A 114,282-nucleotide genomic window follows, 5' to 3' on the forward strand; every position below is an offset into this window, starting at 1 on the left:
CTCACTAGTTGACGCGGCCGAGGTAGTCACCGTTGCGGGTGTCAACCTTGACCTTGGTGCCCTGCTCGAGGAACAGCGGCACCTGGATCTGGTAGCCGGTCTCGACGGTCGCGGGCTTGGTGCCGCCGGTGGAGCGGTCGCCCTGCAGGCCCGGCTCGGTGTAGGTGATTTCAAGCACGACGGATGCCGGCAGTTCGACGTAGAGCGGGTTGCCGTCGTGCAGAGCGACGGTCACGGCCTGGTTCTCGAGCATGAAGTTGGCGGCATCGCCCACGACGGCGGCGGATACCGTGAGCTGGTCGTAGTCCGAGACGTCCATGAAGACGTACGATTCGCCATCCGCGTAAAGGTACTGGAAGTCGCGACGGTCGACGTTCTCGGTCTCGATCTTGGCGCCGGCGTTGAAGGTGCGGTCGACGGTCTTGCCCGTGACGACGTTCTTCAGCTTGGTGCGCACGAACGCGCCACCCTTGCCGGGCTTGACGTGCTGAAATTCGATGACGGCCCACAGCTGCTTGTCGATGTTGAGGACGACGCCATTTCTAATGTCGGCGGTAGATGCCATGAAGAGGTGTTCCGTTCGATTCAATTGGGAAGGTGCGCGACCAAAGGTCTCAGACGAGTGTAGCCGACACGCCGCGGCGGATCGATTCCGTGCGCCCAGGCGCTCGGGAGGAGGTCAGCCCAGGCGCACGATGTGGTCGAGGGCCAGGCGGTAGGAGTCGAAGCCGAATCCGGCGATGACTCCGGTGGCCACGGCGCTGACCACACTGGTGTGGCGGAAGGTCTCGCGGGCGTGCGGGTTGGAGATGTGGACCTCGACGAGCGGGATACCGGCCTTGGTGACGAGGGCCGCGGCGTCGCGCAGCGCGTAGCTGTAGTGCGTGAACGCGGCCGGGTTGAGCACCACCGGTGTTGTCGTGTCCACGGCTTCGTAGAGCCAGTGGATGAGCTCGGCCTCGTCGTCGGTCTGACGCACATCAACGGTGACGTCCTCCGGTGCGGAATCGGTGAGAAGCGTCCATAGGTCGTCGAGGTCGGCTGAGCCGTAGACGTCAGGCTCCCGGCTGCCGAGGCGTCCGAGATTCGGGCCGTTCAAAACGAGGACTGTGCGCATGGACCCAGCCTAGGCCCGGCCGGGTCGAGAGCTAGGACAGCTGTTTGGCCATCCGGTAGTTGGTCATCCGCACACCTCGGCTGACTGGATGCTGCTTCGCCTCGACGACGAATCCGTGCTGCTCGAAAAAGGGACGGGCGGTGATGCTCGCGTTAGTCCACAACGTGGCCGCGTTCAGCGATTTCGCTCTGCGTTCGATCGCACCCAGCAGGGCACTCGCAACGCCTCGTCGGCCGAACCGAGGTGACACGAACATCATGTCGATGTATCCGTCAGCGTTGACGTCGGAGAACCCGGCCACGTCTCCTTCGACTACCGCAACCACCGTTCCTCGCCCGGCCCTGGCAAGGTTCCATTTTTCGACATCGCGCTCCCCGGGCGCGGACCATGCGGCAATCTGTTCGGGCGAGTAGTGCTGGGACGCCGTTGTTGTCACGGCGTCCAGAAAGACGGCGAGAGTGCTCGGCGCGTCTTCAGGGGCGTAAGCGCGAACCGTCACGGATTCACCGGGGATAGTCATCGACCCATCCGCCCGGACGGGCGACGCAGTTCGCTCACGGTTCGATCGCCAAAAACGTAACCGACCACGATGAACACCCCCAGAGATGCCGCTCCGGCGGCGCCCAGGAGGAGGACTTTGCCACCGAAATCAGACGGAATCCCGATGAATGCCACCGCCGTCCACCCGACCATGAAACTCGCGAGCCCCGCGCCGAGCAGCCGGACGTAGCCGAGAGACGCGCGGTGTCCCCGCACGGGTACGTGGCCGAGACGCCGAAAGGTTCGTTGTAGCGCCCGATATGCAGTGAACCAGCCGGCAAAGTTGGCGAGAGTGACGCCCGCCGCGATACCGATCACGGTGAGAGTCGGCGGCAGCATCAGCGCGGATGCGGCGGCCCCCGCCGCGGAGAGCACCGCGATGACGAGCTGAGTGAGGAACGGGCCGCGGGCGTCCTGGAGAGCGAAGGAGGTTCGGTTGAGCACGTAGGCCTGGCTGAAGCCGACGAGCCCGATCGAGAGGACCTGCAGCACCTGTCCGATGCTCGGGTTGCCGAACAGCACCGTGGTGATGAGCGGTCCCAGCGCGGCGAACGCGGCGCTCGCGGCGATCGCGACATAGGCGACAGGCTTCGTGGCCAGGCTCGAGAGTGACTCGGTCGCAGTGAAGTCGTGGCGGGCGGCATACCCGCTCATCCGGGTGTACAGAGCGGTGGTCAGGGACACCGTGACGATTCCATGCGGCAGCAGCATCAGGAGGTATGCGAGTGACAGCGAGTTCAGGCTCGGCCCATCGATGCCCAGTCGATGCAGCGTCTCGCCGGCGTTGTTGGCGACGTTGGCGGTGACCAGGTAGGTGACCTGGCCGGCAACCACGCCCAGGAGCGTCCAGCCGGCCACGGCCGACATCTGCCCCAGACCGCTGACACCCCAGCGCAGGCGCAGCCGAAACCCCATGGTGCGAAGGGGGACCGCGAGAAGGAGGCTTTGGACGGCGATGGCGAGGGTGGCGGAACCGCTGAGGACCGCGATCATCGATGGACTCCACGTGCCGACGTCCCCCAATCCGGACGGCAGAACGAGGAGGAACACCAGGATCCCCCCGATCCCCACTAGGTTCGAGATCGCGGGCGCCCAGGCCGGGGCACCGAATACTCCCCGCGCGTTGAGGACCTGCGACAGAACGGCGAAGGCGATAAGGAAGAAGATCTGAGGCAGGCACCAGTACGCCATCGACGTTGCCAGTCCTCGCCATTCCGGCGACCAGGTCGTCGCGTAGAGCCAGACGATGCCCGGGGCGCACAGGGTAAGGACGACCGTGGCCACGGCTGAACCGACCAGAACAATGGTCAGGAGCCGGTCGGTATTGTCCTGCCCGACCGAGCCGGCGTTCAGGTTCCGGACGATCTGCGGAACGAGCACGGCGCCGAGCACTCCCCCGGCGATCAGGGCGAACAGATAGGTGGGAGCCGAGTTGGCGATCTCGAAGGTCTGCCCGCCGACGCCGGCGCTGGTTCCGCCGATGGCAGCCACCAGGAGAATTGCCTTCACAAAACCCAGCGCTCGCGACACCAGCGTGGCGGTCATCATCGATCCGACCGAGCCCCGCACGCTCACACGCACGCACCGCGCAGTGCGAACTGACACCCAGCCGATCCAGAATCCCCCATTTGCCAAGACTCCCACAGGTCAGGCAACATTTCCCCGCTGTCTGGGGCACCTGACCAGGTTGGGCTCATGCACGGCGCAGACGTGGACCCGATGGCTGTTCCCCCGCCACCGGGCCCACGTCTATTCGGTTGGCGCGGACCTCGGCGATCGCATCCTGACTGCCGTGCTGGCACGCGAGCACCTTCCGTATTCGGAAATCTCCTTCGAGACCCGCACCGGACGTCCTAGTCCGCCACAGCCTTCCGCGCCGCGGCCACCTCGGAGCCCTGGCGCTCGATGAAGACGATGAAGACGCGGTACAGCACGAGGCCGAGGGCAGCGACTCCCGTGAGGATCAACAACACCGATCCGTAGGAGGAGGCCTGGGCGCCGTCGGTGATGCCGCCCAACAGGTTGGGCTGCAGCTTCATCAGCGTTGCGGTGTAGGCGATGCCGACCGGAACGGCAATGTTGATGGTGAGGTTGTAGAAGCCAATGGCGATACCGGAGTTTGCGACCGGCACACGCTCAATGGCAGTCGACACGAGCGGGCCGTACATCAGCGCAAAGGCCATCGGGAACAGGCTCATCGAGATCACGAAGATCCAGACTCCCTTATCCACCAGCAGGGCCGGGATCAGCAGTGACACGACGATCGCGACGAGCGCGATGGTGATGGCTTGCTTTGAGGAGAGGTACTTGGCGATCTTGCCGGTAAGAGTGCCCACAATCACGGCGGCGACGTAGCCGGGGATCAGCAGCAGGGCGACTTCGCCGAGGTTGTAGCCGTAGACGTCGGAGATCAGGAACGAGAACAGGAAGGTGTAGCCCAGCTGTACGGAGTAGGTGATGAACACCACGATGATCATGAGTGAGTACTGAGCGTTGGCGAAGAATGCGCTGGTGATCACGGCGTTGTCGTGGGTACGGATGTGCCAGATGAAGAGAGCCAGCCCGGCAACAACCGGCAACAGGTACCACAGGTTGAAGTTCTGCATGAACATGATCAGGCCGGTGGCGAAGACCGCGATCAGGAACAGGCCGAATACGTCCACATGGCCGCCGCCCGTCGCCTCCTTGGGCACCGCGCGCAACACGACAGGGATGGCAAGCAGCGAAAGCAGTGCGACCAGGAAGAAGGCAGCCCAGCCGATGTAGGTGGCGATGAAGCCACTTCCAACGGTGCCGATCAGCAGCGACAACTGGAAGGCCGCGGTGCTGAAGCCCAGATACTTCTTCTGCTCGTCGCCCCTGAAGTGCTTGGTCACGTAGATCACGTAGAGCGTCTCGGCGGCCGCCAGGCCGGCGCTCTGAATCAGCCGACCGACCAGGATCATCGAGAAGTTGCCCTGGAAGACGAAGCCGACGAGCGACCCGACGGTCATCAAGATGATCGCGAAGATGATGAGTTTGCGGATGCTGATCGAGTCGGCCAGCGCGGCGTAGACCACGGCGCCGATACCGATCAGGATGCCGGCCAGAGTGGCCTGCAGGCTGACGGTGGTGACCGGAAGGTTGAGACTATCCGCCAACGCCGGCGACATGAATTTGAAGCCGTTGTCTAGCACCAGCGAGAACACGAAGAGGATCAGCAGGATGGGGATGGCCCGGCTCGGCTTGATGGCCTGGGTGAGAACGGAGGGGCGGGTTGCGGTGCTCATCAGGCGAGTTCCAGCGCGATCTCGATCATGGAGGTGAAGGCGGTCTGCCGTTCCTCCGGGGTGGTCTTGGCGTGAGTGAGGATGTGGTCGCTGACGGTGAAGATGCCCAACGCATCGACGCCCGCGGCCGCGGCGTTGGCGAACAGACCCGCCGACTCCATCTCAACGGCCAGAATGCCCATCTTCATCCACTTGCCCATGGCGTCGGAGTCCGCGCCGTAGAACACGTCGGATGAAAGAACGTTGCCAACGTGGGTGCGTTGGCCGCGCTCGTCGGCGGCCCGCTTGGCCTGCTCCAGCAGCCTGTACGACGACAGTGGTGCCCACTGACCGGGCAGGTTGAACTGGTGCAGGTAGTTGGAGTCGGTCGAGGCGCCCTGCGCGATGACCACGTCGTAGAGCTCCATGCCTTCCTGCATGGCGCCGCAGCTACCCACCCGGATCAGGTTAGTGACGCCGAAGTGGTGGATCAGCTCGTAGCTGTAGAGCGAGATTGAGGGAATGCCCATTCCCGTGCCCATGACGGACACGGGGCGCCCGCGGTAGGTGCCGGTGAAACCCAGCATGTTGCGAACCTCGTTGAAACAACGGATGTCGTCGAGGTAGGTCTCGGCGATGAACTTGGCTCGCAGCGGGTCGCCGGGAAGCAGGATCGTCTCGGCAATGTCCACCCCCTTCGGATCGATGTGGGGCGTGCTGGTCGTGGTGGGTGTACTCATGGGGACTCCATTGTCTAGATTGCAGTGCTTGCAGTATGAGGTTATACCTCTGCGGGCACATGTCGAACGTGATAGCGTCGGGCACACAAGGAGGTCTCGTGACGACCAGTCTGGAATCCCACACGTTCCTGCAGCAGCAGCTCCAGCTCGCCGTCGGCCAGCCCATTCGAGTTGCGGTCTACACGCGGCTGGCTGAAGGCATCCGCTCTGGCGTGTTCAGGCTCGGCGAGATGCTGCCACGGGAAATCGAACTCTCGGCAACGCTCGGGGTGAGCCGCACTCCGGTGCGCGAGGCGCTGATGCTCCTCGAGGAAGACGGGTTGCTGGTCACCCGGCGCGGTGTCGGGCGGTTCGTCACCGAGTCCATCCCGCACGGCGGACTCGAGCAGCTACGGCCGTTCGAGATCGCCCTCGCCGACCCGAACATGACGATTACCGTGCAGCCGGTGCGCTTCGAGCTCGAAGGGGCTACCGACTTCGTGTCCCACCGGCTCGCGCTCGACCCGGCTGCGAACGCCTGGATCCGCGAGAGCGTCTTGCTGCACGATGGGCGTCCCGTTGCAACGGTTCAGGAACATCTCCCCGCTGGGCGCTACCTCAGTGATGTGAGCGCGCGGATCGCCTCCGAACTCGCGGAGCTCGCCGCTCAACCACGAACCCTTCTCGCCTCCATGCAGGCCAACGGTCACGTCTTCACCAACGGTGTGTGCCAGATCGTCGCCACCGACGCCGGCCCCACGCGGGCGAAGCTGCTGAACATCGATCCGTCAGCGGCGGTCCTCATCCTCACCCAGACTGCCGACCACAGCGGAGTGCCGCTGTACGCCGCCAAGTGTGTCATCGCGCCTGGCCACGGGTCGCTGTCGGTCATGCAGCACAACCCGAACTGACCCGTCAACCACGTCCAGGATCCGAGGGCACGCATGCGATCAAGCGAACCGATACCGGGCGAGCCGTGGCCACACGACATGGTCATCACCGTCGACGATCAACCTGGTTTGCTTCTGGAACTGCTCTGGGGTCAGAGAGGCACACCAGCTGCAGCCTGGCGGGGATGATCTCCCGCCGCTGCTGTCGGAAACGCCCCCGGTGGTTCGCGATTCCGCGGTCGATGCCGAAACTCGCGCGGCCTGGGCGGAGGCCTGGCCACGCGTCTGGGACGCCGCCGCAGCGCATGCGGGTGAGGAAAGGGACCCGGGGGTGTTCGAGGAGATTCAGCGCACCGTCGTCGGATCGACCGAGCGGGCCGACCTTCTCCACCGCATCGTCGGCCCGAACTGGCGCGACCTTTTTGGCGATACGGCATTCAACAGCGCGTCGTACCGAACGTGGTCGGACGCGGCCGCACACACCCAGCTAATGGCATTGCCGGCCAAACTTGAGGACAGCCCCGAGCGGCGCAGCCTCCCCGGGCTCATCCGCGCCTGGCAGGCGGGCCTGACGAAGATCGTCAGCATCCCCTGCCGGGGCGAGTTCACGCGAACAGTCGGCCGGACCGGCCTTCTCCTGACCAACACGACCAGAGAGGACAGTGACGGTTACCAGCGGGCACTGCGCACCTTCGTCTGACCCCCGGCACTCCGACGTCGCCGACTTTGATCCCTACCCGGTGAACGAATCCATCAACTCCGAGCGGATGATGAAGCGCACGCCGCGTGGAGCCTCGGCCGAGAAGCCACCGCCGCGACCCTTGACGGTGTCGATGAGCAGGGCGGTGTGACTCCAGTACTCGAACTGTTCGGCGGAGATCCAGAAGTCGATCACCTGTTCGGGCTCTCCCGCAGGCGCGATGTCGAGCCGGCCGAGCAGCACGTCTTGGTCGGAGGTGATGAACTCCCCCGCCGGAAAGCACATCGGCGAACTGCCGTCGCAGCAGCCGCCGGACTGATGGAACATCAGCGGCCCGTGCTCCTCCCAGAGGCTTCGCAACAGGTCGACGGTGGCCTGCGCCAGCGCCACCCTGGACCGGGTCTCCCCCGGGATGGTGATGGACGCTTCGACCGCGGGCGCGACGGGCGCATCCGGGACTGGCGTGATGAGGTCGGTCATGGGTTCCTCCAACTGCGGGTGGAGCGCTACGGGCGTTTGTGGGGGGCGGTGCCGGCCGGGGCAGTTTTCGGGTAACCGCCCCGACCGGCACCTCCTGTTCGCGGTTAGAAGAAGCCCAACGCGTCTTCGGAGTACGACACCAGCAGGTTCTTGGTCTGCTGGTAGTGGCCGAGCGCCAGCTTGTTGTTCTCCCGGCCGATACCCGAGCTCTTGTAGCCGCCGAAAGCGGCTCCAGCCGGGTAGTTGTGGTAGTTGTTCACCCACACGCGCCCGGCGTGCAGGTCCCGCCCCGCGCGGTAGGCCGTGGTGCCGTTCCGCGACCACACCCCGGCCCCGAGGCCGTACAGGGTGTCGTTGGCGATCGAGATGGCGTCGTCGTAGTCGTCGAAGCTGGTCACCGCCACGACGGGTCCGAAGATCTCCTCCTGGAAGATGCGCATCTTGTTCTGGCCCTCGAAGATGGTCGGCTGCACGTAGTAGCCGCCGCTGAGGTCCCCGCCGAGGTCGGCCTGCTCGCCGCCGAGCAGGAGCTTGGCGCCCTCCTTCTTCCCGATATCGATGTACGAGAGGATCTTCTCGAGCTGGTCATTGCTGGCCTGGGCGCCCACCTGGGTGTCGGTGTCGAGCGGGTTGCCCTGCTTGGCCAGCTTGGTGCGCTCGATGGCGCCGCCGAGGAAGCTGTCGTAGATGGGCTTGTGCAACAGCGCGCGGCTGGGGCAGGTGCACACCTCGCCCTGGTTGAAGGCGAACAGCACAAAACCTTCCTGTGCCTTGTCGTAGTAGCTGTCGTCCTTCTGCGCCACATCGTCAAAGAAGATGTTGGCGCTCTTGCCGCCCAGCTCAACGGTGGACGGGATGATGTTGGCGCTGGCGTACTGCAGGATCAGCCGTCCCGTCGTGGTCTCGCCGGTGAACGCGATCTTGCGGATACGGTTCGAGGATGCGAGCGGCTTGCCCGCTTCGATGCCGAAGCCGTTGACGATGTTGAGCACCCCAGGAGGCAGGATGTCGCCGATCAGTTCGATCAGCACCAGGATCGATGCGGGGGTCTGCTCCGCGGGCTTGAGCACGACCGCGTTCCCAGCAGCGAGAGCCGGTGCCAGCTTCCACACCGCCATCAGGATCGGGAAGTTCCACGGGATGATCTGGCCGACCACGCCCAGCGGTTCGTGGAACTGGTACGACATGGTGTCGTTGTCGAGCTCGGCGTGGTCGCCGTCCTGGGCACGGATGGCGGAGGCGAAGTACCTGAAGTGGTCGGCAGCCAGTGGCAGGTCGGCGTTCAGCGGCTCCCGGATGGGCTTGCCGTTGTCCCAAGTCTCGGCAACCGCGAGCAGTTCGCGGTTCGCGTCGATGACATCCGCGATCTTGTTGAGCACGGCGGCGCGGTGCGTGGCCGTGGTCTTGCCCCAGGCCGGTGCGGCCTTGTGGGCGGCGTCGAGGGCCAGGTCGATGTCTTCGTGGGTACTGCGGGCGACCTCGGTGAACGGTTTGCCGTTGACCGGGGAGATGTCTTCGAAGTATTGGCCCTTCACCGGCGGCACCCATTCGCCTCCGATCCAGTTCTCGTAGCGGGGCTTGAAGGTGACTTTCGCATCCGGTGTGCCTGGGGCGGCGTAAACGGTCATTTCACTCCTTGTTCGACGGCTCTGTCGATGGAGTCCGCGTTCTCGCGGTCCATGGGGTGAGCCTAGGAACACGGAGGTTGCGAAACATTGCGGTGGCCTCCCGGCCCGGTGGCCCGACCGAGGTCATCCTCCGGTATTCCCCGGTCAGTCTCTGGGTGGATGCCCGGCCGGACCGGCTTGCCTAGCGTGGACGACATGGAAACCCTGGAAAGTACTCGCGTCGTCGAGCCGCCGCCCGCGCGCAGCGGCTGGTGGCACGCCGATACCCGGTCGTCGGCGGTGCGGGCGACGGTCGTGGCGGTCGGCGGAGCGGTGCTGATCGGCGGGCTGACCAGTGTCGCCCAGCAGTACCTGCCGCCCTGGGTCAATTCGCTGGGCAACTCCGCCGGCGGCTGGACGATGTTCGCCTTCCTGATCGTCTGGCTCGGCCGTGCCCGGCCGTTGCTTGCGGGAGTCCTCGGCATCGTGGTCTTCCAGCTTCTCGTCGAGTCCTACAGCGTCGTATCCGAGTGGCGAGGGTTCGATGACGGCGATCCGTTCACCTCGATCTGGACCTTGGTGGGCGTCGTCACCGGACCGCTGCTGGGCGTTGCCGCCGGCCTCGCACGCTACGCCCCTCCACTGTGGGGTGCGCTGGCGGTCACGCCGCTGAGCGCTGTTCTGCTGGGCGAGGGCATCTGGGCACTCAACACCATCACAGACACCACCAGCCCGGTCTATTGGACGCTCGAGATCGTGCTGTCAGCAATCTTTCTGCTCGCGGCCGTCCTGCACCGCCGGCTCGCGCCTCGCTCCATCTCGTTGGTGGTCAGCGTGTGGCTGGTGGGGACTCTCGCCTTCGTGTATGTACTCGTCTTCGTCCTGAATTGAACCCGGGCTCGTCGGCTACGCGCTGAGCTCGGCCTCGATGCGGGCGAGGCTCGCCACCACTGCGGCTCGCTGTGGTGACCGGGCGGGCAGCAGCTGAAGGCAGGCCCGCCATACCTCGGAGTCCCAGGCGGCCTCCTCGGTGCGGGCGTAGTCGAGCAGCACCTCCACCGAGGCATCGCTGAGCAGCGTCTGGCGCAGGCGCTGGCTCACCTCTGCGCGGATCTCTGTGACGCCGGGCGCTGCGGAGCCAGGCAGCACGGTGCCGCGATAGGCGGCGAGGGCCATTCGGTGGGCACCGCGGCCGAGGAGGCGCAGGACCCGGCCCGCATCCGTGTCGACGCCGGTCTCCAGACGGTATGGGCGGGAGCCGATCCGCAGCTGCGGATGGCTGACCGCCAGCGCCCGGCGCAGCCGCACCATCTCGGCTCGGAGGTTCTCGACGGCGTGCGGTTGCTCGTCGCTGAGGAGGCTTGCGAGCCTGTCGGCGGACAGGCCCTGCCGGTGCCAGGCGAGCAGGAGCAGGATCTCGGCGTGCCGGGGACTGAGGCCGACGCTGTGCCGATCAGTGCTGTGCCGATCAGTGCCGTGCCGATCAGTACTGTGCCGATCAGTGCTGGGAGCCCCGTGCAGGGCGCCGTGTTCGGTACCCAGAACGGTCAGCAGAATGCCGGGGGCGGTAAAGCCCGAAGGCCGCGCCGGTGCCGGCCGTGGGGCGCTGAGGCTCTGGATGCGCAACTCCGCCTCGAGCGCCGCGACGGCGGCCTCCACAAGCGGCAGGGTCTGCGGGGCAACGGCGGCGTCTCCCCCAGTGATATCGATGACGCCGAGCACCGCACCGGTGACCGGGTCGTGGATGGGCACTGCGGTGCAGCTGAACGGGTGGGCGAGCTGACTGAAGTGTTCGGCGCGCTGGATCTGGATGCCGTGGTTCAGAGCCAGGGCGGTGCCGGGTGCGCTGGTGCCGACCCGGGCCTCAGACCAGTCGGCGCCGACGACGAAGTGCATGTCCTCGGCACGGGTGCGCACCGAGCTGTCACCGTCGATCCAGAGCAGCCGGCCGGTCTCATCGGCCACCGCCACGATCAGCCCGAATTCGGCGGCGTGCCGCACCAACAGGGTGTTGATCACCGGCAGCACCCCGGCCAGCGGATTGCGGGCCCTCAGCCGGTTGAGCTCGTCGGCGGCGAGAGTTGGTGCCGCCTGCGCCGTCAGCGGGTCCAGGCGGAGTGACAGAGACCGTTGCCAGGATTCCCGCACGAGTCGGCGCACGCCGGCCTGCACGGCACCGGAGCGCAGATCGGTGCGGTCCCCGATGGCGGCCTCATGCAGTCTTTCCTGCCGGGAAAACGTCCCCACAGGTGAATCGGTAGGAGTTATCGTCCACGGACTGCTCACAACACCTCCGATCAACGCTGGTCGTAGGCGACCTGCGCAGAGCGGCCGGTCGGGTGCTTCATTCTAGGCACAGACCGCGAAAAAGGGGTGTCAGGAGCCGATCTCCTGGTACGCCGCGAAGAGCAGCGACGCATCCGGGCCCTCGAGCACCGTGGGCTTGCCGATGTCGTCGAGCACGATGAAGCGCAACATTCCGCTGCGGGTCTTCTTGTCCCGCTGCATGGTGGCCAGCAGGGTGGACCAGCGGCCTACCGGGTAGGTCGTCGGCAGGGTGAGCGACTCCAGGATCCGGCGGTGCCGGTCGACGGCCTCGTCGGAGAGCCGCCCGCTGAGCCTGGCAAGTTCGGCGGCGAACATCATGCCGACGGCGACAGCTGCGCCGTGGCGCCAGCCGTAGCGTTCGGCGTGCTCGACGGCGTGGCCGAGAGTGTGCCCGTAGTTGAGGATTTCGCGGAGGCCCGCCTCCTTGAAATCCGCGCCGACGACGCGGGCCTTCATGGCGATGGAGAGCTCGAGCACCCGGCGGAACTCTGGCGTGATCGGGTCGGTGACCCGGGTGACATCCGCTTCGACGATGTCGAGGATCTCCGGGATCTGGATGAACCCGGCCTTCACGATCTCGGCGAAGCCGGCCAGGATCTCGTTGCGGGGCAGGTCGGCGAGGATGTCGAGGTCGCAGACCACGGCGGCCGGCGCGTAGAAGGTGCCGACGAGGTTCTTGCCCTCCGCGGTGTTGATGCCATTCTTACCGCCGACGGCGGCGTCGACCATACCGAGCACGCTGGTGGGAATCTGCACCAGCTTGACGCCGCGCAGCCAGGTGGCGGCCACGAAGCCGGCCAGGTCGGTCACGGCGCCGCCGCCGAATCCGATCACGGCGTCGGTGCGGGTGAAGTCGGCCTGACCCATCACCTGCCAGCAGAACGCGGCGACCTCAACCCGTTTGGCGGGCTCGGCGTCGGGGACCTCGGCGATGAGGACCTCGTACCGGTCCAGCAGGCTCTCCCGCAGCGCCACGGCGCGGGCGCCGAGGTGCGAGGTGTGCACAATGAGTACCTTCTTCACGGTGTCGCCGAGCTGCTCGGCAACATCGGCCACGATGCCCCGCCCGATGAGGACCGGGTAGCTGTCGACACCGCTGACGGTGATGGTGGTGGTGCCGGTCTCTTCGGGCTGCATGTCGGTCACGATTGTTCTCTTACCCATTTCACGATGTCGGCGGCGATGGCGTCGACCGGCCTGGTCGACGTGTCGAAGTGGATGCTGGCCAGCGCGTCGTACAGCGGGCGGCGCTCGTCGTAGATGCGCTGCCAGGCGTCCGGCCCGTCGGCCAAAAGCGGACGTTTGGCGTTCCTGGTGCGGTTGCGCACAGCCTCGGCGGTAGTGCTCAGGGAGATCACCGTGGCGCGCCGCAGGTCCGCCCGGGTGGCCGGGTCGAGCACCGCTCCCCCACCGAGCGACACGACGGCCCGCTTCTGACGTAGCGCGTCGGCGACGGCCGCGCGTTCGAGGTCCCGGAAGTGGCTCTCGCCGTGAGTGGCGAAGATCGCGGTGATCGGGCCGTGTTCGGTGACGATGAGTTTGTCGGTGTCCAGGAACGGCACCCGCAGGGTGCGCGCGACCCGGCGACCGATCTTGGACTTGCCCGACGCCATCGGCCCGATGAACACCAACGGGTACAGCGGCACATCCGCGTCGCGGTGCGGCTCCGCGCCCTCCGGCGACGCCTCGTCGCGCCGGTCGGGCGCCGGTCCGGGTGCGGCCGGCCAGCCGTCGGCGGGACGAGAGGCGTCCGGGCTCAGGAACAGCACGCTAGAGCGTGGCGTCGCTGGACGCCCCGGTGCGCAGGTTGGCCGGAATGCTGGCGAGGTAGGAGTCCAGGTTGCGCTTGGTTTCGCCCAACGAGTCACCGCCGAACTTCTCCAGCACCGAGTTGGCCAGGACCAGGGCCACCATGGCTTCGGCGACGACGCCGGCGGCCGGCACCGCACAGACATCGGAGCGCTGGTGGTGAGCGCGTGCGGCTTCGCTCGTGGTGATGTCAACGGTGCGGAGCGCGCGCGGGATCGTGGCGATGGGCTTCATACCGGCCCGTACGCGCAGCACGGTTCCGGTGCTCATGCCGCCCTCGGTGCCGCCGGCCTTGTCGCTTGCGCGCAGGATCTGGTCATCGACCTGAACCAGTTCGTCGTGTGCGTCCGAACCGCGGCGGGTGGTGGTGAGGAAGCCGTCACCGACCTCGACGCCCTTGATCGCCTGGATGCCCATCAGCGCGGCGGCGAGCTGGGAGTCCAGCCGGCGGTCCCAATGCACGAACGAACCCAGACCGGGTGGCAGGTTGTAGGCGAGGACCTCGACGATGCCGCCGAGAGTGTCGCCGTCCTTGTGCGCAGCATCCACCTCGGCGACCATGAGCGCGCTGGTGGCGGTGTCGAAGCAGCGCAGCGGGTCGGCGTCGAGGGTGTCGACATCACCGGGACGGGGCAGCGCGGATCCCTCGGGCACCCGAACCGGGCCGATGGACAGGGTGTGGCTGACCAACTCGATACCGAGGCCGGCGAGGAAGGCACGGGCGACGGCACCGAGGGCCACGCGGGCGGCCGTCTCCCGGGCGCTGGCGCGCTCGAGCACCGGACGGGCCTCGTCGAAGTCGTATTTCTGCATCCCAACCAGGTCGGCGTGGCCGGGCCGGGGGCGCACCAGAGGGGCGCCTCGGCCGCGGGCGAGCAGGGCGGGGTCAACGGGTTCCGGGCTCATCACGTCGGCCCACTTGGGCCATTCGGTGTTCCCGATCCGCAGCGCCACCGGGCCGCCGAGTGTGAGACCGTGGCGGACGCCACCGGAGATGTTCAGTTCGTCCTGTTCGAACTTCATGCGGGCACCCCGGCCATAGCCGAGTTTGCGGCGCGCAAGGTCGAGACGGATCGCATCTAGTGTGACCGGGATCCCAGCGGGCAAACCCTCGACAATGGCGAGGAGTTCGGGGCCGTGAGACTCTCCGGCGGTGAGCCAACGAAGCATGATCCCTATCCTTCCACAGCGCGGCCGGGCGCCGTCCCGTCGGCGGCGTCCAGTGCGGCACGCATGGCCTCCAGCACGGCCTCTTCGTCGGGGAGGGGCAGGAAAGGGTCGTTGGCCAGGAAGATCCGGATCTGCACGACGGCCTGGTGCAGCAGCATCGTGCGGCCGGACAGGGCCCGGCCGCCGGCAGCCGCCCAGGACCGGGCCAGGGCTGTGGGCCAGGGCGCGTAGCCCACGTCGAAGAGCAGGGTGTTGGCCCGCAACGCCGCCGGGAACTCGTACTGCAGTGCGGCATCGCCGGGCATGGTGCTGATCACCAGGTCACTGACGCGGTCGGCGGCGGCCATGGCCGGAAGGCCCGCTACCGCGACGACGAGCCCGAGCTTGCGGCCGAGGTCCAGGAGCGGGTCGGCTCGGCCCGGCGTGCGGGCGATGATCTGCACGGTTTCGGCGCCGAGTTCGGCGGCGGTGACGAGGGCGGATGCTGCGGTCGCGCCGGCACCGAGCAGGGTGACGTGGGTGGCCCGGTCCATGCCGGCCTCGGCCAGGGCACGCACCAGCCCGGCTACGTCGGTGTTGTAGCCGAAGAACGGCCGTGGCGCGGTCACCGTCGTGCTGTCGTCGCCCTCCCCCACCGGTGCGTCGCCGAACCGCACAGTGTTCACGGCTCCGGTGAGGATCGCGACACGGTCCAGGGTGTCCAGGCGCGGCTGGATCTCGTGCTTGAGCGGCATGGTCAAGGACAGCCCCAGCCACTCCGGGGTGAGGCCGTCCACGAAGCCGTCGAGCTCACCCTCGCCGATCTGCACCGCCGTGTATTCCCAGTTCAGGCCGAGCACCCGATAGGCGGCAGCGTGCAGGGCCGGCGACAGTGAGTGCGCGATGGGCGAACCGAGCACCGCCAACCGGCGCCGCGGCGGCGTGCTGACTGAGGCTTGCGTCGGATCAACCATATTCGGGGTGCTCATCCATCCAGTCCAGCCACTTGGCGACGCCGGCGTCGTGTTCGTCCACGGTCGTTGAGAAGATGGTCTCTCCGGTATCCAGGTTCCACGTCACGAAGAATAGCCAGGTTCCGTCTGCGGGGTGCAGGGCCGCATCAATGGCCAGGTCGCCGGGATTGCTGATCGGTCCGACCGGCAGACCGGGATGCACGTAGGTGTTGTAGGCGTTGTCTACGTCCGCCCGCTCGGCGTCGGTCGTCGTGACCAGGTGCGTCTTTCCGGTGCCGTAGGCGACGGTGGCATCGGACTGCAGCAGCCCGGTGTCCCACTGCGCAGGGTCGAGCCGGTTGTAGAACACCCGGGCGACCTTGTAGTAGTCGTCCTTCAGACCGGCCTCACGCTGGATCAGCGACGCCATCACGATGGTCTTCCACCGATCGGCCGGGGCGACCCCGGCAGTGTCGAGGGCCTCGAACTGGCGGTCGACGAGGGTCTTGAGTGCGTCGTGGGCGCTCGTCGCTGGCTGGAATGTGTACGTGGCCGGAAAGAGGAAGCCCTCGAGGCTGGTGGCCTCGGCGGGGAGCCCGAACCCGGACAGGTCGGCGGCCGCTGCCTGCAGGTCCTCGAGGGGGATGTCGGTACCCTCTGACATCGAGGTGAGCACGTCGACGGCAGCGGTTCCCTCGGGGATCACCACGGTGAGATCCTGGCGGCTGTCCGGGTCCTGCAGGGCCTCGAGTGCGGCCTGGGCGCTCATCTGCGAGGCCAGCTGGTAGGCGCCGGGCTGGAAGACCGGGTCGGTCGACTGGGCGAGCAACAGGTCGTAGAAGGCGTCATAGCTCTTCACCACATCCTGGTCCACCAGGGTGTTGGCGATATCGGAACCGGTGTCGCCGTCGTGGATCATGACGAGCACCTCACCGCTGCCGGAGCCCTCATAGTCCTCGGGAGCCTGCGTGGCGGCGACGAGCTGGCTGATGGGCCCCTGCAGGGCCAGGGCAGCGGCGCCCATCAGAGCGAGGAGGACGAGGATGACGACCAGGCAGCCCCAGCCGCCCTTGCGCGACTTCTTCTCCACCAGGGTCGGGTGGTCGGCAAGCCGGGCGCGTCGATTCGCGCGGGAGCCGGGGCGTCCGGCCTGCGCCGGGACATCCGGGGCACCCGTCAGCTGACCGTCGGATGCGGGGGCCGGGTCGGGCGCAGTGCCGAACCCGAGCCCCGCGAAGGGATTGTGGTCGCTGGTGCTCACTGCGGCGGGCTCCTCTGGGGCAGGCTGCTCGTCCGGGTCGGGCTGTACGGGTGCGGTCCAATACGACAGAGGTGCGGGCGGCGCTGCCGGTTCAGAAGCAGCCGGGCCCGCATCCTTCTGCGCCGCCTGGGCCTCGCGGGCCGCCTGGGCTTCCCGCAGGGCCCGGCGGGAGGGCAGCGGCGTGTCGCCAGTGCCGCCCGAAGGGTTCGGGTCGGGGTTTTCCGGCGGACTTTTCGCCACGGTTACGGCCTTCCGGTCAGGTCAACGGACGTGCCGGCTGGTTTGCCCGAGGCACGTTCGGTATCGAGCGCATGCTGCAGAATAATAGTCGCGGCCACCTGATCGACCACTGGACGCTGCGTGCGGGTGCTGCGGCCGACGGTTCGCAGGGCGGCCTGAGCCGACACCGTCGACAGTCGCTCGTCGACGAGCCGAACCGGCACCGACACCGTCGCGGCGAGGGTTTCGGCGAAGGAGACGGCATCGTCGGTCGACGCGGTGTGCCGCCCGGACAGCGCCAGGGGCAACCCGACGATCACTTCGACGGCATCCAGCTCGGTGACGATCCCGGCGATCCTGCCGAGGTCGGCCGCGTTCTTGTCCCGTGGCACGGTCTCCACCGGGGTGGCGAGCATGCCGTGAAAGTCGCTGCGGGCAACGCCGATCCGCACAGTGCCGACATCGATTCCCACCCGCACGCCCGATCGCATGGGTTAGCGGGCCACCAGCGTGCGCAGCGTGCTGAGTGCCTCGGGGATCAGCTCCACCTTCGTGCCGCCGCCCTGGGCCAGGTCGTCCTTGCCGCCGCCGCCGCCGCCGAGAATACCGGCGAGCTGCTTGGCCAGCGCACCGGCCTTCTGGCCGGCGTCACGAGCCGCGGCGTTGGTCGCCACGATCACGACGGGCTTGTCGGCCACGGTCGCCGCGAGGGCGACGACGGCGGGGTCATTGCCCAGCCGTTCGCGGGTGCCGGTGACGAGCATCCGCACGTCGTCGGCGGAGTTCAGGGTGCCGAGGTCTTCGGCCACCACGGTGAGGTCGCCGATCCTGGTGGCCTGGGCCACGAGGGCGGGCACCCGGTCGCTGAGTGCACGGGCTTCGAACGAGGCGATCTTCTTCTCGGCCGCCTTCAGGCTCTGCATGAGATCCATGATCTTGGCGGGAAGCTGCTCACGCGGCGTCTTGAGGTTGCTGGTGAGCTGGGACACGATGGCCCGCTCGGCGGCGAGGTCGCGGAACGCCTCGAGCCCGACGAGCGACTCGACACGGCGGTTGGTTGAGCCGACCGACGCCTCGCTGACGAGGTTGATCATGCCGATCTCAGCGCTGGAGGCCACGTGGGTGCCCGCGCAGAGTTCGCGCGACCACGGGCCGCCGATGTCGACCACCCGCACGGTCTCGCCGTACTTCTCGCCGAACAGCGCCATCGCGCCGAGCGCCTTGGCCTCGGCCAGCGGCAGTTCGCGGGTGCTCACCTCGAGGTTGTCGCGGATGGCGTTGTTGGAGATCTCCTCGATCTCGCTGCGTGTCGCCGGCGACAGGGCCTGGTTCCAGGAGAAGTCCAGGCGGAAGAAGCCGGCCTTGTTGTACGAACCCGACTGGTGTGCGTTCGGGCCGAGCACCTGGCGCAGCGCCGCGTGCAGGATGTGGGTGCCGGAGTGCGCCTGGCGGGCGCCGCGACGCCAGTCGGGATCGACGACGCTGGTCGCGGGGTCGCCCACACCGACCTCGCCGCTGGTGACCTGCACCTTGTGGCTGATCAGGCCCTTGACGGGCTTCTGCACGTCGAGAACCTCGAGTTCGTAGCCGGGGCCCACGATGAGGCCGGCGTCGGCCTCCTGGCCGCCGGATTCGGCGTAGAGGGCGGTCTCGGCGAGGATGACCTCGGCGATGTCGCCGGCGACCGCACGGTTCACTGATGCGCCGTCGACGATCAGGCCCAGAATGCTGGATTCGGTCTGCAGCATGTCGTAGCCGGTGAACACGGTCTCGCCGTGTGCGCGGAAGGCGCTGTAGACCGACAGGTCGGCCAGGTGGGTCTTCTTGGCCTTGGCGTCGGCCTTGGCCATGGCGCGCTGCTTCGCCATCAGGGTGTCGAAAGCCTCACGGTTGACGCTGAGGCCGGCCTCTTCGGCCATTTCCAGGGTGATCTCGATCGGGAAGCCGTAGGTGTCGTGCAGCAGGAACGCGGTGTCGCCGGGCAGTTCCGCCTTCTGGGCGCTCTTGGTCTTGGCCACGGCGAGGTCGAGCACGCTCGACCCGCTGGCGAGGGTGCGCAGGAAGGTCTCTTCCTCGGCGTATGCGGCCTGGCTGATCCGGTCGTAGTCGGTGGCGACCTCGGGATACGCGGCGCTCATGGCGTCGCGGGAGGCCGGGAACAGCTCGGTGAACGAGGCGGCGTCCACCCCGAGCAGGCGCATGGCACGAACGCTGCGGCGCATCAGGCGGCGCAGGATGTAGCCGCGGCCCTCATTGGACGGCATGACACCGTCGCTCATCAACATCAGGGAGGACCGCACGTGGTCGGCGACGATGCGCATCCGCACGTCGTCCTCGTGGTCGGCGCCGTAGCGGCGGCCGGAGAGGGCCGCGGCACGGTCGAGAACCGGGCGCACCTGGTCGATCTCGTACATGTTCTGCACGCCCTGCTTGAGGAACGCGACGCGCTCCAGGCCCATGCCGGTGTCGATGTTCTTCTTGGGCAGGTCGCCGAGGATCTGGAAGTCGTTCTTGCCGGTGCCCTCACCGCGGAGGTACTGCATGAAGACCAGGTTCCAGATCTCCACGTAGCGGTCGTCGTCGGTGGCGGGACCGCCGTCGATGCCGAAGGCGGGGCCACGGTCGAAGAAGATCTCACTGCACGGGCCGGCGGGGCCGGGCTGGCCGGTGGACCAGTAGTTGGTGTCCATTCCGAGGCGCTGGATCCGGTGTTCAGGCAGGCCGAGCGCGCGCCAGTAGCCGAAGGCCTCGTCGTCGTTCTCGTAGACCGTGACCCAGAGGTCCTTCTCGGCGAAGCCGTAGCCGCCGTCGGCCTCGCTCGAGGTGAGCAGCTCCCAGGCGTAGCTGATCGCCTGCTCCTTGAAGTAGTCGCCGAAAGAGAAGTTGCCGCTCATTTGGAAGAAGGTGCCGTGCCGCGGCGTCTTGCCGACCTCTTCGATGTCGTTGGTGCGGATGCACTTCTGCACGCTGGTGGCCCTGGGGAACGGGGCGGGTACCAGACCGGTGAGGTAGGGCACGAACGGCACCATGCCGGCCACGGTGAAGAGGAGGGAGGGGTCATCGCTCACGAGCGACGCCGACGGGACAACGGTGTGTCCACGGTCGGCGAAGAAGTCGAGCCAGCGCCCGCGAATGTCGGCAGTCTGCATGGGGTCCGTACTGTTACTGGATCGGTAATCCGACCGGGGGAATTGCGGTGGGAAGGGAAGTGGTTAGGGCTTTGACAGCTCTTCGATGGTCTCTTCTGCCTCGCCGAGTGCGGCGTGCAGTTCGGCTTCGCGTTTGCGGTAGCCCTCGGAGATGGCCTCGCCGAATTCGCGGGTCTTGGCGTCAAGATCGGTGAAGAACCGCTTGCCCTGCTGGGTCTTGTTCACCTCGTGGGCGGCAACAAATCCGATTCCGACGCCGACGACTAACCAGATGAAATTCTTCATGGCATGTGCTCCCTGAGTTTGAGGAATGGGTGGCTGTGGGCCGGGGCACCCGCTGGTCCAGCGGGCCGAGGTCCTGACAGGCTGCTTTCCAGCGTAGTGGACTTACTTCGTGCCTCGACGGGGCTTGGAGGCCCTGAAGGCCGCCCGGACACCGGCGGAGAATCCGGCGAGCTTGATCAGGGGGCCGCCGACGGTGGCCGCGAACAGCGCGACCATTGCGGACACGTTTCCGGTGACCTCGGCGACATTCGTGGTGATTGTGTCGATCGTGGCCAGCTGGTGGTTGGTCTGGGCGACGGTGCTCGTCGTCTCCTCGAGCAGCGGGGTCACGTTATGGCTGAGGTCGCGGATGGCGAGAGTGGTCTCGTCGAACACCCGGCCGAGCTTGATCAACGGGATGGCGAGGAACGCCACCAGAACTGCGAAAACGCCAGCGGCAATCAGGCCGGCGATATCTCCACCAGTCATTCGGCACCATCCATTTCGATTAGGCACAGCACGCAAAAGGGCGGATCACCTAGGTGATCCGCCCTCAAGCGTAGTTCAGTTCCGGCGAATCGAGACGCGCCGTGAGTGACTAGCGTGCTGCGTAGTACTCAACGACGAGCTGGACTTCACAGGTCACGGGGATCTCGATGCGCTTCGGGGCGCGAACGAGGCGGGCCTGCAGCTTGTCGAGTTCAACCTCGAGGTACGGCGGGAGCTTGGGCAGCAGGTCGACGTGACCGCCGGCCGCGGCAACCTGGAAAGGCTCGGTGCCCTCGCTCTTGGCCTTGACGTGGATGAGCTGACCCGGCTTCACGCGGAAGGAGGGACGGTCGACCAGCTGGCCGTCGACGAGGATGTGGCGGTGCACAACCATCTGACGGGCCTGGGCGGTGGTGCGGGCGATGGCCGAACGCACGAGGAGGGCGTCGAGACGGGTCTCGAGGATCTCGACGAGGTTTTCACCGGTCAGGCCCTGGCGGCGACGCGCTTCTTCGAAGGCGATCTTGAGCTGGGCTTCGCGGATGCCGTACTGGGCACGTAAGCGCTGCTTTTCGCGCAGACGCACGGCGTAGTCCGAATCGGTCTTGCGCTTGGTGCGGCCGTGCTCGCCCGGAGCGTAGGGACGCTTCTCGAGGTACTTGGCGGCCTTCGGGGTCAGGGCGATGCCCAGGGCCCGCGAGAGGCGGGTCTTGCTACGGGTACGTGACTTGGTAGACACAGTGTCCTTTCGGATGGATCTGAAAAATGGATACCAGGGCGCCGGGCCGGCCGCGAACGGCAGCACAAGGCGTCATGGGAGATCAGAGGGGTGGGTGCCACGGGCCGCCCGGCTACAGGGCGAATCCACTCCAACTTAGGTTGTGTACGCAGCCGCATGACAAAACCAGTTGTAGGCGAGGTCAAGGCTAGCACACGGGTGCCCCCGTGGCCGGGCTTTCGACACGCCCCGGTCTACTGGCCGCGGATGATCTTGCGGAGCTTGGCCAGGCGCGCGGAGACGTCACGTTCATTGCCGTGTTCGGTGGGTGTGTAGTACTGCTTCCGGCGCAGTTCGGTGGGCAGATAGTCCTGCGCGAGAACGCCGAGCGCATCATCGTGCGGGTATTTGTAACCCTTGCCGTGGCCGAGGCGTTTGGCCCCCGGGTAGTGCGCGTCACGCATGTGCTTGGGCACCCGGCCGGTGTTGCCGTTGCGCACGTCGGCGATGGCGGCGTCGAGGGCCATATAGGCGGCATTGGACTTGGGCGCGCAGGCCAGGTGCACCACGGCCTGGGCCAGGGGGATGCGGCCTTCCGGCATGCCGATGTATTGAACGGCGTCGGCGGCGGCTATCGCGATGACCAGAGACTGCGGGTCGGCCATGCCGATGTCTTCGGAGGCGAGCACGATGATCCGACGGCAGATGAATCGGGGATCCTCCCCGGCCTCGATCATCCGGGCCAGGTAGTGCAGGGACGCGTCGACATCCGACCCTCGCACCGACTTGATGAAGGCGCTGATCACGTCGTAATGTTCGTCACCGTTGCGGTCGTAGCGCAGCAGCGCACGGTCGACCGCGAGCGAGACGATCTCGGTCGTGATGACGGGCTTCTCGCCGTCAGCGGTCTCCGTGGTCGCGGCCGACACCGAAGCGGCCTCGAGCGCCGTGAGCGCCCGGCGGGCGTCGCCGGACGCGAGCCGGATGATGGCCCCGCGGGCCTCAGGGTCGAGCACGAACCTGTCGGCCAGGCCCCGCGGGTCGGTGACGGCGCGGTCCACGACGGTACCGAGGTCGTCGTCGCTGAGGGTCTCCAGCGTGAGCAGCAGAGACCTGGACAGCAGCGGCGAAATCACCGAGAAGGACGGGTTCTCGGTCGTGGCGGCCACGAGGATGATGATGCCGTTCTCCACCCCCGGCAACAGGGCGTCCTGCTGCGCCTTGCTGAACCGGTGGATCTCGTCGAGGAACAGCACGGTGGACAGGCCGTAGAGGTCCCGGCTGGTGCGGGCCTCGTCCATCACCTGGCGCACGTCCCGCACGCCGGCGGAGACGGCGGAGAGCTCAACGAAGCGGCGTCCGGAACTGTGCGCGATGGTCTGGGCGAGGGTGGTCTTGCCGGTTCCCGGAGGGCCCCACAGGATGACGGAGACCGAACCCTGCTCCCCCGTCTTGTCGTTGGCCAGGCTGACCAGCGGCGACCCCGGGGTAAGCAGGTGACGCTGCCCGGCAACCTCGGCCAGGCTCTTGGGGCGCATGCGCACCGCGAGCGGCGTCGCGCCGGTACGGAGGCCTGGTTGGACGGAAGACATGCGTCCAGCGTAGTTTGTGCCGCCGACGCCAATTTTCGCCGCCGCCCCCGCATGCGTAGAGTTCACAGTGACCCGGGCCGTGTTGCCCGACAAGCCCGATTTCCCGCCTCAGGCGGCACCTGGAGGATTCCCGTGGCACCTAACACCAAGCAGGAACGCGAGGCCCGCGGCCGCGCTCGCGCTTACCAGGCCCGCAAGGCCGTGAACGAGCACCAGGTCAAGCGGCGCGTGCGCGACAACATGGTGGCCGGCAGCGTACTCGTGGTCGCCCTCATCGTGCTGGTCGGCGCCCAGATGTTCTACTTCGGCGGCGGCCCCGGCACTCCTGAACCCAGTGCTTCGGCTTCCGCGACGCCCACGGCCGAGCCCTCGGACTCGGTGACTCCGACCCCCGGCGCGAACGCGGGCGACGTTCCCTCGAGCGATCTGGCCGAGGGTCGGACCTGGACCGGCACGCTCACCCTCAACGACATCGAACTCGGCGTCTCCCTCGACGGCGCCGCGGCGCCGCAAGCGGTCTCCTCGACCATCAGCCTCGCCGGATCCGGTTTCTACGATGACGTCACCTGCCACCGCCTGACCACGGGCGAAGGCTTTTCGGTATTACAGTGCGGTGACCCCACCGGCGACGGAACCGGTGGACCCAATTACTACTACGGCCCGGTCGAGAATGCTCCGGCCGACAACGTCTATCCGGCCGGCACCATCGCCATGGCGAGGTCCAGCGATCCGTACAGCATGGGCAGCCAGTTCTTCATCGTCTACGGCGATACGGAGATTCCTGCTGGAGCGGACGGTTCCGGTTACTCGGTCATCGGCACCGTCACCTCCGGACTGGACCAGCTCGTCAGCCAGATCGCCGACGCCGGGGTCGAGGACGGCTCGGCGGACGGCGCTCCCGTGGTTCCGACCACCATCACCTCCTTCACCGTTCAGTAGCCACGGTAGAAACCAGCTCGGAAAGACCAGTTCGGTCGTTTCCGCCGAACGACGGGCACGCTTGCAATAAGCTTGTGCGCGTATTGGCTTGTGCCAGTACTGGCTCGTTCAGGGATTCGCCCGCTGCAGTACTTCACTGCACGGGGAATCAACCAGATCATTAAGGTGAGGCTCTTGACTACGACAGATCAGCAACCATGGGGTCGCGTAGACGAAACCGGCACGGTTTACGTGCGCGAAGCAGACGGCGAACGTGCCGTCGGCCAGTATCCCGACGCGACACCTGAAGAGGCACTCGCCTACTTCGAACGCAAGTACGTGGAGCTGAACGGACAGGTCACCCTGCTCGAACAGCGCGCAAAGGGAGGGGCGCCGGCCGCGGATATCGCCAAGTCGGTCGCGAACCTGTCGAAGTCGGTTGCAACGGCAAACGCCGTCGGCAACCTCGCCGCCCTCGCCGAGCGCCTCGGCGCTTTGGGTGGCACGGTCACCGAACTCACCGAGCAGCAGGGTGTCGAGGCCAAGGCCGCCAGCGCTGCGGCCCTCGCGGAGCGGGCTGCCATCGTTGAAGAGGCCGAACGCCTCGCCGCCGAAGACCCGGCCAAGACGCAGTGGAAGCAGACCAGCGCTGCACTCGACGCGCTGTTCGCCAAGTGGCAGGCCCACCAGCACGACGCACCGCGCATCCCCAAGGGCGAGGCGAACGAGCTCTGGAAGCGGTTCCGTGCGGCTCGCACCACTATCGAGCAGAACCGCAAGGCGTTCTTCGCCGAACTCGACAGCGCTCACAAGGATGTACGGAACCGCAAGCAGCAGCTCATCGAGAAGGCTGAGGCGCTGGCACCCCAGGGTGCCGACGGCATCCCCGCCTACCGCAACCTGCTCGAGGACTGGAAGGCCGCCGGTCGCTCCGGCAAGAAGCAGGACGACGCCATGTGGGCCAAGTTCAAGGCCGCCGGCGACGTGCTCTACTCGGTGAAGAGCGAGATCGACGCGCAGGACAACGAAGAGTTCTCCGCCAACCTGGTCGTCAAGCTCGACCTGCTCACCGAGGCCGAGACCCTGCTCACCGAGACCGACCGGGTCAAGGCCCGCGAGCTGCTCAGCTCGGTGCAGCGCCGCTGGGACGCCGCAGGCAAGGTCCCCCGCGACCAGGTCAAGCCCGTCGAGGAGCGCATGCGCAAGGTGGAAGCGGCCGTGCGGAAGCTCGACGACGACCACTGGAAGCGCAACAACCCCGAGACCAAGGCCCGCGCCGAAGGCCTCGCCGGTCAGCTGCACGACGCGATCGCCAAGCTCGAGGCCGAGCTGGCCGCCGCGCAGGAGACCAAGGACGCCCGCAAGATCAAGGACGCGACCGAGGCGCTCGAGACCCGCAAGGCCTGGCTGAAGGCCATCGGCCAGTAACGACTCGCTGCACGGGAGTAACTACCCACACCCGAAACGGGATCGGGAATCTGTCCACAGATTCCCGGTCCCGTTTCGGCGTCTGCCGGCGACTCCGCAGGCTGGAAGCATGACTCCCCTGCTTCCTGCCGCGCTCACCCCGGCCGACCTTCCGCTCGCCGAACTGAACTGTGCCCGCCTCGACGGTGAGCTGTTCCCGCTCGCCGGAGCGTGGTGTCCGGTCGACGCCCACGACGGCCCGGAGACCCGGGGCGAGGCGCTCACCTCGGTCGCGCCGAGCCGGGCCGCCGCCGAGCGGATGAGCGCCGCCTGGATCTATGGTCTGGCCGCCGAACCTGACCCCCATCAGTTCTGCATCGACATGACCGCGCGTGCCCGCAAGCCCGTCGAGACGAGGACCCAGCTCCGCGAGGTGCGCCTCGGCCGCGACGACACGAGGGTGCTGGGTCGTCAACTCGTCACCACTCCCCTGCGGACGGCTATCGACCTTGCCCGCTGGGGCCGCTCACCCGGGTGCCGCGCAGACACGGCGCTGCTGGCGGCGCTGCTGGTCTATGACGGACCAGTCGATCCGCACGCCGACGAACAGGCGCTCGCCGGTCAACGGGGAGTCTCGTTCAGCCGCAGGGCGGCCGCCCAGCTACGGGAAGCGCGCCGGCTGAACCTCAGCCGTCACTGACCCTGTAGACGTCGTACACGGCGTCGATGCGGCGCACCGCGTTCAGCACCCTGTCGAGGTGGGTAGTGTCGCCCATCTCGAACACGAACCGGCTGATCGCCAGCCGGTCGCTGGAGGTGTGTACCGTCGCCGAGAGGATGTTGACGTGGTGTTCCGACAACACTCTGGTGACATCCGAGAGCAAGCCGGAGCGGTCGAGGGCCTCGATCTGGATTTGCACGAGGAACAGGCTCTTCGAGGTCGGCGCCCAGTCGACGTCGATCATCCGCTCGGGTTCCTTGAGCAGTTCCTGCACGTTGTGGCAGTCGAATTGGTGCACAGACACACCGGAACCGCGGGTAATGAAACCCACGATCTTGTCGCCGGGAACCGGGGTGCAGCAGCGTGCCAGCTTGACGAGGATGTCGGGGGCGCCGCGCACCAGGATCCCGGAGTCGTTGTTGCGCAACGTCTGGGTACGGCCGTTGGGGGTGAACGGCAGGTCCGTCGCGTCGCTCTCCTCCACGCTCTGCAGCGTGGCGACGACCTTCTCCAGCACGGACTGCGTCGACACGTGGCCTTCACCGACGGCGGCGTAGAGCGCCGAGACGTCTTCGTAGCGCATCACGGCGGCGACCTCGGCGAAGGAGTCCTGGTTCATCAGCTTCTGCAGCGGCAGGTTCTGCTTGCGCATGGCCCTGGCGATGGCGTCGCGGCCCTGTTCGATGGCCTCGTCGCGGCGTTCCTTGGTAAACCACTGGCGAATCTTGTTGCGCGCCCTGGGGCTCTTGACGAAGTTCAGCCAGTCCTGGCTCGGACCCGAGTCCGGGTTCTTGGAGGTGAAGACCTCCACGACGTCGCCGGTGCTGAGCGAGCTCTCCAGAGGTACGAGCCGTCCGTTGACCTTGGCGCCCATGGTGCGGTGGCCCACCTCGGTGTGCACGGCGTAGGCGAAGTCCACTGGCGTCGCGTCGGCGGGCAGGCCGATCACGCGGCCCTTGGGCGTGAAGACGTAGACCTCCTTGGCGCCGATCTCGTAGCGCAGGGAGTCGAGGAACTCGTTGGGGTCGGCCGTTTCGGCCTGCCAATCGGAGATATGTGCCAGCCAGGCCATATCGGTGTCGCTCTGCGGGCCGGGGCCGGAGCTCTTGCCGTTGACCTGCTCCTTGTACTTCCAGTGCGAGGCGACGCCGTACTCGGCACGCTCGTGCATCTCCTGGGTACGGATCTGGATCTCGACCGGGCGGCCACTCGGGCCGAGCACGGTGGTGTGCAGCGACTGGTACAGGTTGAATTTGGGGGTGGCGATGTAGTCCTTGAAGCGACCGGGCAGCGGAGTCCACCGCGCGTGGATGGCTCCGAGGACCGCGTAACAGTCCCGCACCGAGTTCACCAGGACCCGGATGCCGACGAGGTCGTAGATCTCGTCGAACTCGCGGCCGCGCACGACCATCTTCTGGTAGATCGAGTAGTACTGCTTGGGCCGTCCGGCCACCTTGCCGCGAATGCGCGCGGCCTTGAGATCGTCGTTGATCGCGTCGATGACGTACTGCACGAATTCTTCGCGCTGCGGGGTGCGCTGCTTGACGAGGCTCTCGATCTCGGCGTACAGCTTCGGGTAGAGCACCCCGAAAGAGAGGTCCTCGAGTTCCCACTTGATGGTCTGGATTCCCAGGCGGTGGGCCAGCGGGGCGTAGATCTCGAGGGTCTCGGTGGCCTTGCGGGTCGCGGACTCCGCCGGCACGAAGCCCCAGGTGCGGGCGTTGTGCAGACGGTCGGCCAGTTTGATGATCAGCACCCGGATGTCCTTGGACATCGCGACGATCATCTTGCGGACAGTCTCGGCCTGAGTGCTGTCGCCGTACTTCACCTTGTCGAGCTTGGTGACGCCGTCCACGAGCATGGTGATCTCGTCGCCGAAGTCGGCGCGCAACTGGTCGAGGGTGTAGTCGGTGTCCTCGACGGTGTCGTGCAACAGGGCAGCTGCCACGGTCTTGGGACCGATCCCGAGGTCGGCCAGGATCTGGGCGACCGCGACGGGATGGGTGATGTACGGCTCGCCGCTGCGACGTTTCTGGCCCTCGTGGGCCCGCTCAGCGGCCGCGTACGCCCGTTCGATGATCGACAGATCCACCTTGGGATGGTGCGTGCGCACCGTCTTCAGCAGCGTGTCGACGGCACCGACGGGCTGCGCCCTGGAGAAAATACGCGGCACCAGACGACGCAGTGACGCGGCGGATGGCGTGGTGGTTTCTGTCATCTCGTTACCTCACTCCCTGGCGCCAATTATCCCTGTACTAACGGATAAACGGTAAACCGAGGGACGCTGTCGGATATTCCCGGCGGGCGAACCGGCTCACGCGGGAACGTCCGCGCGGGCCGCATCCGTGCCGGCGACCGACGAGGTACCGGTGGCCTTGGCCCGCAGGGCCAGGGCCTTCTTGTCACGCTTGCGGATCTCCGGCTCGTTCTCGCGCAGCTGGGCGTAGAGCGGGGCGGCGATGAAGATCGTGGAGTATGTACCCACGATCATTCCGATCAGCAGGGCCAGGGAGATGTCCTGCAGGGTTCCCGCACCCAGAACGAACGCACCGATGACGAGGATCGAGGCGACCGGGAGGACTGCGACGATCGAGGTGTTGATCGAGCGCACCAGGGTCTGGTTGACCGCGAGGTTGACCGAGTCGGCGAACGTGCGCCGGGATTCTGGCCCGTCTTCGGTCGTGTTCTCGCGGATCTTGTCGAACACCACCACGGTGTCGTACAGCGAGTAACCCAGGATCGTGAGGAAGCCGATCACGGCAGCCGGAGTGATCTCGAAGCCGGTGATGCCGTAGAAACCCGCGGTGATGACGAGGTCGTGTAACAGGGCGACCATGGCGGCGGCGGCCATTTTCCAGGTGCGGAAGTACAGGGCCATCACCGCGCCGGCGAGCACCAGGAAGGTCAGCAGTGCGCGGATGGCGGAGCCGGTGATGTCCTGGCCCCAGGACGGGCCGATGAACGAGGACGTGACCTGCGCCGCGTCGACGCTGTATGCGGTGGCGAGAGCGGCGCGTACTTCCCGGCTCTCGGTGTCGCTGAGCTGGTCGGTCTGCACGCGGATGCTGTCGCTGCCGACGACGGACACCTTGGGCACGGCTTCGGGCACCACCTCGGTGACCGCGGTGGATGCCGCATCCTGGTCCTCGGTGGAGATCTCGGAGAGGACGAACTCGGAGCCGCCGGTGAACTCGATGCCGAACGTGAACCCACCGCGGAGGACCGGACCGAGGATCGCGATCAGGATCATGACCGCGGCGACCGAGTACCAGACCTTACGACGTCCGACGATGTTGTAGGAGAGCTTGCCGGTGTGCAGATCGTTGCCGAACTGGTTGAAGCTGGCCATTAGGAATCCTTCCCATCGGTCGACTTACTGGAGCCGGAACCGACGAGCTCAGCCGCCTTGCGTTCGGCGATGGTCTGGCGCTTTGCGGCCTCCTTGCTGGAGGACGGCGACTTGCGTGACGCCACCTCCACGGAGGGCTGGAACCGGGCGCGTCCGCGGTAGACGGCGCCGAGTGCCCGCGGGTCGAGTCCACTGAGCTTGTGCCCGTCTCCGAAGAACTTGGTGCGGGCGAGCAGCTGCAGCATCGGATGGGTGAACATCGCCACGACCAGGAGGTCGACCAGGGTGGTCAGTCCCAGGGTCAGGGCGAAACCGCGCACGTTACCGACGGCCAGGATGAACAGAACCGCGGCGGCGAGGAAGTTGACGGTGTCGGAGGCGATGATGGTGCGGATCGCGCGGCGCCAGCCGGATTCGACCGAGGACACCAGTCCCCTGCCGTCGCGGAGCTCGTCGCGCACCCGCTCGAAGTAGACGATGAACGAGTCAGCGGTGATACCGATGGCCACGATGAGACCGGCCACACCGGCCAGGGAGAGGCGGTACCCCTCACGCCAGGACAACAGAGTGATCAGCAGGTAGGTGATCACGCCAGCCACGATGAGCGACGCGACAGTGACCAGCCCGAGGAGGCGGTACTGGATGAGGGAGTAGAGCACGACCAGGATCAGGCCGATCAGGCCCGCGATGAGGCCGCTCTGCAGCTGGGTCGAACCGAGGGTTGCCGAGATGGTGTCCTGGCTCTGCACGGCGAAGCTGATCGGCAGGGCGCCGAACTTGAGCTGGTCGGCGAGGGCCTTGGAGGTGTCCTGGTCGAACGAGCCGGTGATCTGGGGCTTGCCGTCGGTGATCACGGCCAGCGTGCGCGGAGCGGAGATGACGCTGCCGTCCAGCACGATGGCGAACTGGTTCTGCGCGCCCTGGAGGCCGCTCAGGCGAGTCGTCACGTCGGCGAACGACTCGGTGCCGGTGCGGTCGAAGACGATGTTGACGGCCCATTCGCCGGTAGTTGCACCGCTCTGCGTGGTGACCTGCCCGTTGGTGGCGTCGGAGATGTTCTCGCCGCTCACCTCGACCGGGCCGAGGATGTACTTGATCGAACCATCGCTCTCGCAGGTGATCAGCGGCTGATCGGCCGGTGCCACAATGCTGGTGTCGATGTCGCTGCACTGGAAGGAATCGAACTCCGCCTGCAGGTCGGGAGTGATGTTGTTCAGGTCGCTCGCGTCGGTGGGCGCGACGGCCGGGGTCTCAGCGGCCGGAGTCTCTGCGGCCGGGGTCTCTGCGGCCGGGGTCTCTGCGGCCGGGTCTGCCGCGGCATCCGTCGCCGGGTCGGTGGCCCCGTCGGTTGAGCCGTCTGCGCCGACACTGTCCTCAGTGGGCGCTGAAGCGACCAGGACCGGTCGGAACTCAAGCTTTGCCGAGGACTGGATGCGGTTCAGGGTGGCGTCGTCAGGCGTTCCGGGAATGGAGACGACGATGTTCTGTCCACCCTGGGTGTTGATCTCCGACTCGGAGACTCCGGCGGAGTCGATCCGCTGCCGGATGATCGACACCGCCTGGTTGAGCTGTTCAGACGAAACCGTCTGGCCGGACTCGAGCTTGGGGGCCAGAATGATCTGGGTGCCACCCTCGAGGTCGAGCGCCAACTTCGGCGTCCACGAACCGCCGCCGGTGAGAACGCCGGCTCCGTTCAGAGCGATGAGACCGACGATGATCACGCCAAGCCAGGTCAGGGAGCGCCAGGCCTTCTTGGTCGGAGACGACTTAGCCACCTATTGAACTCAGCTTTCTATTGCTCGTGCTGCGCGACCGAAGCCGCGCAGCCGGAGTGGGTGTGTTACGCGTCGCCCTTTTTGGGTTCGGTGTCGGTGTCGGGCGCGACCTCGTCGGTCGTCGGCTTGAATTCGGCACGCTGGCCGTACTCGGGCTCGCCGACAACGGCCGGCGTGCCGGCGTCGGTGTCAACGGTCTGGTCGAGGACGACGTCATCGCCGGCAACTGTGGGCTCGACGACGCGGGCGATCGTCTGGCGGTGGATCTGCACAATGGTGCCGGGTGCGATCTCGAGGGCGACCTTGTTCTCTTCCTCATCGATCGACACAATGGTGCCGTAGAGGCCGAAGTTGGTCATCACGTCTGCTCCGGCGACCATCTTCGACTGCAGGGCCAAGGTGTCCTTCTGGCGCTTGCGGCCATTGCGAAACATGAAGAACACAAGCAACGCCAAGACGGCGAGCATGACAAGAGTCAACGGATCCATAGAACTGTGAAACCTTCCCGTGCGAGCGTGGTGTCGCGACGAAGTTTTTTGTGGGAGTGGCTGGGGGAAGCCGGCAGAAGGTGCGTGCCTGACCAGCTTGAATTATAGAACATCCAAGGTGAGCGCAGCCTGAGGATTGCTCAAGCCGAAATGCCGCCACGCTGCGGCAGTAGCAACCCGCCCGCGCGGGGTACGCGTGAGGAAGCCTATCCGCACCAAGAAGGGCTCTACGACCGATTCGATGGTTTCGGGCTCCTCCCCCACCGAGACGGCCAGTGTATTCAGCCCAACCGGTCCACCCCCAAAACGGGTGAGGACGATGTTCATGACCTCGCGGTCGAGCCGGTCCAGTCCGATTTCGTCGACGTCGTAGAGTTCCAGCGCCGCGTGCACGGCCGCCAGGTCGGCGTCTCCGCCGTGCACGAGCGCGTAGTCGCGCACCCGGCGCAACAGCCGGTTGGCGATTCGCGGAGTCCCCCGGCACCGGCCGGCGATCTCGGCGATGGCCTCCCGGTCGATGACCAGTCCGAGGAGGCGTGCGGCCCGCACCAGCACCAGTTCGAGTTCGGCGTCGGCGTAGAACTCCAGGTGGGCCGTGAAGCCGAACCTGTCGCGCAGTGGGTTCGGGAGCATGCCGGAACGTGTGGTGGCCCCGACCAGGGTGAACGGCGCCAGGTCCAACGGTACCGACGTGGCTCCGGCCCCCTTGCCGACCATGATGTCGATGCGGAAGTCCTCCATCGCCAAGTAGAGCATCTCTTCGGCGGAGCGGGCCATCCGATGGATCTCATCGATGAAGAGCACCTCGCCGGGCACGAGGGAGGAGAGCACTGCAGCCAGGTCGCCGGCGTGCTGAATCGCGGGGCCGCTAGACATGCGCAGCGGCCGATTGCCCTCGTAGGCGATGATCATGGCGAGGGTCGTCTTGCCGAGGCCTGGCGGGCCGGCCAGCAGGATGTGGTCAGGGGTGCGCTGCTGCATCGATGCCGCGGTCAGCAGCAGCTGCAACTGACCGCGCACCTTCTGCTGGCCGACGAACTCGGTGAGGCTCTTGGGGCGCAGGGCGCCCTCGAAGGCCAGCTCCGCGTCGCCCTCGAGTGCCGGGTTGGTCAGGTCGACGCCGGGATCCTGGGTCATGAGTTGCGACCAGCGGCATTGGCGGCACCCGAATGCTGGGCAGGACCGAGCCGGGCCAAGGCCAGGCGGAGCACGGCCCCGACCCCGGCTTCCTCGGCGTCGAACTCGGCTGTGCTGCCGGCGAGGATCTCCTCAACGGCCTGGACGGCGACCCGCTCCGACCAGCCGAGGCCGATCAGCGCTGCTTGCACGCTGGCGCCGACGGTGGCCGTGGCGACGCCGACGCGTCCGGGGGCAACGGCGGCGCTGGTGACGGCGACCTTGCCGACCAGTGACAGCACTATGAGCTTGGCGGTCTTCGGTCCGATCCCGCTGACCTTGCGGAACACGGCATCGTCCTCGGCGTTGACGGCGAGGGCGATTTGGTTGGGGGTGAGCACGGCGAGCACGCCGAGCGCGGACTTGGGACCGACGCCGGTGACGCCGACGAGAAGCTCGAACACTGCGAGTTCTTCGGCGCTAGGGAAGCCGTAGAGGGTCAGGGAGTCTTCACGAACGATCAGGGTGGTGGCCAGGCGGGTTTCGGTGCCGACCCTCGCGGCCAAGGCCGTGGACGGGGTGACCTGCAGGGCGAGTCCGACTCCGCCGACCTCGATCACGACGGTTGAGCCCAGGGCTGAAAGGACTGGGCCACGCACTGAAGAGATCACCTAGCCAGCCTACGGTGCGCCGCAGACACTGCCGCCGCCGACCCCGGCGCGTTGCCGCGCTCGGCGTCGCGCCAGGCCTTCTGCGCCGGAGTGAGCGAGCCGGGACTCAGCGCGGGCGTGGACCGGTTGCCCGCCGCGACCGTGCCGCTGGTGGGGAGTACACCGCCGGCGGCGCCGGTTCGCCACGCGTGGCAGATGGCCAGCGCGAGGGCGTCGGCGGCATCCGCCGGTTTCGGGATTTCGGCCAGTCCCAGCACCCGGGCGACCATTGTGCCGACCTGTTTTTTGTCCGCGGAGCCGTACCCGGTGATGGCGGCCTTGACCTCGCTCGGGGTGTGCAGGGTCACCGTCAGTCCGCGCTTGGCGGCGAGCATGAGGGCCACCCCACTGATCTGGGCGGTGCCCATGACCGTGCTCACGTTCTGCTGCGCGAAGACCCGTTCAATGGCCACGAAGTGCGGTTGGTGCCGGTCGAGGAGCTCTTCGAGGCCCTCACTGATCAGGAGCAGGCGGCGTTCGAGGGGCAGGTCGGGAGAGCTGCGCAGCACCTGCACGTCGACAAGGGTCGCCGAACGGTTCGCTGCGACGTCGACGATCCCGACGCCGCAGCGGGTCAGGCCCGGGTCGATGCCCAGCACCCTGACCGTCATCGGTGGGCTATTCGCTGTCTGCTTCGAGCTCGGCCTGGACCTCGGCCGAGACGTCGTAGTTGCTGTAGATATTCTGCACGTCGTCGAGTTCCTCGAGAGCGTCGATGAGCCTGAACACCTTGCGGGCGGTCTCGGCGTCGACCTCGATCTTGAGCTGCGGGACGAAGGCGATGTCGGCGGAGTCGTAGTCGATTCCAGCCGCCTGCAGGGCAGTACGGGTGGCGACCAGATCGTGCGCCTCGCTGAAGACCTCGAACTTCTCGCCGTCGTCGACGACCTCTTCGGCGCCGGCGTCGAGCACCGCAGCGAGCACGTCGTCTTCGGTTGCGTCTCCCTTGGGCACCACGACGATGCCCTTGCGGTGGAAGTTGTAGGCGACACTGCCCGGGTCGGCCATGTTGCCGCCGTTGCGGCTGACCGTGGTGCGCACCTCGGCCGCGGCTCGGTTCTTGTTGTCGGTGAGGCACTCGATCATGATGGCGACACCGTTGGCGGCGTAGCCCTCATACATGATCGTGGTGTAGTCGACGGCTTCACCGGACAGCCCAGCGCCGCGTTTGACGGCGCGGTCGATGTTGTCGTTGGGGACCGAGGTCTTCTTGGCCTTCTGGATGGCGTCGACGAGCGTCGGGTTGCCAGACAGGTCCGCTCCGCCCATACGGGCAGCGACCTCGATGTTCTTGATCAGCTTGGCGAAAGCCTTCGCCCGACGCGAGTCGGTGACAGCCTTCTGGTGCTTGGTGGTCGCCCACTTGGAATGCCCGGACATGAATCTCCCGATTTTCGTTGCGTTGTCGTTGCGCTAACTCGTGCGACGCGCTTGGGGCGTCGTCTGCAGGCACCGCGACCGTTCCGACCGCTCAGTGCGTTCTCAGTCTAGCCCGGGCACCCTTCGACTGCCCTTCGGCTCACCGGGTGGTGGGCACGCCGAGTATCTTGTGCAGGGTGCGCAGGTTGCGGTTCGTGGTGGTGGATTTGTACCGGGGTTTGGCTGCCAGGACGCTGAAGGGGCTCTTGATGCCCACAGCCCGACGCACCTGCCAGTACAGGAGTCCGTCGCCGGGTAGAACGCTCTCGTCGGCCGGATCGAGCTGGGGCGCGCTGACCAGGAGCTCGTCGAGCCTGGCCGGGTCTGAGCCGAAGAGGATGTACGAGTGCCAGCCGTCCCGGTCGTCGAACGGGTAGCCGTCGACGGCTACGACGAGGTCGTCTCTGCTGAGCAGCACCACGAACGCCGTGTATCCGAATCGCTCGGACAGGGCTCGTTCCATGCCCGTCTTGACGGCGGCGGCATCAGGCTCGTCGCTCGTGAAGAGCACATTGCCGCTGGCCAGGATGGTCGTGACACCGCTGTGGCCGAGCCTGCTGACCGTTTCGGCCAGGTCGGCCATCTTGATGGTGATGCCGCCGACGTTGATGCCGCGCAACAGGGCGACGTATCTCATGCGCTGGCCTGGGTCATGCCCCCATTGTGCCGGACTGTGTGGTGCAGCCGGGCTAGGCGCCGAAACCGGCCTTCTGCACCTTCTGCAGGAAGTACTCGTGGAAGCGGTACTCCCCCGTGATCTCCGGGTGGAAGGACGTGCCGAGCAGGTTGCCTTGTTCGACGGCCACGCATCGACCGTCGGCGATCGTCGCCAACGCCGTGGCGCGCGATCCGACGGTCTCGACCACCGGGGCGCGGATGAAGACGGCGTGCACTGGGGTCTCGCCGAGGGCCGGTACGTCCAGGTCGGTCTCGAACGAGGCGGTCTGCGAGCCGAACGCGTTGCGGCGCACGCTGATGTCCAGGCCGCCGATGCTCTGCTGGCCCGAGATGCCGTCCAACACGTTGTCGGCCAGCATGATCAGTCCCGCGCAGGTGCCGTAGACCGGCATCCCGCCCTGGACGGCCGCTCGCAGGGGGTCGGCGAGGCCGAACATGCGAGTCAGCTTGTCCATCACGCTGGACTCGCCGCCCGGGATCACCAGGCCGGTGACGCTGGCCAGTTCCTCCGGGCGGCGCACGAGAGTGACCTCGCTGCCGAGCGAGCGCAGAACGTCGGCATGCTCGCGAAAGTCGCCCTGAAGGGCGAGTACTCCAACGCTCATGAAGCGGGTGTTACCAGCCGCGCTCGGAGAGGCGGTGCGGTGCGGCAAGGTCGGACACGTTGATGCCGACCATGGCTTCGCCGAGTCCCCGCGAGACATCTGCGATGATCTTGGCGTCGTCGTAGAAGGCGACGGCCTTGACGATGGCGTTGGCGCGTTCCTGCGGGTTGCCGGACTTGAAGATGCCCGAACCCACGAAGACGCCGTCGGCGCCGAGCTGCATCATCATGGCCGCGTCGGCCGGGGTGGCCACGCCGCCGGCGGTGAACAGCACGACGGGCAGCTTGCCGGTCGCGGCGATCTCGGCGACGAGTTCGTACGGGGCCTGCAGGTCCTTGGCGGCCACGTACAGCTCGTCCTTGGTGAGCGAGGACAGCCGGGCGATCTCGCCCTTGATGGTGCGGATGTGCTTGGTGGCCTCAGAGACGTCGCCGGTGCCGGCCTCGCCCTTGGAGCGGATCATCGCGGCGCCCTCGGTGATGCGACGCAGCGCCTCGCCCAGGTTGGTGGCACCGCAGACGAACGGAATCGTGAAGTTCCACTTGTCGATGTGGTTGACGTAGTCGGCGGGGCTCAGCACCTCTGACTCGTCGATGTAGTCGACCTCGAGGGCCTGCAGCACCTGGGCCTCGACGAAGTGGCCAATGCGGGCCTTCGCCATGACCGGGATGGAGACCTCGGCGCGGATGCTGTCGATCAGGTCGGGGTCGCTCATGCGGGCGACACCACCCTGGGAGCGGATGTCGGCCGGGACGCGCTCGAGCGCCATGACGGCGACGGCGCCGGCGTCTTCGGCGATGCGGGCCTGCTCGGCGTTGACGACGTCCATGATGACGCCGCCCTTCAGCATCTCAGCGAGTCCGCGCTTGACGCGGCTCGAGCCGAACTGTGCGGCGCTGTCGACCTGCTCGGGGGAAGTGGTGTCAGTCATAGCTACGATTCTATTCCTTGCGTCTGGTGCCGCTGGTCGGGGCGAGGGGCACGGGTGATGAGAACTGGGTCAAGAGACGGGTGTTACTGCAAGCCGTGCCAGCGAGGTGGGAAAGCGAGGGTCAGACGGTGGAAACCGGCCAACCCTCCGCGACCTCGCGGCGCACCTCGCCGAGCAGCTTCGGGATTGCCTTGGTGCCGGCGATGATCGGGAAGAAGTTCGAGTCGAGCGCCCACCGCGGAACGATGTGCTGGTGCAGGTGCTCGGCGATCCCGGCGCCCGCGATGCGGCCCTGGTTCATTCCGAGGTTGAACCCGTCGCAGCCCGAGGTGGCCTTGAGCACCCGCATTGCCACCTGGGTCAGGCTACCGATCTCGGCGACTTCCTCAGGGGTGGCTTCGTCATACGTCGCAACATGCCGGTAGGGGCAGACCAGCAGGTGGCCGCTGTTGTACGGGAACAGGTTCAGCAGCACGTAGGCGTACTTCCCGCGAGCCACGATGAGAGCCTTCTCGTCGTCCATCGACGGTGCGATGCAGAACGGGCAGTCGTCGGGGTGCGGCTGCTGACCGTCTTGGATGTAGACCATCCGGTGGGGCGTCCACAGTCGCTGGAAGGCATCCGGAACGGCGGCGAAGTCGCCCGAATTCTCCACCTGGACGCCCTCGACGAAGTCCTGCGGGCTGCCGGACAGGCGGTCCCAGGGCGTGTCTCGCGGCGCGTCCTTCTCGGGACCCGCCGGAGTGGCTTCGGTCACCGTCAGGCCTGGCCCGCGCCGGCCGCAACGACCAGGGCGACGGGTGCGCCTTCCTGGGCGAAGTCGGCGGCGCCGTTGACCTGCGCGCGGGTGGTGATGGACGCGATGATCCGGCGGATGGCGTCGTCGACGGGAACCCCGTTTTCCTGGGTGCCGTCACGGAACCGGAAGCTGACCGCGCCGTTCGCGCGGTCATCCTCACCGACGATGAGCTGGAACGGGATCCTCTGCAGCGTGGCGTTTCGGATCTTCTTCTGCATCCGGTCGCTGGACGAGTCGAGTTCGACCCGGACGCCCGCCGTCTTGAGCTTGGCCAGGACTTCCCAGAGGAAGTCCTCGTACTGCTCGGACACTGGGATGCCGATGACCTGCACCGGCGAGAGCCAGACCGGGAACGCACCGGCGTAGTGCTCGAGCAGGATGGCGAAGAACCGCTCGATCGACCCGAGCAGGGCGCGGTGGATCATGACCGGCTGCTGGCGACTGCCGTCGGGCGCCGTGTACTCCAGGTCGAACAGTTCCGGCTGGTTGAAGTCGAGTTGCACCGTCGACAGCTGCCAGGTGCGGCCGATGGCGTCCCGTGCCTGCACCGAGATCTTCGGACCATAAAAGGCCGCTCCACCCGGATCCGCCACGAGTTCGAGTCCCGAATCCTCGCCGACCTGGCGGAGGGTGTCGGTCGCGGCCTCCCACTGCTCGTCAGTACCGACGGACTTCTTGGGATCGCGGGTCGACAGTTCCAGGTAGAAATCGGTGAGGCCGTAACCACGGAGGGTCTCGAAGACGAACTCGAGCTGGCTGGTGACCTCGGCTTTGACCTGGTCCTGGGTGACGTAGATGTGAGCATCGTCCTGGGTGAGGCCTCGCACGCGAGTGAGGCCCTGCAGCGTGCCGCTCTTCTCATAGCGGTAGACGGTGCCGAACTCCGCCAGACGCAACGGAAGCTCGCGGTAGCTGCGGCCGCGGGCCTTGAAGATGAGGTTGTGCATTGGGCAGTTCATGGGCTTCAGGTAGTAGTCCTGGCCCTGGCGGGTGACGTGGCCCTCGGCGTCGACCTCCTCGTCAAGGTGCATGGGCGGGAACATGCCCTCGCGGTACCAGTTGAGGTGCTGGCTGGTCTCGAACAGGTGACCCTTGGTGATGTGGGGGGTGTTGACCAGGTCGTAGCCGTTCGCGAGCAGGCGCTCGCGCATGAAGTTCTCAATCTCCGAACGGATGATGCCGCCCTTGGGGTGGAAGACAGCCAGGCCGGAGCCGATCTCTTCGGGGAAGGAGAAAAGGTCCAGTTCCTGACCGAGCTTGCGATGGTCGCGCTTGGCGGCCTCTTCCAGGCGGGCCTTGTAGGCGCGCAGTTCGTCCTTGGTGGGCCAGGCGGTGCCGTAGATGCGCTGCAGCTGCGGGTTCTTCTCCGAACCGCGCCAGTACGCTGCGGCCAGGCGGGTGAGCGAGTAGCCGTTGCCGATCATGCGGGTGTTGGGCAAGTGCGGACCGCGGCAGAGGTCCTTCCACACGGTCTCACCGGTCTTGGGGTCGACGTTGTCGTAGATGGTCAGTTCCGCGCCGCCGACCTCGACGGACTCGTTGTCGCCATCGGGGGTCGGGTCGTCTCCCGCCCCGCCCTTCAGGCCGATGAGTTCCAGCTTGTACGGCTCTGCCGCGAGTTCGGCGCGGGCCTCGTCATCGGTCACGACTCGGCGCACGAAGCGCTGGCCCTGACGGATGATGCGGTCCATGGCCTTCTCGAGGGACTTGATGTCTTCGGGGGTGAACGGTTCGGCCACGTCGAAGTCGTAGTAGAAGCCGTCGGTGACGAATGGGCCGATGCCCAAGCGCGCCGCGGGGTTCACGGTCTGCACGGCCTGAGCGAGCACGTGAGCAGCCGAGTGGCGCAGGATGTTGAGGCCATCGGGTGAGTCGATTGTCACCGGGGTGACGTCATCCGTCTCGGTCACCGCAGTGGCGAGGTCCCTGAGCTCGCCGTTGACGCGCATGGCGACAACGGATCGGTCGGTGAAAAGCTCAAAACCGTCAACCACGTGTATTACTCCCTTGAGTTGCGAACCCTTCAACTTTAGCGGGCGCCGGTGGGCTCAGTGACGGGCCGCGGGCACAGAAAAGCGCTGCCGGCGATGCCCGTGTGGACTCTGCCGACAGCGCTTGGCTGTACTGCCTCTTGTGCTACCCGGTGGGCGATACTGGGATCGAACCAGTGACCTCTTCCGTGTCAGGGAAGCGCGCTACCGCTGCGCCAATCGCCCAGGACCGCGGATGGTACTCACGGGCTGGAGGTGGATACGGGATTCGAACCCGTGTAGACGGCTTTGCAGGCCGTTGCCTCGCCTCTCGGCCAATCCACCGTGTTCTTTGTTACCTGTATACCCAAAGAAAATCGGCCTCTCGGCCGATTCACTTCGAGCGGATGACGAGATTCGAACTCGCGACCCTCACCTTGGCAAGGTGATGCGCTACCACTGCGCCACATCCGCAACTGCTCGCATTTCTGCGTGCTTGGAAGACTCTACTCGATCCTGGGGACCTCGTGTGCACATCACGCGCCAGTGGGCGCCGAGCCCGGTCGAAATCACCCGCTGTGCCGCGGAATTACGCGGAAAAACAAAAAAACCCCCGAGTTTATCGGGGGTTTTCTTCGGTGCTTCTCGTGCTTGGTGTTGTCATTGCTCTGTGGGCGATACTGGGATCGAACCAGTGACCTCTTCCGTGTCAGGGAAGCGCGCTACCGCTGCGCCAATCGCCCAAATCCTTCGCAGTGCAAAATGCACACCGTTCTGGTTGGAGGTGGATACGGGATTCGAACCCGTGTATACGGCTTTGCAGGCCGCTGCCTCGCCTCTCGGCCAATCCACCGTACTTGATGCCTTATTCACTACAACCGTGCTGGGTTTACTACCAAAGAGAATCGGCCTTTCGGCCGATTCAATTCGAGCGGATGACGAGATTCGAACTCGCGACCCTCACCTTGGCAAGGTGATGCGCTACCACTGCGCCACATCCGCAACTGCTCGCATTTCTGCGTGCGTTGAAGACTCTAGCCGATAGTGCGAGACAAATTCAAACCGAGCGATTGCCGCGTGTCGCGGCCCCTCGATGTGCGCTCAGGCCCCGGTCTGGTCTAGTATCAGATGTCGCAGTCGAGAGGTTTTCGAGTGTGGTTCGGGCGATTGGCGCAGTTGGTAGCGCGCTTCCTTCACACGGAAGAGGTCGTGGGTTCGAGTCCCGCATCGCCCACCGAAACGGCCCCCGGAGAACCCGGGGGCCTCGTTGGTTAACGATGGGAATTCGGTCCGGAACAGGCTGGCCGGCGCGGTGGCCTCAGCGTTAGTTCGGCGCGGCCCCGCCCAAGCTTGACTCCCCAGCGCCCACCGGTGTCGAAGCGAACAGCACTGTGTCGCTGGCCACGAGGTCGTCGAGGGTCAATACCCGCTGGAGATCGTGCCCGGCGGCCAGGGCCAGGCGCAGTTGGTCATCGCTTTGGGGAGCGAGCCGGCCTTCCATGAATCCGCCCAGTGCCCGAATCGCGCAGGCGGTGAGCACCCCCTCGGGAGTGCCGCCGATCCCCATGGCCAAATCGATTCGCCCGCCGGGTGTGGCAGCGTCGATCGCGGCGGACACGTCGCCCTCCCCCGCGAGCACGACCCGTGCACCGACCCCGCGCAGTTCGGCCACGAGGCTCGCGTGCCGCGGTTTGTCGAGCACGGCTACGGTGATCTCGGTCACCGGCTTCCCAAGCGCTTCGGCCAGCCGGCGCACGTTCTGACTCGGGGTGGCCAGAAGGTCGAGGATGCCGCGGGCCGGCGCCGAGGAGATGAGCTTGTCCATGTAGAACACGTCCCGGGGATCGAACAGCGTGCCGCGTGGGGCGAGGGCGATGACACAGACGGATCCTGGCAGCCCTTCCTGCACGAGTCGCGTGCCGTCGAGCGGGTCGACGGCAATGTCGCAGGCCGGTCCCTCGCCGGAGCCGAGTTCCTCGCCGTTGGCCAGCATCGGGGCTTCGTCCTTCTCCCCCTCCCCGATCACCACGTACCCGGCGAATGGCGCCGGCAGCAGTTCGGCGCGCATGGCGGCGACTGCCGCGGCATCCGCCGCATTCTTGTCACCGCGTCCGAACCAGACTTCGGCGGCCAGTGCCGCCGCGACCGTCGCCGCGCGTACCGCGGCGACCAGCTCCGCCGAATAGTGTTCGCCGCCGAGAACCGTACTGGTGCTGGTGCCGGTGCCGGTACCCGCACTCGGGCTTGTGCTCGGTGTGGCTGCGTCGGTCGTCGTGTTGCTGCTCATGGGACTCGATGGTACCCGCAGGGCCGGGCCCGCCAGCCGAGATAGTGTCAAGGGGTGATCAGAGAACACGCCATTCTCCCCGTGCGACCCGGCCGTGAAGACGCCTTCCTTGCTGCGTTCCAGACGGCCCGGCCGCTCATCGAGTCGATGCCCGGCTTCCGTGGGCTCAGCCTGTCCAGGTCGGTTGAGGATCCATCGACCTTCCTGCTGCTGGTGGACTGGGAACGGTTGGAGGACCACACCGAGGGGTTCAGGGGCTCCCCTGAATACGCCGACTGGAGAGCGCTGCTGCACAGTTTTTACGACCCGTTCCCCGAGGTGCAGCACTTCATCTCCGTGCCCTGATCTGTGCCCTGATTCGGGCTGGCCGCTCCTCCACAGGCGGCCGGTTTGAGTACCTTTCCACACCCGGTTCTGCCGGGGTGGGAGTGTCGGTGGTCGGTGGGAATATCGGGGTATGAGCAGCCCCGCTGAGCAGTTCCCGACCGACCCGGAGGACCCGGAGGACCCGGGTCACGACGCCCGCGACCCGATGCCGACGCCCACGCGCACCGGCGCCGCCGCACCCTGCAGGAGCAGGCGCAGGCCACCCTCGCCCGGAAAGTCGCCTAAGCAAGAAAGGCCCGCTGGAGGATCGCGAAGGCGACCCGCGAACGTGCTTGCGCACTCGCGGAGCTGCAGCGGTGGAGCAGGGAACCTGCCACCGCGAAACTGCTCAACCCCGACTACGCCGCCGAGTCGGCCCGCGGGCCGGTCCTCACCGACGCCGATGCGAGCCCACGGAAGATCGCGGCGTGGGAAGACCAGGAAATCGCCCGCCGCACCATCACGACCGAGGTCGCCTGCTCGCTGCGCCTGGCCGATCGCACCGCGGAGAACCTGATCGGTGAATCCTCGATGTTCGCCGGGCCGATGACAGCCACCCTCACGGCGATGAGCCACGGCGACATCAGCTACCGGCACGGGCAGGTGCTCATGGAGCAACTCAGCTTCATCCCGCTTGCGGAAGCCGCCGCCTTCGAAGCCAAGTTGCTGCCGGTGGCGAAAGACCTCACCGTCGGCAAACTCGCCGTCAAGGCCCGGCGGATGCGGGAACGAGCGCACCCCGAGACCCTCACCACACGGGCCACCGCCGCGATCGCCGAACGCGGGGCACCCAGATCTGCGCCGACGCGATGACCCACCCCGAGACCGTTGCCGTGCTCTCGGTCGGAAAAGAACACTACAAAGCCCCCGCCGACCTGCGCCGCTGGGTCGCCCTGCGCGACGGCACCTGCCGCTTCCCCGGCTGCACCAGACCCGCATCCCGCAGCGACCTCGACCACACCCTCGCCCGAGAACACGGCGGACCCACCGACTACGACAACCTGGCCCACCTCTGCCGCGCCCACCACCGACTCAAACCACCCTGGCTCCCACTCCCGAACGACCGGCAGCACCGGCCCGGCCACAGGCGAACGACCGGCCTGAAGATCCACCGCCCTTCTAGCGCTCCCCCAACCGTCTCGGAGGACGCGCAGCAGCGGGCACTTGCTAATTCGGCAATTCTGTTTGTCAATCTTGGAGCGGCGCTTCAGCATGGTGATATGACCAGCAACGGCACGCCTCCCTCTATCCCCCGTCTTCCACATCCGCAGACACAGACACAGACACACGACGTCGTCATCATCGGCGGCGGCGCTGCCGGACTCAGCGCCGCAGTTGTGCTCGGGCGGGCACGACGTTCGGTGGTCGTCGTCGACAACGGACATCCGCGCAACGCGCCCGCCGAGGGCGTGCACAGCTTCCTCACCCGCGACGGCTTGCGCCCCGCCGAGCTGGTGAGCCTCGGCCAGGACGAGGCCCGCTCCTACGGCGTGGAGTTCGTCATGGGCCGGGCCGTCGACAGCCGACGCTCGGCGCAGGGCTTCACGGTGACCCTCGATGACGGCAGCACAGTGTCGGGGCGCCGGCTGCTGGTAGCGACCGGGCTCGTCGATGAACTTCCCGATGTCCCCGGCCTCGCCGAGCGGTGGGGACGGGACGTGCTGCACTGCCCGTACTGCCATGGCTGGGAGGTCAGGGACCAGACCATCGGCATCCTCGGCACCGGGCCGAAGTCGGTTCACCAGGCGCTGCTCTTTCGCCAGTGGAGTAGGAACATCACTCTCTTTTTGCACGGCGACATGCTCGACGCCGACGGCACGATTTCCGAGCTGCACGGACCGACCGATGCAGAGTGGGAGCAACTCGCCGCCCGCGGCGTCAGCGTCGTGATCGGCCCGGTAGCGGGCCTCGACGTGCGGAACAAGGCCCTGGCCGGGGTTCGCCTGGCCAGCGGTCGCCTGTTCCCCCTGCAGGCGCTCGTGGTCGCCCCGACGTTCACGGCCCGCACCGACTTCCTCGCCGGGCTTGGGCTGGCCTCGACACCGCATCCGTTCGGCGTCGGCACCCAGTTGGACAGCGACGAGACCGGGCGCGTACTCAACGACGGTGCCGTGGTGCCCGGAGTCTGGGCGGCCGGTAACGCCACCAACCTGATGGCGCAGGTCGTCGTGTCCGCCGCCGCCGGACTCGGCGTTGCCACGATGATCAACTCCGACCTCATAGCGGCGGAGGTGGAGACCGCTGTGACGGCCTACCGCAGCCCGTTCTCGACCGCCAACGAGGCCCGCAACAGCGACTCGGTGCTCGGCGATCGCCGACACGGGGTTCATCCAGAGCACACACCGGCTCGGGAAGGACAGAGCCGATAACGTCCACGTCGGCCAGTCCAACGGGACTGCTGTGGTCGCTCTCGCGGCCGGTCAGTCCCTGGTGCCGAACCAGGTCGTGATTCCGGGTGAGTAGAGCACCGAATCCGGTGCCCGGGATCCTGCCAGCCCCGGGAAACCGGCCACCGAGAGCAGGCTGTCGTCCAGTGAGATCAGCTGCGCCGTGAACAGCCGCCACGGCTGGTGGTGGTTGCGCAGCCGGATGGTGCGGCCGCGGACCCGGGTGAACAGCGCCCAGCGCGCGGTGAGGAAGTCGGCCAGCGGATCCTCTACGACGGGCTGACCCGTCGATCGCACGACGATCTGAGTGCGCGCGTGCGCGGCGAGGTGGCGGGTGGACGAGTAGCGGTACTCGCCGGCCTCCACTTCCACCCGTGTGCGTGACCACATGTAGGGCAGCGCGAAGAGCGCGCGGGCGGCCAGCACCGCGGCGAGCCTGGACGCCTCGAGTGACACGAACACCACACCCCGCCGCCCGCGGTCGTCGACCGCGTAGAGACGCACATTGACCTCGACGAACGAGCCGAAATACGGGATCGGCGCGCTGCCGAACACAGTGGCTCGGTCCAGGACGAACGGGATCAGGCCGACCCAGCTGGAGCCGTCGTAGACGTCGGGCCGGAGGCCCTCCGGGAGCAGTGGCGCCACCTGGTCGGCGTCGACCCGCCAATGCAGGAAAACCAGATCTGACCAGCGCTGACTGGCCGTCGCCCGGCCGACAAGCGGCGGGGCGACGGCCGTGATCGGCCAGGGTTCCGACACGGGGTGGCTAGACGGCGTCGGTGTGAACGGCGCCGCTGTGAACCGTGTCAGCGTCGGCAGATACCGGCACCTGTGCGGGCGCAAAACCGTCGCCGGCCTGGGCCCTCGCCAGTGCCGTACCGGCAGCGGTTCCACCGATCAGGCCGCCGAGCAGGTCCTTGATGCCCACGCCCATGGTGGAGTTGAGCACGGCATCGACCTCGGAGAAGCCGGAGGCGACGTTCTTGCTGAGCTGGCTCGCACCGTCGGTGGAGATCACCGTGAGCTGGTCGATGTTGCCCATCGGCGCGGCCAGCTCGTGCGCGATCTTCGGCAGCATCTCGACAAGGCGCAACTGGATGAGCGCCTCGGACTGCTCGGCCACGGCCTGGGCGCTGAGGCGGGTAGCCTCGGCCTCTGCCGAGCCGCGGGCCAGGATGGCGTCGGCGTTGGCCTGGCCCTCGGCCCGGATGGCCTCGGCGGACGCCACCCGGCTGTCGCGGTCGGCGTTGGCGGCCGCGACGCGGGCCTCGGCGGCTGCGGCTGCGGAGACCCGCACGCGGTACGCGTCGGCATCGGCCACGGCGTTGACCTCGGAGTCAAGCTCGGCCTTTCGCAGGCTGGCGCGACGCTTGGCGGTCAGCTCCTGCTCCTGAACGATGTTCTGCTGGGCCTTCGCCTCGGCTAGCGGCTTGGCCGCAGCGGCCTCGGCGGAGGCCTTGTCGGTGTCGAGCTGGAGCGCCGCCTTGCGCAGCGCCAGGGTGTTCTGGGCCTCGGCCACGGCCTGTTCGGCGATGATCGAAGCTTCCTGCGCTTCCCGGTTGGCCTGGTGCTCGGCCACCTCGGCCTGTCGGCGCACCTTGGCCTGTTCGGCACGACCCAGGTCGCGGATGTAGTCGTTGGCGTCGGTGATGCCCTTGATCTCGAACGAGTCGACGTCGACGCCCTGGTTGGCGAGGGATTCCCGGGCGGTGGCGAGCACCGACGTGCCGAGCTCATCACGCTTCTGGATGATGGTCATCACGTCGGTGGCGCCGATCGAGGACCGCAGGGAACCGCTGAGCACCTCCTGGGCGAAGTTGTCGATGTTCTTGTCCTGGCCGGTGAAACGCTGGGCAGCAGCGCGGATCGCGGTCGGGTCGTCGCCGACCTTGACGATCGCGACGGCTTCGACGGTGAGAGTGATTCCGTTGCGGTCCTGGGCGACAGCCGTGATCTCGATGGCCCGGCTGCGCAGGCTGATCTTGAACGCCTTCTGGAAGAAGGGGGTTATGAACACACCCTGGCCGTGAACCACACGCTGGCCGGACTCCTCGAGGGTGGCGCCGTCGACGATGGTCTTCTTGGACTTCTTGCCGGTGATGACGAGGGCTTCGTCCGGCCCGGCGTTCTTGTACACCGAGCGGGCGTAGACGAGCACGATCACACCCACCACAATGACGAGGAAGACGATACCGATAATCGGACTGAGGAGTTCTAACATGTGTACCTTCCGGTCCGCGCCAGGCGAACGTCACGTCGCGCAGCCAGAAGGGCCCCGCTCCCTCCACGTAGGCTAGCGCTCCCGCGCCCCGGCGTGCGGGGTCAGAAGGGTCGATTGTCTTCTCAGGCCAGCAATTTTGCCTTCGCCGCCGTGAACTCAGTGTCATTGAGCACCCCGGCATTGTGGAGTTGGGACAGCTGGTTCAGCTGGTCGAGCAGGGCGGAATCTCCCGAGGCCGGCGGCGCAGCCGCCTGCTGCTGCTGCTGCTGGGCGTCGTACTCGGCCTGGGCTTGGGCATCGGCCTGTGCCTGGGCATCGGCATCGGCCTGTGCCTGTGCGTCCTGGGCCCTGCCCTGCTGCCGCCGCTGCACATTGCCGCTCACGGCTGTGGCGGTGCCGGCGACGACCGCTGTTCGCGCGGCCATGCCCAGGAGTCCGGGGCGACCCCGTCGAAGTGGTGACATGATCTGGTCCTTACTGTTCGTGGATGGCTGTTCGTGGATGGCTGTTCGTGGATGACTGTTCGTGGATGAACGCGTCGATGGCTCTGGTTTGGTGCGGATCCGATGTCGGCGAGGTCAAACCGCGGCGTCGAGTACCGCGTTCACGACGGCCGCGGGAATCCGCTCCTGATGGAGCACCGCTCCCCCCGATGCCGACAGTACGGAAGCGAAGTGCCGGGCCCAGGTCAGTTCCACGACCAGAACCGCGGCTGAGGTACCAGGCGGCAGGTCCACCGCGAGTTCCTCGACATCGTCCAGTCCGGCGAGGCCGAGTTCTCCCAGTGCCAGGTCCGGCAATTGCGCCTTCTCGGGCAGATCTTCCACCTCGACGATCCGCAGGTCGCCCTCGACGCTGCGAGAGACGAAGATCAGGTCGAGGAGGGTGACTGTCTTCTCATCGATCAGGGCTCGCAGTGCCTCGCTCAGAGCGGCACCCGGCCTCTCGCCGTCAAAGGAGATCAGGAGAATCTCCACGGGTCCGTACGTGAATTCCGCCATCGAGTGTCCCTTCGTCAAACGTGCGGGCAGACGCACCGCCACCCGGTTCGGGCTCAGTGTCGCCGTGCACCCCCGGGGTCGAGTCACCCGGAAAGGGTGAATCTGGACCTGACCCGGTCAGAGCAGCCCGCGATCCTGGGCGATCGCCACCGCGTCCGCCCGGTTCGTGGCCTCGAGCTTCTGGTAGATGTTGCGCAGGTGGGTCTTCACGGTGTTGGGGCTGACGTTGCGCTTGCCCGCGATGTCTGCCACGGACTGGTGGAACGGCAGCTCCCGCAGGATCTCTCGCTCTCGTTGGGTGAGCGCAGGACTGTTCCGGCCGTGGTCGAGCGCGGGCGGACGCTCGTGCAGGTGCAGCGCGTCAGCAGCGCGGAGAATGTGCCGGGCGAAGTCGTCGAGATCACCGAGTCGGCCGAGGCGACCGCGGATGAGAGCGGTGCCCTGCCCACCGACGGCCAGGAATGCCCGTTCACAGCCGATCCTGCTCGCGAGCCGCAGGGCTCGAAGCAGCCGGGCGTCCGCCTCGACGTGTCGGCCTGACACATCCGCCACATGGGCCAGAGCGATCCAGGCGCTGACGATCGTCGCACCGCGCCATGCGGTGCGTTCCTCGAGGGCCGCTCCGCGAAGCCGTTCCTCAGCGGGATGGCCGGCCCTGGTGGGTGGGACGAGGAGGAACCTGATCAGCAGCGACTCCAGAGAGTTCTCCCCCAGCGCCCGTTCGATCAGGCGAACAACCAACTGGGTTTCCAGCCGTCCGTCCAGTGCGCCGCTCAGTTCGATCAAGGGTATGCAGCACAGGCTCAGGGCCCGCGGATGCTCAGTGCCGACCTCACGCATCAGAAGCATCAACCTGTCGAGGGCCTGGCGTGAACGTACCGCGCTGTCCAGCTGGCTCAAGAGCAACAGCACCTCTGCGGGTACGCTGATGCCGGCATCAGAGCCCCTGTCCTCTCGTGCTGCCAAGGCCTCAAGAATTACCGGGTCAACCGGCTGGCAGGCTTCGTACCGGTGAATCATCGCGTAGAGCAGCGCCCTGCCGGCGGCGTGGTCGACGGGCCGCTCGGCTCCCACGAGAGCTCCCATCTCTGACGCCGTCGTGGCCATCTGGGCTTCGAGCATCGCCACGTGCACCCAGTTGCCGGCATGCCCCGCCGCCGTCGCCGCCAGGTCACAGGCCAACAGGAACAACCAGTCCAAACCCACGTCCCTGGCCGAGTCCGCAACCTCTCTGAGAATGTCCTCCGCTGGACCGGGCTCACCGAGCTTGTCCCGGCAGCGGCCCTGGGCCGTTGCGGCTAACAGGTCGACGGCCAGGACCTGCCGCGCGGCCGATGGCGCATCGCCCTGCAGGGCTGCCAAACGATTCTCGATGTCGGGCCGCTCAGTAGCGTGGAACGCCTGCAGAATGGCGACCACAAACGTCCATCGAGTCGAGCTCGCATCGGTGCGGTCATGCTCGGGAAAGTCCCGGGCGGCCGCAGCGGCGGCCACCAGGAGTTGCTGCACCCGCCGCCGGGCAGGGACGTACGGGGGCTCGAGGAGCAGTCGCAGGCACAGTGTCGCGGTGGACACCACGCGGCCCTCGATCTCGTCCAGGGCGCGACCCACAAGATCCGTCGCACCGGACAGGACCAGCACGAGGCCGAACCGTTCGAGCAACGCGCCCACGAGCTCTGGATCGTGCGCCACAAGCGACTGCTCTACCGCTGCCGGCGCGCAGGCCCGGTCCGCGAACCACTGACAGGCCAGGAGATGCCTGGCGGTCGCGGCGCCGGCGTCCAACCTACGTCCCTCTCCCTGCAGGTATGCGAGCAGGATCGGGTGATATCGGTAGCCGGCCCCGCCCGGCCCAGCAGGCTCCCGCCCGATCAGCATGTTGTGGCGGGCCAGCCGCTCGAGCACCTCGCCCGCATCGGCGCGCTCTGTCACGGCCACCGCCAAGTCGAGAGGCACCACCTCGCTCAGCGCTGACGCCAACAGGACCTCCCGATCGCCGGTGTCCAGGCCCGTGACCACCTCGGCCGCAAGATAGTCCGCCACCGCCGGGTTGTCGCCGTCGAAGCGACTGAGGTCCAGCGCGGCTCCCTCGGATTCTCGCCAGGTGAGAGCGAGCGCAAGGCCGGTTGCCCAGCCGCCGGTCCGGCGCCTGAGGATGGCACCGTCCTCGGCGGGCAGGTCGATATGGTGCTGCGCCGCCAGGTTGAAGGTCTCCTCGAGCGTGAAGGCCAGGCTGTCCCCGGCGCACTCGATGAGCACGCCGGCGGCCTCCAGCGGCGCTATCCCCGCCACGGGCCGGTGACGGCCGGACACGACGATGCGGACCCCCGGGGACATATCGACCAGCGCCTCGAGGATGCCATCAAGATTCGTGCGGTTCGGGGACGACGGCCGCTCGGCAAGGTGCAGGTCGTCGACGAACACGAACGTCCGGCCCGGCCCGGAGGCGTCAGGTCCGTCTCCGCCCGCCAGCAGCCGCTGCCGGATCTCGTCAGGGTCCCTGGCGTCGCGGAGCGCGGCGCCGTTGAACCACCGCACAGTCTGGGTCTCAGCTCTGAGCCGCCGCGCCCAGCCCGCCATCAGCGTGGTTTTGCCCGACCCCGCGGAGTCCCAGAGGACGAGGACCCTGGCGTCAGGCCCGGTCAGCCGCTCAAGCACAGAATCCAGTCGGGGGCGGTGCAGGTACCACGCCGGTTCGGCAGCGAGCCCGGCGGGCAACGGGGAGGCCTGCGGTATCGCGAGCTCCACAGCTGGGGACAGGGCCGGGGACAGGCTTGACACGGCCGACGCGATTGGAGCTGCCGGCGTGCGGGGCGGGGCGGGATTCAGAGGCGGGACCGGAGTGAGTGGGGGGGCCATCGGGAAACGTCCTCGATTTGCATCCATTGCGCTACGTCAGCCACAACATCAGCCGCGGCGACAGGAATAGTGGCGCAGCAGCTGCGTGGGACATGGCTACCCCGTCAAGGCCCCGGCGAACCGGGACCTTGACGGAGTTCTCGCGGTGTTCGGGTCACCGCCAGTGAGGTGATAATGCCGCGGTGGCCGGGCCTGGTCAAGGGGCGGCCCGACTCGCTGGTGCAACACCGAGCGCGGTCAGCGCCAGCCGTACCGAGTCCGCAGCGCCCGCTCGATCATCCGGTACCGTGCGGCATCCACGACGGTTCCTTCACGGCGGACCCCGCCCTGGTGCACCTGGAACACCCGGGCGAGCCCCGCCCAGCTCGGCCGCCGTGCGGGATCCCACGGCCCCTCACCGAGCGGCAGGTAGTCCGCGTTGCCTGAACGGTCAGTGCTCGTCAGCTGCACCGCCAGCATGTTGCCCTCGGACAGCGTCGCCATGACGACCACCGGCCGGTCTTTACCCCGACCGTCCAGTTCCTCGTAGGGAACCCACGTCCAGACGATCTCGCCCGGGTCCAGGGCGCCGTCGGTTTCGGGCGCATAGCCCCAGCCCGCGCGTCGCACCGTCGTCGGATCGAGTTCGATCGTGGCGTCAGGACCGGATTGGCCGGGGGCGGTTCCCGTGCGCGGCACTCCGACGGTCCGGGAGCCGAAGAGGGCAGACCGAAGGGCGGTGAGGAGGTGCCGAGTGCGGAACACACCCGAACACTACCCCACCGCCCTGGTCCCCCAGATGCCTCAGCTCTGCTGCCTCAGTGGTCTGTTGTCCAAGCGCTAGACATTGGCGAGGGCGTAGCCCTCTTCGCCGTGCACCGAGGTGTCGATGCCGGCAACTTCGTCTTCATTCTTGACCCTGAAGCCGATGGTCTTCTCGATGGCGAGACCGAGCAGGTAGGCGACGACGAACGAGTAGACGAGGACCGCGAAGGCCGCGATGGCCTGGACCGTGAGCTGGCCGAGGTCGCCACCGACGAAGAGGCCGGTGCCGATCGCGAAGAAGCCCAGGTACAGGGTGCCGATGAGGCCACCGACGAGGTGGATGCCCACGACGTCGAGCGAGTCATCGAAGCCGAAGGTGAACTTCATCTCGATGGCCATGGCGCAGACGGCACCGGCGACGACACCGAGGAGCAGGGCCCAACCGGGTTCGAGATTGGCGCAGGCCGGTGTGATGGCGACGAGGCCGGCGACGGCACCGGATGCGGCGCCGACCGACGTGGCCTTGCCGTCCTTGATCTTTTCGACGATGAGCCAGCCAAGGATGGCGGCGGCGGTCGCACCGAGGGTGTTGACCACGATCAGGCCGACGTTGGCGAGGCCGTTCAGCCACTCCGCCCCGGCGTTGAAGCCGAACCAGCCGAACCACAGGATCGAGGCACCGAGCAGAACCAGCGGCACGTTGTGCGGCTTGGTGATGCCCTTCTGGAAGCCGATCCGCTTGCCGAGGACGAGGGCAAGGGCCAGGGCAGCAGCGCCGGCGTTGATGTGCACGGCGGTACCGCCGGCGTAGTCGATGACGCCGGGCAGGCCGAGGGTCTCGCCGAGGCTCATGATCCAGCCGCCGCCCCAGACCCAGGCCGCGACCGGGAAATAGACCAGGGTGGCCCAGACACCGGCGAAGATCATCCAGGAACCGAACTTGGCGCGGTCGGCCACGGCTCCGGAGATCAGGGCGACGGTGATGATCGCGAAGGTCGCCCCGTAGGTGGCACCAAGGAGATCGAGGTTGCCGGTCTCACCCGTGGCCAGTGACCCGAGTCCGAAGTCGCTGAACGGGTTGCCCGCGAACTGGCTGGCTCCGTCGACCACGCTCATGTTGAATCCGTACAGGATCCAGAGGACGGTGATCAGCCCGAGTGCGCCGAAGCTCATCATCATCATGCTGACGACGCTCTTGGCCTTGACCAGGCCGCCATAGAAGAACGCGACTCCCGGAGTCATGAACAGAACCAGCGCGGTTGCCGTCAACCCCCATGCAATGCTGCCAGTGTCCATCATCTGTCCTCACACCTAGTTAGCCGGAGTACCGCGAAAGCCGCAGACGAGTGTGCCGGGCAGTCCTGGGTACGCAACTCAGTCTCCGACCCAGACGTTTCACCAGCCGTACCGTCGTGTTTCGGGGAGGTTACGCAATCGGCGAGAACGTTAAGAGCGTGTTTCGCTGCAGCCCGCTCACTCCGCGTGCGGCGGCAGCTCGCCCGTGGTGAGAGCCACCATCCGGGACTGGGAGCGTTGATACTTCTTGCGGTAGCCGCCCTCCAGCATCTCGGCATCGAAGACGTCGTGTAGCGGCAGTCCGCTGGCGATGATCGGGATCTCGGCGTCGTAGACCCGGTCGATGAAGGCCACAAGGCGCAACGCATCGGTCTGGTCGGTGAGCAGGTAGACGTTGCGCAGGGCGATCACGTCGACGTCGGCGATCATCTTGATGTACTTCGACGGATGCACGGTGCTGAGATGGCGCATCAGCGCACCGAAATCGTCACACGTCACCCTGGAGCCCCGCTCGATGAGTGCCTCGTTCAGGCGGTCGAACTCCTCGGGCAGAACGGCCTCGGCGTGCCCGGACGCATCCCGGCGGCGGTAGTCGAGGCCGTCGATGCGCACGGTCTCGAAGTTCGCGGACATGGCCTGAATCTCTCGCAGGAAGTCAGCTGCCGCGAACCGGCCCTCGCCGAGCGAGTTCGGCGGGGTGTTGGAGGTGGCGGCGACCCGGGTGCCGGAGGCGATCAGCTCGCCCAGCAGCCGAGTCATCAGCATGGTGTCCCCCGGATCGTCGAGCTCGAACTCGTCAATGCAGATGAGCTTCGCGCCGGAGAGCTGGGTCACGGTCTCGGCATAGCCCAGGGCGCCGACCAGCGCCGTGTACTCGATGAAGGTGCCGAAATACTTGGGACCGGGTGCGCCGTGCCAGAGCGCTGCCAGCAGGTGGGTCTTGCCGACGCCGAAGCCGCCGTCGAGGTAGATGCCGGGCAAATCGGCCTTGGCCTTGCGGGTGCGGGAGAAGAAACCGCCCGGTCGGGCCCGCCACGCTGCGAAGGTGTTCAGCCGCTCCACCGCCTCGAGCTGGGACGGATAGTCCAGGTCAGGGCGGTAGGACTCGAATGAGGCGTGTTCGAATTGCGGTGGCGGCACCAGCTCCGAGACGATCTCCGCACCGGTGATGGATGGCGACCTGTCGACGAGTCGAAGGGGCAACTTTTGGGTCGCACTGACCATGTTTGACATCCGGTTCCTGTCTGTCCCCGACATCCTGGTGGAATTTCGGTGTGGGGTTCTGCCTTGTACCTTGGAGACCTGCGCGCAGGTTGTCCACCAGCCTAAATGCACGCACACCAGGGCCGCGCCGTCGTCCAGGTTCACGAGCCCTCCGGGAGGAAACCATGACCGTCGAAACAGATCCGTCAGCCACGTTCGCGGCGTACGCGCATCCCGAACGCCTGGTGTCAACCGACTGGCTGCAGGCCCACCTCGGCGACCCCGGCCTGGTCGTGGTCGAATCCGACGAAGACGTCATTCTGTACGAGACCGGCCACGTTCCCGGCGCAGTCAAGATCGACTGGCACACCGACCTCAACGACCCCGTGGAGCGCGACTACATCGACGGGGCCGGCTTCGCCGCCCTGCTGGGCCGCAAGGGCATCAGCCGCGACAGCACCGTGGTGATTTACGGAGACAAGAGCAACTGGTGGGCGGCATATGCCCTCTGGGTGTTCACCCTGTTCGGCCACGACGACGTGCGCCTGCTCGACGGCGGCCGGGCGAAGTGGATCGCCGAGGGCCGCGAACTGAGCACGGACCGCGAGGCGGCCGAACCGGCCGAATACCCTGTCGTCGAGCGGGCAGACGCCCCCATCCGCGCGTTCAAGGACGACGTTCTCGCCCACTTCGGCCACCCGCTCATCGACGTGCGCTCGCCCGAGGAATACAGCGGCGAACGCACCACCGCGCCCGCCTACCCCGAGGAGGGATCCCTCCGGGCCGGCCACATCCCTTCGGCGGTGTCGGTGCCGTGGGCCCGTGCCGCGGCCGAGGACGCCACTTTCCGGCCCCGTGCCGAGCTCGACGCCATCTACCGCGACGATGCCGGGATCACCGGCGACGAGCCCGTGATCGCCTACTGCCGCATCGGCGAGCGATCCAGCCACACCTGGTTCGTGCTGACCCACCTGCTCGGACTCGAGAACGTACGCAACTACGACGGTTCCTGGACAGAGTGGGGCAGCGCGGTACGGGTCCCGATCGTGCAGGGCACAGCCCCCGGAACCGCCCCGGAACCCCGATGAGCACCGTCGACCTTCCCAGCCAGCTTGCCGAGATCCGCGAGGATTTCCTCGCGCTCGAACAACCGGATCGCCTGATGCTGCTGCTGGAGTTCTCCAACGAGCTGCCGGACCTTCCCGAGAAGTACCGGGACCATCCCGACCTGTTCGAACGTGTCGTGGAGTGCCAGTCGCCGGTGTTCATTTTCGTCGAGGTTGACGACGACCGTTCCGTACACCTTTATGCCACGGCGCCTGCGGAGTCGCCCACAACCCGGGGCTTCGCCTCGATCCTCGCTCAGGGCCTGGACGGCCTCAGCGTCGACGAGGTCCTGGCCGTTCCGGATGACTATCCGCAGTCGATCGGCCTCACCCAGGCCGTTTCGCCGCTCCGGCTGCGTGGCATGACCGCCATGCTGGGTCGAACCAAGCGTCAGCTGCGCGAACGGCAGGCCGCCCTGGGCTAGCGTGGCCTGCGCCCGCCGAGGGCCGAGGCCTACCGGTCGCCGGTGTATCCGGCCGCCGTCACGGCGGGGTGTGCCGACCCGAGCGTGCCGAGCCAGCCGAGGATGGCAGCGTTCCAGGCGGCCGGATCGTAGTTCCACAGTTTGGTGTGCCTGGCCACCTCGAACGGCACCAGGGTGACGATGTCGGGTCGCCGTTCGGCCAGGGCTCGGGACGGTGCTGACGGCACGTAGCCGTCGTCGTCGCTGTGCAGGATGAGAATCGGCAGGCTCAGGTCGTTCGCCCGGGACACGAAGTCCAGTCGGGGGAAGTCGATGGGGAGATGCATCCCCGTGACCATTCGTCCCCAGGGGCGCCCCATCACCACCAGTGCACCGCGCACCACCGCCCTCGGCAGCCGGAGGGTGAGCGCCTGGTAGGCCACAACATCCGCCCAGTCGATCACGGGCGAATCGAGCACGATGCCGGTGAGCCGACCGTCGTGCTTCGCGCGGGTAGCCGCCTGCAGGGCGATCGCCCCGCCCATCGACCAGCCCATCAGCACGATCTGGGTCGCTCCGTTCTCCACGGCGAACTGGATGGCGGCCTCAACGTCCCGCCATTCGGTGTCGCCGAGCCCAAACCGGCCGTCGGCGCTCGGCGGCGCCTCACCATCGTTGCGATAGGAGACCAGCAGACAGGTGTAACCGGCGGCGTTGAACACGGGAACGGCCCGAAGCGTCTCGTGCCGACGGACCCCACGGCCGTGCACCTGGATCACCCAGCGCCCGGAGGGTTCTGACGCGGGGATCAGCCAGGCGGGAGCATCACCCAGCTCGGTCGGCACCGTCACGTTGGAGAACTCGAGCCCGAGGTCCCACGGCCCGAGGAAGGAATAGCCGCCCAGCCGTCCCGAGGTCACCGAGCCGAGGTCACCGAAGTCCACGGTCAGGATGCGGCGGGTCACGGTCTTCGCCGCGCGAGACTCGATGGCACCCAGGCGCGCGTGTCCGGAGTCACCGGCGAACCAGAAACTGTAATCACCGGGAAGGACCGCGTCCTTGGTCGCTTCGAGGGTGATGGTGCCGGCGTCGAGGTCGACGTCGAACACCCTCGTATCGTCGGCGCGTTTGGTGGGCGGGGTCACGATGCGGCGCGCCATGACACCGGCCAGCACACCGACCGCCAGAGCTGCGGCGGCACTCACCGCAACGGCGCCGCCCGCGATCACCAGCCCCGCCGACGCCAGGCCGCGCGTGGATTCCGCTCGTGTACCGATCCCTGTCATGCCTACCTCTTCGCTGTTCGGCGTGCCTCGCACCAGCCCCACGGAAAAAACTCTAGTCTGCAGACGTGCCCGATTCAGAGGATCAGCCCCAGCGCCCTGCGCAGTTTGCCGCGGCGCTCGAAGCTATCCGTTCTTCCAGCCCGCGCCCGGAGCTGGTGGTCACCGAGATTTCGGCCCCCGGAAACCTCGCTCCGTATGCCGTGGCACTGTCTGCGGATGTCACGCCGGTGCGACACGGCAGCGACTCCGACTTCGGTACCGGACGCTTCATTCTGCTCTACGACCCCGACGAACCCGAAAGTTGGGGCGGACCCTTCCGCGTCGTCTGCTTCGCGCAGGCACCCCTCGAGAACGACATCGGAGTCGATCCGTTCCTCGCCGAGGTCGCCTGGGCCTGGTTGGTGGATGCCCTGGACACCCGAGGTGCGAACTACACCGCCGCCTCCGGCACCGCCACCAAGATTCTCTCCTCGGGCTTCGGTGAGCTCGCCGCTCAGGGCGATGGCGCCCAGATCGAGCTGCGGGCGTCATGGAGTCCGTTGGACAACGACCTCGCCGCACACGTCGAAGGCTGGGGTGAGCTGCTGTGCATGCTCGCAGGCCTCCCGCCCGCCAGCGAGCTGCCCGCCCCGCCCCGCCACGGCCACCCTTCTTCCTCCCGTTCCTCGTCCTCTTCGTCCTCCTCCGCTCGGCATGGGCGTCCCTCCAGCGCTGAGGTACCCCGTTCCTCTGAACCGGGTGCAGACCATGGCGTGTCAGGACCGGGCTCGACGGGATCGGGCTCGACAGAACAGGGCTCGAAAGAACAGGGCAGCTCAGGAATCACGCTGGGCCCGGTGGACCAGATCGGGCCGTCAGCCTCGTCTGTTCTGCGAACAGGCCCGGGATTGCATACGCTGGGAGTGGCCGCCGGCGGCCGCGAGTCTGCCGGCAGGGAAACGGCCGGTGGTGATTTGGCCGGCCTCGATGCGCCGGGCGCTGAAGGCGCCGGCAGGGAGACCTCGGGAATGAACGTCATGGCAGGAAATGCAGTCGGAACCGAAACCAGCCCGGGGATGAACCCCGGGGCGCTGAGCAACACGGCGTTAGGCATGGGCAACACGCCTCTGACCAGCACGTCGCCGAATCTCACCAGCGTCGCGTATCTCTCGGCACATCGTGCATCCCGTGGTTGACCGACCCGTGGTCACCCACCAGGTCATCGACTCCCGCGCAGCCTATCTGGCGGCACTCGACGTGCTCGCCCAGGGAACCGGGCCGATCGGCATCGATGCGGAACGGGCATCGGGTTTCACCTACTCCCAGCGTGCTTACCTGATCCAGATCTTCCGCCGGGATGCGGGCACCTTCCTGTTCGATCCACCGGCTATCGGCGACTTCAGCGAACTCAACGACGCCCTCGCCGACGAGGAATGGATCCTGCACGCAGCAAGTCAAGATCTCGCCTGCCTCCGCGAGGTCGGCCTCGACCCCACCCGCATCTTCGACACCGAGCTCGCCGCACGCCTGCTCGGCCTGCCCCGCGTGGGACTCGGCACCGTGGTCGAAGAACTCCTCGGCATTCACCTAGCCAAAGAACACTCCGCCGCCAACTGGTCAACCCGGCCGTTGCCCGAAAGCTGGCTGGTCTACGCAGCCCTGGACGTGGAGCTACTCCCGGACCTCCGTGACAGCATGGTCGACCTGCTCGTGGAATCCGGCAAGACCGAGATCGCCGACCAGGAGTTCGCCGCGGTACTCGCCAAGGAAGCGAAGCCGGCCCGCGCGGAGCCCTGGCGCCGCCTGTCCGGCCTGCACGCCGTGCGTGGCCAGCGCAACCTGGCCGTGGCCCGCGAGCTGTGGGTCGCCAGGGACACCCTCGCCCAGGAGCTCGACGTCTCCCCCGGCCGTTTGGTTCCCGACGCGTCGCTCGTGGCCGCAGCACGTCTGCTGCCCGCGAACCGGAACGTTCTCGCCGAGCTTCGCGAGTTCAACGGTCGCGCCAGCCGAACCGAGCTCGACAGGTGGTGGCAGGCCATCCTGCGTGGCCTCGCCAGCGTTGACCTGCCCTCGGTGAAGGCGAACGGCGACGCACTGCCGCCGCCCCGCGCCTGGGCTGACCGCAATCCCGACGCCGACCTGCGGTACAAGGCCGCGAGGGCCGCCCTGACGGCGGCCTCGGAGGAGCGCGCGGTGCCGTTGGAGAACCTCCTCACTCCCGACCACCTGCGTCGCGTGGCTTGGCAGCCGCCGGAGCCTGCCGGTGCCGATGCCGTGGGCGAGGCCCTCGCCGGTCTCGGTGCGAGAACCTGGCAGATTGAGGCCACTGCACAACTAATCGCTGATGCCTTTGTGGAAGTCCACCAAAGCGCGTCCGTTGCCGCCGACGCTGAGTCGTAGGAACAGTCAAAGGATTCACACCGGTTATTCCGTCACCCTAGGATCGTGCGATACCTGTTTTGAGTGATGGAGGCAAAGTGGCCGAGAGAACTGAAGTCGTCTTCGTGGACGGAGTTCGCACCCCGTTCGGTCGTGCCGGCGAGAAGGGTATGTATTGGAATACCCGCGCCGACGACCTGGTCGTCAAGGCGATCACCGGACTGATGGAACGCAACCCGAACGTGCCGGGCGAACGCATCGACGATGTCGCCATCGCGGCGACCACCCAGGCCGGTGACCAGGGGCTGACTCTCGGTCGCACCGCGGCCCTGCTGGCGGGCCTGCCCGTCTCGGTGCCGGGCTTCGCCATCGACCGCATGTGCGCCGGGGCGATGACCTCGGTCACCACCATGGGCGCCGCGATCGGTTTCGGCGCATACGACCTCGCCATCGCCGGCGGAGTCGAACACATGGGTCGCCACCCGATGGGCGCCGGGGTCGACCCGAACCCCCGGTTCCTCAGCGAACGCCTGGTCAGTGAGGACGCCCTCAACATGGGCGCGACCGCCGAGCGCATCCACGACCGGTTCCCCGAGTACACCAAGGACCGTTCCGACCGGTATGCCCTGCGCAGCCAGCAGAAGGTCGCGGCCGCGTACGAAGCGGGCAAGATTCAGCCGGACCTGGTGTCCGTGGCAACCCGCAGCGCCGCGGGCTGGGGCCTCGCCACCCGCGACGAGGCGCCGCGCCCCGAGACCACCCTCGAGGGCCTCGCCGGCCTGAAGACGCCGTTCCGGCCGCACGGCCGCATCACCGCCGGCAACGCGTCCGGCCTGAACGACGGTGCCACCGCCTGCCTTCTGGCCAGCGGTGCCACAGCTAAAGAGCTCGGGCTCAGCGTGAAGATGAAGCTCGTGAGCTTCGCCTTCGCCGGTGTCGAGCCTGAGGTGATGGGGCTGGGCCCCGTGCCCTCCACGGAGAAGGTGCTGCGCAAGGCCGGTCTGTCGATCACCGACATCGGCCTGTTCGAACTCAACGAGGCGTTCGCGGTGCAGGTGATCTCCTTCCTGGACCACTTCGGCATCGACGACGACGATCCCCGCGTCAACGAGTACGGCGGCGCCATCGCCATCGGGCATCCGCTCGCATCATCGGGCGTGCGCCTGATGAACCAGCTCGCCAGCCAGTTCGCCGAACACCCCGAGGTGCGTTACGGCCTCACGGCCATGTGCATAGGCCTCGGCCAGGGTGGCACTGTGATCTGGGAAAACCCGCACTTCAACAAGAAGGCAGCCAAGCGATGACCGACAAGACCAGCACCCCCATCGACTACGCCACCGTGGACTTCTCCCCGCTCATCGTGGTGTCTGGTGACGAAGTCGTCACCCACTCGCTCGTCCGGGACGTCCCGCTTTCCGGCGGCCGCACCCTCGCCCTCGTGACGCTGGACAACGGGCGGGACCACACCAGGCCCAACACGCTCGGCCCGGTCACCCTCCTGGAATTCAGCGCCGTCATGGACGAGCTCACCGCCCGCGCCGGACGCGGTGAGATCCACGGCGTGGCCGTAACGGGCAAGCCGTTCATCCTCGCCGCTGGAGCCGATCTCAGTAAAGTCAGCGAGATCCCGTCCCGCGAGGTGGGCAAGCTGCTCGCTCAGCTCGGTCACTTCGCCCTGGGCAAGCTGAGCACCTTGGGGGTGCCGTCGTTCGTGTTCATCAACGGTCTCGCCCTCGGCGGCGGCCTCGAGGTGGCCTTGAACGCCGACTACCGCACCGTCGACGCGAGCGTCCCGGCCATAGCGCTGCCCGAGGTCTTCCTCGGCCTGATCCCCGGCTGGGGCGGCTCCTACCTGCTGCCCAACCTGATCGGCATCGAGAATGCCCTCAAGGTCATCGTTGAGAACCCGCTGAAGAACAACCGCACCTTGACCGGCGCGGACGCACTCAAGCTGGGCATCGCCGACCGAATGTTCGGGTCGGTGTCCTTCCTGGAGGACTCCATCCGGTGGGCAGACGGTGTCATCGCCGGCAGCGTTTCGGTGAGCCGGCCCAACGCGCCCGGCAAGATCGAGCGCATGGTCAAGTGGGATGCGGCCGTCGGTATCGCCCGCAAGATGCTCGAGTCCCGCATCGGCACCGTCGCGGCATCGCCGTACGCGGCACTGGACTTGATCAAGGCGGCCCGCACCGGCACCAAGGCCGAGGCCTTCGCCCGGGAGGACGAAGCCCTCGCCGACCTCATCTCCGGCGATCAGCTGCCCGCGAGCATCTACTCATTCAATCTGGTGCAGAAGCGCGCCAAGCGCCCGGCCGGCGCCCCGGACAAGACCCTGGCACGCCCCATCGGCAAAGTCGGTGTCATCGGCGCAGGCCTGATGGCCAGCCAGTTCGCCCTCCTGTTCGTGCGCCGGCTGAAGGTACCCGTCGTGATCACCGACCTCGACCAGGCCAGGGTCGACAAGGGAGTGGCTTACATCCACGGTGAGATCCAGACCCTGCAGGACAAGGGCCGGATCAGCTCCGACGAGGCGAACCGGCTGCGCGCCCTGGTGACAGGCACCACCGACAAGGCCGACTTCGCCGACGCCGATTGGGTCATCGAAGCGGTCTTCGAGGAGCTCGGGGTGAAACAGGACGTTTTCGCCGAAATCGAAAAGCACATCTCCCCCACCGCGGTGCTGGCCACCAACACGTCATCGCTGTCGGTGGAGCAGATCGGCGCGAAGCTGGCCCACCCCGAACGGCTGGTCGGTTTCCACTTCTTCAATCCAGTCGCCGTGATGCCGCTCATCGAGGTCGTGAACACCCCCGCGACCGATGACGCCACCCTCTCAACCGCGATGGTGATCGCCGCCAAGCTGCGGAAGAACGCCGTCATCACCCGCGACACCCCGGGCTTCGTGGTGAACCGGGTGCTGGCCAAGCTGCTCGGCGAGGCCATGCACGCCGTCGACACCGGCACACCGTTCGCGGTCGTCAACGGCGCCCTGGCGTCGTTCGGCCTGCCGATGACCCCGTTCGAGCTGCTCGAGCTGGTCGGCCTCAAGGTCGGCGCGCACGTGTTGGACACCCACCACGCCGCATTCCCCGACCGGTTCTTCGAGAGCACCAACCTGCACCGTCTGGCCGAGCACGGCAAGATCCTCGAGCGCAACTCCAGCGGCAAGGTCACCGGCTTCGACAAGGGTGCGGTGAAGATCGTCGCAGGCGGCACGACGCCCATCACGGCGGAGCAGATCCTGCGCCGGGTGGAGGACGGCCTCGCTGACGAGATCAAGCGGATGCTCGATGACGATGTGGTGCACGCGCCGGAGGACATCGACCTGTGCATGCTCCTCGGCGCCGGCTGGCCCTTCCAGATGGGCGGGATCACTCCGTACCTCGACAGGGTCGGCGCCAGCGAGCGGGTCTTCGGCGGCACGTTCCACACCCCGATGGTGCGCGGCGTCGGCTCCGCGGCAACGGCGAGCAGCACTCCCGTGCTGAGCTAGCCGCTCAGGGCACAACAACTGTCGCCCGTGCGGACAATTGTGGCCGGTGCGCCGGCCACAATTGTCCGTTTCGGGAACAGATGCGGGCTACCGGTTCAGCGGGCTCATGTCGGCGTAACGGTCTCCGACCGGGGCGTCGATCGCGGACAGGGTTGCGAGCTGGGCAGCGCTGAGCACAAGCGCATCCGCCGCGACGTTCTCCTCGAGCCGGTCCACCCTCTTGGTACCGGGGATCGGGGCGATGTCGGTGCCCTGGGCGAGCAGCCAGGCCAGGGCCACCTGGGCCGGCGTCGCATCGAGTTCCGTCGCGACAGCGTCGACCTGCTCCACGATGCGGATGTTGGCGGCGAGGTTGGCGCCGGCGAACCGGGGATTACTGCGCCGGAAGTCACCCTCGTCGAGCTGGTCGAGTGTACGGATGGCGCCGGTCAGGAAGCCCCGACCGAGCGGCGAGTACGGCACAAAACCGATCCCGAGCTCGCGCACCAGGGGCAGCAGTTCCGTCTCGGGCTCGCGGCTCCACAGCGAGTACTCGGTCTGCAGCGCCGTGACCGGGTGAACGGCGTGGGCCCGCCTGATGGTGTCCGGCGCCGCCTCCGACAGGCCGTAGTGACCGATCAGGCCGGCGCTGATGAGCTCGGCCAGGGCACCGACGGTGTCCTCGATGGGCACGCCCGGATCCATCCGGTGCTGGTAGTAGAGATCGATGTGATCGGTACCGAGGCGGGCCAGTGACCCTTCGACGGACAAGCGAACGTTCTCCGGACTGCCGTCCAGTCCCCTGGAGCCATCGGTGCGGTGGTGGATGGTACCGAACTTAGTGGCGATGACCACGTCGTCGCGGCGCCCGGTCAGCGCCCGGCCGAGGAGTTCCTCGTTGAGGTACGGGCCGTAGATTTCGGCGGTGTCGAACAGGGTGACACCGAGGTCGATGGCTCTGCGGATGGTGCGGATCGACTCGGCATCGTCGGTGCCGGCGCCGGAGTAGAACGCTGACATTCCCATGCAGCCCAGGCCGAGACGGCCGACCTCGAGTGGAGTGCTGGTACCCAGGGTGATGTGTTTCATGCTGTGGTCCTTTCGGCGTAGAGGGAGATCTTGTGATCGATGGCGGCGAGGCTCGCCTGCATCTCGGCGAGCTGTGCCACGACGGCGATCCGGTGGCGTTGCAGCAGCTCGAGGCGCTCCGGCGTGGTGTCCTCGCCGCGCCGGGCGAGGTCGGCGTACTCCTTGACCTGCGCGATCGGCAGGGCGGTGCTGCGTAGCCGGGTCAGGAAGATGATCCAGGTCACGTCCCGCGCCGAGTATGCCCGGTGGGTGGAGGCAGCCCGATGGATGGGTGCGAGCATCAGGCCCGCTCGCTCGTAGTACCGCAGCGTATGGGCGCTCAGCCCGGTGCGCTCGGCGACCTCGGAGATCGAAAGCTGTTCGTCGGGTGGGGTCATGCTGCAACCCTAAAACCTCGAGCGCACTCTAAGTCAAGCGGTGTCCTGATCCGGCCATAGCCATCCGCCAAAGCGGTCGCGTGGTCGCCTCAACGTTGTGGAGGTGACCACAGGGCCGCTTTCGCGGAACATACCGACGGGCGGCGGGTGAGGCGGTCAGTCGCGGGGGGCGCGCTGCAGGGGGACGGTGCCGGTTTCGGGGCGGTCGGCGTCGGCCGGCAGGGGGCGGGCGTGCGGCAGCTTGCTGCCGAGGACCATCGCGACGACGTCCCTGGCGATGTGCTGCGGCGTGAGGCCGACCCGCTCGAGGATCTCGGCGCGGGTGCCGTGGTCCAGGAACTCGTCAGGCAGACCCAGCTCGGTGACGGCGGTGTCGACGCCGGCCTCGCGCAGGTCCTGACGGATGCGGGTGCCGATGCCGCCCACCCGGATACCGTCCTCGATGCTCACCACGATGCGGTGCTGGGCGGCGAGTTCGATGATGCTCTGGGGCACCGGGACCACCCAGCGCGGATCGACGACAGTCGCACCGATGCCCTGGGCGGCGAGCCGCTCGGCGACCTCGAGGCCCATTCCGGCCATCGGACCGACGGTGACGATCAGCACGTCCTGCTGGCTGCTGCGGAGGAGTACGTCGACGCCGTCGGACAGACGCTCGAGGGCGTCGAACTCGACGCCGGTGCTGCCCTTGGGGAACCGCAGCACCGTGGGCGCGTCGTCCACGAGGACCGCCTCGGCGAGCTCTTCCCGCAGTCGGGTGGAGTCGCGCGGTGCGGCGAGTCGGATGTGCGGGATGACCTGCAGGATTGCGAGGTCCCACATGCCGTGGTGGCTCGGACCGTCCGGCCCGGTGACCCCGGCCCGGTCGAGCACGAAGGTGACGCCGGCCCTGTGCAGGGCGACATCCATCAAAACCTGGTCGAAGGCACGGTTGATGAAGGTGGCGTAGAGGGCGACCACGGGGTGCAGGCCACCGAACGCGAGCCCGGCGGCGCTCGTCACCGCGTGCTGCTCGGCGATGCCGACGTCGTGCACCCGCTCGGGGTACCGCTCGGCCATCTTGTGCAGACCGGTGGGGCGCAGCATGGCCGCGGTGATCGCCACCAGCTTCGGATTGTCGGTGGCCAGGCTCAGCAGCTCATCGGCGAAGACCGAGGTCCATGACGGTGCTCCCGCGGATTCGGTGGGCTCACCGGTCTCAGGGTCGATGACGCCGACGGCGTGGAACTGGTCGGCGACGTCCTGCACGGCGGGGTCGTAACCTTTGCCCTTCTGGGTGATGGTGTGCACGATCACGGGAGCGCCGTAGTCCTTGGCCTGGCGCAGCGCCTCGAGCATGGCCTCCATGTCGTGGCCGTCCACCGGCCCGATGTACTTGATGTCGAGGTTGGAATACAGCGCCTCGTTGTTGGAGAACCGGCTCAGGAAGCCGTGCAGACCGCCACGCACGCCGCGGAAGATGGCGCGAGCCGGCGCGCCCATGTGGTCGAAGGCCTCCCGGCTGGAGAGGTAGGCGGCCCGGTAGCTGCGGCGCAGGCGCACGGTGTTGAGGAACCTGGCCATGCCGCCGATGGTGGGCGCGTACGAGCGGCCGTTGTCGTTGATCACGATGATCAGGCGCCGGTTGTTGTCGTCGCTGATGTTGTTCAGCGCTTCCCAGGTCATACCGCCGGTGAGCGAGCCGTCGCCGACGACGGCTATGACGTGCCGGTCGCTCTGCCCGGTCATCTCGAAGGCGCGGGAGATCCCGTCGGCCCAGGACAACGAGCTCGACGCGTGGGAGCTCTCGACGATGTCGTGCACGGATTCGCTGCGCTGCGGGTAGCCGGCCAGACCATCGGACTGGCGCAACCGGCTGAAGTCCTGCCGTCCGGTGAGCATCTTGTGCACATAGGACTGGTGACCGGTGTCGAAGACGATGGCGTCACGCGGCGAATCGAAGATCCGGTGGATGGCGATGGTCATCTCGACCACGCCGAGGTTGGGGCCCAGATGCCCGCCCGTCTTCGAGATCTCCGCCACCAAGAAGGCGCGGACCTCCGCAGCCAGCTCTTCCAGCTGGTCCTTCGTGAGGCCGTCAAGGTCCCGGGGACCGTGGATCGTCTCCAGAAGGGTCATGGGCACTACCTTTCACGTTTGTTGCAACGAACGGCTCACGCCGACGCAGAACTGGCGCGCAGTTCGGATTCCCCGAGTCTACGCGCCAGTCTGCGGCGATTCTGCGAATTCCCGGTTAGACGACGAGCGAGCGCAGCACGTACTGCAGGATGCCACCGTTGCGGTAGTAGTCCGCTTCGCCGGGGGTGTCGATGCGCACGACGGCGTCGAACTCGACAACGGCCTTGCCCGGAGCGGAGTGCTCGGTCGGGGTGGCGACAACGTGCACCGTCTTGGGCGTGCGGCCCTCGTTGAGTTCCTCGATACCGGTGATCGAGACGCTCTCGGTACCGTCCAGGCCCAGGGTCACCCAGGACTCGCCGGCGGGGAACTGCAGCGGGACCACTCCCATTCCGATCAGGTTCGAGCGGTGGATGCGCTCGAAGCTCTCGGTGATGACGGCCTTGACGCCCAGCAGGCTCGTGCCCTTGGCCGCCCAGTCCCGAGACGAGCCGGAACCGTACTCCTTGCCGCCGAAAATCACCAGCGGGGTGCCGGCGGCCTGGTAGTTCTGGCTGGCGTCGTAGATGAAGGACTGCGGCGCATCCGGCTTGGTGAAGTCGCGGGTGTAACCGCCCTCGACGCCGTCAATCAGCTGGTTGCGCAGCCGGATGTTTGCGAAGGTGCCGCGGATCATGATCTCGTGGTTACCGCGGCGCGAGCCGTAGGAGTTGAAGTCGCTTCGGTCGACGCCGTGCTCCATCAGGTACGCACCGGCCGGGCTGTCGGCCTTGATGTTGCCTGCCGGGCTGATGTGGTCGGTGGTGACCGAGTCGCCGAGCTTGGCGAGCACCCTGGCGCCGACGATGTCGGCGACCGGGCTGGTCTCCAGCGTCATACCGTCGAAGTACGGGGGCTTCCGCACGTAGGTGGACTTGGGGTCCCACTCGAAGACCTCGCTGTCGGGCGTGGGCAGTGAACGCCAGCGCTCATCTCCCTCGAAGACCTCACCGTATTCCTTGGTGAACATGGCCGTGTCGATCGAGCTGTCGATGGTGGACTGCACCTCGGCGGAGTCCGGCCAGATGTCCTTGAGGAACACGTCGTTGCCTTCGGCGTCCTGGCCGAGGGCATCCGTGTCGAAGTCGAAGTTCATCGATCCGGCCAGGGCGTACGCGATGACCAACGGCGGGCTGGCCAGGTAGTTCATCTTGACGTCCGGGCTGATGCGGCCCTCGAAGTTACGGTTTCCGGAGAGCACCGCGGTGACAGCGAGGTCGTTGTCGTTGATCGCGGCGGAGACCTCGTTGATGAGGGGTCCGGTGTTGCCGATGCAGACCGTGCAGCCGTAGCCGACGGTGTAGAAGCCGAGGGCCTCGAGGTCGTCGGTGAGGCCGGCCTTGGCGTAGTAGTCCGTGACGACCTTGGAGCCCGGCGCCAGGGTGGTCTTGACCCAGGGCTTGGACTTCAGGCCCTTCTTCACGGCGTTCCGCGCCAGCAGGCCCGCGGCGAGCATGACCGACGGATTCGAGGTGTTGGTGCAGGAGGTGATGGCCGCAACGGCGACGGCTCCGTGGTCGAGCGTGTAGCTCGCCCCGTCGGCCGTGGTGATCGGAACCGGGCTCGACACCGAGACGGGAGCGTGGCTCACGTGCTGGTGCGAAACCTGGTGGGCGCTCTGCTCGTCCTCGGCGGTGAAACCGATCGGGTCAGAGGCGGGGAAGGATGCCTCGACGGCCGCGTCCACCATGGACAGGTCGTGCGTGGCGTAGTTCTGCAGGTCGATCTCGAACTGCGACTTCGCGTTGCTGAGTTCGACCCGGTCCTGCGGGCGCTTGGGTCCGGCGATCGACGGAACGACGGTGCCCAGGTCGAGTTCGAGGTACTCGCTGAAGACGGGCTCCTGTGCGGGGTCGTGCCACAGGCCCTGCAGCTTGGAGTACGCCTCGACGAGTGCGACCTGCTCTTCGCTGCGGCCGGTGAGACGCAGGTAGCCGAGGGTGACGCCGTCGATCGGGAACATGGCAGCGGTGGAGCCGAACTCCGGGCTCATGTTGCCGATGGTGGCGCGGTTGGCCAGCGGCACCTGGGCGACGCCCTCGCCGTAGAATTCGACGAACTTCCCCACAACGCCGTGGCGGCGCAGCATCTGGGTGATCGTGAGCACAACATCCGTCGCGGTGACGCCGGCGGGGATGGAGCCGTTGAGCTTGAAGCCGACGACCTTGGGGATCAGCATCGACACGGGCTGGCCGAGCATGGCCGCCTCGGCTTCGATGCCGCCGACGCCCCAGCCGAGCACGCCCAGGCCGTTGACCATCGTGGTGTGCGAGTCGGTGCCGACACAGGTGTCGGGGTAGGCGCGGAGGACGCCGCCTACTTCGCGCGTGAAGGTGACGCGGGCCAGGTACTCGATGTTGACCTGGTGCACGATGCCGGTTCCCGGCGGGACGACTTTGAAGTCGTCGAACGCGGTCTGGCCCCAGCGCAGGAACTGGTAACGCTCACCGTTGCGCTCGTATTCGATCTCGACGTTGCGCTCGAGGGCGTTCTCGCTGCCGAACAGGTCGGCGATGACCGAGTGGTCGATGACGAGCTCGGCAGGGGCGAGCGGGTTGATCTTGTTGGGGTCGCCGCCGAGGTCGGCGACGGCCTCGCGCATGGTGGCGAGGTCGACGATGCACGGCACGCCGGTGAAGTCCTGCATGATCACGCGAGCTGGCGTGAACTGGATTTCTGTGTCGGGATCGCTGGTGGGAACCCACGCGCCGAGTGCGCGGATGTGATCCGCGGTGATGTTGGCGCCGTCTTCGGTGCGGAGGAGGTTCTCCAGCAGCACCTTGAGGCTGAACGGCAGCTTCTCGTATCCCTTGACGGCGTCCAGGCGAAAGACTTCGTAGTCCGTCGCACCGACGCGCAGGGTGTCCCGAGCTCCAAAACTATTAACAGCAGACACGATGCCCTCTCCTTTGTGGAAACCGACGGGAACCCGTCCGCGATCCTCAATCCTGACCAACTGACGCCGAGTTCTGCCAGCAAGGGTAGCCTTACCGCAAACTATCTTGACGTCGAGATAACTATAGCACCGGCCGCTGTGCGGCGGTGGCCGCATACACGGAACGCACCATCAGCCAGGAGACCACAAGAAGCGGCGCATACAGCGGGATCCCCATGAGCAGTTTGGTCGCGCCCAACCACTCGACGTTGCCGGCGTAGTACAGGGGAAGCTGCACGGCCAGGCGCAGGATGAACAGTCCCGCCCACATGAAGGTGAGAATTGTCAGCACCCGTCGTTTGGACGGGTCGGCCCGCCAGGCGAGCTGCTCCCCCATCAGGAACCCGACGGCCACACCGATGAGCGGCCAGCCGATCAGTGCGGAGACGAGCAGGGCCGCTCCGTACACACCGTTGGTCCAGAAGCCCGGCAGGTAGAAGTCTTCGGCGCGGCCGGTGAACAGGGCGAGCACGGCGCTGAGGCCGATTCCGACGAGTCCACCGACGGCCTGGGTGACGGTCTGTTTACGGGCCAGCCGGAGCGCGAAGAAGATCACACCGATGATCACCGGAGCGATCAGGGACGGAATCAGCTCACGGGTGAGGGTATAGGTGACCAGGAAGACCAGGCCCGGCAGGACGGCCTCGACCAGGCCGCGGATGCCGCCCATGGCAGCCAGCAGCGCGTGGCCGCTGATGGGTTCCCCGTCTGCGGCCGGACTGAACCCGGCGCGGCGGGCCGCCGCGGCCATACTGTCGGCGAGGGCGCCGGCGATCTCTGCCGGGCTGCCGGCACTGCTGGCACCGGCACTGGCGGCACTGTCAGTGCCGTCGGTGCCGTCGGACGTCTTACGCGGTTCGGGTTCTGGCCCGGAGAGGGAATCCGTCATCAGGTGACTTTCGGTGAGTGCACCTGACGGATCAGGTGCCGGTGGGTTCGGGCTTACCGGCCGGGGTGGCCGGCATCCGCAGCGGGATGAGGTCGCGCGGCGGCATCGGGGCTGAACCGCGCACCACGACGATGCTGCGGAACAGGTCTTCGATCTGCGCTGCGGCTTCGGGGTTGATGGCGCCCTCGCCGGCGATGACGCCGCGGAGGAACCAGCGCGGTCCGTCCACGCCGATGAAACGGGCCAACCGGGTGGTGCCCGCGGGACCCTGGCCGGCTGCGACGGGGATCTCGGCGACGAGTTCGGGCCCGAACGGACCTTCGCGCGGAGTGGTCGAGCCACCCTGCTTGGCGATCTGGTCGGCGATCTGGGTGCGGATTTCCTGCCACAGGCCGCTGGAGCGCGGCGCCGCAAAGGGCTGCACCTGCAGGGTCGAACCGGCATAGTCCAGGCCGATGGCAACGACTCGCTTGGAGCCCTCTTCGATCTCGAGCCGGAGGTGCAGGCCCTCGCGCGGCAGGATCTTCACGCCACCGAGATCGACGTATGGGCGGACCGGGTTCGCCTCAGACTCGTCGAGGGGGCCGTCCACGTCACGGTCGACCGGAGCTGACTTGGCGTGCATGTCGGGGACCTGCTGCTCGGCTCCGGTGAGTTCGGTGCTGTCGGTGCCGGCCGTCTCGTCGGTGCTTGAGCGCGTGTCGGGGTTCACTTTGTCACTCACAGGGTTTCTCCGCTTCGGTGGGCGTCCGTCGGGGCGGACGATTCGGTCTGGGGGGCGCGGTCCGCAGGAGCGCCCGGCGCGACGCCGGTCGAGCCGAAGCCGCCCTCGCCACGCATGCTGCCGGGGAGCCGCTCGACTGGCACGAAGACCGCCCGGGCCACCGGAACCACGATGAGTTGGGCGATGCGGTCGCCGATGTTGATGGGGAACGGGGTGACGGTGTCGGTGTTGAGCAGGCAGACCTTGACCTCGCCCCGGTAGCCCGCGTCAACGGTCCCCGGCGAGTTCACGACGGTGATTCCGTGCTTGACGGCCAGTCCGCTGCGGGGGACCACGAAGGCCGCGTATCCGTCCGGCAACGCTATCGACACACCGGTGCCGACGAGGGCCCGTTCTCCGGGAGCCAGGACCAAGGCCTCCGAGGCGTGCAGGTCGGCTCCGGCGTCACCCGGATGGGCGTAGGTCGGGAGAACGGACGCGGTAATCAGGACTTCGACGCTTTCAGCCACGTGTCGAGGGTAGTGCAGTTATCTGGTCGAATAGACCCATGCCCGATTATCGCGAAAAACTCTGGCCATCCCCATGGCTCTTCATCATCACTGCGCTGGTGATTCCCGCAAGCCTCCTGGTCTTCCTGCCGATCTCGGTGCTGGCGGGGATCCTGACCGGCGCCGGCCTCTACCTCGGCAGCGCCCTGCTGCTGGTGCTGGCGTCGCCGACGGTTTCGGTGTCCGACGGTGTCCTCACCGCCGGCCGGGCGCGCATCGAAACCCGCCTGCTCGGTGAGGCCGTCCCCCTCGAGGCTGCGGATGCCACTCTCGAGCGTGGCCAGAAGCTGGATGCCCGCGCGTGGCTGCTGATCCGTGGCTGGATCGCACCCGTGGTGCGGATCCCGCTTGAAGACCCGACCGATCCGGCGCCGTACTGGCTGGTCTCCAGCCGCCGGCCACAGAAAATGGCCGCCGCGATCAATGGATCGCGACGGCCAGCATCAAGTAACTAAGCGCGCTTAGGCGTCGCACTCCAGGCAGACCGGGCCGAGCTTGGTCTCGTGCGACATCTGCGAACGGTGCTTCACGAGGAAGCACTCCACGCAGGTGAACTCGTCGGCCTGCGGGGGCAGGACGACGACGTCGAGGTCGAGGTCGGACAGATCGGCGCCCGGGAGGTCGAAGCCACCGGGGTTGTCGGAGTCGTCAACATCAACGACACCAGACATCTTGTCGGGTACACGCTCCTTGAGGGCCTCAATCGACTCTGAGTCGTCTTCGGTCTTTCGCGGTGCGTCGTAATCGGTTGCCATGCCCATCCATTTCATTAACGCCGATAAACGAAATCGGCGGCCATAGTTTGCAACAATCCGTGCGGAATAGCAAACCAATCGCCAACCTTTCAGGTTGGCAATGGGAGCAACTTCCGGCACGCCCGCAGTATTCCCCGAAAAATGCCACATTGCATGGCAGGGTTGGGCCATCAGTAATCGCGAGAGGGCTTTCGCCATGCAGGATTTGAAAGTTATCGGAGTCGAGAACGGCGCGCTGCTTGCAGCGTCAGAGGAGGGTGATCGCTTTCGGATCCCCATCGATGCGGTTCTCCAGTCCCGGCTTCGCCAAACCCAAACGGATGCGTCCGTTCGGCCCAAACTGTCGCCTCGGGAGGTGCAGGCGCACATCCGTGCCGGCATGTCCGCGGAGGACGTCGCTGCAGTGACCGGCGCGTCGCTGGACTTCGTCAAGCGGTTCGAGGGACCGGTGGTCGCCGAACGCGAATACATAGTGTCGAGCGCGCTGAGCGTGCCCGTGCACACCGCGATCGACCCCGATCCCATCGACGAGCAGGCCAACTTCGGCAGCGTCATCCGGGAACGCCTGGCGTCCCTGGGTGCGTCCAACGAACGCTGGGCCAGCTGGAAGGAACCCGGCGCCGGGTGGATCGTCAAACTCGCCTTCACGGCTGACGACATCGACCACGACGCCCGGTGGGGCTTCGAACCCAAGAAGAACACCCTCTCGCCGATCGGCAGTGAGGCCATTGCCCTCTCCCAACAGGGCGAGCTCAAGGGTGCCCTGATCCCCCGGCTGCGTGCCGTCGGCGCCGAAACCAGCCTGGCCGACGTGAGCCGGTTCGACAGCGGCGCCTTCACGTTCAAGGAATCCCTGGCCGACGACATCCTCAACGACACGGCTCCGCTGCACGATCCGGTGCCATACGCCCGTTCCGCCGGTACGACGGAGGCCGTGTCCAAGGCCGCCATCAAGCGAGCGGCCGAACCGCCGCAGAGCCTGAGCGAGACCGCGGACCTGCTCGAGTCGCTTCGCCGCCGCCGCGGCGAACGGGAAGCGGCCGCCGGAGAGACCGAAACGCCCGTCACACCAGTGGTGGATACCCGCCGTACCGAGCGGGCACCGGCCGAGTCCGGGATCCGCCTGGTCAACGAGGCTCCCCCTGTTGCCGAGGCTGCCACCGCAGCCCCCGAGGAAACCCGCAACGTGTGGGCCACTCAGGCCGCCACGGGCCAACCCCGCACCGGTCAGACCGGTCGCCGCGGCCGCGCATCGATGCCCAGCTGGGACGAGATAGTCTTCGGCGCACGAACCGACGACGACCTGGCCTGATCCTCACCTGAGTCATAGGCTGCGGTTCCATGACGCGTGCCTCCCGCTCCGACATCACCCGGCGTCGCCTGGCCAACCAGGCGCTGACCGGGTCGATCACCGAGCCCGCCCAGGTCGTCGACCGCATGCTGGCCGTGCAGGCGCAGGACCTCCGCTGGGCGAAGTGGGCCGTTGCCGTGCGGGCCCCCGGAAGCACCTCCGCCGACATCGACACGCTGATCGACTCCGCCAGGATCGTGCGCTCCTGGCCGATGCGGGGAACCCTGCACCTGGTGCCGGGGCCGGACCTGGGCTGGATGCTCGGACTCACCACCGCCAGGCTCTGGGCCGGTGCGGCAACCCGGCGCCGCGACCTGGGCCTGGACGAGGCGACCATCGATCGCTCCCGCACCGTGGCCGAGAATGCTCTCAGCGGCGGACGGGAGCTCACCAGGGCAGCCTTCCTGGCACTGCTGGAGCGCCACGGCATCGGCACAGACGGCCAGCGGGGATATCACCTCATCTGGCACCTCGCCCAGTCGGGAACCCTCTGCTGGGGCCGGCAGCTCGACGCCCAACAGATGCTCGTGCTGCTCTCGGACTGGGTCCCGCACCCCCGGCAGCTCGAACGCGACCAGGCACTGGGCGAATACCTGCTGCGCTACCTGGCCGGACACGGGCCGGCTCCCTTGACCGACTTCGCCTGGTGGTCCCAGCTCACCATGAGCGACGCCAAGACGGCCCTGGCCGTTGGTGGAGGGCAGCTCAACACCCTCGACGTCGACGGAGTGAGCCACCTGCTCCCCCAGAGCTCAGATCTCGGACCGCTGAGCCGCGCCGCGCCGGGGCGCGGTCCCAGTGCCGTGCTGGCCCTGCCGGGCTTCGATGAATACCTGCTCGGCTATCGGGATCGCAGCTTCGCGATCGAACCCGAGAACCTGACCAGGGTCGTCCCGGGCAAGAACGGGATCTTCCTGCCCGTCCTGGTTCGCGGCGGCCGTATTTTCGGCACCTGGCGGCGCGAATGGCAGCCCCGGGCGATCACGGTGCACCCCGCGCCGTTCACCCCGCAGGGCGCCGCATCGTTCCCGGGAACCGATCGGGCCCTTCACGAATACGCCCGCTTCCTCGGCCGCCCGGTGCAGGTACTTCCGGCCCCACCGACCGTGCCCGCCGCGCCCTAGCCTGCCGTGGTGAGACCGGTGATCGGTCCGGTCCGTCGGGCCTTGTACCCTATGACAGTGCGAATAACGACCAGCCTGCGAGTATCCAGACGGATCCCGCTGCTGCAGACCCTCAAGACCTCGGTCGCCGTGGTCCTGGCCTGGGTAATCTCGCTGTGGCTCCTGCCCGGCGAGCTGCCCATCTTCGCCGCGATGGCCGCCATCTTCGTCGTGCAGCCCAGCATCAACCAGTCCCTGGGACGGGCCCTGGAACGCAGCCTCGGCGTCGTCGGCGGAGTCCTGGTTGCTCTGGGCATCGGGCTGTGGTTCGGACAGGACAGCTGGATCGTCCTGGGGGCGATCGTGCTCTGCATCCTGCTGGCCTGGGCCCTGAAGCTGTCGCCTGGCTCGGCGAATCAGATCCCGATCAGCGCGATGCTCGTCCTCGTGCTGGGTGCCGCGACACCGACCTACGCCAGGGACCGCATCATCGAGACCATCCTGGGCGCCGCGATCGCCGTGATCGTCAACGCGTTGATCGTTCCGCCGGTGTTGCTCACGCCCGCACACGACGCGGTGACCCGGCTCACCCTGGAGGTGGCCGCGACCTTCGACCGGGTGGCCACCGCGCTGCTGAGCCCGCAGAAGTACGCCGATCTGGAGAGCCTGATGATCCAGGCCCGACTACTGCGGCCCATGCTGGCCAAGGCCGAACGGGCCATCAGCCAGGCCGAGGAGAGCCTGACACTCAATCCCCGCCAAAGCAGGCACCGCGAGGTTCTCGACGCCGACACCGACCTCTACGCCCGCCTGGTGCCCCTGGTCACCCGGGCACTGGGCATGACGAGAGCGCTGCGGGACCACTACGACGATAGCCTGCACCTCGAGCCCACCGTGCAGGCCTTCGCCATCGAGCTGGAGAGGGCCGCGCACGATCTGCGATTGCTCACCGTGCCGGCGGATGGGAAGCCGTCCGCCTCGGCGGCTCCGGGGATCGAGCCGCTCGCCCTGACGGCGCCGCTGATGATCATGACTCCACATCCCCAGCACTGGATCTTGATCGGCGCCCTGATGGAGGACCTGCGACGGGTGCGCGAGGAGATCACCGGCGAGTAGGCTGCCCGCATGTCGAGCAGCCCGGAGCCCGAGCGCCACGCTGCGCCGACCACGGCGACGACGGCCCGGCGAACGGTTCTGTCCACCCGGCGGCTGGAATCGTACACTGACGGCGTCTTCGCCATCGCGGCCACGCTGCTTGTGCTGAACGTCTCCGTGGACAGCATCGGCGTCGTGACGTCGAACGCCGAGTTCCTGCGGCAGGTCAACGCCTTGGCACCGAGCATCCTGAACGTGGTCATCAGCTTTCTGCTGCTCAGCCTGCTGTGGCTCATTCACGTGCGTCAGTTCGAGTTCATCCCCCGTGTGGATACCACCATCATCTGGCTCAACAATTTCCGCCTTCTCGGCGTGGTCCTGGTTCCGTTCACGACGAGTCTCAACGACGAACTCAGCCGGTACCTGCTGGGCCGCACGCTGTTACCCCTGAACTTCTTCGTGATCCTGCTCTTCAGCACCTGGCAGTGGTTCCACGCCAGCTCTCCCCGCAGACAGCTCGTGCATGGCGCATCCGCCACCGCCGTTCATAACGCACGGGTGAACAATGTCAGCGCGCTCGCACAGTCGTTCGCCGTCGTACTGCTGGCGACGCTGGTCGGTTCCCCCGCGTTCTTCCTGTTCGCCCTTGATCCGCTCATCGCCCTGGTGTTGCGACGAATCGGGGTCCTGCGGCCGACGCCGGACGAACCGGTGGCCGGGTGACGGGCGGAACCGCACACAGAGACAACACAACCCAGACACAACAACGGGGACCCCATTGGTGGGATCCCCGTTGCGCGCTGCCGAGTGCTTAGGCCTGGAGGGCACCCTGCAGTTCGAGGGTGATGGTGACCTTGTCGCCCAGCAGCATGCCGCCGGTCTCGAGGGCCGCGTTGTAGGTGAGACCGAAGTCTTCACGGTTGACCTGGGTCGTGGCGGTGGCGCCGAACTTGTAGTTGCCGTAGGGGTCGCCGCCGAAGCCACCGAACTCGAAGTCGAAGGTGACGGGCTTGGTGACGCCCTTGATGGTGAGGTTGCCGTCCACGAGGTAGTCGCCGCCGACGACGCGCACTCCGGTCGACACGAAGTCGATGGTCGGGTAGGTCTCGGCGTCGAAGAAGTCGCCGGTGCGCAGGTGGCCGTCGCGGTTGGCCTCGTTGGTGTTGATGGACGCGACGACGGCGGACGCCGTCACGCTGGTCTCGAGGGGGTTCTCGGTGGTGACGAAGGTGGCGTTGAAGGTCTCGAACGTGCCCTTGACCTTGCTGATCATGATGTGACGGATGCTGAAGCCGACGACGCTGTGCGTGGGGTCGATGGTCCAGGTTCCCGCTTTGTAGCCCGGGATGGTCGTGGTGGTGATGTCGCTCATGGTGCTCCTCAAGTCCGTGGGGGCGGTGGATTCGCTGCCCTCAGGTATATGCAAGCGCATAGGACTACAGGATATTCCATCACCGACCAGAAAAGATGTGAACGATTCAGGAACGCGCGGAGAACCCGACTCCTCGGCGGGGAAGTAGGCTCGGCCTGTCAAGAGGAGTCCACGATGCCGACAGCGTCCCCGTCCAGTCCGGCGTCCCTGTCGAGCCCGGCACTGAGCATCCGCGATGTGGCCCCGGAAAGCGTTCTGGTTCTCGGCGGCGGTCGCGCCATCCTCCTACAGCTCGCGAACCCCGCCGTCGGGCACGGCGTCGCCAGGCACAGCGACTTCGCGACCCGACCGCTGAGTCGACTGAGCGGCACGCTCTCCTACGTATACGCCGTCACCTGCGGCTCGCCCATCGACCGGGCCGCGGCCGTGCGCCGGGTCTCCCTGGCCCATCGCCCGGTGCACGGCACCCAGAGCGTCGGCGCCCCGGGGTACAATGCTTTCGATCCGCAGTTGCAGCTCTGGGTTGCCGCGACCCTGTACGAATCCGCAACCCGTGTGCACGAGCTGGTCTACGGACCGCTCACGGATGCCGACGCCGAGTCCGTCTACCGTGACTACGGCGTGCTCGGCACCGCCCTACAGGTACCGCCCGGGCTGTGGCCCGCGGACCGGGAGGCTTTCGCGGCGTATTGGAGCCGCGCAACGTCCGGTCTGGCGACCGACGAGACGACCCGATCGGTGGCCAGGCAACTGCTGCACCCCACCACCGGACCGGTCTGGTTGCGCCTGGCGATGCCGCTGGGACGCCTGGTCACCACGGGGCTCCTGCAGCCCGACGAACGAGCCCTCTTCGACCTGCCCTGGTCGCCCGGACGCCAGCGCAGGTACAACGCCGTGATCGGCGTCATCCGTCTGATCTATCCGCGCCTGCCGACGCGGCTGCGGCAGGCCCCCATGCGGCACTACCTTCGTGCCGGCCGATCCCTCGCGGCGAGGGATCGCGCGACCGGGCAACCTGGCGGCGCCGACGGGCGTTGACTGGGCTGAGCTGAACCGCCTAGAAGAAGTCGTCCGGGGTGCCGGCCGCCCGGGTCACCGCGACGGTGGACACACCGGCGCCATCGAGCTTGGCCATTGCGACCCGAAGCCCGGACTCCATCTGGGAGGCCCACACCTCGGTCTCGCGGGCACCGGCCTCGACGGCCGTGAGCCTGGCGAGGGCCTTCTCCTTGTCGGCACGCTCAGTGGCAACCTGCTGGATGCTCAGGGTGACGGCGTAGTACGCCGCCACCATCGAGGCGATCGGCGTGGCGATGACGGCCAAGGCGATGATGCTCTCGTTGGAGACGTTCACGAAGATCATGATGATGAACGCGATCGTCAGAACGGCGATGCCTACGAGAACGACCAGTGCGGCCCGCTGCGGCGGTCCCGTTCTGAGGTCGGAGAGCAGGGTGCGGCTTCGGGTTTTGGTCCGGTTGGGGACCGGGGACACTGCGGTTTCGACCGGCCCCTCACCCGTCGGCCCGTCGCCGGCGGGCTGAGTGCCCGGCATCGGCAGGCGTTCTGTGGTGGTCGAGGTGTCGAGGGGGAACGTTCGGTCGAACGGGTCATAGCTCTGATCGGTCATGGTCACTCCGTGGGTGGGTTTCGGTAGCTCGGGTGATGTCTCAAGGCTCTGTCGTTGAGGGGATCGTCGTTGCGGGGGTCGTCGTCTAGGGGGTTGGTTTTTCGGGGTCAGTTTCCGCGGATTCTGTCGTCGAGGGTAGCGCGTCCCCGGGAAGGATGACGCGTTTGTAACTGCGGCCATCCGCCAGCTCGACGGTGCGGCTGGCCAGTTTACCTCTGCTCACCTGCAGGTACACCGCTTGAACGCTGACGCCGAGCAATCCGGCAGCCTCGGCCACCGAGTGCCCGGGCAGGTCGGTCGGAACGCTGCTGGGCCGCGCGCTGCGCTTACGTCCGGCATCCAGGCGGGCCGCGATGTCGGAGTCGGTGCCCTGCCAGCGCCACTTGGCCGCGGTGGGTTTGAGCCCGGCGGCATCCGCGATCTCGGGCCAGCCCGCTCCATCGGACAGGGCGTCGCGTACGCTCGCCAGCGCGGCCGGGTCGGCGTCAAGGTGGTGAAGTACCGCACGAATGGCCCGCATCCGCTCCAGCGGCGGTGCCGCCGCGTTGGCGTCCAGCTCCGTCAGCCGGGCCAGCGCAGCCGCCGTCTCCGCGGATAGGAAATGGCCCATGGGTCCTCCTCGATGGTCAGTGGTACTGGCGAGTGGAGCTGGCGGGTAGTACTGGCGAGTGGAGCTGGTGAATAGATGGACCTAGACGAGCACCGCGACCGAGTGCGGCGGCAGCAACACCCAGCCGGCGTCGAGCCGGGGGCTCGCATCGGCGTTGTTCGCGAAGGCGAGCAGGACGCTCTGCCCGGCAACCGGAACGGACCGAGCGGTCGTGGAGAGGTTGATCACGATCTCGGTCTCGCCGCGGCACAGCAGCAGCCAGCCGTCCGCCTCGTCATAGGCCACCGCGACCCGCGCGAACCGTGGATCGGTCAGGTCGGCGAGCCGGCGACGGAGACCCGCGAGGTCACGATAGAACGCCAGGAGACGACCGGAATCGCCACGCTGCAGTTCGGACCAGTCCAGTTTTGACCGCTCGAAGGTGGCCGGGTCCTGGGGGTCGGGCACCACGGCCGGGTCCCAGCCCATCCGGGCGAACTCGCCGATGCGGCCCTCTGCGGTGGCCAGGCCGAGTTCGGGCTCTGGGTGCGAGGTGAAGAACTGCCACGGTGTGCGCGCCCCCCACTCTTCGCCCATGAACAGCATCGGGGTGAACGGGCCGAGCAGGGTGAGTGCGGCGGCGATGCCCAGCTGGCCGGTGTCGAGCTGGGCGCTGAGCCTGTCGCCGATGGCCCGGTTGCCGATCTGGTCGTGATTCTGCGAGGCGACGACCAGCCGCCAGGCCGGCATCCGTTCGGTGTCGACAGGGCGGCCGTGGTGGCGGCCGCGGAAGGTGGACAGGGTGCCGTCGTGGAAGAACCCGCGGGTGAGCACCTTCGCCAGGGCGCCGAGGGGGGCGAAGTCGGCGTAATAACCGACGGTCTCACCGGTAAGGGCGACGTGCACGGCGTGGTGGAAGTCGTCGCTCCACTGGGCGTCGAGTCCGTACCCGTTGGCTTCACGGGGGGTGATCAGCTTGGGGTCGTTGAGGTCCGATTCGGCGATGAGGGTCAATGGGCGGCCCACGGAGGCGCTGAGCACGGCCACCTCGCCGGCGAGCTGTTCCAGCAGGTGCACCGCGGAGTGGTCCTTGAGGGCGTGCACGGCGTCCAACCGCAGGCCGTCGACGTGATAGTCGCGCAGCCACATCAACGCGCTGTCGATGATGTACCGGCGCACCTCGTCGGAGTCCTGGCCGTCGAGGTTGACCGAGGCGCCCCAGGTGTTGCCCTCGGCGTCGCTGAGGTAGGGCCCGTAGTTGGGCAGGTAGTTGCCGCTGGGGCCCAGGTGGTTGTGCACGACGTCCTGGATCACGCCGATGCCGGCCGCGTGGCAGGCGTCGACAAACCGCTGGTACGCCGCCGGGCCGCCGTAGCCCTCGTGCACGGCATACCAGAGCACACCGTCGTAGCCCCAGTTGTGAGTGCCGTTGAAGCCGTTCACCGGCAGCAGCTCGACGAAGTCCACGCCGAGTGACACGAGGTGGTCGAGCCGGCCGGCCGCGGCCTCCAGGGTGCCCTCGGGGGTGAACGTGCCGATGTGCAGCTCGTAGATGGTGGCACCGGCGAGCTGACGACCGGTCCAGGCGTCGTCCTGCCAGGTGTGCGTGGCCGGGTCGAAGCTGCGGGAGAGGTTGTGCACGCCGTGCGGCTGGCGGCGGGATCGCGGGTCGGGGAACGGGCCGGCGCCATCCAGCAGGAAGCCGTAGTCTACGCCGTCAGCGCTGCCGGGCAGGCTGCCGTGCCACCAGCCGGCGTCGCCGCGGGTCATCGGCGCGGTGGCGTCGCCGGCGACCAGCCCGACGGTCTCGGCGGCGGGCGCCCACACGTCGATCGGAACGGCGACGATGTCGGGGTTGTCTGTCGTCACGGGGTGGCCTCCTCGATAGCGGTGGGTGCGGTGATGCTCGCGGGGATCAACAGCGCAACCGGATAGCTCGACAGCAGGTCGGCCAGACGCACCTGGCCGCCGGCGAAGCGGACACCGGTGAGAGCATCCTGCCAGTCGTGCCCGGCGAGCATAATCGTGGTGTCACCCCAGCCGGTGCGGGCGAGCGCGACGGGCAGCCGGGTGGCGACGGTCACGGCGCCGCCGCGGTCGTAGGCCACCACGTGGGCGGCGGCCGGGCCGAATGCCTCGACCGGTGCGTGCCGGACGAACAGTTCCGGCCGATCGCGGCGCAGGCGCAGGGCGTTGGTGGTGACGAGCAGTTTCGTGGCGCCGGTTTCATCGATGGGGGGCAGCCAGCCCGCGCTGACGCGGTCCAGGTAGTCCCGGCGCACGGTGTAGTCCACCGGGCGGCGGTTATCGGGGTCCACGAGCGACATCTCCCAGAGTTCGCTGCCCTGGTAGACGTCGGGTACACCGGGCGCGGTGAGCTGGATGAGCTTGAGGGAGAGCGAGTTGCTCCACCCGGCCTGCTTCACCCTGTCGACGAAGGCGGTAACGGTGCGGGTCAGGGGCCCGTCCTCGGCGAGTTCCCGAACCAGGGCGCGCATCCGGTTTTCAAAGTCGTCGTTGGGCGCGGTCCAGGTGGTGGAGAGGTTCGCTTCCCTGGACGCCTTCTCGGCATAGCCGATGAGACGGTCGGTGGAGGCGGGCCAGGAACCCACGATGGCCTGCCAGAGCAGGTTTTCGAACGGGGCGTCGCCGAGCGGGGCCAGGGCACGCAGCTCGCCGAGCACAGCGGTCCACTCATCCGGGATCTCGGCCAGGACCGAGATGCGGGCCCGCACGTCTTCGCCGCGCTTGGTGTCGTGGGTCGACAGCGTGGTCTGTGAGGCGGGCGCAACGGCCAGCCGGGTCTGCTGGCGGCGGTGGAATTCCTCCACCGGCACCGCGAACTCGCTCGGGTCCGCGCCGACCTCGTTGAGGGAGGTGAGCCGGCTGTAGCGGTAGTAGGCGGTGTCTTCGACACCCTTGGCCATCACCATCCCCGAGGTCTGCTGGAAGCGCACGGCCGCGGGGTGTGCGGGGTCGGTGAGATACGGCAGCAGGGCGGTGATGGTGGTGTCGAGTTCGGGCCGGCGCTGCCGGGCAAGTCGCACGGCGGTGTCGAGTTCGCTGCGGCCGACGGGCAGGTAGGAGCGGTAGACCGGGAACCAGGCGATCAGTTCGGCGAGGGCGTCGGCTGCATCGGGGACCTCGGGGATCAAACGGTCGAGTCGGCGCACCTCACTCTGCAGGATGCCGTCGGCGATGGCGCGCTTGCCGGTGTGGACCAGTTCGGTCCAGGAGACGGCGCCGCCCTGCAGGGTGGCCTCCAGGGTGTCGAGGGCGTCCTGGCCGGCCGGGTCCACCAGGACCCTGTCGAAGTCGGCGAGGGCGTCATAGCCGGTGGTGCCGTGGGCCGACCAGCTGCTGGGCAGCTGTTCGCGGCCCTCCAGGATCTTCTCCACCAGCAGGTAGCCGTCCGGCATGGCGGCGTGCAGCCTGTCGAGGTAGCCGGCCGGGTCGGCGAGGCCGTCCGGGTGGTCGACTCGCAGGCCCTGCACCTGGCCGGTGTGCACCCAGCGCAGGATCTCGCGGTGGGATTCGTCGAAGACCCAGGGCACCCCGACGCGCACACCGGCGAGGGTGTTCACGGCGAAGAAGCGGCGGTAGTTCAGGTCGGTGTCGGCGCGGCGCCAGCTGACCAGTTCGTAGTGCTGCCTGTCGTGCACGACGGCGGCGGGGGCGCCGTCGTCCGCGGTGCCGGGAGCGAGCGGGAACCGGTTGTCGTAGTAGTGCAGTTCGTCGCCCACCACGGTGAGCTGGTCGAGTTCGGTGTCGCCGTCACCGAGTACGGGCAGCAGCAGCCGACCGTTGCCGGCGGGCCAGTCCACGTCGAAGGCCTCGGCATAGCGGGAACCCTGCCCGGCTCGGAGCAGGTCCCACCACCAGGCGTTGCTGTGCGGCGTCTGGACGCCGACGTGGTTGGGGACGATGTCCACCAGGATGCCGCGGCCGGCCGCGGCCACCCGCTCCGACAGTCGGGCGAGCGCCTCGGGGCCGCCGCGGGCCGGGTCGATGCTGCCGTGGTCGATCACGTCGTAGCCGTGGTCGGAGCCCTCCTCGGCCGTGAGCAGCGGCGAAAGGTAGAGCCAGTCCGCGCCGAGCCGGCTGACGTAATCGAGCACACCCGCCGCCGCATCCAGATCGAAGGCCGACGTGATCTGCAGGCGATAGGTGGAGACGGGGATGCTCATGGTGGTTACTCGTGTCCTTCGGTCGAAGAGTACGGGTCCGGCAGCACCGGCAGGGTCAGCGTGGACGTCGGCGGCGACGGGTGGCTTGCCAGCGACGCGGCAACGGAGTGGTCCGGAGCAACCTCGGGCACGTGGTACTCGCGCAGCACGACGAGTGAGCGTCCCATCACGGTGTGGGTGGCACCGGCCGGGCGGGGCTCCGAATCGGCGCCCTCTCCCCCGGTGTCGATCACGATCTCCCAGGCGGGCGAGTACTCGGCGCTCGGCAGGGTGAATTCGACGTCTTCGGCATCCGCGTTGAACAGCAGGATGAAGTTGACGTCGGTGACCTCGCGCCCGCGGGTGTCGCGTTCCCGGATGCCCTGGCCGTTCAGGAACATGCTGACGGTGCGGGACCGACTTTCGTCCCAGTCCTCCGCGCGCATCTCCTGGCCGTCGGTGTTCAGCCAAACGATATCTGCCAGCGGGTCGCCCTCGCCGCGCTTGCCGGGGTGCCCGTCGAAGAACCGGCTGCGACGGAAGGTGGGGTGCTCCTTGCGCAGGCGGACCACAGCGGACGTGAACTCGATCAGGGGCTGGTCGGCCTCGTCCCAGTGGATCCAACTCAGCTCGGAGTCCTGGGCGTAGGTGTTGTTGTTGCCGTGCTGGGTGCGGCCGAGTTCGTCGCCGTGCAGGATCATCGGGACGCCCTGGGAGAGCAGCATCGTGGCGATGAAGTTGCGCTGCTGGCGGCCGCGCAGGGTGCGGACGGTGGCGTCGTCGGTGGGGCCCTCCACTCCGGCGTTCCAGGACCGGTTGTGGCTTTCGCCGTCGTTGTTGTCCTCGCCGTTGGCGTCGTTGTGCTTCTCGTTGTACGACACGAGGTCGTTGAGGGTGAAGCCGTCGTGCGCGGTGACGAAGTTGATCGACGCGACGGGGCGGCGGCCGGAGTGCTCGTAGAGGTCGGCGGAGCCGGAGATGCGGGAGGCGAATTCGCCCAGGGTGGAGGGCTCGCCGCGCCAGAAGTCGCGCACAGTGTCGCGGTACTTGCCGTTCCACTCCGTCCACTGCGGCGGGAAGTTGCCGACCTGGTAGCCGCCGGGGCCGACGTCCCAGGGCTCCGCGATCAGCTTGACCTGGGAGACGATCGGGTCCTGCTGCACGAGCTCGAAGAAGGTGGACAGCTTGTCGACGTCGTAGAGGTCGCGGGCCAGGGCGCTGGCGAGGTCGAACCGGAAACCGTCGACGTGCATCTCGATGGCCCAGTAGCGCAGCGAGTCCATGATCAGCTGCAGCGAGTGCGGGTGGCGCACGTTGAGGGTGTTGCCGGTGCCCGTGTAGTCCATGTAGTACCGGCCGTCGTCGTCCATCAGCCGGTAGTAGGCGGCGTTGTCGATGCCCTTGAACGAGATGGTCGGGCCCAGGTGGTTACCCTCCGCGGTGTGGTTGTAGACCACGTCGAGGATGACCTCGATGCCGGCGGCGTGCAGGTTCTTGACCATGCCCTTGAACTCCTGCACCTGCTGGCCGAGGTCGCCGCTGGAGGAGTAGGCGTTGTGCGGGGCGAAGAAGCCGATGGTGTTGTAGCCCCAGTAGTTGCTCAGGCCCTGGTCCTGCAGGGTGCTGTCGTTGACGAACTGGTGCACGGGCATCAGTTCGATCGCGGTGACGCCGAGCTTCTGCAGGTGCTCGATGACCGACGGATGCGCGACGGCCGCGTAGGTGCCGCGCTGGGATTCCGGCACCTCCTGCTGCAGCTGGGTGAGGCCCTTGACGTGCGCTTCGTAGATGACCGATTCGCTGTACGGGGTGCGCGGGGAGCGGTCGCCGGTCCAGTCGAAGAACGGGTTGACGACGACGCCGAGCATCATGTGCGGGGCGGAGTCCTCGTCGTTGCGGGAGTCCGGTTCGCCGAAGTTGTACGAGAACAGTGCCTGGTCCCAGTCCATGACGCCGCAGGTGGCCTTGGCGTACGGGTCGAGCAGCAGTTTGTTGGGGTTGGCGCGCTTGCCCTCGCTGGGGTTGTATTCGCCGTGCACCCTGTAGCCGTAGCGCTGGCCCGGCTGCACCTCCGGCAGGTAGCAGTGCCACACGAAGGCGCTGGATTCCCGGACTTCGACGGGGGTCTCGGCGCCGTTCTCGTCGAACAGGCAGAGCTCCACCCGCTCGGCGGCCTCACTGAACAGAGCGAAGTTGGTGCCGCTTCCGTCATAGGTTGCGCCAAGCGGGTAGGCAGATCCGGGCCAGGTTTCCACGGTGTACTCCTCGAGGAAGGTCAGAACGAAAGGATGAAGGTGGGTGGTTTGCCCGAGCCGGGCCCACGTGTTCACGCTACCCCGTCCGGGGCACGCCAAATTCCCGTCAGGCCATCATTTCGTGTACCAGAGGGGCTACCTCGGTGCCGTAGAGCTCGATACTGGTCATCAGCTTGTCGTGCGAGAGGGTACCGAGACTGTACTTGAGGTCGAAACGGGACAGCGAGAGCCCGGTGGCCATTTTGGCGATCTTGGTGGCGACGGTTTGCGGGGAGCCGACGAACAGGGCTCCGTCGGGGCCGGCATCCTGCTCGAATCTGGCCTTCGTGGCCGGGCCCCAGCCTCGCTCGCGGCCGATCCGGTCCTGCATGGCGCGGTAGTGCGGCCACATCTCTTCGCGTGCCTGCTCGTCCGTCGCGGCGACGTAGCCGGGTGAGTGCTCGCCGATGGGTTGCGGGTCCTTGCCGAACTGGTCGAGCGCCCGGTGGTACAGGTCGGTGAACTGGGCGAAGGCGAGAGGCTCACCACCGATGATGGCGAGCATCAGCGGCAGACCGTAGTGGGCGGCGCGCACCACGGACTGCGGGCTGCCGCCGACACCGATCCAGGTGCGGATGGAGCCGGATTCGGTCGGCGGGAACACCCGCTGCTCTGTCAGGGAGCCGCGGGTGCTACCCGACCAGGTCACCGGCGCTTCCTTGAGCAGTTCGGCGAACAGCTCGAGCTTCTCTTCGAACAGCTGCTCGTAGTCGCTGAGCTCCAGGCCGAACAGGGGGAAGGATTCGGTGAACGACCCACGGCCGAGGATGACCTCCGCGCGACCGTTGGAGACGGCGTCGAGGGTGGCGAAGCGTTGGAAGACGCGCACGGGGTCGTCGGAGCTGAGCACGGTGACGGCGGAGCCGAGCTTGATGGTGCTGGTCTGACCGGCGATGGCGGCCAGCACGACCTCGGGGGCGGAGACGGCGAAATCCTCGCGGTGGTGTTCGCCGATACCGAAGAAGCTCAGGCCCACCTGGTCGGCGAGCACCGCCTCGGCGACGACGTTGCGCAGCACCTGGGCGTGGCTGAGCAGGCTGCCGTCCGCGGCGTAGGTGACGTCGCCGAACGTGTCGAGACCCAGTTCCAGTGTCGGTGCCATGTGTGGTGCGCCCTTCCGATCAGTTTGTATGCATACGCATACTAGGGCTCAACGGGGCGCACCGGCGTTCTATTCCGCGTCGCTACTGAGTGTCGCCGGTCGCGGTGTCGCCGGGCGACCCAGTGCGGGTGACCGTCGTCGGAATGTTGTGGTTGAGCCTCAGCAGATTCTCGGGGTCGTACTCGCGCTTGAGGGCGGCGAGTCGCTCCAGTTTGGCCGGCCCGTAGACGGCCAGCGCTTGGGCCACCGGGTCGGTGCCGGATTCCGCGCCGAGGAAGTTCACGTACGTGCCGCCGGAGCCCAGCACCGCCATCTCCGCGCCGAACTCGCGGACGAAGGCCACTCGCTCGGCGTCGTCGACAGGGTCGGTCCAGAATCCGTAGATGTTGAGCCAGAACCGCGCTCCCCGATTCGGGAACGGCGTGTCGTCCTCGGCCACCCTGGCGAAGGCGCCGCCCATGTGGTGGATATCGAAGGCGGTGCCGAGCCAGGTCTGCTCCGCTCCGCGGCGCAGCAGGGTATCGATCACCGCCGGATCCAGACTGTCGAAGGAGGTGTTCTTCCAGTAGCCGCGCACACCCTTGGGGAAGACCCCGTCGACGGCGGACTGCCACGCGGTCCACGGCATCGGCTCGTCGGCCTCGACCGCGGGCGGGGCGGCGCGGCGCATCCGGTCGATGACCTCCCGGGCCCTGTCGGTGTCGGTGCCGGCCCAGGCGAAACCCAGCAGCATCAGCGGCTCAGAGCCGAGCCCCATGGCCGGCGGCGGCACCAGCACGCTGAGGATGGAGGTCAGCTCGTCTGGCAGGTCCCTGGTCCACTCGTCGTAGGCCGCCAGCGTCGCCGCCCACTGCTCCTTCGGGTAGACGAAATTGCCGGTCACCGGCCGCGCCGGCAACGGATGCGCCCGGAAGGTGAACGAGGACACCACGCCGAAGTTGCCGCCGCCGCCGCGCAGCCCCCAGAACAACTCGGGGTTCTCGGTCGCGCTGGCCCGCACTCTCGTCCCGGCCACCGTGACGACATCCGCCGCCACCATGGCGTCTAGGGTCAGCCCGTGTGCCCTGGTCTGCCAGCCGACGCCGCCGCCGAGGGTGAGACCGGCGATGCCGGTGGCGGAGACCACGCCCAGCGGCACGGCGAGCCCATAGGGTTCGGTTGCCCGGTCGATGTCGGCCATGGTCGCCCCGGCCAGTGCCCGCACGGTGCGGGCGTCCGGGTCGACCTCGACGGTGTTGAGGGCGGCGAGATCGAGCACGATCCCCGCGTCGACGGTGCCGTTGCCGGCCACGTTGTGCCCGCCGCCGCGCACGGCGAGGGGCAGCCGGTGCCTGGCAGCCAGGGCCAGGGTCGGCGCGATGTCGCCGGTAGCACGGGCACGCACGATCAGCAGGGGCCGGTGGTCGATCATGCCGTTCCACACCCGCCTCGCGTCGTCGTAGCCGGGGTCGGTGTCGACGATCAGGTCTGCCTCTACGTCGGTGCGCAGGTCCTCAACCAGCCGGCGGGGATCTGTGCCGTTCTCGGGGAAGGTGCTCGATGTCATCGGGAGTCCTCCGTTGATCTACATCACGGGTCGACATCCATGACAGCACCCTCAGAGCCCGGCCGCAACGCCTGTCACGGCTTCGATGACACGGCCTCCGTCAAACGGTTTCCGTCACACGGACTCGGTCACCCGCCCATCCTCGACCGCCCAGTGCCGATCGAGGCGCACGGTGGCGAGCATCCGTCGGTCGTGGGTCACCAACAACAGGGTGCCCGTGTAGGACTCGAGTGCCTGCTCCAGCTGCTCGATCGCGGCGAGGTCCAGGTGGTTGGTTGGTTCGTCGAGCACCAAGAGGTTCACGCCCGTGGCCTGCAACAGGGCGAGACCGGCGCGGGTGCGTTCACCGGGTGACAGGGCGTCGGCGGGTCGGCTGACGTGGTCGGCGGTGAGGCCGAACTTGGCGAGCAGGGTGCGGATCTCGCCGGCCGAGAGCTCGGGCAGCCGCTGCTCGAAGATGGCCACCAGGGTCTGCTCGCCCGTGACGCTGGCCCTGGCCTGGTCGATCTCGCCGACGGCGACGCTCGCGCCCAGGCTTGTGGAACCGGAATCGGCCGCCAGGCGGCCGAGCAGGGCGCGCAGCAGCGTGGTCTTGCCGGCGCCGTTGGGTCCGGTGATGCCGATGCGCTCCCCCGCGTTGACCTGCAGGGAGACCGGACCGAAGACGAAGTCACCCTGGCGGATGAGCGCTTCGTTCAGGACCGAGACCACGCTGCTCGAGCGCGGTGCGGCGCCGATGGTGAACTCGAGCTGCCATTCCTTGCGCGGTTCGTCGACCTCGTCGAGACGACTGATGCGGCTCTCCATCTGGCGTACCTTCTGCGCCTGCTTCTCGCTGGATTCGGCGGCGGCCTTGCGTCGGATCTTGTCGTTGTCCGGAGACTTCTTCATGGCGTTGCGCACACCCTGGCTGGACCACTCCCGTTGGGTCCGGGCCCGGCCGACCAGATCGGCCCTCTTTTCGGCGAATTCGTCGTAGTCGGCGCGCTTCTGCCGTCTGGCCGTCTCGCGCTCCTCCAGGTAGGAGTCGTAGCCGCCGCCGAAAACCCGGTTGGCGCCCTGGGCGAGGTCCAGTTCGAGGATCTTGGTGACCGAGCGGGCCAAGAACTCCCTGTCGTGGCTGACCAGCACGACTCCACCGCGAAGGCCCGTGACGAAGCCTTCCAGGCGTTCGAGCCCGTCGAGGTCGAGGTCATTGGTGGGCTCATCGAGCAGCACGATGTCGAATCTGGACAGCAGCAGGGCGGCCAGTCCCACCCTGGCGGCCTGGCCGCCGGAGAGCGATGTCATCAACGCGTCCGCGGCCACGTCGGCGTCGAGGGAAAGACCGAGGTCATACAGCACGGCAGGGAGCCTGTCATCGAGGTCGGCCGCACCACTGGCCAGCCAGCGGTCCAGGGCCACCGAGTAGACATCGGCCGGGTCAGCCCCGCCCGGTGCGGCTGGTTCGGCCAGGGCGGCGGCGGCGGCGTCCATCTCCCTGGTCGCCTGGGCGCAGCCGGTGCGACGACCGATGTACTCCGCCACGGTCTCCCCTGGCACCCGTTCGTGTTCCTGGGGCAACCAGCCCACGAAGGCATCCGCCGGCGACAGGGCAACGGAACCGCCCTGCGGCTCGTCGAGGCCCGCGAGCAGGCGCAGCAGGGTGGACTTGCCCGCACCGTTCACGCCGACGATACCGACGACATCGCCGGGTGCGACGGTGAGGTCGAGGGAATCGAACAGTGTGCGGTGGGCGTAGCCACCGGCCAGGGCCTTGGCGACGAGTGTTGCGGTCATGGGTCCAGTTTCCCATCTGGACGTGACGCGCCCGACGCCCCGTCGATTCCGTTGCTCAGTCGGCCGCGTCGAGGTACAGCCAGGCGCCGGACACCTTGACGAATCGGCTGACTTCGTGCTGCTGAGCCCGCCCGCCGTCCTGACGCGAGTGTGCGGTGAATTCCACGACGCCCTCGGTGTCGAACAGGGTTCCCCGCTCGGTCCGGTCGATGTCGAGCCGCATCCACCGCACAGTCGTGTCCAACTCGATGGTGTTTGGCCGAGTTCTCGGATGCCAGGTGCGCAGGAGATAGCCTGCGTCGCCGACCGCGAAGGCCGAGTAGCGCGATCGCATGAGCTGCTCGGCCGTGGCGGCTCGGGCGTCGCTGCGGTGCAGGCGCCCGCAGCAGTCGTCGTAACTGTTGCCGCTGCCGCACGGACAGCGTACGGGAGCGGCGGGGATCGATGGCTGGTCTGAACGGGCTGCAGATGCTGAAGGGGGCATCCAGCCATTATCGACGCCCGTCAGGCCGAGGTCACTCGCACCAACGCCTCATTGCGCCCCCGGAGTCCGGGCCGGAACGGCGGGTCGAACCGTGCGTAGTAGACCGGCCCGTCCGGCAGGAGATCAGCGGCCTCCAGCGACCCGAGCAGGGAACGCCCGTGATCGGTGAATCTCTTTGTGCTCCAGCCCCCGCCGAACCGCAGGACCGCGGCCTCGTGGGCGGGCAGGACGATTATCCGCAACCTCTCGTCCAGTGGCAGGGGCGCACGGTCCGGGTCCGACTCACCCGGGAGCACGAAGCTGATCAGGTGCGCGGACTCCCCCGCCCGCTCGTGCAGCACCGGCGGCGCCATGGGGATCGTCGTTGCCGACAGGTTGTTGCCGGCGAGATAGTTCTGCAGCGGCCGGAAGCCCCGGCTCGCCGCCCGCGTGAAGCCCCCGTCGACCTGCACCTGCACGAGAACACAGTCCGGATAACGGCGCACATCGAAGCCAGGGAAGGCCCGCACCACGGTGTACTGCTGCTGCTCGGTCATATCGGGGAGTGTAATCCGAAGGCCCCCACTTGGGGGTGGAATCTGGGGCTGTAATCGTGACCCCCTTGACTGCCGAGCCGAGGGCTAGGCCTTCTTGACGACCCCGGACTTGAGCTGCATGCTCACTCCCTCGATTCGACATTCGATGTCGTGATCGCCCACACCCTGGCGCAGGCGGATTCCGCGCACCTTAGTGCCCACCTTGATGACGGTAGAGCTGCCCTTGAGTTTGAGGTCCTTGATGATGGTCACCGAATCGCCGTCGGCCAGCACGCTGCCGTGAGCGTCGGTGATCGCGGCATCCTGCACCGGCTCACCGGCGGAGGCGGCCCCTGCCGCCCACTCGTGCCCGCACAGTGGGCAGACCAGCAGCGCCCCCATCTCGTAGGTCAGTTCGCTGGAGCATTCCGGGCACGGCGGCAGGGTCTCATTCACCTCCCCATCGTAGAGCGGGGGCCCAGAGTCGATGGTCCCGCCCGCGGTGAGCCGTTGGCGTCGCCGCGGGTTGACGAGAGCGTTCAGACAAGAACAGGGCATTCCCCGACAACTCCACGCTAATGAGCGTATTTTGCCCGGTAGAGCGTGACGTCGTTCGGGACGGCACCGCACCAGCCCTGGGATGAAGGTGGAGATATGACCCTGCACGTCCTTAAGAATCCGCCACTGGCGAGCGGACGAGGCGGGTGGTTGACGTGAGCGTCCTCGCTGAGATCCTGATCGCCCTCGCGGCGATCATGGTCGTGTCCACCGTCACGGTCATCGTCATTGCACGCGTGCTGTACAGGCGGCTACGGCGAAGTCGGGCTCTCAACGGTGCCGTGCTGCGTGTGCGCACGCGGGTGAGTGTCGGCCCGAACCACGAAATCCTCCGCCTTCGGTTGCGTCTGAGGGACTCGCTCGCCAGTGGACAGGCCGCGGTTGACCTCGCCGTGCAGAGCGGAGGCCCGCATGGTGAGTTGCAGAGGCTCGTCGGACGGTTGCAGAACGAGGGCACCAGAGTGGAGTCGCAATTGCTGTTGCTGGCCACCGAACGGGACCCTGTCGTGCTCCGAGAGACTCTCCCGGTGGCCAGTCGGCGCGTCGACCAGATCACCGGGTTGGTGGGGCGGGTCCGTTCCGTCGTTGCCGCCGGCCTCGGTGTGCGCACCGATGACACCCTCACGACCCTGGGCGCCGACGTGGACCGTGAGATCGCCGCCGTCGACGCCGGTGTCGCGGAGTTGCACGCCCTCACCCTGCTGGACGGGTTGCCCACGCCGGAGCGGACCTCGATGCAGCAAACCTCGGCGCACCGGCTAGACAAAAGGAGCACCCCATGACCTTCACCAACCGACTGCGAGTCATCTTCCGGAGCAAGGCCTCCCGCACCCTGGACCGACTGGAGGACCCGCGTGAAGCTCTTGACGACAGCTACGAGCAGCTGGTGCGGATGCTGCAGGACGTGAGGTTGGGACTGGCCGAGGTTGCCACCGCGAAGAAACGGATCGAGCTGCAGGGCCAGGAGATGGGCGCCAGGCACCAACGGCTGGCCGACCAGGCCGATTCCGCCCTGAACCAGGGCCGGGAAGACCTGGCCAGGACCGCTCTGGAACGCCGCTCCCTGCTGGAGGGCCAGGTGGCCGCACTCCGTGACCAGTACACCCTCCTGCAGAAGCAGCAGGGGCAGCTGCAGGACAACGAACGGCGCCTGGCCGAAAGGGTAGCCGCGTTCCGCACCGAGAAGGAGAGCATCAAGGCCAGCTACGCCGCCTCGCAGGCGCAGGTGAAGGCGAACGAGGCCGCGGCCGGCCTCGGCTCGCAGATGAGCGAGGTCGGTATCAGCCTCGACAGGGCCAAGGACCGGATCATTCAGATGCAGGCCCGCGCCGCCGCGACCGACGAACTGCTCGCCAACGGCGCCCTCACCGATCTCACTGCCCCACCGGATGCCGACCTGGAGCGCCAGCTGTCGTCCGGGGCGACCTCGGCAGAGGTTGAGCGGCAATTGCGAGCCATGAAGGATGCCAGGACGGCACGCCAGGGCCGGCCGGCCGGGTCTCGGGGAGCGGGGCCGGACGCGTGGCTCAGTATCGGGAATGGTCCGACCGGGCCAGGTCCTGAAGCCCCCTGAAGCGTGCCGCCAACTTGCCAACGCCGGGTGAGAAGAGCCGGCAAGAATTCCCCAGAAATATTTCCGGAAATTCTTTTCACCCGGGTTCACAGCACGACGAAAAAACCCCCGATGACTACTGTCATCGGGGGTTTTCCTTGTGCTTGGTGGATCCGAGGGGATTCGAACCCCTGACCCCCTGCATGCCATGCAGGTGCGCTACCAGCTGCGCCACGGACCCAGACTTTGTTTCGAATTCCTCCGAAACAACTTCATTAGGTTACTACATGTTTTGAGTGCTCGCGAACCAAACGCTAGTCCGCGGCGTCAATTTCCACGGTGGATTCGACATCCGCGGCGTCGACGGTCGTGTTTGCGGCGCCGTCTGCGGAGGTGTCGACGGACTCGTCGGACGAGGCGGCCTCGTCGATGGGGATGACCGGGCAGTCCTTCCAGAGGCGCTCGAGGGAGTAGTAGACGCGCTCTTCCTCGTGGAACACGTGGACGACGAGGTCGCCGAAGTCAACGAGAATCCAGCGCCCTTCGGCGCGTCCCTCGCGGCGAAGCGGCTTGTAGCCGGCCTCGATCAGCTTGTCCTCGATTTCGCCGGCGATCGCGACGACGTTGCGTTCGGAGCGTCCCGTGACGATGAGGAAGATGTCGGCCAACGGCAACGGGGTGGAAACGTCAATGGCAACGAGGTCCTCCCCCGCTTTCGAGTCGGCGGCGGCGGCAGCCACCTTGAGGAGCTCGAGAGCGTGGGCAGAAGCGGTCATCGATTGAATCCCTGAGTTAGTAAAAGCGAAAAAGATGGCATGAGGAGATATGGGGTTGGTGGATATTCGGGGTTAGTAGATATTGAGGGCGTAGCCGACGACGAACAGCGACAGCACACCGATGGCGAGCACCGCGGCTGTGATCGCGAGAACCGTTGGCAGGGAGGCGCCGCGTTTGCGAGGCGGCGTCATCACGCCCCGGGTGGAGGTGTGGGTGCTCACGGCGCGGCTGGCGCTCACGGGTGCCACATCGTTGTGGTGACCGCCCTCGTCGAGCTGGTCGAGCATGCGGTCCATTTCGGACGAGTCGAACAGGTTCGGGTGCTGACCGGTAGCGCCCAGGCTTCGCGGGAGGTCGATCGATCCCGTGATCATGATCTCCCCGGTGCTGGTGATGGGGCCGCCGGGGCCCTGACGCGGGATGGACGGCAGGATCAGGGCGTTGGTGGTCGTGGGCATGCCGCCGGCGCCGACGCCGCGGCCCACGAGGTCGTCGAAGGTCGCGTCGTCGCGGCGCCCGATGGTCTCGATGTGGCTGTCGTCCTCGCGGTCCATCGACCAGTGGCCGATCGGCGGGTGCAGAGAGTTGACCGCGGCCGGCGCTTCGGTTCGGGGCTGGTCGTCAGCGGGGGCGGAGCGGGGTGCGGACACCGGAGCCGGTGGGGCCTGAGAAGGTGCGGCCTGTGCCTGGCCGGAGACCTCGTCGGCGGCACTCGCGGATGAGGCGGCCTGCAGGGCACGAAGCTCACGGCGGGTGAGGGTGCGACCGGCGTCGGCGACGGCCGGAGCCTCGGGGACCGGCAGCGGGGCGGGGGCCACAGACGTGTGCCGCGAGTGGTGCGGCTCGGACTCGACAGGCTTGGACTCGACAGGCTCGGACTCGACGGGCTTAGCCTCGACGGGCGCAACGATGTCGCCTGTGGCAGTCTCCTCTGCAGAAGGCGTCTCTGTGACAGCCGGCTCGTGCTCCCGAGCCAACTCGCGCAACTGTCGTCGCGTCAGTGGCTGCGGGCTATTACCCAACGTCATGCCACACTCCGATACAGATGGTGCTTTGAGATGTACTGGACAACCCCGTCGGGGACCAAGTACCAGACCGGGAAACCCCGGTTCACGCGTGCCCGGCAGTCAGTAGACGAGATCGCCAGAGCCGGAACCTCCAGCAAGCTTACGTCCTGGTTAGGCAATCCTGAAATACTCAGGTCGTGTCCCGGGCGACTCACAGCCACGAAGTGGGCCAGTTTCCATAGTTCGGCGACGTCTTTCCAACCCAGGATCTGGGTTATCGCGTCTGCGCCGGTGATGAAGAACAGCTCGGCATCCGGGCGTTCGGCGTGCAGGTCGCGGAGGGTGTCGATCGTGAAGGTCGGGCCGGTCCGGTCCACGTCGACGCGGCTGACCGTGAAACGCGGGTTGGACGCCGTGGCGATGACGGTCATCAGGTACCGGTGTTCGGCCCGCGTCACGTCGGTCTTCTGCCAGGGCTGCCCGGTGGGCACAAAAATGACTTCGTCGAGGTCGAAGCTCTGCGCAACCTCGCTCGCTGCGACGAGGTGCCCGTGGTGGATGGGGTCGAAGGTGCCGCCCATCACGCCGATGCGCGGGCGGTTCGGGGTCACGGCGCCGATTGTCAGTGGCCGTTGTGGCTGGCTGCGCCACCATGAGCCGCGGCATAGGCGTTGGCCTTGGCGCTGTGGCGGTTCGCGACGTCGCGGAAGCTCCAGACGACGAACCCGAGGGCGGCGAACACGATGAGGGCCACGAGGCCGTAGACCCAGGTCGCGACGGGCAGCTGGGTGTGCTCGACCTCGGCAAGGACAGCGGTCACGAACAACATGGAATCTCCGTTCAGGAATACTTTTTCGCGCTGCATCGGCGGGCGGCAGCGGTACCGCGACCAGTCTAGCGGGACGCTCCGCCCGTGCCGGTGAGCGGCACCGGCGCTAGTCGCGGATCTGGCCGGTACCGCGCACGATCCACTTGGTGCTGGTGAGCTCCGGCAGACCCATCGGTCCGCGGGCGTGCAGCTTCTGGGTCGAGATCCCGACCTCCGCGCCGAACCCGAACTCACCGCCGTCGGTGAACCGGGTGGACGCGTTGACCATGACCGCGGCCGAGTCGACCTCGTTGAGGAAGCGCTCCGCGTTGACGATGTCGTTGGTGATGATCGATTCGGTGTGCCCGGTCGAATACCGACGAATGTGCGCGATCGCGGCGTCAAGGTCGGCCACCACCTTGACGGACAGGTCCAGGCTCATGTATTCGGTCGCCCAGTCCTCGTCGGTCGCGGGGACCGCCGCCGGGTAGAGTGCTCGCACCGCGGCGTCGCCGTGGATGGTGACCCCGGCGCCGGCGAGCTTGGCGAGCACCCCTGGCAGCACCCGCGCGGCCGCCTGCTCGTGCACGAGCACGGTCTCGACGGCGTTGCAGACGCTGGGTCGTTGAACCTTGGCGTTGTGCACGATGTCCGCGGCCCACTGCTCGTTGGCGGAGGCATCCAGGAAGATGTGCACGACACCGGCCCCGGTCTCGATCACGGGCACCGTCGACTCGGTCACGACGGCCTGGATCAGCCCGGCACTGCCGCGCGGAATGAGCACGTCGACCAGCCCGCGGGCCTGCATCAGCGCCGTCGCCCCGGCCCGTCCGAACGGGTCGATGGTCTGCACGCACTCCCCCGGCAGGCCGGCGGCGACCAGCGCCTCGTGGATCAGGCCGACGAGTACCCGATTGGAGTTCTCGGCGGCGGACCCGCCACGCAGCACGGCGGCGTTGCCGCTCTTGAGGGCGAGAGCGGCGATGTCCACGGTCACGTTCGGGCGGGCCTCGTAGATGACACCCACGACACCGAAGGGCACGCGTATTTGGCTGATCTTGACGCCGTTGGCCAGGCTGCTGCCGCGCACGACTTGGCCGACAGGGTCGGTCAGCGCTTCGATCTCGTCGACGGCGTCGGCCAACGAGCGGATGCGCGCCTCGTCCAGGCGCAGCCGGTCGAGAAGTCCGGCAGTCAGGCCGTTCTCGGCACCGGCGGCCAGGTCGAGGGCATTGGCGGCGACGATCTGCGCCACGTTCTCGCGCAATGCCACGGCGATTCCCTGGAGCGCCGTGTTCTTCAGCCGGGTCGGCGCGGACGCCAGTGCGAGCGAAGCCGTCCGGGCTGCGACGAGCATCGCCGTGAACCCGTCAGGGCTGGAACCGGGCACGGCCGTGGCGGGTAGGGTCTGCGACATGCCGTCAGTTTAGGGCAGAACGCCTCACTGTTGTCGGGTCGGCCGGCTCGAACCAGGTGCCGATCGAGTCGCCGCGGAGGGCCTCGGCGACCAGCGCCGTCGACGTCACCAGGACCGCGGTTCCGGCCTCTGCGGCGATCCGGGCTGCGGAGACCTTGGTGCCGGCGCCGCCGGTGCCCACGCCGGACTGGGAGGAGCCGAATTCGACGCCGGGGAGGGTATCGCCCAGAGCCACGTGCTCGATTCGTTCCGCTCCGGGCAGGTGTGGGGGCCGGGTGTACAGCGCATCAACGTCGCTGAGCAGAACGAGCAGGTCCGCCTTGACGAGGGTGGCGACGAGGGCCGCGAGCCTGTCGTTGTCGCCGAACCGGATCTCGTGGGTGGCGACGGTGTCGTTCTCGTTCACGATCGGCAGGATGCGGAGGCCCAGTAGCCGTTCCATGGCGCGCTGGGCGTTGCTGCGCGGCGACGCGTTGTCGAGGTCACCCGCGGTGAGGAGCACCTGGCCGGCGACGATGTCGTACCGGTCGAGGCTGTCCTGGTAGCGGAAGATCAACAAGTTCTGCCCCACGGACGCTGCGGCCTGCTGGGTGGCGAGGTCGGTGGGACGCTCGTCGAGCTGCAGGTACGGCATCCCGGTGGCGATGGCGCCTGAGGACACCAGTACCACCTCGGCGCCGCGGCCGTGCGCTGACGCCAGGGCGTCAACGAGGGGTGCGATCTGCCCCACATTGGCGCCGCTGATCGAGGACGATCCCACCTTCACGACGATCCGTGCCGCAGTGCCGACGCCGCTGCGCTCCAGCGGCCGCCTCGCTCCTCCGGTCACTCGGAGTCGCCCTCCTTGACGCGCCGGCGGGCGGCGTTGTTCTCGGTGACTTCGCCTTCGCCGGCGTTGAACTCCTCTTCACCGGTGGACCACATACCGGCCTCGCGCTCACGGATGAGTTCGGCACGCGCGGCGGACTTGGCGTCCATGCGCTTGAGGTATTCCTCACGACGCTCGTTGCTGGTGCGGCGCTTGGAGTCGTCCATCCGACTGTCGGTACCACGCGGGGCAGTGATCAGCTCGGCTGTGGAGGTGAGGGTGGGCTCCCAGTCGAAGATCATGCCGTCGCCAGGGCCGATGACCACTGTCGAACCGGCGACAGCGCCGGCCTTGAACAGTTCGTCCTCGGTGCCGAGCTTGGCCAGTCTGTCGGCGAGGAAGCCGACGGCCTCGTCGTTCTTGAAGTCGGTCTGCTGCACCCAGCGTTCGGGCTTGGCGCCGAGGATACGGAAGATGTTGCCGAACGAACCACCCTCGACGCGCACGATGAAACCGCTGTCGTCGACGGGCTTGGGGCGGATGACGATACGCGGCTTGAGGGCCGCGGCTTCGGCGCTCGTGATCCGGCCGGCTTCGACGGTCTCGGCCAGGGCGAAGTTCAGCTGGCGCAGTCCCTCGTGGCTGACCGTGGAGATCTCGAAGACGCGGTAGCCGCGCTCCTCGAGTTCGGCCTTCACGAAGGCGGCGAGTTCGCGGCCTTCCGGTACATCGATCTTGTTCAGCGCGATCAGCTGGGGACGCTCGAGCAGGGGCGTCTGGCCCTCGGGCACCGGGTACGCGGCGAGTTCGCCGAGAATGATGTCCAGGTCACTGATCGGGTCGCGACCGGGGTCGAGCGTGGCGCAGTCGAGCACGTGCAGCAATGCGGTGCAGCGCTCAACGTGGCGCAAGAATTCGAGGCCGAGCCCCTTGCCCTCGCTGGCGCCCTCGATGAGACCGGGCACGTCGGCGACGGTGTAACGCACCTCACCGGCATCCACTACGCCGAGGTTGGGCTGCAGGGTGGTGAAGGGGTAGTCGGCGATCTTGGGCCGGGCCGCCGAGATGGCCGCGATCAGGCTGGACTTACCGGCCGACGGGTAGCCGACGAGTGCGACGTCGGCCACGGTCTTGAGCTCGAGGTAGACATCGCCCTCGAAGCCGTAGGTGCCCAGCAGCGCGAAGCCGGGGGCCTTGCGCTTGGTGGAGGCGAGCGCGGCGTTGCCGAGTCCGCCCTGTCCGCCCGCGGCGACGACGATGCGGTAGCCGGGCTCGGTCATGTCGGCGAGCTCGTTGCCCTCCGCATCCTTGACGACGGTGCCCAGCGGCACGCTCAGCTCAATGATGTCGCTGCCGTACCCGTTGCGGTGGTCGCCCATGCCGGGGCCGCCGTTCGCGGAACTGCGGTGCGGTGAACGGTGGAACGCGAGCAGGGTGGTCACCTGCGGGTCGGCGACGAGAACGATGTCGCCACCGTTTCCGCCGTTTCCGCCATCGGGGCCGGCGAGAGGCTTGAACTTCTCGCGTTTGACCGAGACACAACCGTTTCCTCCGTTGCCCGCTCGCAGGTGCAGCGTGACTTGGTCAACGAACGTGGCCATGGGAATGCCCCTTTCAGGTGGCGATACAAACAAACATGAGGACGAGCCGAAGCCCGCCCTCATGCTGAAAAGCTGTGTGGATGCCTAAGCGGCAGCTACCACGATGTTGACGACCTTGCGGCCACCCTTGGCACCGAACTCGACCGAGCCGGCTTCGAGGGCGAAGAGAGTGTCGTCGCCGCCACGGCCGACGTTCACGCCGGGGTGGAAGTGGGTGCCACGCTGACGGACGATGATCTCGCCCGCGCCGACAACCTGACCACCGAAGCGCTTCACGCCGAGGCGCTGAGCGTTGGAGTCACGACCGTTGCGAGTGGAACTCGCACCTTTTTTGTGTGCCATTAGTTATTCTCCTCGGGCCTAGGCGATGCCGGTGACCTGAACGCGAGTGAGCTCCTGACGGTGCCCCTGACGCTTCTTGTAACCGGTCTTGTTCTTGAACTTCTGGATGACGATCTTCGGGCCGCGAAGGTCGTTGAGGACCTCGGCGGTGACCTTGACGTTGGCCAGCGACGTCGAGTCAGAGGTGATCTTGTCGCCGTCGACGAGAAGCACGGCGGCCAGCTCGACGTTGCCGTCCTTGTCAGCCTTGATTCGGTCCATCGTTACGATGGTCCCGACCTCTACCTTCTCCTGCCGCCCACCGGCGCGCACAACTGCGTAAACCACTTTACGTACCTATCTCTGGGGAACCCCGGGGGCTCCGATTCCTATGATGGAAAGTTACCGAGTGCACATGGACCAAGTCGGACCATGTCACTTCAGAAAACCTTGGGCGCTACGTGGACAGAGTCCTTCGCACACCAACACTCGACTTTAGCTGATCGGAATGCCCCGGTCAAACCACCTCGAGAGGGCGTGTCGCGCCCTCGGTTCGATGGCGACGCCCTGGACAAGCTTAGGGCCGCGATTGTCCATACACTTTCAGCATGGGCATACTGATCGACCAGCCGGCCTGGGCGGCCCATGGCACGCTCTGGTCTCACCTGGTGAGCGACTCCTCGCTGGCGGAGCTGCACGCCTTCGCGGCCGCGCAGGGCATCCCCCGGCGCGGATTCGATCTGGACCACTACGACGTGCCCCAGGACCGCTACGACTCCCTGGTGGCGGCCGGAGCGGAGCCGGTCGACTTTCGCGGTCTCGTCACCCGGCTGCGGGCGAGCGGCTTGCGGGTCAAGGCCAGGGACCGCTGACAGACGCTCACCAGGTCGCGTCGATGCCCACGATGCTGCGAGTGATGGCCCCGGTTGACAGGTCGACGAAGAGTGTCGTCGCCGTGGTGGCCTGCGGGTCGACGGGGTAGCCATCCGTCACCTGGGTCTGGCTGTTCGGCACGGTCTGGATCGCCAGGTACTGGTCGTTGGGTGAGATGGCGAAGCCCACGATGGTCTCGTTGGGTAGCACCGGTTCGTAGACCACCCGCGTCGTCGGAGTCGCGGGGTCGCCCGTGACCAGGATCAGCGACTGTCCCACGCGCCCGGTCGCCTGGTCGAATTCGGCCACCCTCTGCACGTACCCCTCTCCCCCGGTGAGGAAGCGCAGTTCGGCTGTATACGGCGTGGTGCCGGCGACATCCTGCGGCACGATCGCCGCCTCGGCACCCGTGGACAGGTCGAGGATGTACTGGCGGTCCTGGTCTGACACGGCAATGCGCAGCCCGTCGGGGGCGAACGCGTTGAGGTTAGGGAATTGGCCGATGGGGATGGGTACGGTTTCGGTGCCTGCTCGGGGGTCGATCAGCAGCAGGGTGGTGTCGAAGAGCTGAGCCACGACCTCGGCGCGGTTGGCCATGAACCCCCAGGCGATGGCCTGCACGGGCTCACCATCGAGCCCGGTCACGGTGTCGACGGTGCCGCGGGTGAGGTCGAGCAGGAACAGGGTGTTGTCGTAGACGTGGCCTCCTGCTCCTGCTGCGCTGGTGAAGCGGAAGCCGATCGTGCTCGAGGACGGGGAGGCCTGCAGGTCGTGCACGGTTCCGGTGCCGGGCATGGTGAGTTCGGCGGCGCGGCCGTCACGGTCCACCAGACTGAGCGTGTTGGTGAGGTCCTCGGTGAGGGTGACCACCACGAGTTCGTCGCCGACAGGAACGAACGACTGGATGTATGGGGCGCTGAATGCGACGCTCGTCTCGGCGGATCCGACGGTGGTGCGTACGATCCGGTCGGGCGCCTTGGTCGGCTCGTTCGGCTGCGCCGGGGACCGGCTGAGCAGGTAGAGCGGCGCTTCGTCGGTGCGGAAGGAGACGGCGAGGTCGCTCGACCTGTCGGCGAACGGGCCGGTGACGTCGTTGACGGTCACCGTGTACTCGGTGTCGTAGGCGAGCGGCTGGGGGAAAACGATCACGATGGAATCGTTCCTGGTCTGCACGTCGACGACGCCGGCCGGGCTGACGGTGATCTGGTCCGTGCTCACCTCGGCGAGCTGCTGGTTCGTGTCGAGGACGAGCCGTTGGTTGGCCGTGGTGACGACGGCGCTCGTGTCGACCTGGAAACCGGTCAGCCGGGGCCCGTTGAGCACGTTGACGGCCACCAGGGCCAGACACAGCACGATCAGGCCGGTGAGGAGGGCGGCGAGGGTGCGGCGGAACCGCCGGCCACCGGCTGCGGTGTCCGGGTCGGCTGTCGAAAACTGCCCAGACGTGAGGTCAGTAGACATACGGGTCGCTCGGCTGGTCGACGGGCTCGATGGTGGTGGGAAGCACGGCGAGGGTGTCTGCGGATCGGGCGCTCGGGTTGCTCACGAAGGTGCCGGTCACCTGCACCCAGTCGTCGGTGTCGTAGCTGGCCTGCCAGCCGGGCTGGTAGACGGCAACGCCGATGGGCTGGGCGTCGACGGCGCAGCAGGTGACCACGAACCGGGCGGCGTAGAAGACGTTGTCGGGGTCTGCGGTGTCCGGCAGGACGAACCCGGTGATGCTGGCCGTTTTGTCGGCGTAGAGGGCGGGATCCTCGGACTGGGCCAGGAGCGACACCCACTCCTTCACGCTCAGGCGTTCGTAGTCGCCGGTGCCCACCAGGGCGGCCGCCTCCTCCGCTGCGGCCTCGCTGTCCAGCCCGCCGGAATTGACCTCCCGTTGGGTGGCTGTGGCGCTGGTCAGGGTGGCCGGGGGCAGGGCCAGCACCGTGACCGTCGCGATGGCCAGAAGCAGGGCGCTGCCACTCAATGCCCAGGTCCGCCGGCCGGCGGACCTGCGGCCGGACGGCTCCGACTCCCCTGCCGCCGGGGTGCGAAACACGAAGCTGGCCACTACGAAGACGAGGCCGACAACGGCCATCACGGTGGTGAAGATGAAGTAGCGCGGGTGGATGTACAACCCGAGCTGCCCGGTGGCGCCGAGCCAGATGGTGGCCACCACGATCACCAGGCTCAGGCCGATGCCGCGCCAGCGCTCGGCCAGGTAGCCGGCCAACGTGCCCTTACGCGACATTTCCTTATGCGACATTTCCCTATGCGACATAGTTCACCAACAGGCCGGCGGCCGAGCTCATCAGGGCCACCAACGCGGTGATCTGCACGAGGGTGCGGGTGGTGAAGGTGGTGCGCATCAGGGCGAGCATCTTGACGTCGATCATGGCTCCGAAGGTGAGGAAGGCGGCGATGCCGCCAGGCATGAAGGTGCTGCCGAACGACAGTACGAAGAAGGCGTCGACGTTGGAGCACACCGCGACGATGAAGGCCAGGGCGATCATGGCCAGCACCGACCAGACCGGGTTGCTGCCGAGCGCCAGCAGCACCGAGCGGGGCACAAAAACCTGGACGAGCGCCGCGATCAGCGATCCGATGAACAGTGCGGGCATGATCACCGCGGTCTCGCGGGTGAACAGGTCGACTGACCGCTCGATACGGCCCGGCCGGGAACCGTGCGGGTGAGTGTGCCCCTCGTGCAACCCGCCGTCATGCCCGCCATTGCTCACCGGCGCATCCGGCCGTTCGCAGGACGCTGAAAAGGTGCGGGTCAGGAGGCTGTCCGGGTCCGGGTGCCGGCTGAAGAGCCACCCGATAACGTTGGCTATCACGAAGCCGGCCACGATGCGGGTGATCAGGATCCCGTCTCCCCAGCCGAACGCCTGGTGGGTGGTGATGATCGTGATCGGGTTCAGGATGGGCGCGGCGAGCAGGAAAGTGATCGATTCCGGCACCGTGAAGCCGCCCACCATGAACCCGCGGGCCAAGGGCACGTTGCCGCATTCGCAGACCGGGAAGAACATGCCCAGCAGCGAGATGCAGGCGCGGCGGAGCACTGGTTGGCGGGGCAGGAATCGGGTGATGAAGCCGTGTGGGAGCCACACCTGCACCACCGTGGACAGCAGAATGCCGAGGAACACAAAAGGCGCTGACTCGATGATCACGCTCAGGGCGAGGGTGACGGTGTCCTGGACGCGGTCCGGCACTCCCCAGCCGGCGAACGCCGGGCTGACGGCACGGAGCGCGAACGCGGCGGCGACCAGGACCACACCGAGAATGAGTCCGGTGGGCACGCGCCGCACCGTCCCCCGATCCCTGTGCATCCATCGATCTTACCGGAGTGCGGCAACCAGACAGGCCAGGTCGACCGGCCAGGTCGACCGGCCCCGGACGACAACAGCGGTGCCGCCCGAATCGGGCGGCACCGCTGCAGGGCCGATGAGGCCGTCGACCGTTAGGCGTTGTCCTGCGTGGGAGCCACGATCGGCTGCACGGTGGCGGTCGGACCGCCGGCGGTGGTGACCCGACGGCTGCGCGAACGACCCTGGCCGGGCTGCTTGGGCTCCGGCAGGGCTTCAAGCACCGAATCGAGCAGCTGGTCGGTGACCTGCTTACTCACCGGACGGCGGCTGCGCGGTGACTTCTGCACGGGGATGTCGAGAATAGCGACACCGTCGGCCGAGTCGGCCGGCACGGCCTCCGGAGCCAGGAGAGGCGCCTGAACCGCCGGGGCGGCGGTGTCGGGCTCTGCGCCGAACGGGTCGGTGGACGCCCGGTCGGGCTGCACGGCGGGCGCACTGTCGGTCGACTGGCCGGTGCGGCCCCCCGAACGACTGCCCGAACGGTTGCCCCGGGAGTTCGAACGGGCCGTGGGCGCGGTGTCGACGCTCTCGGCCGCGGTCGGGGCGTCGGCCTCAGCAGCCGGGGCGGCGGCCGGGGCAGCCGTCTCGGTCGGCGCGAGCACGGGGATCGAACCGGTCAGTGAGCGGCTGATGGTGCGCGCGGCGATCAGCGCGAGGGCGTGCTTGGCGTCCTCGGTGATTCCGTGCGTGCCGTGGCCGGCCTTGGTGGAATCCGTCTGTACGGGCGCACCATGCGCCTGACCGGAATTCTGGTTGCCGTTGCCGCGCTGACCGGAGTTGCCGGCGTCGTGGCCGGAGCCGCCGTTGCCGTTGGACTTGCTGCGGGGGCGGCGCTCCTGAGTGGGCTGAGCGGTCTGGCGGTGCTTGACGACGGGGTCGTGGTGGATGACGATTCCACGTCCGGCGCAGGCCTCGCAGTTCTCGCTGAACGATTCGAGCAGGCCCAAGCCGAGCTTCTTGCGAGTCATCTGCACGAGCCCGAGCGAGGTGACCTCGGCCACCTGGTGCTTGGTGCGGTCGCGGCTGAGGCACTCGACCAGGCGACGGAGCACCAGGTCACGGTTGGACTCCAGGACCATGTCGATGAAGTCGACAACGATGATGCCGCCGATGTCGCGCAGGCGCAGCTGCCGAACGATCTCATCGGCTGCTTCGAGGTTGTTCTTGGTGACGGTCTCCTCGAGGTTTCCGCCGGATCCGACGAACTTGCCGGTGTTGACGTCGACGACGGTCATCGCCTCGGTGCGGTCGATCACGAGCGAACCGCCCGACGGCAGCCAGACCTTGCGGTCCAGTGCCTTTTCGATCTGCTCCGAGATGCGGTATTCGTCGAACGCGTCGCGCTCGCCCTCGTAGCGCTGGACGCGCTCGACGAGGTCGGGAGCCACCTGGCGCAGGTAGGACTCGATGACCTCCTGGGCGTCGTCGCCGGAGATGACCATCTTGTGGAAGTCCTCGTTGAAGACATCCCGCACGATCTTGATCAGCAGATCAGGCTCGCTGTGCAACAGGGCCGGACCGGACACCGTTTCAACCTGCTTGGCGATGGAGGCCCACTGCGCGGTGAGGCGGTTGACGTCGAGGGTGAGCTGTTCGTCGGTCGCGCCCTCGGCTGCGGTGCGCACGATGACACCCACGTTGTCCGGAAGGACCTCCTTGAGAATCTTCTTCAGCCTGGCGCGCTCAGTGTCGGGCAGCTTGCGGCTGATGCCGTTCATCGACCCATTGGGCACGTAGACGAGGTAGCGGCCGGGCAGCGACACCTGGCTGGTGAGCCGGGCGCCCTTGTGACCGATCGGGTCCTTGGTGACCTGCACCAGCACCTTGTCGCCGGGCTTGAGCGCCAGCTCGATACGGCGAGTCTGGCTCGCACCCGGGGAGTTCACCGCGGCGGCGTCCCAGTCGACCTCACCGGAGTAGAGCACGGCGTTGCGGCCGCGGCCGATGTCGACGAAGGCGGCTTCCATGCTCGGCAACACGTTCTGCACACGACCGAGGTAGACGTTGCCGATGAGCGACGCATCCTGGTTCTTGGCCACGTAGTGCTCGACGAGCACTCCGTCTTCGAGAACGCCGATCTGGATCTTGTTGTGCTTGGCCCGCACGACCATGGCGCGGTCGACCGACTCGCGGCGGGCGAGGAACTCGGCCTCCGTGATGACAGGGCGGCGGCGGCCGGCGTCGCGGCCGTCGCGGCGGCGCTGCTTCTTGGCCTCCAGGCGGGTGGAGCCCTTGATCCGCTGGGGCTCGGTGATCAGCTCGGGTTCGCGCGGAGTCCGCACCCGCACCACGGTGTTCGCGGGGTCGTCGCTGCGGCCTTCTTCACCGGTGCGACGGCGCGCGCGACGGCGCACCGTCGAGCCCTCTTCGGGGTCGTCATCCTCGTCGTCGAGCTGACGGCCGCCGGACCGGACCGGGGCCGGCAGAATCGCCGGGGCCTGGAAGATCAGGGACGTCGTCGGCCGGCGAACGACCTCGACGGTCTCGTAGAAGGGTGTCGGCAGGGCAGGGAATGCCACCGGCTGGTCCGCCGCGGCTGCCGCCTGGTCGGACGAGGCCTGGCCGAACGGCACCTGGTCGGAAGCCACTCGGTCGGCCGAAGCCGAGGGTGTCTCCGGCGTCACGGCCGGGTCGTCCTGAGCGGGTACACGGGGCGTGTCACCGATCGGTTCGAGCTGCTTGGCCGGTGCCGCCTTCCTGGTTGTTTTGCGAGTGCCGAACAGGCCCTTGCGCTTCTTGTTGTCGTTGTCTTCCACCATCACTGGTGCGCTCCTTGACCGCTGTGGATGACCGCGCCACCCACTCGGTTACTCTCTCGTGCGTTGCTCTCGCTTGCGCGAAAACCCCGCGAATCCTATTGCGTGCCGCAACCGGCTCTTGGCTCTGGTTGCAAATACCTTTGGTCTAGGACCAATGAATCTGGGCGAATGCCGCCCATTAAGCCTTATGGCATCGGTTTGAGCGCGGCTCAAACGACTGTTTTGATTATCGCACGCATTCCCAGGGACGCGCACGCGACACATGACATAATCCGAATGTGCCATTCACCACGTCAAAAAAGCCTCCGATCGGTCTCGCCGTTTTCCTGATTCTCGCGGGGGCAATCGGTTTCGCGGCGGCATTCGCGCTCACCCTGGACAAGTTCACGATGCTGGAGGATCCCGCGGCGCAACTGTCCTGCAACTTCAGTGTCCTGGTGGGCTGCAGCACCAACCTCGGCTCCTGGCAGGGCGCGGTGTTCGGATTCCCGAACCCGTTGATCGGGGTGGCGGGCTGGAGCGTGGTGATCACCATCGGGGCGGCGATCCTTTCGGGCGCCCGCTTTGCCCGGTGGTTCTGGCTGGGCCTGAACCTGGGGGTCGCCGGTGCGCTCGCCTTCGTCATTTGGCTGATGGGCCAGAGCTTCTTCGTCCTCGACGTGCTGTGCCCGTGGTGCATGGTCACCTGGACGGTGACGATCCCGGTGTTCCTCGCCGTGACCCTGTACAACCTCAAGACCGGCATCATTCCGTGTTCGGCGCGGGTGCGGCGCCTCGCGGCCGGCGCCTATTCGTGGATCTTCGTCATCACGATCGCCTGCTACCTCGTCGCCGCGACGATCGCCCAACTCCAGATGGACTTCCTTCACCGCCTCTGAGGCTTCTCCAGCCCGCAAGACGTGAGAAAGGCCCCGAAAACTCGACGTTTTCGGGGCCTTTCTCGCGGTTCGGGAGGTGTTTAGGCGAACCAGAGGGCCAGCTCGCGGGCCGCGGACTCGGGCGAGTCCGAACCGTGCACGAGGTTCTGCTGAACCTTCAGGCCCCAGTCCCGGCCGAGGTCGCCACGGATGGTTCCCGGTGCGGCCGTGGTGGGGTCGGTGGTGCCGGCCAGGGCGCGGAAGCCCTCGATGACGCGGTCGCCGGCAACACGCAGGGCCAGGATCGATCCGCTTTCCATGAATTCGACGAGCGGTTCGAAGAACGGCTTGCCGGCGTGCTCGGCGTAGTGCTCGGCGAGGAGCGAGCGCTCGGCCTGCACGAGCTTGATGTCGACGAGGGAGTACCCCTTCGCCTCGATCCGGCGAAGGATCTCGCCGGAGAGGTTGCGCGCCACGCCGTCGGGCTTGACCAATACGAGTGTTTCCTGAACGTTCGTCATGAGTTCTCCTTGTTCTGTCTTTCGACGTTCTGTCTGTCGATCCGTGTGCCGGTGATCATGCAGTAGACCCACATGCCGGCGAAGAGTGCCCCGACGAAGAACATCGCCGGGTTGAGGAATCCGGTGGCGACGACGACGACCTGGACTGCCCAACCGATCAGGTAGGCCCAGTTGAACCGTAGCAACCCGAGGGTGGCGACCATGATCAGGCAGAGCAACGCTCCCCCGCCCAGGGTGACCCAGGCTGGCAGATCGCTCAGCCCGAAGATCACCAGGGTGGCCAGGAACACCACGATCAGCTCGAAGCCGAGCACGATCGAGGCGAGTGATCGTCGAACCGATCCGCTTCTCACGTGGTCATCCAGTCCCCCGCGTCGGCCAACGCGACGGCGTCACCGACGAGGGTGATCGACCCGGCGACGAGCACGGCGCGCTTGGGGGCGTCCTGGGCCCAGCCGCGAGCTGCGTCGAGGGCCTGGGCGAGGTCGCCGAACCTGAACGTGTCCGCGTCGCCGACGTGTTCAGCGACGAGGTCGGCGAGGTCGTCGACCGGGATCGCCCGCTCGGAGTGTGACTGGGTCACGTGGAAGCGGGCCACGGCGGGACGCAGGGCCTCGATGATGCCCGCGGCGTCCTTGTCGGCGAGGATGCCGACGACCACGACGATCTCGTCGAAGTCGAAATAGCTCTCCAGCGCCGCGGACAGGGCCAGGGCCCCGTGCGGGTTGTGCGCGGCGTCGACGAGCACTGTCGGCTCGATGCCGACCAGCTGCAGCCGTCCGGGCGAGGTCGCGGTGGCGAGTCCTTCCACCAGGATGTCTTCGACCAGGGCCTGGCTGCCCGCGCCGAGGAATGACTCGACGGCGGCGATGGCCACGGCGGCGTTCTGGGCCTGGTGGGTGCCGTAGAGCGGCAGGAACAGTTCGGAGTAGGTGCCGGCGATGCCGCGCACGGAGATGAGCTGGCCGCCGACGGCCACGTGGCTGGCGAGGAGGGCGAATTCGCTGCCCTCGCCCACCAGGGTCGACTCGGTGAGCTCGGCGGCCCGGGTCAGCTCGGTCATGGCCTCCGGCGGCTGCGCTGCGGTCACGACGGCCGCCGCGGGCTTGATGATGCCGGACTTGGTGCGCGCGATCTCGGCGATGGTGCTGCCGAGCCGCTTGGTGTGGTCCAGGGCAATCGGGGTGAACACGGCCACCTGGCCGTCGGCGACGTTGGTGGAGTCCCATTCGCCGCCCATGCCGACCTCGAGCACGACCACGTCGACCGGCGCATCCGCGAAGCAGGCGAAGGCCAGAACGGTGAGGGCCTCGAAGAAGGTGAGGGGTTCGTCACCGGCGGTGGCGAGTTCGGCGTCGACCATGAGCAGGTAGGGCTGGATGTCGGCCCAGTTCGCGGCCAGGGCCTCGTCGGTGATGGACTGCCCGTCGATCACGATGCGTTCGTTGAGTCGCACGAGGTGCGGGCTCACCAGCAGGCCGGTACGCAGGCCGTAGGCGCGCAGGATGCTCTCGATGATGCGGCTGGTGCTGGTCTTACCGTTCGTGCCGGTCACGTGGATGATCGGGTACGAGTTCTGCGGGTCGCCGAGCAGTTCGACCGCCCGGCGGGTCGCCTGCAGCCGCGGCTGCGGAGATCCCTCGCCCACCCTTTCGAGCAGTGCGGCGAGCACGGCGTCGCCGGCGTCACGGAATTCGTCGGGGTAGTAATCGTCAGACATTGATGGTTCCTTTGTCGCGGGCGACGGCAACGATGACCGGTCCGTGGTTCGCGTAGTGGTTGGCCTCGAAGCGCACGTAGTGCTCCACGATCGAGCCGGTCAGACCGGGCAGCCATTCGGACGGGGTGCCGGCGGCATCGGCCGGTGCCGAGTGCGTGCTGAACCGGATGGCCAAGGTTTCGCCGGCGACGTCGACGCCTGTCGCCAACGAGAAGGTGGCGGCGTCGGCCTCGTCGAAGAAGACCAGGTCCAGGCGGATGCGGTCACTGACCTCGAAACCGGCCGACTTGCGGGTGTCCTGCACGGCGCGGATGAGGTCGCGGGCCAGGCCCTCCGCCTCGAGTTCGGGCGTGGTGGTGGTTTCCAACAACACGAATCCGCCGCCGGCGAGCAGGGCGAGCGCCGAACTGTTCAGCACCGACTCGGCGTCCGCGGCCGTGGAGGCGGCCTGCAGTTCCAGTTCGTACTCCCCCGCGACCAGTTCGATGCCGCCGGCGGTGACGACACCGTCGGTTTCGGACCAGTCGCCGGTGCGGGCGGCCTTGATGACCTGCTGCACCTGCTTGCCCAGGCGCGGGCCGGCGGCGCGGGCGTTCACCGTGAGCTTGGAGGTGATGCCGTAGCTCTCAGCGCTGTCGGCCTCCTGCTCGACCAGGGTCACGGCCTTGACGTTCAGCTCGTCGCGCAGGATGCCCTCGAAGCCGGCCAGGGCGGCCGCGGCGGTGGTGACCACGGTGAGGTTCGCCAGGGGAAGCCGCACCCTCAGGCCGGCCTTCTTGCGCAGCGACAGCACTGTGGAGCTGACCAGGCGCACCTGGTCCATGGCCGTGACCAGGCCGGGGTCGGCCGGGAACACCGTGGCGTCAGGCCAGTCGGTGAGGTGCACGCTGCGTCCGCCGGTCAGGCCCTGCCAGATGCGTTCGCTGATCAGCGGCAGCAGCGGCGCGGCTACGCGGGTCACGGTTTCGAGCACCGTGTACAGGGTGTCGAAGGCATCCGCTCCGGTGCCGTCGGCGGTGACGCCTGCCCAGAACCTGTCGCGTGACCGGCGCACGTACCAGTTGGTCAGCACGTCCGCGAAGTCGCGCAGGCGCGAGGCGGCGAGGGTGCTGTCGAGGCGTTCGAGGTCGCCGGTGACGTCCTCGATGAGGTCGCGGGTCTTGGCCAGCAGATAGCGGTCGAGCACATCGGTGGAGTCGGTGCGCCAGGTGGCGGTGTAGTCGGTGGCGTTGGCGTAGAGCGAGAAGAAGTACCAGGTGCTCCACAACGGCAGCAGCATCTGGCGGGTGCCCTCGCGGATGCCCTCCTCGGTGACGATGAGGTTGCCGCCACGCAATACCGGGGAGCTCATCAGGAACCAGCGCATGGCGTCGGAGCCGTCGCGGTCGAAGACCTCGTTGACGTTGGGGTAGTTGCGCAGCGACTTGCTCATCTTCTGGCCGTCGTTGCCGAGCACGATGCCGTGGCTGACCACGTTCTTGAACGCGGGCCGGTCGAACAGGGCGGTCGAGAGCACGTGCAGCAGGTAGAACCAGCCGCGGGTCTGGCCGATATATTCCACGATGAAGTCGGCCGGGTTGTGGCTGTCGAACCACTCCCGGTTTTCGAACGGGTAATGCACCTGCGCGAACGGCATCGAGCCGGAGTCGAACCAGACGTCCAGGACATCCTCGATGCGTCGCATGGTGGACTGCCCGGTGGGGTCGTCGGGGTTGGGCCGGGTGAGCTGGTCGATGTAGGGGCGGTGCAGGTCGGTGGGGCGCACGCCGAAGTCCGCTTCGAGTTCATCGAGCGAACCGTAGACGTCGATGCGCGGGTAGGCGGGGTTGTCGCTCTTCCACACCGGGATCGGGGAGCCCCAGTACCGGTTGCGGCTGATCGACCAGTCCCGGGCGTTGCCGATCCACTTGCCGAACTGGCCGTCCTTGACGTTCTCCGGAACCCAGTTGACCTCTTGGTTGAGGTCGACCATACGATCGCGGAAGTCGGTGACCCTGACGAACCAGCTCGACACGGCCTTGTAGATCAGCGGATTGCGGCAGCGCCAGCAATGCGGGTAGGAGTGTTCGTAGCTGGCCTGGCGCAGCAGCCGGCCCTGCGACTTGATCAGCTGGGTGAGCGGCTTGTTGGCGTCGCTCCAGAGCTGACCGGCGACCTCGGTGACGGCGGGCAGGAATTTTCCGCCGTCGTCCAGCGAGAGGATGACCGGGATGCCGTAGGCCTGGCAGACCGTCTGGTCCTCCTCGCCGTAAGCGGGAGCCTGGTGCACGATGCCGGTGCCGTCGGAGGTGGTGACGTAGTCGGCGACCACGAAGCGCCAGGCGTTCTGGGTGCCCCACTCGCTCTCGTCGGCGTAATAGTCGAACAGACGGTCGTAGGAGACGCCTTCGAGGTCGCGGCCGGTGACGGTGCGGCTGATGGCGGCCGTCGCGTCGGCGGCGCTCTCGTAGCCGAGGTCCTTGGCGTAGCTGCCGACCAGGTCGATGGCCAGCAGGTACTCGGCGCCGAGCACCTCGGTGGCGGGATCGGGTGCGCCGGCCTGCTCGCGCAGCACCTCGGCATCCGGCGTGCCGTTGGGGCCGGCGGGAACGACGGCGTAGACGATTTCGGGGCCGACGGCCAGGGCGAGGTTGGTCGGCAGGGTCCAGGGGGTGGTGGTCCAGGCAAGGGCCCGAACGGCGGTGAGGCCGAGGGTCTCGGCCTTGGCGCCGACCAGGGGGAAGGTGACCGTGACCGTCTGGTCCTGGCGCATTTTGTAGACGTCATCGTCCATGCGCAGTTCGTGGTTGGACAGCGGGGTCTGGTCCCGCCAGCAGTACGGCAGCACCCGGTAGCCCTCGTAGGCGAGGCCCTTGGTGTGCAGTTCCTTGAACGCCCAGATCACCGACTCCATGAAGGTGATGTCGAGGGTCTTGTAGTCGTTTTCGAAGTCGACCCAGCGGGCCTGGCGGGTGACGTACTTCTCCCAGTCCTTGGTGTATTCGAGCACCGATTCGCGGGCGACGGCGTTGAACGCGGCCAGGCCCATCTCTTCGATCTGGCTCTTGTCGGTGATGCCGAGCTTCCGCTCGGCCTCCAGCTCGGCGGGCAAACCGTGGGTGTCCCAGCCGAACCGGCGGTGCACCTGCTTGCCGCGCATGGTCTGGAAGCGCGGGAACAGGTCCTTGGCGTACCCGGTGAGCAGGTGGCCGTAGTGCGGCAGGCCGTTGGCGAAGGGCGGGCCGTCATAGAAGACCCACTCCGGCGCTCCCTCGCGGTTGTCGATGGAGGCCTGGAAGGTGCCGTCCTTCTCCCAGAAGTCCAGCACCTCGCCTTCGATCTGCGGAAAGTTCGGTGAGGGAACGACGGCTGCGTCCAAGCGGGCCGGGTCGGCGTCGGGGAGGCCGAACGCGTTGTCTGTGGGCTGCTGCGGGTACGTCATGCTTCTCCTGGACGAGGCGGTGTTGAGTCGCTGGCCTATTCCACGAGGACGCTCGCCCCGACAGGACGTTGCGCGGTACCACCTCGCTTGCCGTTCCTGGAAGTAGCGAACGACCGCTCAAACTAAGGCTGTGACGGGCCCGACCCGTTCGGCTCTACTTGTCGAGAACGTGCCGGGGCACGAACACGACGTTCTTCCGAAGACTCCCCGGTGATAGCCGGATCTGCGTCTGTGAATCACTATCGATCAATACTATCTTGTCAGGAATCCTGGACCCGGTCGAGAACCGGGTGGAATCCCGCGCAGACCGGCGAGATC

106 protein-coding genes, 8 tRNA genes and 1 pseudogene (2 of these 115 only partly in view) are annotated in these 114,282 nt (G+C 67.2%); 26 read left to right on the forward strand and 89 right to left on the reverse strand.

Annotated features, from left to right (window positions below; translation table 11 throughout):
* The 7 genes from nusB to deoD all read right to left on the reverse strand — a co-directional run.
* Positions 1-5, reverse strand: the 5' end (the start) of a protein-coding gene (nusB, locus tag E3O60_RS13860) for a transcription antitermination factor NusB (protein WP_088456290.1). It extends 415 nt beyond the left edge of the window; 5 of the gene's 420 nt are visible here — the first part of the coding sequence; the start codon lies at positions 3-5; the stop codon falls past the left edge of the window.
* Positions 5-565 (reverse strand): elongation factor P, encoded by a 561-nt coding sequence (efp, locus tag E3O60_RS13865; RefSeq protein WP_088456291.1) that lies wholly within the window; start codon positions 563-565, stop codon positions 5-7. Before efp ends, nusB begins: the two co-directional genes overlap by 1 nt.
* A gap of 114 nt (positions 566-679) precedes the next feature.
* Entirely contained in the window at positions 680-1,117 is a 438-nt protein-coding gene (aroQ, locus tag E3O60_RS13870; RefSeq protein ID WP_088456292.1) for a type II 3-dehydroquinate dehydratase, read from the reverse strand.
* 31 nt (positions 1,118-1,148) lie between these two features.
* Entirely contained in the window at positions 1,149-1,637 is a 489-nt protein-coding gene (locus E3O60_RS13875) for a GNAT family N-acetyltransferase (protein WP_134408701.1), read from the reverse strand.
* Positions 1,634-3,202, reverse strand: coding sequence for a murein biosynthesis integral membrane protein MurJ (gene murJ, locus E3O60_RS13880; protein WP_166788848.1), 1,569 nt, complete (start codon positions 3,200-3,202; stop codon positions 1,634-1,636). Before murJ ends, E3O60_RS13875 begins: the two co-directional genes overlap by 4 nt.
* A 308-nt stretch (positions 3,203-3,510) precedes the next feature.
* The gene (locus E3O60_RS13885; RefSeq protein ID WP_134498413.1) at positions 3,511-4,926 is read right to left on the reverse strand and encodes an MFS transporter; all 1,416 of its coding nucleotides are present in this window, start codon (positions 4,924-4,926) and stop codon (positions 3,511-3,513) included.
* Positions 4,926-5,645, reverse strand: coding sequence for a purine-nucleoside phosphorylase (gene deoD, locus E3O60_RS13890; protein WP_088456296.1), 720 nt, complete (start codon positions 5,643-5,645; stop codon positions 4,926-4,928). The genes E3O60_RS13885 and deoD overlap by 1 nt, the downstream gene beginning before the upstream one ends.
* A gap of 98 nt (positions 5,646-5,743) precedes the next feature.
* Here deoD and E3O60_RS13895 point away from each other — a divergent pair, with 98 nt between their 5' ends.
* A complete protein-coding gene (locus E3O60_RS13895; RefSeq protein ID WP_194087750.1) occupies positions 5,744-6,535 on the forward strand; it encodes a GntR family transcriptional regulator in 792 nt (263 codons plus the stop codon).
* A gap of 199 nt (positions 6,536-6,734) precedes the next feature.
* A complete protein-coding gene (locus E3O60_RS13900; protein WP_134498415.1) occupies positions 6,735-7,214 on the forward strand; it encodes a hypothetical protein in 480 nt (159 codons plus the stop codon).
* Between the two features lie 33 nt (positions 7,215-7,247).
* On the opposite strand, the gene E3O60_RS13905 is transcribed toward E3O60_RS13900, so the two are convergent.
* Both E3O60_RS13905 and E3O60_RS13910 read right to left on the reverse strand, forming a co-directional pair.
* Positions 7,248-7,694, reverse strand: a complete 447-nt coding sequence (locus tag E3O60_RS13905) for a DUF779 domain-containing protein (RefSeq protein ID WP_088456299.1) — start codon at positions 7,692-7,694, stop codon at positions 7,248-7,250.
* Between the two features lie 104 nt (positions 7,695-7,798).
* A complete protein-coding gene (locus tag E3O60_RS13910) occupies positions 7,799-9,322 on the reverse strand; it encodes an aldehyde dehydrogenase family protein (protein ID WP_088456300.1) in 1,524 nt (507 codons plus the stop codon).
* 195 nt (positions 9,323-9,517) lie between these two features.
* Here E3O60_RS13910 and E3O60_RS13915 point away from each other — a divergent pair, with 195 nt between their 5' ends.
* Complete coding sequence (locus tag E3O60_RS13915; RefSeq protein ID WP_088456301.1) at positions 9,518-10,192, forward strand: DUF6518 family protein; 675 nt, start codon at positions 9,518-9,520, stop codon at positions 10,190-10,192.
* Positions 10,193-10,207: 15 nt separating this feature from the next.
* Here the strand turns inward: E3O60_RS13915 and E3O60_RS13920 are convergent, their stop codons facing one another.
* From E3O60_RS13920 to E3O60_RS13975, 12 genes are all read right to left on the reverse strand, one after another.
* Positions 10,208-11,548: a transcriptional regulator gene (locus tag E3O60_RS13920; RefSeq protein ID WP_241993279.1), complete on the reverse strand. Its 1,341-nt coding sequence runs from the start codon at positions 11,546-11,548 to the stop codon at positions 10,208-10,210.
* Positions 11,549-11,677: 129 nt separating this feature from the next.
* Positions 11,678-12,766: a 3-dehydroquinate synthase gene (gene aroB, locus E3O60_RS13925; protein ID WP_088458003.1), complete on the reverse strand. Its 1,089-nt coding sequence runs from the start codon at positions 12,764-12,766 to the stop codon at positions 11,678-11,680.
* 5 nt (positions 12,767-12,771) lie between these two features.
* On the reverse strand, positions 12,772-13,398 hold the full coding sequence (locus E3O60_RS13930) for a shikimate kinase (protein ID WP_370448655.1): 627 nt from the start codon (positions 13,396-13,398) through the stop codon (positions 12,772-12,774).
* Between the two features lies 1 nt (position 13,399).
* Positions 13,400-14,608, reverse strand: a complete 1,209-nt coding sequence (gene aroC / locus E3O60_RS13935; protein ID WP_134498417.1) for a chorismate synthase — start codon at positions 14,606-14,608, stop codon at positions 13,400-13,402.
* Between the two features lie 5 nt (positions 14,609-14,613).
* Positions 14,614-15,576 (reverse strand): shikimate dehydrogenase, encoded by a 963-nt coding sequence (locus E3O60_RS13940; protein ID WP_240632179.1) that lies wholly within the window; start codon positions 15,574-15,576, stop codon positions 14,614-14,616.
* Positions 15,554-17,041 (reverse strand): endolytic transglycosylase MltG, encoded by a 1,488-nt coding sequence (gene mltG / locus E3O60_RS13945; protein ID WP_241983663.1) that lies wholly within the window; start codon positions 17,039-17,041, stop codon positions 15,554-15,556. Before mltG ends, E3O60_RS13940 begins: the two co-directional genes overlap by 23 nt.
* Before the next feature lie 2 nt (positions 17,042-17,043).
* Positions 17,044-17,511 (reverse strand): Holliday junction resolvase RuvX, encoded by a 468-nt coding sequence (gene ruvX, locus E3O60_RS13950; RefSeq protein WP_174776232.1) that lies wholly within the window; start codon positions 17,509-17,511, stop codon positions 17,044-17,046.
* Between the two features lie 3 nt (positions 17,512-17,514).
* Complete coding sequence (gene alaS, locus E3O60_RS13955; protein ID WP_134408706.1) at positions 17,515-20,169, reverse strand: alanine--tRNA ligase; 2,655 nt, start codon at positions 20,167-20,169, stop codon at positions 17,515-17,517.
* A 63-nt stretch (positions 20,170-20,232) separates the two neighbouring features.
* Positions 20,233-20,454: a hypothetical protein gene (locus E3O60_RS13960; RefSeq protein ID WP_088456305.1), complete on the reverse strand. Its 222-nt coding sequence runs from the start codon at positions 20,452-20,454 to the stop codon at positions 20,233-20,235.
* A gap of 102 nt (positions 20,455-20,556) precedes the next feature.
* Positions 20,557-20,922 (reverse strand): DUF948 domain-containing protein, encoded by a 366-nt coding sequence (locus E3O60_RS13965; protein ID WP_088456306.1) that lies wholly within the window; start codon positions 20,920-20,922, stop codon positions 20,557-20,559.
* 109 nt (positions 20,923-21,031) lie between these two features.
* Positions 21,032-21,661, reverse strand: coding sequence for a 30S ribosomal protein S4 (gene rpsD, locus E3O60_RS13970; protein ID WP_088456307.1), 630 nt, complete (start codon positions 21,659-21,661; stop codon positions 21,032-21,034).
* A gap of 233 nt (positions 21,662-21,894) precedes the next feature.
* The gene (locus E3O60_RS13975; RefSeq protein ID WP_134498419.1) at positions 21,895-23,232 is read right to left on the reverse strand and encodes a replication-associated recombination protein A; all 1,338 of its coding nucleotides are present in this window, start codon (positions 23,230-23,232) and stop codon (positions 21,895-21,897) included.
* Positions 23,233-23,364: 132 nt separating this feature from the next.
* Between E3O60_RS13975 and E3O60_RS13980 the strand changes: the two genes are divergently transcribed.
* The 3 genes from E3O60_RS13980 (at position 23,365) to E3O60_RS13990 (ending at position 26,257) form a co-directional block, all read left to right on the forward strand.
* The gene (locus E3O60_RS13980; protein ID WP_134408708.1) at positions 23,365-24,171 is read left to right on the forward strand and encodes a peptidylprolyl isomerase; all 807 of its coding nucleotides are present in this window, start codon (positions 23,365-23,367) and stop codon (positions 24,169-24,171) included.
* Positions 24,172-24,345: 174 nt separating this feature from the next.
* Positions 24,346-25,578 carry a DUF349 domain-containing protein gene (locus tag E3O60_RS13985; RefSeq protein ID WP_088456310.1) on the forward strand — a complete coding sequence of 411 codons (1,233 nt, stop codon included), beginning with the start codon at positions 24,346-24,348 and terminating at the stop codon, positions 25,576-25,578.
* A gap of 109 nt (positions 25,579-25,687) precedes the next feature.
* Entirely contained in the window at positions 25,688-26,257 is a 570-nt protein-coding gene (locus tag E3O60_RS13990; protein ID WP_134498421.1) for a hypothetical protein, read from the forward strand.
* On the opposite strand, the gene E3O60_RS13995 is transcribed toward E3O60_RS13990, so the two are convergent.
* From E3O60_RS13995 to E3O60_RS14085, 19 genes are all read right to left on the reverse strand, one after another.
* Positions 26,244-28,496 (reverse strand): bifunctional (p)ppGpp synthetase/guanosine-3',5'-bis(diphosphate) 3'-pyrophosphohydrolase, encoded by a 2,253-nt coding sequence (locus tag E3O60_RS13995; protein WP_088456312.1) that lies wholly within the window; start codon positions 28,494-28,496, stop codon positions 26,244-26,246. The genes E3O60_RS13990 and E3O60_RS13995 overlap by 14 nt on opposite strands.
* Positions 28,497-28,592: 96 nt before the next feature.
* A complete protein-coding gene (secF, locus tag E3O60_RS14000; RefSeq protein WP_134408710.1) occupies positions 28,593-29,627 on the reverse strand; it encodes a protein translocase subunit SecF in 1,035 nt (344 codons plus the stop codon).
* On the reverse strand, positions 29,627-31,402 hold the full coding sequence (gene secD, locus E3O60_RS14005) for a protein translocase subunit SecD (protein WP_134498423.1): 1,776 nt from the start codon (positions 31,400-31,402) through the stop codon (positions 29,627-29,629). The genes secF and secD overlap by 1 nt, the downstream gene beginning before the upstream one ends.
* Positions 31,403-31,467: 65 nt before the next feature.
* On the reverse strand, positions 31,468-31,869 hold the full coding sequence (gene yajC / locus E3O60_RS14010) for a preprotein translocase subunit YajC (protein WP_241980134.1): 402 nt from the start codon (positions 31,867-31,869) through the stop codon (positions 31,468-31,470).
* 123 nt (positions 31,870-31,992) lie between these two features.
* On the reverse strand, positions 31,993-33,027 hold the full coding sequence (ruvB, locus tag E3O60_RS14015; RefSeq protein WP_103431917.1) for a Holliday junction branch migration DNA helicase RuvB: 1,035 nt from the start codon (positions 33,025-33,027) through the stop codon (positions 31,993-31,995).
* Complete coding sequence (ruvA, locus tag E3O60_RS14020; protein ID WP_134408712.1) at positions 33,024-33,677, reverse strand: Holliday junction branch migration protein RuvA; 654 nt, start codon at positions 33,675-33,677, stop codon at positions 33,024-33,026. Before ruvA ends, ruvB begins: the two co-directional genes overlap by 4 nt.
* Positions 33,674-34,327, reverse strand: coding sequence for a crossover junction endodeoxyribonuclease RuvC (gene ruvC / locus E3O60_RS14025; protein WP_088456318.1), 654 nt, complete (start codon positions 34,325-34,327; stop codon positions 33,674-33,676). The genes ruvA and ruvC overlap by 4 nt, the downstream gene beginning before the upstream one ends.
* A gap of 7 nt (positions 34,328-34,334) precedes the next feature.
* On the reverse strand, positions 34,335-35,096 hold the full coding sequence (locus tag E3O60_RS14030) for a YebC/PmpR family DNA-binding transcriptional regulator (RefSeq protein WP_088456319.1): 762 nt from the start codon (positions 35,094-35,096) through the stop codon (positions 34,335-34,337).
* 139 nt (positions 35,097-35,235) lie between these two features.
* A complete protein-coding gene (locus E3O60_RS14035) occupies positions 35,236-35,772 on the reverse strand; it encodes a DUF1697 domain-containing protein (protein WP_088456320.1) in 537 nt (178 codons plus the stop codon).
* Between the two features lie 52 nt (positions 35,773-35,824).
* Positions 35,825-36,418, reverse strand: a complete 594-nt coding sequence (gene pdxT / locus E3O60_RS14040; protein ID WP_134498425.1) for a pyridoxal 5'-phosphate synthase glutaminase subunit PdxT — start codon at positions 36,416-36,418, stop codon at positions 35,825-35,827.
* A 10-nt stretch (positions 36,419-36,428) separates the two neighbouring features.
* Positions 36,429-37,349, reverse strand: a complete 921-nt coding sequence (pdxS, locus tag E3O60_RS14045; RefSeq protein WP_088456322.1) for a pyridoxal 5'-phosphate synthase lyase subunit PdxS — start codon at positions 37,347-37,349, stop codon at positions 36,429-36,431.
* 121 nt (positions 37,350-37,470) lie between these two features.
* Positions 37,471-38,004 carry an HIT domain-containing protein gene (locus tag E3O60_RS14050; protein ID WP_370291374.1) on the reverse strand — a complete coding sequence of 178 codons (534 nt, stop codon included), beginning with the start codon at positions 38,002-38,004 and terminating at the stop codon, positions 37,471-37,473.
* A gap of 104 nt (positions 38,005-38,108) precedes the next feature.
* Entirely contained in the window at positions 38,109-40,142 is a 2,034-nt protein-coding gene (gene thrS / locus E3O60_RS14055; RefSeq protein WP_134408714.1) for a threonine--tRNA ligase, read from the reverse strand.
* A 150-nt stretch (positions 40,143-40,292) separates the two neighbouring features.
* A tRNA-Val gene (locus E3O60_RS14060) sits at positions 40,293-40,364 on the reverse strand.
* A gap of 25 nt (positions 40,365-40,389) precedes the next feature.
* Positions 40,390-40,463, reverse strand: a tRNA-Cys gene (locus E3O60_RS14065).
* A gap of 57 nt (positions 40,464-40,520) precedes the next feature.
* Positions 40,521-40,592 (reverse strand) — tRNA-Gly (locus E3O60_RS14070).
* A 197-nt stretch (positions 40,593-40,789) separates the two neighbouring features.
* Positions 40,790-40,861 (reverse strand) — tRNA-Val (locus E3O60_RS14075).
* Between the two features lie 36 nt (positions 40,862-40,897).
* Positions 40,898-40,971, reverse strand: a tRNA-Cys gene (locus E3O60_RS14080).
* 77 nt (positions 40,972-41,048) lie between these two features.
* Positions 41,049-41,120: transfer RNA gene (locus tag E3O60_RS14085), tRNA-Gly, on the reverse strand.
* Positions 41,121-41,279: 159 nt separating this feature from the next.
* On the opposite strand from E3O60_RS14085, the gene E3O60_RS14090 reads away from it, so the two are divergent.
* Positions 41,280-41,352, forward strand: a tRNA-Val gene (locus tag E3O60_RS14090).
* Between the two features lie 90 nt (positions 41,353-41,442).
* On the opposite strand, the gene glpX is transcribed toward E3O60_RS14090, so the two are convergent.
* Positions 41,443-42,405 (reverse strand): class II fructose-bisphosphatase, encoded by a 963-nt coding sequence (gene glpX / locus E3O60_RS14095; RefSeq protein ID WP_134498427.1) that lies wholly within the window; start codon positions 42,403-42,405, stop codon positions 41,443-41,445.
* Positions 42,406-42,459: 54 nt separating this feature from the next.
* Here glpX and E3O60_RS14100 point away from each other — a divergent pair, with 54 nt between their 5' ends.
* The 3 genes from E3O60_RS14100 to E3O60_RS14110 all read left to right on the forward strand — a co-directional run bounded on the left by E3O60_RS14100 (position 42,460) and on the right by E3O60_RS14110 (position 45,140).
* Positions 42,460-42,750, forward strand: a complete 291-nt coding sequence (locus tag E3O60_RS14100) for an antibiotic biosynthesis monooxygenase (protein ID WP_088456326.1) — start codon at positions 42,460-42,462, stop codon at positions 42,748-42,750.
* Between the two features lie 480 nt (positions 42,751-43,230).
* On the forward strand, positions 43,231-43,584 hold the full coding sequence (locus tag E3O60_RS14105; RefSeq protein WP_255455320.1) for a DUF222 domain-containing protein: 354 nt from the start codon (positions 43,231-43,233) through the stop codon (positions 43,582-43,584).
* A complete protein-coding gene (locus E3O60_RS14110; protein ID WP_370448656.1) occupies positions 43,581-45,140 on the forward strand; it encodes an FAD-dependent oxidoreductase in 1,560 nt (519 codons plus the stop codon). The genes E3O60_RS14105 and E3O60_RS14110 overlap by 4 nt, the downstream gene beginning before the upstream one ends.
* A 51-nt stretch (positions 45,141-45,191) precedes the next feature.
* Here E3O60_RS14110 and E3O60_RS14115 read toward each other — a convergent pair whose 3' ends face one another.
* The 8 genes from E3O60_RS14115 to zapE form a co-directional block, all read right to left on the reverse strand.
* Positions 45,192-45,920, reverse strand: a complete 729-nt coding sequence (locus E3O60_RS14115) for a YqjF family protein (protein ID WP_088456329.1) — start codon at positions 45,918-45,920, stop codon at positions 45,192-45,194.
* A gap of 7 nt (positions 45,921-45,927) precedes the next feature.
* The gene (locus tag E3O60_RS14120; RefSeq protein ID WP_134480070.1) at positions 45,928-47,382 is read right to left on the reverse strand and encodes a flotillin family protein; all 1,455 of its coding nucleotides are present in this window, start codon (positions 47,380-47,382) and stop codon (positions 45,928-45,930) included.
* A gap of 122 nt (positions 47,383-47,504) precedes the next feature.
* Positions 47,505-47,846 carry an SHOCT domain-containing protein gene (locus tag E3O60_RS14125; protein WP_134480072.1) on the reverse strand — a complete coding sequence of 114 codons (342 nt, stop codon included), beginning with the start codon at positions 47,844-47,846 and terminating at the stop codon, positions 47,505-47,507.
* Positions 47,847-47,960: 114 nt separating this feature from the next.
* Entirely contained in the window at positions 47,961-48,383 is a 423-nt protein-coding gene (locus E3O60_RS14130; RefSeq protein WP_088456332.1) for a DUF6325 family protein, read from the reverse strand.
* A gap of 117 nt (positions 48,384-48,500) precedes the next feature.
* Positions 48,501-51,164: a LuxR C-terminal-related transcriptional regulator gene (locus E3O60_RS14135; RefSeq protein ID WP_166788997.1), complete on the reverse strand. Its 2,664-nt coding sequence runs from the start codon at positions 51,162-51,164 to the stop codon at positions 48,501-48,503.
* Positions 51,165-51,479: 315 nt separating this feature from the next.
* Entirely contained in the window at positions 51,480-51,986 is a 507-nt protein-coding gene (locus E3O60_RS14140; protein WP_241980136.1) for a type II toxin-antitoxin system PemK/MazF family toxin, read from the reverse strand.
* A 75-nt stretch (positions 51,987-52,061) separates the two neighbouring features.
* A complete protein-coding gene (locus E3O60_RS14145; RefSeq protein ID WP_134408720.1) occupies positions 52,062-53,282 on the reverse strand; it encodes an ammonium transporter in 1,221 nt (406 codons plus the stop codon).
* 177 nt (positions 53,283-53,459) lie between these two features.
* Positions 53,460-54,506 (reverse strand): cell division protein ZapE, encoded by a 1,047-nt coding sequence (gene zapE, locus E3O60_RS14150; protein WP_134480174.1) that lies wholly within the window; start codon positions 54,504-54,506, stop codon positions 53,460-53,462.
* A 164-nt stretch (positions 54,507-54,670) separates the two neighbouring features.
* Between zapE and E3O60_RS14155 the strand changes: the two genes are divergently transcribed.
* Positions 54,671-55,573 carry a sulfurtransferase gene (locus E3O60_RS14155; protein WP_134498432.1) on the forward strand — a complete coding sequence of 301 codons (903 nt, stop codon included), beginning with the start codon at positions 54,671-54,673 and terminating at the stop codon, positions 55,571-55,573.
* Positions 55,570-56,016, forward strand: coding sequence for a SufE family protein (locus E3O60_RS14160; RefSeq protein ID WP_088456336.1), 447 nt, complete (start codon positions 55,570-55,572; stop codon positions 56,014-56,016). The genes E3O60_RS14155 and E3O60_RS14160 overlap by 4 nt, the downstream gene beginning before the upstream one ends.
* A 29-nt stretch (positions 56,017-56,045) precedes the next feature.
* Here the strand turns inward: E3O60_RS14160 and E3O60_RS14165 are convergent, their stop codons facing one another.
* Complete coding sequence (locus tag E3O60_RS14165; protein ID WP_088456337.1) at positions 56,046-57,281, reverse strand: S9 family peptidase; 1,236 nt, start codon at positions 57,279-57,281, stop codon at positions 56,046-56,048.
* A 65-nt stretch (positions 57,282-57,346) separates the two neighbouring features.
* Between E3O60_RS14165 and E3O60_RS14170 the strand changes: the two are divergent.
* From E3O60_RS14170 to E3O60_RS14185, 4 genes and pseudogenes are all read left to right on the forward strand, one after another.
* Positions 57,347-57,901 (forward strand): annotated as a pseudogene (locus E3O60_RS14170) (DUF3000 domain-containing protein); the annotation flags it as partial.
* A gap of 547 nt (positions 57,902-58,448) precedes the next feature.
* The gene (locus E3O60_RS14175) at positions 58,449-59,660 is read left to right on the forward strand and encodes an HRDC domain-containing protein (protein ID WP_370028113.1); all 1,212 of its coding nucleotides are present in this window, start codon (positions 58,449-58,451) and stop codon (positions 59,658-59,660) included.
* 77 nt (positions 59,661-59,737) lie between these two features.
* Entirely contained in the window at positions 59,738-60,943 is a 1,206-nt protein-coding gene (locus tag E3O60_RS14180; protein WP_134480080.1) for a thiolase family protein, read from the forward strand.
* Entirely contained in the window at positions 60,940-63,132 is a 2,193-nt protein-coding gene (locus tag E3O60_RS14185) for a 3-hydroxyacyl-CoA dehydrogenase NAD-binding domain-containing protein (RefSeq protein ID WP_134480082.1), read from the forward strand. The genes E3O60_RS14180 and E3O60_RS14185 overlap by 4 nt, the downstream gene beginning before the upstream one ends.
* Before the next feature lie 87 nt (positions 63,133-63,219).
* Here E3O60_RS14185 and E3O60_RS14190 read toward each other — a convergent pair whose 3' ends face one another.
* The 7 genes from E3O60_RS14190 to dut form a co-directional block, all read right to left on the reverse strand.
* The gene (locus tag E3O60_RS14190) at positions 63,220-64,200 is read right to left on the reverse strand and encodes an aldo/keto reductase (protein ID WP_134480084.1); all 981 of its coding nucleotides are present in this window, start codon (positions 64,198-64,200) and stop codon (positions 63,220-63,222) included.
* Positions 64,197-64,577 (reverse strand): MerR family transcriptional regulator, encoded by a 381-nt coding sequence (locus E3O60_RS14195; protein WP_134480085.1) that lies wholly within the window; start codon positions 64,575-64,577, stop codon positions 64,197-64,199. The genes E3O60_RS14190 and E3O60_RS14195 overlap by 4 nt, the downstream gene beginning before the upstream one ends.
* Positions 64,578-64,733: 156 nt before the next feature.
* Positions 64,734-66,695: a 1-deoxy-D-xylulose-5-phosphate synthase gene (gene dxs, locus E3O60_RS14200; protein ID WP_134480087.1), complete on the reverse strand. Its 1,962-nt coding sequence runs from the start codon at positions 66,693-66,695 to the stop codon at positions 64,734-64,736.
* A gap of 115 nt (positions 66,696-66,810) precedes the next feature.
* Positions 66,811-69,630, reverse strand: coding sequence for an aconitate hydratase AcnA (gene acnA, locus E3O60_RS14205; protein ID WP_134498434.1), 2,820 nt, complete (start codon positions 69,628-69,630; stop codon positions 66,811-66,813).
* A 121-nt stretch (positions 69,631-69,751) separates the two neighbouring features.
* Positions 69,752-70,558: a DUF3159 domain-containing protein gene (locus tag E3O60_RS14210; protein ID WP_134498436.1), complete on the reverse strand. Its 807-nt coding sequence runs from the start codon at positions 70,556-70,558 to the stop codon at positions 69,752-69,754.
* A 31-nt stretch (positions 70,559-70,589) separates the two neighbouring features.
* A complete protein-coding gene (locus E3O60_RS14215; RefSeq protein WP_134408765.1) occupies positions 70,590-71,183 on the reverse strand; it encodes a DUF3710 domain-containing protein in 594 nt (197 codons plus the stop codon).
* Positions 71,184-71,278: 95 nt separating this feature from the next.
* A complete protein-coding gene (gene dut, locus E3O60_RS14220) occupies positions 71,279-71,791 on the reverse strand; it encodes a dUTP diphosphatase (protein WP_088456345.1) in 513 nt (170 codons plus the stop codon).
* A 38-nt stretch (positions 71,792-71,829) separates the two neighbouring features.
* Here dut and E3O60_RS14225 point away from each other — a divergent pair, with 38 nt between their 5' ends.
* Positions 71,830-72,285, forward strand: a complete 456-nt coding sequence (locus tag E3O60_RS14225) for a DUF3093 domain-containing protein (RefSeq protein ID WP_088456346.1) — start codon at positions 71,830-71,832, stop codon at positions 72,283-72,285.
* A gap of 6 nt (positions 72,286-72,291) precedes the next feature.
* Here the strand turns inward: E3O60_RS14225 and E3O60_RS14230 are convergent, their stop codons facing one another.
* The gene (locus tag E3O60_RS14230) at positions 72,292-72,585 is read right to left on the reverse strand and encodes a DUF4193 domain-containing protein (RefSeq protein ID WP_066599570.1); all 294 of its coding nucleotides are present in this window, start codon (positions 72,583-72,585) and stop codon (positions 72,292-72,294) included.
* A gap of 196 nt (positions 72,586-72,781) precedes the next feature.
* Between E3O60_RS14230 and sepH the strand changes: the two genes are divergently transcribed.
* Genes sepH through E3O60_RS14250 form a run of 4 tightly spaced genes read left to right on the forward strand, consistent with a single transcriptional unit; the run spans position 72,782 to position 76,857 of the window.
* Positions 72,782-73,897 (forward strand): septation protein SepH, encoded by a 1,116-nt coding sequence (sepH, locus tag E3O60_RS14235; protein ID WP_088456347.1) that lies wholly within the window; start codon positions 72,782-72,784, stop codon positions 73,895-73,897.
* Positions 73,898-73,926: 29 nt separating this feature from the next.
* On the forward strand, positions 73,927-75,060 hold the full coding sequence (locus E3O60_RS14240) for a winged helix DNA-binding domain-containing protein (protein WP_134498438.1): 1,134 nt from the start codon (positions 73,927-73,929) through the stop codon (positions 75,058-75,060).
* 51 nt (positions 75,061-75,111) lie between these two features.
* On the forward strand, positions 75,112-76,155 hold the full coding sequence (locus tag E3O60_RS14245) for an aromatic acid exporter family protein (protein WP_370028116.1): 1,044 nt from the start codon (positions 75,112-75,114) through the stop codon (positions 76,153-76,155).
* A gap of 9 nt (positions 76,156-76,164) precedes the next feature.
* Positions 76,165-76,857, forward strand: coding sequence for a TMEM175 family protein (locus E3O60_RS14250; protein ID WP_088456349.1), 693 nt, complete (start codon positions 76,165-76,167; stop codon positions 76,855-76,857).
* 88 nt (positions 76,858-76,945) lie between these two features.
* Here the strand turns inward: E3O60_RS14250 and E3O60_RS14255 are convergent, their stop codons facing one another.
* The gene (locus tag E3O60_RS14255; protein WP_088456350.1) at positions 76,946-77,506 is read right to left on the reverse strand and encodes a YceI family protein; all 561 of its coding nucleotides are present in this window, start codon (positions 77,504-77,506) and stop codon (positions 76,946-76,948) included.
* A 174-nt stretch (positions 77,507-77,680) separates the two neighbouring features.
* On the opposite strand from E3O60_RS14255, the gene E3O60_RS14260 reads away from it, so the two are divergent.
* Positions 77,681-78,544, forward strand: coding sequence for an oxygenase MpaB family protein (locus tag E3O60_RS14260; protein ID WP_088456351.1), 864 nt, complete (start codon positions 77,681-77,683; stop codon positions 78,542-78,544).
* 19 nt (positions 78,545-78,563) lie between these two features.
* On the opposite strand, the gene E3O60_RS14265 is transcribed toward E3O60_RS14260, so the two are convergent.
* From E3O60_RS14265 to E3O60_RS14315, 11 genes are all read right to left on the reverse strand, one after another.
* Complete coding sequence (locus E3O60_RS14265) at positions 78,564-79,136, reverse strand: hypothetical protein (protein ID WP_088456352.1); 573 nt, start codon at positions 79,134-79,136, stop codon at positions 78,564-78,566.
* A gap of 85 nt (positions 79,137-79,221) precedes the next feature.
* Positions 79,222-79,746 carry a hypothetical protein gene (locus tag E3O60_RS14270; RefSeq protein WP_088456353.1) on the reverse strand — a complete coding sequence of 175 codons (525 nt, stop codon included), beginning with the start codon at positions 79,744-79,746 and terminating at the stop codon, positions 79,222-79,224.
* An 81-nt stretch (positions 79,747-79,827) separates the two neighbouring features.
* On the reverse strand, positions 79,828-81,594 hold the full coding sequence (treZ, locus tag E3O60_RS14275; RefSeq protein WP_241980140.1) for a malto-oligosyltrehalose trehalohydrolase: 1,767 nt from the start codon (positions 81,592-81,594) through the stop codon (positions 79,828-79,830).
* The gene (treY, locus tag E3O60_RS14280) at positions 81,591-83,912 is read right to left on the reverse strand and encodes a malto-oligosyltrehalose synthase (RefSeq protein ID WP_134498440.1); all 2,322 of its coding nucleotides are present in this window, start codon (positions 83,910-83,912) and stop codon (positions 81,591-81,593) included. The genes treZ and treY overlap by 4 nt, the downstream gene beginning before the upstream one ends.
* Before the next feature lie 5 nt (positions 83,913-83,917).
* On the reverse strand, positions 83,918-86,146 hold the full coding sequence (gene glgX, locus E3O60_RS14285; protein WP_134498442.1) for a glycogen debranching protein GlgX: 2,229 nt from the start codon (positions 86,144-86,146) through the stop codon (positions 83,918-83,920).
* A 106-nt stretch (positions 86,147-86,252) separates the two neighbouring features.
* The gene (locus tag E3O60_RS14290) at positions 86,253-87,287 is read right to left on the reverse strand and encodes an LLM class flavin-dependent oxidoreductase (RefSeq protein WP_134408733.1); all 1,035 of its coding nucleotides are present in this window, start codon (positions 87,285-87,287) and stop codon (positions 86,253-86,255) included.
* Between the two features lie 82 nt (positions 87,288-87,369).
* On the reverse strand, positions 87,370-88,833 hold the full coding sequence (locus tag E3O60_RS14295) for an FAD-binding oxidoreductase (RefSeq protein ID WP_134498444.1): 1,464 nt from the start codon (positions 88,831-88,833) through the stop codon (positions 87,370-87,372).
* Between the two features lie 114 nt (positions 88,834-88,947).
* Complete coding sequence (locus E3O60_RS14300; protein WP_088456357.1) at positions 88,948-90,612, reverse strand: ABC-F family ATP-binding cassette domain-containing protein; 1,665 nt, start codon at positions 90,610-90,612, stop codon at positions 88,948-88,950.
* 55 nt (positions 90,613-90,667) lie between these two features.
* On the reverse strand, positions 90,668-91,096 hold the full coding sequence (locus E3O60_RS14305; RefSeq protein ID WP_134498446.1) for a YchJ family protein: 429 nt from the start codon (positions 91,094-91,096) through the stop codon (positions 90,668-90,670).
* A gap of 20 nt (positions 91,097-91,116) precedes the next feature.
* Positions 91,117-91,632: a heme-binding protein gene (locus E3O60_RS14310; RefSeq protein ID WP_088456359.1), complete on the reverse strand. Its 516-nt coding sequence runs from the start codon at positions 91,630-91,632 to the stop codon at positions 91,117-91,119.
* Positions 91,633-91,716: 84 nt separating this feature from the next.
* A complete protein-coding gene (locus tag E3O60_RS14315; protein ID WP_088456360.1) occupies positions 91,717-92,067 on the reverse strand; it encodes a zinc ribbon domain-containing protein YjdM in 351 nt (116 codons plus the stop codon).
* A gap of 257 nt (positions 92,068-92,324) precedes the next feature.
* On the opposite strand from E3O60_RS14315, the gene E3O60_RS14320 reads away from it, so the two are divergent.
* On the forward strand, positions 92,325-92,951 hold the full coding sequence (locus tag E3O60_RS14320) for a hypothetical protein (RefSeq protein ID WP_133159795.1): 627 nt from the start codon (positions 92,325-92,327) through the stop codon (positions 92,949-92,951).
* Entirely contained in the window at positions 92,948-93,742 is a 795-nt protein-coding gene (locus E3O60_RS14325; protein ID WP_134498448.1) for a PspA/IM30 family protein, read from the forward strand. The genes E3O60_RS14320 and E3O60_RS14325 overlap by 4 nt, the downstream gene beginning before the upstream one ends.
* Before the next feature lie 144 nt (positions 93,743-93,886).
* Here E3O60_RS14325 and E3O60_RS14330 read toward each other — a convergent pair.
* The 10 genes from E3O60_RS14330 to rplU all read right to left on the reverse strand — a co-directional run bounded on the left by E3O60_RS14330 (position 93,887) and on the right by rplU (position 100,808).
* Positions 93,887-93,962, reverse strand: a tRNA-Ala gene (locus E3O60_RS14330).
* Positions 93,963-94,035: 73 nt separating this feature from the next.
* Positions 94,036-94,497, reverse strand: a complete 462-nt coding sequence (rsfS, locus tag E3O60_RS14335) for a ribosome silencing factor (RefSeq protein ID WP_134498450.1) — start codon at positions 94,495-94,497, stop codon at positions 94,036-94,038.
* Positions 94,498-94,569: 72 nt separating this feature from the next.
* Positions 94,570-95,316, reverse strand: a complete 747-nt coding sequence (locus E3O60_RS14340; RefSeq protein WP_134498452.1) for a hypothetical protein — start codon at positions 95,314-95,316, stop codon at positions 94,570-94,572.
* 206 nt (positions 95,317-95,522) lie between these two features.
* On the reverse strand, positions 95,523-96,125 hold the full coding sequence (nadD, locus tag E3O60_RS14345; RefSeq protein WP_255416811.1) for a nicotinate-nucleotide adenylyltransferase: 603 nt from the start codon (positions 96,123-96,125) through the stop codon (positions 95,523-95,525).
* Positions 96,126-96,127: 2 nt separating this feature from the next.
* A complete protein-coding gene (locus E3O60_RS14350; protein WP_088456365.1) occupies positions 96,128-96,334 on the reverse strand; it encodes a hypothetical protein in 207 nt (68 codons plus the stop codon).
* Positions 96,335-96,440: 106 nt separating this feature from the next.
* Entirely contained in the window at positions 96,441-97,730 is a 1,290-nt protein-coding gene (locus E3O60_RS14355) for a glutamate-5-semialdehyde dehydrogenase (RefSeq protein ID WP_088456366.1), read from the reverse strand.
* 4 nt (positions 97,731-97,734) lie between these two features.
* Positions 97,735-98,535 (reverse strand): glutamate 5-kinase, encoded by an 801-nt coding sequence (proB, locus tag E3O60_RS14360; RefSeq protein ID WP_088458016.1) that lies wholly within the window; start codon positions 98,533-98,535, stop codon positions 97,735-97,737.
* Positions 98,536-98,555: 20 nt separating this feature from the next.
* Positions 98,556-100,139, reverse strand: a complete 1,584-nt coding sequence (gene obgE, locus E3O60_RS14365; protein WP_088456367.1) for a GTPase ObgE — start codon at positions 100,137-100,139, stop codon at positions 98,556-98,558.
* Between the two features lie 84 nt (positions 100,140-100,223).
* Positions 100,224-100,481: a 50S ribosomal protein L27 gene (rpmA, locus tag E3O60_RS14370; protein ID WP_066595878.1), complete on the reverse strand. Its 258-nt coding sequence runs from the start codon at positions 100,479-100,481 to the stop codon at positions 100,224-100,226.
* 18 nt (positions 100,482-100,499) lie between these two features.
* Positions 100,500-100,808 (reverse strand): 50S ribosomal protein L21, encoded by a 309-nt coding sequence (rplU, locus tag E3O60_RS14375; RefSeq protein WP_066595881.1) that lies wholly within the window; start codon positions 100,806-100,808, stop codon positions 100,500-100,502.
* A 260-nt stretch (positions 100,809-101,068) separates the two neighbouring features.
* Between rplU and E3O60_RS14380 the strand changes: the two genes are divergently transcribed.
* Positions 101,069-101,332 (forward strand): DUF4031 domain-containing protein, encoded by a 264-nt coding sequence (locus E3O60_RS14380; protein WP_088456368.1) that lies wholly within the window; start codon positions 101,069-101,071, stop codon positions 101,330-101,332.
* A 7-nt stretch (positions 101,333-101,339) separates the two neighbouring features.
* Here E3O60_RS14380 and E3O60_RS14385 read toward each other — a convergent pair whose 3' ends face one another.
* The 4 genes from E3O60_RS14385 to E3O60_RS14400 form a co-directional block, all read right to left on the reverse strand.
* Positions 101,340-102,794: a hypothetical protein gene (locus E3O60_RS14385; RefSeq protein ID WP_134498454.1), complete on the reverse strand. Its 1,455-nt coding sequence runs from the start codon at positions 102,792-102,794 to the stop codon at positions 101,340-101,342.
* On the reverse strand, positions 102,784-103,581 hold the full coding sequence (locus tag E3O60_RS14390) for a TIGR03943 family protein (RefSeq protein WP_241993280.1): 798 nt from the start codon (positions 103,579-103,581) through the stop codon (positions 102,784-102,786). Before E3O60_RS14390 ends, E3O60_RS14385 begins: the two co-directional genes overlap by 11 nt.
* 4 nt (positions 103,582-103,585) lie before the next feature.
* A complete protein-coding gene (locus E3O60_RS14395; RefSeq protein ID WP_134498456.1) occupies positions 103,586-104,647 on the reverse strand; it encodes a permease in 1,062 nt (353 codons plus the stop codon).
* A 131-nt stretch (positions 104,648-104,778) separates the two neighbouring features.
* The gene (locus E3O60_RS14400) at positions 104,779-107,445 is read right to left on the reverse strand and encodes an Rne/Rng family ribonuclease (RefSeq protein WP_134498715.1); all 2,667 of its coding nucleotides are present in this window, start codon (positions 107,443-107,445) and stop codon (positions 104,779-104,781) included.
* 278 nt (positions 107,446-107,723) lie between these two features.
* Between E3O60_RS14400 and E3O60_RS14405 the strand changes: the two genes are divergently transcribed.
* Positions 107,724-108,323: a vitamin K epoxide reductase family protein gene (locus tag E3O60_RS14405; protein WP_134498458.1), complete on the forward strand. Its 600-nt coding sequence runs from the start codon at positions 107,724-107,726 to the stop codon at positions 108,321-108,323.
* 80 nt (positions 108,324-108,403) lie between these two features.
* Here the strand turns inward: E3O60_RS14405 and ndk are convergent, their stop codons facing one another.
* The 5 genes from ndk to E3O60_RS14430 all read right to left on the reverse strand — a co-directional run.
* Positions 108,404-108,823, reverse strand: coding sequence for a nucleoside-diphosphate kinase (gene ndk / locus E3O60_RS14410; protein WP_088456374.1), 420 nt, complete (start codon positions 108,821-108,823; stop codon positions 108,404-108,406).
* Positions 108,820-109,176 carry a DUF4233 domain-containing protein gene (locus tag E3O60_RS14415; RefSeq protein ID WP_103459903.1) on the reverse strand — a complete coding sequence of 119 codons (357 nt, stop codon included), beginning with the start codon at positions 109,174-109,176 and terminating at the stop codon, positions 108,820-108,822. The genes ndk and E3O60_RS14415 overlap by 4 nt, the downstream gene beginning before the upstream one ends.
* Positions 109,173-110,543, reverse strand: coding sequence for a folylpolyglutamate synthase/dihydrofolate synthase family protein (locus E3O60_RS14420; RefSeq protein ID WP_088456376.1), 1,371 nt, complete (start codon positions 110,541-110,543; stop codon positions 109,173-109,175). Before E3O60_RS14420 ends, E3O60_RS14415 begins: the two co-directional genes overlap by 4 nt.
* Positions 110,536-113,964, reverse strand: a complete 3,429-nt coding sequence (gene ileS / locus E3O60_RS14425; RefSeq protein ID WP_134498460.1) for an isoleucine--tRNA ligase — start codon at positions 113,962-113,964, stop codon at positions 110,536-110,538. The genes E3O60_RS14420 and ileS overlap by 8 nt, the downstream gene beginning before the upstream one ends.
* 260 nt (positions 113,965-114,224) lie before the next feature.
* A protein-coding gene (locus E3O60_RS14430; protein WP_240632186.1) for a TetR/AcrR family transcriptional regulator crosses the window boundary here: on the reverse strand, positions 114,225-114,282 show its 3' end. The gene runs 566 nt beyond the window's last position; only the last 58 of its 624 coding nucleotides appear in the window; its start codon lies off the right edge, out of view; the stop codon is at positions 114,225-114,227.

The sequence above is a fragment of the Cryobacterium sp. TMB1-7 genome, assembly GCF_004402435.1.
Classification (GTDB): domain Bacteria; phylum Actinomycetota; class Actinomycetes; order Actinomycetales; family Microbacteriaceae; genus Cryobacterium; species Cryobacterium zongtaii.

Excerpts from the sequence above, each read along its gene's own strand:
- E3O60_RS14380 (WP_088456368.1), top strand. The coding sequence starts at position 101,069 with ATGGGCATACTGATCGACCAGCCGGCCTGGGCGGCCCATGGCACGCTC.
- alaS (WP_134408706.1), bottom strand. The coding sequence starts at position 20,169 with ATGCAGACTGCCGACATTCGCGGGCGCTGGCTCGACTTCTTCGCCGAC.
- E3O60_RS14215 (WP_134408765.1), bottom strand. The coding sequence starts at position 71,183 with ATGCACGCCAAGTCAGCTCCGGTCGACCGTGACGTGGACGGCCCCCTC.
- E3O60_RS14125 (WP_134480072.1), bottom strand. The coding sequence starts at position 47,846 with ATGTCACCACTTCGACGGGGTCGCCCCGGACTCCTGGGCATGGCCGCG.
- E3O60_RS14245 (WP_370028116.1), top strand. The coding sequence starts at position 75,112 with ATGACAGTGCGAATAACGACCAGCCTGCGAGTATCCAGACGGATCCCG.
- E3O60_RS13885 (WP_134498413.1), bottom strand. The coding sequence starts at position 4,926 with ATGAGCACCGCAACCCGCCCCTCCGTTCTCACCCAGGCCATCAAGCCG.
- E3O60_RS13910 (WP_088456300.1), bottom strand. The coding sequence starts at position 9,322 with ATGACCGTTTACGCCGCCCCAGGCACACCGGATGCGAAAGTCACCTTC.
- E3O60_RS14230 (WP_066599570.1), bottom strand. The coding sequence starts at position 72,585 with ATGGCAACCGATTACGACGCACCGCGAAAGACCGAAGACGACTCAGAG.
- E3O60_RS14300 (WP_088456357.1), bottom strand. The coding sequence starts at position 90,612 with ATGACCGCAACACTCGTCGCCAAGGCCCTGGCCGGTGGCTACGCCCAC.
- murJ (WP_166788848.1), bottom strand. The coding sequence starts at position 3,202 with ATGACCGCCACGCTGGTGTCGCGAGCGCTGGGTTTTGTGAAGGCAATT.
- E3O60_RS13965 (WP_088456306.1), bottom strand. The coding sequence starts at position 20,922 with ATGACTGGTGGAGATATCGCCGGCCTGATTGCCGCTGGCGTTTTCGCA.
- ndk (WP_088456374.1), bottom strand. The coding sequence starts at position 108,823 with ATGACGAACGTTCAGGAAACACTCGTATTGGTCAAGCCCGACGGCGTG.
- obgE (WP_088456367.1), bottom strand. The coding sequence starts at position 100,139 with ATGGCCACGTTCGTTGACCAAGTCACGCTGCACCTGCGAGCGGGCAAC.
- E3O60_RS13975 (WP_134498419.1), bottom strand. The coding sequence starts at position 23,232 with ATGTCTTCCGTCCAACCAGGCCTCCGTACCGGCGCGACGCCGCTCGCG.
- ileS (WP_134498460.1), bottom strand. The coding sequence starts at position 113,964 with ATGACGTACCCGCAGCAGCCCACAGACAACGCGTTCGGCCTCCCCGAC.
- E3O60_RS14295 (WP_134498444.1), bottom strand. The coding sequence starts at position 88,833 with ATGACATCGAGCACCTTCCCCGAGAACGGCACAGATCCCCGCCGGCTG.
- E3O60_RS14305 (WP_134498446.1), bottom strand. The coding sequence starts at position 91,096 with ATGCCCCCTTCAGCATCTGCAGCCCGTTCAGACCAGCCATCGATCCCC.
- rsfS (WP_134498450.1), bottom strand. The coding sequence starts at position 94,497 with ATGACCGCTTCTGCCCACGCTCTCGAGCTCCTCAAGGTGGCTGCCGCC.
- E3O60_RS14195 (WP_134480085.1), bottom strand. The coding sequence starts at position 64,577 with ATGACCCCACCCGACGAACAGCTTTCGATCTCCGAGGTCGCCGAGCGC.
- E3O60_RS14255 (WP_088456350.1), bottom strand. The coding sequence starts at position 77,506 with ATGAGCGACATCACCACCACGACCATCCCGGGCTACAAAGCGGGAACC.
- yajC (WP_241980134.1), bottom strand. The coding sequence starts at position 31,869 with ATGCTCGCCGTCTTGGCGTTGCTTGTGTTCTTCATGTTTCGCAATGGC.
- E3O60_RS14250 (WP_088456349.1), top strand. The coding sequence starts at position 76,165 with ATGTCGAGCAGCCCGGAGCCCGAGCGCCACGCTGCGCCGACCACGGCG.
- zapE (WP_134480174.1), bottom strand. The coding sequence starts at position 54,506 with ATGGTCAGTGCGACCCAAAAGTTGCCCCTTCGACTCGTCGACAGGTCG.
- E3O60_RS14225 (WP_088456346.1), top strand. The coding sequence starts at position 71,830 with ATGCCCGATTATCGCGAAAAACTCTGGCCATCCCCATGGCTCTTCATC.
- rpmA (WP_066595878.1), bottom strand. The coding sequence starts at position 100,481 with ATGGCACACAAAAAAGGTGCGAGTTCCACTCGCAACGGTCGTGACTCC.
- E3O60_RS13915 (WP_088456301.1), top strand. The coding sequence starts at position 9,518 with ATGGAAACCCTGGAAAGTACTCGCGTCGTCGAGCCGCCGCCCGCGCGC.
- E3O60_RS14165 (WP_088456337.1), bottom strand. The coding sequence starts at position 57,281 with ATGACAGGGATCGGTACACGAGCGGAATCCACGCGCGGCCTGGCGTCG.
- E3O60_RS14185 (WP_134480082.1), top strand. The coding sequence starts at position 60,940 with ATGACCGACAAGACCAGCACCCCCATCGACTACGCCACCGTGGACTTC.
- ruvX (WP_174776232.1), bottom strand. The coding sequence starts at position 17,511 with ATGCGATCGGGCGTGCGGGTGGGAATCGATGTCGGCACTGTGCGGATC.
- ruvB (WP_103431917.1), bottom strand. The coding sequence starts at position 33,027 with ATGACCCAGGATCCCGGCGTCGACCTGACCAACCCGGCACTCGAGGGC.
- E3O60_RS14030 (WP_088456319.1), bottom strand. The coding sequence starts at position 35,096 with ATGTCCGGGCATTCCAAGTGGGCGACCACCAAGCACCAGAAGGCTGTC.
- E3O60_RS14385 (WP_134498454.1), bottom strand. The coding sequence starts at position 102,794 with ATGTCTACTGACCTCACGTCTGGGCAGTTTTCGACAGCCGACCCGGAC.
- E3O60_RS14265 (WP_088456352.1), bottom strand. The coding sequence starts at position 79,136 with ATGACCGATCAGAGCTATGACCCGTTCGACCGAACGTTCCCCCTCGAC.
- E3O60_RS14190 (WP_134480084.1), bottom strand. The coding sequence starts at position 64,200 with ATGAAACACATCACCCTGGGTACCAGCACTCCACTCGAGGTCGGCCGT.
- aroC (WP_134498417.1), bottom strand. The coding sequence starts at position 14,608 with ATGCTTCGTTGGCTCACCGCCGGAGAGTCTCACGGCCCCGAACTCCTC.
- E3O60_RS14400 (WP_134498715.1), bottom strand. The coding sequence starts at position 107,445 with ATGGTGGAAGACAACGACAACAAGAAGCGCAAGGGCCTGTTCGGCACT.
- E3O60_RS14145 (WP_134408720.1), bottom strand. The coding sequence starts at position 53,282 with ATGGACACTGGCAGCATTGCATGGGGGTTGACGGCAACCGCGCTGGTT.
- E3O60_RS14420 (WP_088456376.1), bottom strand. The coding sequence starts at position 110,543 with ATGTCTGACGATTACTACCCCGACGAATTCCGTGACGCCGGCGACGCC.
- secF (WP_134408710.1), bottom strand. The coding sequence starts at position 29,627 with ATGGCCAGCTTCAACCAGTTCGGCAACGATCTGCACACCGGCAAGCTC.
- E3O60_RS14160 (WP_088456336.1), top strand. The coding sequence starts at position 55,570 with ATGAGCACCGTCGACCTTCCCAGCCAGCTTGCCGAGATCCGCGAGGAT.
- E3O60_RS14260 (WP_088456351.1), top strand. The coding sequence starts at position 77,681 with ATGCCGACAGCGTCCCCGTCCAGTCCGGCGTCCCTGTCGAGCCCGGCA.
- glpX (WP_134498427.1), bottom strand. The coding sequence starts at position 42,405 with ATGAGCAGCAACACGACGACCGACGCAGCCACACCGAGCACAAGCCCG.
- E3O60_RS14325 (WP_134498448.1), top strand. The coding sequence starts at position 92,948 with ATGACCTTCACCAACCGACTGCGAGTCATCTTCCGGAGCAAGGCCTCC.
- E3O60_RS13940 (WP_240632179.1), bottom strand. The coding sequence starts at position 15,576 with ATGAGCACCCCGAATATGGTTGATCCGACGCAAGCCTCAGTCAGCACG.
- E3O60_RS14110 (WP_370448656.1), top strand. The coding sequence starts at position 43,581 with ATGACCCACCCCGAGACCGTTGCCGTGCTCTCGGTCGGAAAAGAACAC.
- E3O60_RS14290 (WP_134408733.1), bottom strand. The coding sequence starts at position 87,287 with ATGGCACCGACACTGGAACTGGGTCTCGACACGTTCGGCGACGTCACC.
- pdxT (WP_134498425.1), bottom strand. The coding sequence starts at position 36,418 with ATGAGCGTTGGAGTACTCGCCCTTCAGGGCGACTTTCGCGAGCATGCC.
- E3O60_RS14035 (WP_088456320.1), bottom strand. The coding sequence starts at position 35,772 with ATGAGATACGTCGCCCTGTTGCGCGGCATCAACGTCGGCGGCATCACC.
- sepH (WP_088456347.1), top strand. The coding sequence starts at position 72,782 with ATGCAGGATTTGAAAGTTATCGGAGTCGAGAACGGCGCGCTGCTTGCA.
- E3O60_RS14355 (WP_088456366.1), bottom strand. The coding sequence starts at position 97,730 with ATGTCGCAGACCCTACCCGCCACGGCCGTGCCCGGTTCCAGCCCTGAC.
- E3O60_RS14210 (WP_134498436.1), bottom strand. The coding sequence starts at position 70,558 with ATGACGGATTCCCTCTCCGGGCCAGAACCCGAACCGCGTAAGACGTCC.
- E3O60_RS13995 (WP_088456312.1), bottom strand. The coding sequence starts at position 28,496 with ATGACAGAAACCACCACGCCATCCGCCGCGTCACTGCGTCGTCTGGTG.
- E3O60_RS14310 (WP_088456359.1), bottom strand. The coding sequence starts at position 91,632 with ATGACCGAGCAGCAGCAGTACACCGTGGTGCGGGCCTTCCCTGGCTTC.
- dxs (WP_134480087.1), bottom strand. The coding sequence starts at position 66,695 with ATGACCCTTCTGGAGACGATCCACGGTCCCCGGGACCTTGACGGCCTC.
- aroB (WP_088458003.1), bottom strand. The coding sequence starts at position 12,766 with ATGCAGCCCGAAGAGACCGGCACCACCACCATCACCGTCAGCGGTGTC.
- E3O60_RS14240 (WP_134498438.1), top strand. The coding sequence starts at position 73,927 with ATGACGCGTGCCTCCCGCTCCGACATCACCCGGCGTCGCCTGGCCAAC.
- E3O60_RS14155 (WP_134498432.1), top strand. The coding sequence starts at position 54,671 with ATGACCGTCGAAACAGATCCGTCAGCCACGTTCGCGGCGTACGCGCAT.
- E3O60_RS13990 (WP_134498421.1), top strand. The coding sequence starts at position 25,688 with ATGACTCCCCTGCTTCCTGCCGCGCTCACCCCGGCCGACCTTCCGCTC.
- pdxS (WP_088456322.1), bottom strand. The coding sequence starts at position 37,349 with ATGACTGACACCACTTCCCCCGAGCAGGTCGACAGCGCCGCACAGTTC.
- E3O60_RS14390 (WP_241993280.1), bottom strand. The coding sequence starts at position 103,581 with ATGTCGCATAAGGAAATGTCGCGTAAGGGCACGTTGGCCGGCTACCTG.
- E3O60_RS13875 (WP_134408701.1), bottom strand. The coding sequence starts at position 1,637 with ATGACTATCCCCGGTGAATCCGTGACGGTTCGCGCTTACGCCCCTGAA.
- treY (WP_134498440.1), bottom strand. The coding sequence starts at position 83,912 with ATGAGCATCCCCGTCTCCACCTATCGCCTGCAGATCACGTCGGCCTTC.
- E3O60_RS13905 (WP_088456299.1), bottom strand. The coding sequence starts at position 7,694 with ATGACCGACCTCATCACGCCAGTCCCGGATGCGCCCGTCGCGCCCGCG.
- E3O60_RS14120 (WP_134480070.1), bottom strand. The coding sequence starts at position 47,382 with ATGTTAGAACTCCTCAGTCCGATTATCGGTATCGTCTTCCTCGTCATT.
- E3O60_RS14395 (WP_134498456.1), bottom strand. The coding sequence starts at position 104,647 with ATGCACAGGGATCGGGGGACGGTGCGGCGCGTGCCCACCGGACTCATT.
- ruvC (WP_088456318.1), bottom strand. The coding sequence starts at position 34,327 with ATGACGGTCAGGGTGCTGGGCATCGACCCGGGCCTGACCCGCTGCGGC.
- E3O60_RS14270 (WP_088456353.1), bottom strand. The coding sequence starts at position 79,746 with ATGGGCCATTTCCTATCCGCGGAGACGGCGGCTGCGCTGGCCCGGCTG.
- deoD (WP_088456296.1), bottom strand. The coding sequence starts at position 5,645 with ATGAGTACACCCACCACGACCAGCACGCCCCACATCGATCCGAAGGGG.
- efp (WP_088456291.1), bottom strand. The coding sequence starts at position 565 with ATGGCATCTACCGCCGACATTAGAAATGGCGTCGTCCTCAACATCGAC.
- aroQ (WP_088456292.1), bottom strand. The coding sequence starts at position 1,117 with ATGCGCACAGTCCTCGTTTTGAACGGCCCGAATCTCGGACGCCTCGGC.
- E3O60_RS13960 (WP_088456305.1), bottom strand. The coding sequence starts at position 20,454 with ATGAAGAATTTCATCTGGTTAGTCGTCGGCGTCGGAATCGGATTTGTT.
- E3O60_RS14130 (WP_088456332.1), bottom strand. The coding sequence starts at position 48,383 with ATGGCGGAATTCACGTACGGACCCGTGGAGATTCTCCTGATCTCCTTT.
- E3O60_RS14350 (WP_088456365.1), bottom strand. The coding sequence starts at position 96,334 with ATGTTGTTCGTGACCGCTGTCCTTGCCGAGGTCGAGCACACCCAGCTG.